Source organism: Thalassospira sp. B30-1 (assembly GCF_015767575.1).
Taxonomy (GTDB): Bacteria; Pseudomonadota; Alphaproteobacteria; order Rhodospirillales; family Thalassospiraceae; genus Thalassospira; species Thalassospira xiamenensis.
Genome location: NZ_CP065232.1, coordinates 4,476,304 through 4,591,646 on the forward strand (window position 1 = coordinate 4,476,304; position 115,343 = coordinate 4,591,646).

Here is a 115,343-nt window from a genome sequence, read left to right on the forward strand (position 1 = left end):
TGCTTGGCATCAATTTCGATTTCGATGCCACTCAAAAGCGATGCATCCGGTCCTTCATTCTCGACCACACGCATATAACGGTCGATCAGCGAAATCTGCTCAAGCTGACGGGAACGCACATCGGAAAGCGCATCTTTCACCGGCGTGACATAGCGCGACACCGCTTCAAGATCGCCATTGATCCCCAACGACTGAATGACGGAGAACCCGGTAGCCACCACAAGCCAAACGACAAAAAAGGCCGCTACACCCAGGAACTTCGCCCGAACGGTCCTTAGCATGCCGGTCCTGATCCTCCGAAAAACATGGCTGAAAGCACCACCAAATACGCAAAGGCGATAGGTGCCATATCGTGATGGTCGCACCGCGTAACAAGCATGGCAACCATATGCAACTGATTAAAAATGCTACCTGATCGGTGATCCCCGGTCAAAATGCAATCAGTTGACCCGGCACGAAAAATCCCGCGCGGTACCGCCACCCTTTATCCAACGTCCGATATCGCCGATCACCGTTGGCCCATTCAGGTCCCGCAACAGCATGTGATAGCCGTCGCGATAAAGACAAATCGTGCTTTGATCGCTATTTGACGCCCGCATGTTATCTGCAATCGCGGCAACCGCCCCCGGTGGAATAACCTGATCCTGCTGACCTGACATCAAAAGTGTCGGAATATCGATATCGCCAGCCCGCTGCTGCGCCAAATCCATTAAATCTGCCAGTCCTGCAACCATGTCGACCCGCACCGATTTCATCATGTACGGATCACGAGATAGACGACGAAGCATTTCGATATTGTCAGACGGCCATATATCAAGCCCCTGCCCCGACAGGGGCAACCACGGCAAACTATTGGAAATCATCGATAATGGTGCTGTCTGATACCATGGCATCATGTCGCGGTTCCAGACTGCCGGTGCGACCAGAATAACCCCGTCCATCCATTGGGGGCGCGACGCAGCTGTCACAATTGCAACTGCACCCCCCATCGAGTCCCCCATCAAATAGATCGGTCGCCCCGGATATCGCATGCGAAGAATGACGAGCATATCAGATGCATCATTGATCAGGCTTTGCGTTCCCGGCCAGAATGGCCGTGTCGCCGTGCGGCCAAATCCGCGCTGATCATAGGCAAAAAGCGCAATATTTTCAGAAGCTAACTCCGTTCCGGCTTCGTCAAACGCGTTCGCATAATCGCCAAACCCATGCAGACCAAGGATTACCGCATCCGGATCATCAACCGGCCCCCAATACTGCAACGGCAAAGATGCCCCATCAGACGCCATAAACGCATTTTCGGTCATTCTAACGCTGGCGATCGGATCGCCAGCGGGAATTACCGTCGGCGCGCAGCCCGCCAGCCAAAATGCGAACCCAAGCCCGACAAACCACGACAATGCCTTCTCAATGTGATGAATTGCCGCCCCCACAATCATGTTGCTTTGCATTTACAGATCAAATTAAGGCCAAAAAACAAAACCCTGCAAGCAACTTGCAGGGTTTTGAAGGATGGTGAGACGCCCCGAAAATCAGGCCGCCTTGCCCGCACGGGCCTTGTCGTTATCGCGAGTCAGCATCAGGAAGATATCTTCAAGATCGCCCTCCTCGGTCGACAGGTCGGTAATCGCAAGACCGCAGCCCTGAATGGCATTGAGAATTTCAGCCATCTGGGTGTTGCTGGGCCGGTAATTCAGCGCGATCTGGTTTGCGGCCTTAAGCTCAGCACCCCACGGGGTCAGTTCCTCGGGCACGGCATTGAGTGCATTTTTAACTGTCAGAATCAGGGTTTTATGATCGATACGACGCAGAAGACTGCGCTTGTCTTCATGGGCAATCACATTGCCCTTGTTGATGATCGCAATCTCGTCACAAAGCTCTTCGGCTTCTTCAAGGTAATGCGTGGTCAGAACAATCGTAACGCCCACCTTGTTCAGTTCCTTCACATAGGCCCAAAGCTGCTGACGCAGTTCAATATCAACCCCGGCCGTTGGTTCATCCAACACCAGAACCGGCGGCATATGAACCATCGCCTTGCCGACAAGAAGACGCCGACGCATCCCGCCCGAAAGTGAGCGAGAATAGGAATCGGCCTTGTCAGACAGTCCAAGGGCGGCAAGAATCTCGTCCGTACGACGTTCCGCTTTGGGGACACCATACAGGCCTGCCTGCAATTCCATCGCCTGACGCGGCGTGAAAAATGCGTCCAGATTAAGTTCCTGCGGCACGATCCCGATTGAGCAACGCGCAGCACGCATTTCGGTTTCGATATCGTAGCCCCAGATTTTTGCCGTACCGCTTGTCTTGGTGACAAGACCAGCCAGTATATTGATAAAAGTGGACTTTCCGGCACCATTCGGACCAAGAAGGGCAAAGAAAGAACCGCGTGGAATTTTCAACGACACATTGTCCAGTGCCAGTTTTTCGCCGTTCGCACCCTTATAGAGCTTGGTCAGCCCTTCGACTTCGATGGCGTAGTCGGGCATTGCAGTCATGAATGCGTGATCTCCGCTCTTTTCCGCGTGGCTTGTTTGCGCTAAGACCATGCGGAAGTGTTGATTGAATATGCGCAATCGGTATCATCCCCATGAAAGCGGGGTCAATGGCTCTTGGACCTGTTTCAGGCCGATGATCAACCGATGGCAACACCGATGCCTGTGCTAACTGGGAAGCTGGATATATGAAGATCACCGAAGAAATCAAAGTCGGCAGCCTTAATGTTGCCTGTGACGGCGGCAAAGGTCACCTTGGCCATCCCACCGTTTACCTCAATCTTGAGGAAAAGGGCGAGGTGGTCTGCCCATACTGCTCAAAGAAATATATTTTCGACAAATCCCAGGCCGAGCACGCAGCCCATTAATCTATTTTGCCTGACCACAGGTAAAAGGAACCAGCGCCAAAGCTGCCAATATCGTTGATCCCGGCAGCTTTTCGCTGACTTAATGACTGTCGCATGTCTTTGCCGTCGCGGCATTGTTCGCGGCACATCCACGGGGAAATCCTATGACGTCTGCACCAACCGCTCTTAACAGCTATCGTGCCCTTCCGGATCCGGACGGACATTTCGGCAATTTCGGGGGCCGCTTTGTCGCCGAGACCCTGATGCCGCTGATTCTCGAGCTTGAGCAGGCCTACAAGGATGCCAGGAAAGATCCGGCGTTTCAGAAAGAACTCGACTATTACCTGAAGCACTATGTCGGTCGCGCAAATCCGCTTTATTTCGCCGAACGCCTGACCGAACATCTTGGCGGTGCCAAGATTTATTTCAAGCGCGAGGACCTGAACCATACCGGCGCGCACAAGATCAATAACTGCATCGGTCAGATCCTTCTGGCCAAACGCATGGGCAAAACCCGCATCATCGCCGAGACCGGCGCGGGTCAGCACGGCGTTGCAACAGCGACGGTTTGCGCGCGCTTTGGTCTGCCCTGCACGGTTTATATGGGCTCGAAGGATATCGAACGTCAGTCGCCGAACGTTTTCCGCATGCGCCTGCTGGGTGCCGAAGTCAAACCAGTCAAATCCGGTTCCTGCTCGCTCAAGGATGCGATGAACGAGGCCCTTCGTGACTGGGTCACCAATGTCGAAGATACCTTCTACATCATTGGGACGGCAGCGGGTCCGCACCCCTATCCGGAACTGGTTCGCGATTTCCAATGCGTGATCGGTAACGAAGCCAAAGAACAGATTCTTGAGCAGGAAGGTCGCCTGCCCGATCAGGTAATCGCGGCCGTTGGTGGTGGATCAAACGCGATCGGTTTGTTCCACCCGTTCCTTGATGACAAGGATATCGAGGTGGTTGGTGTCGAAGCTGCCGGTCATGGCGTGCACACCGGTAAACACGCCGCCAGCCTGAGCGCTGGAAAACCGGGCGTTTTGCACGGGAACCGCACCTATCTGCTGATGGATGACGACGGACAGATCAAAGAGGCCGACTCGATTTCGGCCGGTCTTGATTATCCCGGTATTGGGCCGGAACATAGCTGGCTTAAAGATATTGGTCGTGCGCGTTACGAGCCGATCACCGACAAAGAAGCGCTGGAAGCTTTTAAACTGTGTTCGGAACTCGAAGGCATTATTCCCGCGCTGGAATGCAGCCACGCCATCGCACAGATCATGAAAGAAGCCCCAAAAATGGGTAAAGACAAGATCATTCTCATGTGTCTGAGCGGCAGGGGCGACAAGGATATCTTTACCGTGGCCGAAGCACTGGGAGTAGAACTGTGAGCGACGCAATCATCGGCGGCCAGGACCGCATCGCCAAACGTTACGCGAAGCTCAAGGAAGAAGGTCGTGCCGGTCTGGTCACGTTCATCACCGCAGGTGACCCCGACCCGGAAGCATCGTTTGAAATCCTTAAAGCTCTGCCTGCGGCAGGTGCGGACGTCATCGAACTCGGTATGCCATTTACCGATCCTATGGCGGATGGTCCCGCCATTCAGGAAGCCTCGATACGTGCCCTGGCAGCGGGGATGCATATGCGCAAGACCCTGTCATTGGTCCGCGGTTTCCGCGATCAGGATCATGAAACGCCAATTATTCTGATGGGGTATTACAACCCGATTTATATTTATGGCGTGGCAGAGTTTCTTGAAGATGCCCGCAATGCCGGTGTTGATGGCCTGATCGTTGTTGATCTGCCGCCCGAAGAAGACGCCGAGCTTTGCGTCCCGACCGTGGAAAAAGGGTTGTCGTTCATTCGTCTGACGACACCGACCTCTGATGACAAGCGCCTGTCGAAACTCGTTCAGAATACGTCGGGCTTTGTTTATTATGTTTCAGTTGCCGGTGTTACCGGTGCCGGTTCAGCAACCAATGACCAGATTGTTGAAGCGATGGCGCGTCTGCGTCGCCACACGGATCTTCCGATTGCAGTTGGCTTTGGCATCAAGAACGCGACCCAGGCCGCAGAGGTTGCCCGGCAGGCCGATGCTGCTGTGGTCGGGTCAGCAATCGTATCAAAAATTGCCGAAAGTCTTGACGAAAACGGCAAGGCCACCGATAAGACCGCCTCTATGGTCACAGGCCTTGTTCGCGAACTTGCAGACGGGGTACGCAACGCGCGTAAATAACGCTGCGCGTTGCCGTGAAATGACCGATATAGGCAAAACCAAGGATCAGTATCCGATATGTCGTGGCTGACAGAATTCGTCCGTCCCAAGATTCAGAAACTTGTTCGCCGCACCGAAGTGCCCGAAAATCTCTGGCATAAGTGCCCGTCTTGCGAACAGATGATCTTCCACCGTGACCTGGCAAAGAACAAACATGTTTGCCAGCATTGCGGCCATCACATGCGCATTTCCGCCAAGGAACGTCTGGAACTCCTGTTCGATGATGGTAAATACCAGACCATCGAACTGCCGAACGTTCCGGTCGATCCGCTGAAATTCCGCGATCAGAAAAAGTACACCGACCGACTGAAAGCAGCACAGGCCAAAGCAACCTATAAGGATGCACTGGCTGTTGCCCACGGGGAAGTCGGTGGCCATGCAACCGTCATTGCGGTATTCGATTTTTCCTTCATGGGCGGATCGATGGGTACTGCCGTTGGCGAAGGCATTGTTGCGGCTGCCGAACTGGCAACCGTTCAGGATGCGGCCCTCATCATCGTTCCGGCATCGGGCGGTGCACGCATGCAGGAAGGCATTCTCAGCCTGATGCAGATGGCGCGCACCACGGCGGCGATCGAAAAGGTCAAGGAAAAGGGCCTGCCCTATTTCGTCCTTCTGACCGATCCGACCACCGGTGGTGTTTCTGCATCCTTCGCCATGCTGGGTGACATCCAGATTGCCGAGCCAGGCGCACAGATCGGTTTTGCCGGTCGTCGCGTGATCGAAAACACCATTCGTGAAAAGCTTCCCGATGATTTCCAGACAGCAGAATATCTTCTGGATCACGGGATGGTCGATATGGTCGTGCCGCGCGGTGAGTTGAATGAAACCATCGGTCGCCTGATCGATATGATCCGCCGCACCAAGCCGGGTGCCGCGATCGTTCCGATCAAGGATGCAAAAAAGAAACCCGCGAAAAAGGCCGAGACCGAAGGTGACAACGCCAAGAAGTGACGCCATTCTTGCGCGTCTGGGCCAGCTTCATCCAAAAGTGATCGACCTTTCATTGGGTCGGATTACCCGCTTGCTCAACAAGCTGGGTAATCCGCACCTCAATCTGCCGCCAGTCATTCATCTGGCCGGAACCAATGGCAAGGGATCAACGCTGGCTTACCTGCGTGCCATCTATGAGGCCGCAGGCCTTCGTGTTCACACTTCGACCTCCCCGCACCTTGTTCGCTTTCACGAACGCATACGTCTGGCCGGTGAACTGATCAGCGAAGACATGCTGTGTGACCTTCTTGAAGAAGTCGAAGCGGTCAATGGCGGTGAACAGATAACCTTCTTTGAAATCACCCAGACAGCAGCTTTTCTGGCCTATTCCCGAATTCCGGCAGACGTTGTTCTGCTTGAAACCGGTCTTGGCGGTCGGGTTGATGCCTCCAACGTGATTGATAAACCGGCTTTGACCGTCATTACGCCGATCTCGCTTGATCATCAGGGGTTCCTTGGCGATACGATTGACAAAATCGCCTTTGAAAAAGCCGGAATCATGAAGCCAGGCGTCCCATGTGTTCTGGCCCCACAAAGCCTTGAGGCATTTGATACGCTTGCCCGCCATGCCGGTGATATCGGCAGCCCTCTGATCACGAATTTCGGCATCACCGCCGAACGCGAGAACGGCTTCACACTTCGTATCGCCGAAGAAGAATTTGATCTGCCCTTGCCCGCGTTGCCCGGTCGCCATCAATTCATCAATGCCGCAACCGCCATTACCGCCGCACGCTACGCCGATATCCCGAATATCGCAGGCCCGAATATGGCAACGATTTCCCGCGGCATTACCCAAGCCAGTTGGCCCGCCCGCCTTCAGAGGCTGACCAAAGGCCCGCTGTGCGATGCCATGCCTGACAAATGCGACCTGGTTCTGGATGGTGGCCACAACATCGCCGCCGCAGAAGTCATTGCAGACTGGCTGTCACGTCAATCACAAGGTGACACGGTTGTGATTATGGGAATGCTCGACAACAGGGATCCCATCGCATTTCTAAGACCGCTGGCCCCGCATATCGCATCATTTGCCGGGATTCCGATCCCGGGTGATCATGAAGTCCACCGTGCGGAAACATTGCGTGATGCTGCCGTTAAGGCCGGAATTGCCAATGCTTATGCCTGTGACACGTTGAATGATGCGCTGGCAGTTCTGAAAAACAGCATCAATCAACCCAAAAGGGTCTTGATTTTAGGTTCGCTCTATCTGGCGGGTGTTGTTTTGGAAAATCACACCTAAACTAACACATCCGGCAATCAGATTTCCGGCAAACGCACTTTGCTGTGTACCGCGGATGAATTTCCGCCGCCCATACCACTACCACTTGATGACCCGTCATCATCTTTACGCAGGCGAAGACTGCCAGCTTTGTGCACCTTGCGCCGGTCGCCGGTTACACCGGGCGGCAACCCATCCAAAGCAGTCTCTTGCGAAACCTGATTTCTGACTTGTCCGATCCGATCATAACGTTCGGCTTCACGCCGAACATTACGACCAGCGACCCATGTATAACCCAGCACATAAAGCAGAAATCCACCAACCCCGATGGTCAGGGTCAGGAACTGCAAAACTGGCAGGAAGCTTCCGAATAGCTGTCCGCCGCCGTAAATCATGAAAATGCAAACCGCCGCTACGGGTGCCAACGCAAGAAAGAATATCCCGCGCACCTTGTGACGGATCGGCCCGTAATGCATCAACATCGCATAAAACAGATACATCAGCGCGATGAACACGACGAGCTTGATCAGCAGCACAAAATGGTCGGCCGCAGGAAGGCGCTGATTGCGATCATAAACGCCAAAAACCACGAACAGACCGTGCAGGAAAAACCCGAAAATCCCAAACGTAATCAGAAAGCGTAGCCACGAGGACACGCTAAAGAATCTGCGCCATCCCGATCCGTTGGATCGCGCAACCCGTTCAGCTTTCCTGATTTTTTTGTGCCGATTTGCCAGCTTCATGTCGTCATGAAGCTGGCGCGTCGGTTCTGCGGTTTCAATGCCGATGCCTTGCGGCTTGAAAACCGGTTTATCTTCCATCGCCGGCAATGACCGGTTCTCCCGTTTCCCAGAGCGAAGTTGCACCGCCATCGACCATATCAATCCCTTTGCATCCTGATAAGCCCAAAGCGACATACTGCCGCAAATGGCAAGAATCAGATCATGATCAAAAATTTCATTTTGATTTCGATATGATATCAAAATGCCTGTCATCAACTGACAAGCTCCTGTCAGGAGTAAAGCCGATAACAGGTGACATATTCCCGCTTTCGACGATGCCCCACTCGACTTAGCCGACCGGATCGGGCATTCTGCGGACCATCAAATCACATGAATGAATGAGCATTAGACGCATGACAGATTCTGCGCCATCCACCGGCAAAGCCCCGCGCCGCGTCGTTCTGGTTGACGGTTCCGGTTTTATCTTCCGGGCCTTTCACGCCTTACCACAAATGACAAGCCCCGACGGTACGCCGGTGAATGCGGTGTATGGTTTCTGCACCATGCTGATGAAATTGCGCGAAGATACCAAGCCCGATCATATGGCGGTGATCTTCGACACCAAGGGGAAGTCGTTCAGAAACGATTTCTATCCCGAATACAAGGCGCACCGTCCGCCGCCGCCGGAAGAACTGGTTCCACAGTTCGGGCTTATCCGTGATGCGACGCGTGCCTTCAACCTGCCTTCGATCGAGCTTGAAGGCTACGAAGCCGACGACCTGATCGCGACCTATGCCCGGCAGGCTGAGGCCGAAGGTTCTGATGTTATTATAGTATCTTCTGACAAGGACTTGATGCAGCTTGTGACGGACCGGGTGCAAATGTTTGATGCGATGAAGAATCGTACTATTGGCGCACCGGAAGTCTTGGAAAAATTCGGCGTTACACCCGACAAGGTTATTGATATCCAGGCGCTTGCTGGCGATTCCGTTGATAACGTTCCCGGCGTACCCGGCATTGGCATTAAAACCGCGGCCCAACTGATTGACGAATATGGCGATTTGGATGGCCTGCTGGAACGTGCAGGCGAAATCAAGCAACCCAAGCGCCGCGAAAAACTGATCGAGAATGCCGAACTGGCGCGCATTTCACGCGATCTTGTGACCCTCAAAACCGATGTTCCGGTTGTCGAAAAGCTGGATGGTTTTGAACTGCGCGAACCTGATCCGGATGCTCTTTTAAGCTTTGTTTCAACACATGGCTTTAAATCTCTGATATCAAAAATAAAGGCAAAGTTCGGCGGCTCTGTTGACGCAGATGGCATTGTCGAACCGGGAACCGGTGTCAATGATATCAGTGTCAAAAAGGCGGAATATGAACTGGTGCAGGATGAAGATCGCCTAAAGCACTGGATTTCAATGGCTGAATATGCCGGTACGGTTGCTGTCGATACAGAAACCACATCACTGAATGCCCATCAGGCCAAACTGGTTGGCATTTCGCTTTCGACCGAACCGGGCAATGGCTGCTATATCCCTGTTGGGCACGGACAGGGTCATGGTGAAAGTGGCGAAGCACAGGGTGGGTTTGATTTTGATGCCCCCGCCGAAGCACCGGCAAAAGTCGAGGTGCCAAAGCAAATCCCGCTGAATCGCGCGATTGCCTTGCTCAAACCCCTTCTGGAAGACCCGGGTGTTCTCAAGGTCGGCCAGAACCTGAAATACGATATGATCGTATTGTCCCGCCACGGTATCAATGTCGCACCGATAGACGACACCATGGTGCTGTCCTATGTTCTGGACGGCACGAGCCACGGCCATGGTATGGATGAACTGGCCGAACTGCATCTGAATTACAAACCGATCAAGTTTTCCGATGTTTGCGGATCGGGCAAAACCCAGATCACCTTTGATCAGGTGCCGCTCGACAAGGCGCTTGATTACGCCGCCGAAGACGCCGATATCACGCTGCGCCTGCACCGACTTCTGAAGCCACGGATTGCGCAGGAACACATGGCCAGCGTCTATGAAACGCTGGATCGGCCGCTTGTCCCGGTTCTGGCCAAAATGGAAAGCCTTGGCATCCGTATTGATGCCGACAAACTCAAAACCCTGTCGAATGATTTTGCCAAGCGGATGGCTGCCCTTGAAGAAACCATCCATGAAATGGCCGGTGAACCGTTCAATCTCGGCAGCCCAAAACAGCTTGGCGAAATTCTGTTTGAAAAGATGAGCCTGCCGGGCGGGAAAAAAACCAAAACCGGTGCATGGCAGACTGGCGCGGATGTTCTTGAAGCATTGGCGGCTCAGGGACATGACCTGCCGACCAAAATCCTTGAATGGCGGCAGCTTTCAAAGCTCAAAAGCACCTATACCGATGCTCTTGCCAATCACATTAATCCTGAAACCGGCCGCGTTCACACAAGCTATGGCCAGACCAATGTGAATACCGGTCGCCTTTCGTCAAACGATCCCAACCTGCAAAACATCCCGATCCGAAGCGAGGAAGGCCGTAAAATCCGTACGGCCTTTATCTCGGAACCCGGTTGCAAACTGATTTCTGCCGACTATTCGCAGATCGAGTTGCGCCTTCTGGCGCATGTCGCCGAAATCGACGCCCTGCGGGATGCCTTTAAAAATGGCGAAGATATCCACGCCGCAACAGCATCCAAGGTGTTTGGCGTTCCGATTGAAGGCATGGATCCGATGGTCCGCCGCAAAGCCAAGGCCATTAATTTCGGCATCATTTACGGGATTTCGGCCTTTGGCCTCGCCAACCAGCTTGGTATCCCGCAAAAAGAAGCCAAAGCCTTTATCGAAGCCTATTTCGAAATTTATCCCGGCATTCGCGATTATATGGAACAGGCAAAAGACTTCGCCAAAAAGCATGGCTTTGTCAGAACTCTGTTTGGCCGTCATATTCATATCAACGGCATTAATGATAAAAACGGGATGCGGCGAAGCTTCGGCGAACGTGCGGCCATCAACGCCCCTATTCAGGGCGGTGCCGCTGACATCATCAAACGCGCCATGATTGCCGTTCCCGGTGCCCTTCTTGATGCGGGGCTTAAAACCCGCATGCTGCTTCAGGTTCATGATGAATTGATTTTCGAGGCCCCCGAAGATGAAACCGAAAAGGCCGTTAAGGTGATCCGCGAGGTTATGGAAAATGCCGCACACCTGTCCGTACCGCTTATCGCAGATGCCGGTATCGGGGATAGCTGGGCGGATGCACACTGATCAGATCAATATCCAAATCCTTCATCATGACCAAAGCCCCGGCAGTACTGCCGGGGTCTTTGCGTAAAATGCCTCGATTGGCGATGGTTTATAGGCCCAGAACGTCACGCATTGAATAAAGACCGGGCTTCTTGCCCTCGGCCCATTTCGCGGCACGTACCGCCCCCTTGGCGAAAACTTCGCGTGATGATGCTTTATGAGTAATTTCGATCCGCTCACCCTCGCAGGCAAAAACAACGGTATGGTCGCCCACAACATCGCCACCACGCAACGTTGCAAAGCCGATGGTGCCGTTTTCGCGTGCGCCGGTATGCCCGTCGCGTGAGCGTACCGAAACCGCATCCAGATCGACCCCACGGCCCTTTGCCGCCGCTTCGCCAAGGCCAAGTGCCGTGCCGGAAGGTGCATCAACCTTGTGCTTGTGGTGCATTTCAACGATTTCAATATCAGCCGTATCCTTGTCAAGGATCGCCGCAACCTTCTCGACCAGCGCAAAGGCAAGGTTCACGCCGACACTCATGTTCGGTGCGAAAATGATGGTTGCTGTTTTGGCCGCGACCTTAAGCTCTGCTTTCTGATCATTCGAAAGCCCGGTCGTGCCAATCACAAGGATTTTACCGGTTTCGGCTGCCAGCTTGGCATGGTTCATGGTTGCCGCCGGTGCGGTGAAGTCAATTACCGCATCAACAGCTTCAAACAAGGCCTTGGGATCGTCACCTACCAGAACACCGCTTTCTTCCAGACCGGCAATCAGGGTAACGTCCTTGCCGACAAACGGGCTGTCTGGCAGATCGGTACCACCACCAACCTCGCAGCCTTTGGTTTTGGCCGTTTCATTGACCAGCATGCGCCCCATTCGGCCGGCACATCCGACAATTCCGATCTTCATTTCCGCCTCTCCTAGCAACAAAGCGTGCAAATCATGCCTTTGCTTTAGCACAGGCCTCTGACCGCACAAAACAAAACCCCCGACACGTCCGCCGGGGGTTTGAATTTCAGACTGAAATGCTGTGTTTGAACCTAGTCGGTCAGGTCTTTCCAGATTTCCTTCATCTTGGAAAAGAAACCTTCGCTTTCCGGGTTACTGCCCTCTTCGCGTGAAATCTCGTCAAACTCTTTTAAAAGTTCTTTCTGCCGCTCGGTCAGTCTGACCGGGGTTTCGACGCTGATTTCAACGAACATGTCACCACGCGCCTGCGACCGCAGGATGGTCATGCCCTTGCCGCGCAGACGAAGCTGCTGTCCCGATTGCGTACCTTCCGGGATATTGATCCGGGTGCGCGTCCCCTCGATTGTTGGCACCTCGATGGTGCCGCCAAGGGCTGCCTTGCTCATCGGGATCGGAATCCGGCAGTACAGGTTCGCCCCATCGCGCTGGAAGAAGCGATGGTTCTGGATATCCAGGAAGATATACAGATCACCTGCCGGTGCACCATTGGCACCAGCTTCACCTTCGCCCGCCAGACGAATACGCGTACCATCCTCAACCCCGGCCGGAATCGTCACCGACAGGGTCTTTTCCTGTTCAACGCGACCAACACCATGACAGGATTTGCAAGGATTCTTGATGATCTTGCCTTTGCCATGACAGCTCGGGCAGGTACGCTCGATCGTAAAGAAACCCTGCTGCGCGCGGACCTTGCCGTGACCATTACAGGTCGGACAGGTTACCGGCTGCGAACCGGCCTCCGCACCGCTGCCATGGCATTCTTCACAGGCAACCGACCCCGGAATGGTGATCTCGGCCTTTTTGCCTTCAAACGCTTCTTCAAGCGAAATCGCCATATTGTAGCGAAGGTCGGCCCCGCGCGACGATCCACCACCACGACGACCACCGCCCATGGCACCGAAAATCTCGTCGAAAACGTCGGCAAACCCGCCGCCGCCGAAACCACCGCCAAAGCCGCCACCGAAACCACCGGCACCGCCCGGCCCACCTTGCTCAAACGCAGCGTGACCAAAACGGTCATAGGCAGCACGCTTTTCCTGATCTTTCAGGACTTCGTAGGCTTCGTTAACTTGCTTGAATTTTACTTCGGCTTCGGTATCGCCCGGATTTTTATCCGGATGATACTTCATCGCCTGTTTACGATAGGCGCTTTTGAGCGCGGCAGCATCGGCGTCTTTGCCAACACCCAACAGCTCGTAATAATCTTCTTTCGCCATCTGTAACTCCGAAACACGGTCGGGCCGTTCCCGCAATTCTCTGCGTCCGGAACGGCCCGATTTTTATTTACAGGGCGTCGTTCAAGACGACCTCTGCGGTCGCCTTACTTGTCTTTTTTGCTGTCATCGACTTCTTCGAAGTCGGCATCAACAACACCGTCATCGGCCTGTGCGGATGCGCCAGCAGATTCACCTTCGCCACCTTCTTCGGCCTGCTGTGCCTGATACATGGCTTCGCCAAGTTTCATTGCAGCCTGCTGAAGTTCGTTGACCTTCGTGGTGATTGCTTCCGGATCTTCGCCATCCTTGGCTTCTTTAAGCGCAGAAAGAGCGTCTTCGATCATCGATTTCGCACCGGCATCAACCTTGTCACCGTGTTCGGCAAGGTTTTTCTCAGTCGAATGAATGACGGCTTCCGCCTGGTTACGGGCTTCGACAAGCGCTTTGCGCTTTTTGTCGGATTCCGCATTGGCTTCGGCATCCTTGACCATTTTTTCGATCTCGTCATCGCCAAGACCACCAGATGCCTGAATACGGATCTGCTGTTCCTTGTTGGTCGCCTTGTCTTTGGCAGACACGTTGACGATACCGTTGGCATCAATGTCAAAGGTCACTTCGATCTGCGGAACCCCACGCGGTGCCGGCGGGATACCGACCAGATCAAACTGGCCAAGCATCTTGTTGTCGGCAGCCATTTCACGTTCGCCCTGGAAGACGCGGATGGTCACGGCCGTCTGGTTGTCTTCAGCGGTCGAGAAGGTCTGCGACTTACGGGTCGGGATCGTGGTGTTACGGTCGATCAGACGGGTGAACACGCCGCCAAGGGTTTCAATACCCAGCGACAGCGGGGTCACGTCAAGCAGAAGAACGTCTTTGACGTCGCCCTGCAGAACGCCACCCTGAATTGCCGCACCAAGTGCAACAACTTCGTCCGGGTTTACACCTTTGTGCGGCTCACGACCGAAGAACTCTTTAACGCGTTCCTGAACCTTCGGCATACGGGTCATGCCGCCAACCAGAATAACATCGTCGATTTCGCCTGCAGTAATGCCAGCATCTTTAAGCGCGGCCTTACAAGGGGTCATGGTGCGTTCGATCAGATCACCCACCAGCCCTTCAAGCTTCGCACGCGACAGCTTGATGTTGAGGTGTTTCGGACCAGATGCATCAGCCGTGATGAACGGCAGGTTGACGTCGGTCTGCATCGACGAGGAAAGCTCGATCTTGGCTTTCTCTGCGGCTTCTTTCAGACGCTGCAGGGCCAGACGATCTTTGCGCAGGTCGATCTGCTGTTCTTTTTTGAACTCATCAGCAAGATAGTCAATAATCTGTTTGTCAAAGTCTTCACCACCAAGGAAAGTATCGCCGTTGGTTGACTTAACTTCAAAGACACCGTCGCCGATTTCCAGAACCGAGACGTCAAAGGTACCGCCACCAAGGTCATAAACGACCACGGTGCCACCATCTTTCTTGTCCAGACCATAAGCCAGTGCTGCTGCAGTCGGCTCGTTGATGATACGCTTTACTTCGAGACCGGCAATTTTACCGGCGTCCTTGGTTGCCTGACGCTGGCTGTCGTTGAAATATGCCGGAACGGTAATTACGGCTTCGGTTACCGGTTCACCCAGATGGGCTTCTGCGGTTTCCTTCATTTTCTGAAGCACCATGGCTGCGATCTGGCTCGGTGCCATTTTCTCGCCATTGACTTCAACCCATGCATCACCATTGTCACCCGCGACAATTTTGTACGGGACAAGGTCTTTGTCTTTTTCGACTTCCGGGTCACCATAACGACGACCGATCAGACGTTTAATCGCAAACAGGGTGTTTTCCGGGTTGGTCACTGCCTGGCGTTTAGCAGGCTGACCGACAAGGCGCTCACCGTCATTGGTGAATGCGACCATCGACGGAGTGGTACGGGCACCTTCGCTGTTCTCGATCACGCGGCCTTCTTTGCCGTCCATGACTGCGACGCAGGAGTTGGTGGTGCCAAGGTCGATACCGATAATCTTGCCCATAGTAAGTTCCTCTTTTAGCGGCCGGTCCGTCCCGCAGCCTTCACGATCTAAGCGCTGCGCAGGACCTCCTGGGACCAATGGTTGTAATAGTCTCAAAATTCGTGGGGTAATTACCCCGCGCACCTATATATGAAAGTCATCAAAAACTCGCAAGCGGTGAAAACGGGGAATCTCGGGTGAATTTTACTCTGAAACGTGTATTTCGGTGTCCTGAACCGGTTCCAACACCGTTTCCCCGAACGGAATTACATCTTTTCCAGCTGTTTGCGCGGACAAGGTTAATGAAATTCGCTGGAAGCATATCGGGGTTGCCGACACAGCAAAACCTCTCAAAGAATCTCGAGAACCCGCTTCAAACCTCGACTTTAACTAATCACACTGCCCGGGGATCGGAACTGCATCGAGCCTGACGCAGCAGGCGATCAAGCTTCCCGGCAAGATCGGTTTTTTCTTCCGCACCCAAAAATCCCCCAATCTCGAAACGCTTTCCATGTGATCGCAAATAAAGTTCGCATCGGTCATCATCACCCCGTTCAAGCACCACCTGAAGCCAATAGGGTTGAAAATCAAATTCCTGTCGCGTCCCGCGCGCCGAAATTCTGGTGACCCGCAAATTGCCGTGACGCAATTCAATCCGCTCCTCCGCCCGTGCTGCACGGAAACTGAAATAAAAGGCAAGCGACAATAGTATCACGTCAACACCAAGAAAACCGATCACCGGCCACGCCCCGACCAACCAGAAAATAAGACCGATAGTCGATGTGACACACGCCATCGCAATAACGATATTGCGCGCCGCCCGCCTGCCAAGCGAACGCGGCGGATGCAGATTAACCCGAAATATCGGCATTTCTGTTCTTGGTACGGCTGGCATGGCTATCAACCGGTTTGCGGCATTTCCAATGTTTCAATTCTGGAACGCTTCCAGATTCGTCGCAATCAAAATTCGACCTTTGCAAAGCAGCCGTTTATATATGCTGATAGCAGGAGATCAGATCAGGAATGCGGAAAGTCAACCATCCCTTGTCCCGGAAATGACCGCAAAAATACGGCATCAACACAGAGACGAAAATCCATGTCCCGCCCGATGAGCAAAACCGCCATAGAAGAATTTTTTCAGCGTCTTTCGGATGCCGATCCGGAACCAAAGGGGGAGCTGGATTACACCAATCCCTATACGCTTCTGGTCGCTGTTGCACTATCAGCGCAGGCAACCGATGTTGGTGTCAACAAGGCCACCAAAAAGCTGTTCCAGATCGTCGAAACCCCGCAGGACATGCTTGACCTTGGCGAAGAAGCCCTGATCGAACACATCAAAACCATTGGGCTCTATCGCGGCAAAGCCAAGAATGTCATGGCTGCTGCACGCATTCTTGTTGAAAAACATGGCGGGATCGTCCCCAACGATCAGGATGCGCTTGAAGAATTGCCCGGCGTTGGTCGCAAAACAGCCAATGTTGTCCGCAACATTGCGTGGGGCGAACACACGATGGCTGTTGATACCCATATTTTCCGGCTCGGTAACCGGACGGGGATGGCAAACGGCAAAAACGTGCTCGCTGTTGAAAAGGGTCTTTTGAAAAAGGTCCCGTCACGCTTCATGAACCATGCCCATCACTGGCTGATCCTGCATGGTCGTTATATTTGCAAGGCACGCAAACCACGCTGTGGTGACTGCATCGTCAATGACCTGTGCAATTACAAAGACAAAACACCCGCCGAAGCATAATCGGCGGGTGTTTGAGAGCGTTACAGCAGTCTCCAAATCCGAACAGATCAGAAAACCTGATCGAATGCAGCAGGTGCCGGTGCGACAACCTTTACGCCATCAGGCTGGATTTGCATAACTGCATAGCCACGTTCAGAACGTCCCTGAGCCGTCAGACGGAAAATACCGTCCACCCCGACAAACCCGTTCGGGTTCGTAACAGCTTCGTTGGTCATCTGACCGGAATCGCGCGACAGCACAGCGGCAAGGGCCGCACTGTCATAGGCAAGGCTTGAAATACGCGGGGGTTGTTCACCAAAGGTCCGCTGGAAGCGATCCGAGAACAGTTTCCAGTTTTCGGGATCCGGTGCAGCAAAAATGCCGCCCTTAAGTGCCGGCTCGGAAAACAGGCCCGGATCATTCCAGCCGAATGTCCCGATAAACTGAACCTGCGCACCATCGACATCAAAATAGGCCAACAGTGCAGAAACCTGACGAAGCTCGCCACCGGTTGCCGGCAGGATCAACGCGTCAAAATCAAGTTCACCAAGTGTATCGACACCTTCCAAACGCTTCAAAGCACGTTGGGATGCTGCCGAACCATCGGCCTGCAATTCGCGTTTACGTGCCCGCAAGTTTGCCCGTCTGGCATCATAATTGGCAAAATCACGAATTGTCTGTTCCAGATTTTCCGACCCCGGTGCATAGAACGCGACCCGGCCAAGGCTGCCACCGACACGTGAAACAACACCCTGCAATGCGCCTGCGATCTGGCGCCCATAGTCGTTTTGCGGCAGCAGGGCTGCAAATCGGTATTTACCCTGTGTTGTTGCATAGCCAGCAGCACGCGCAATCTGGTCTTCGGGGACAAAGCCGTTAACCCAGACACCGCTTTCGGCAACCCGCTGATTGTTCGAAAATGCGATTACCGGAACACCGGCGGCCTTGGCGATTTCACTGGCACCGCTAACCGATTCGGCAAAAAGCGGGCCAAGAATCATCTTTGCCCCGGCATTGATCGCCTGATGGGCTGCGGCCTGCCCACCCTGATAAGTTCCTGCCGTGTCAATCGGCATCAGGACGAAATCGTCACCGGCAACATCAAACATTGCAAGTTCGGCCGCATGGCGCATCGCCCGGCCAAGCTCCTCGTTTGGCCCGGAAAGCGGCAGCAGAAGTGCAACGCGCTTTTCATTTAATGCCGCTTCATCGTTATAAAGCGTCAGAATCTCCTGACCCTCTCCCTCCGGCAGGGCGGCATCGCCCGGCCAAGGGTTGGCATCCGTAATAAGCCCCTGATCGGGGGCTCTGGTCGGATCGTTTGCAGGGTTATTTGCCGTTTCCACAGGCGCCCCATCCCGTTGCATGCCCAACAGGTCCGTGATACTCGTGGTCGCGTTACATGCCGCAAGCCCCAGCGAAAGGACCACCACAGATGCCGTCCGGCGCGCGACCCGGCACCATGCCGAATTCCCGTCCTGATTCTGCAACGGATGACGTTTCGGAAAACCCACTCTCACCTCCCGATAGCTCGTTTCGCACGCAGGGTAATGCGCGCGACGGATCAAGTAAACCAGATGAACGACACTTGCCACTTTCATCAGGTCTTTATCTTGTCGCTACTCCAATCGGTAATTTGGGCGATATTACGTTTCGTGCGCTCGATATCCTCAAACGTGCCGATATTATCCTGTGTGAGGACACCAGAACATCGGGCAAGTTGTTGTCGCGATATGGCGTAAAAACCAAACGGATCGCCTATCACGAACATAACGCCGCCAAAATGCGCCCCGAAATCATGGAACGCCTTGGCAAGGGACAGGGGCTTGCGCTAATTTCGGATGCCGGAACGCCCCTGATCAACGATCCCGGCTACAAGCTAGTCCGTGATTGCAAGGCAGAAGGCTTCAATGTCACTGCTGCCCCCGGCGCCTCGTCACCGATTGTGGCTCTTATTTTATCGGGACTTCCCAGTGACCACTTCTTTTATGCTGGCTTCCTACCCCCCAAGACATCGGCACGCAAAAAGGAACTGGCACGATTTTCAAGCATTCCCGGAAGCCTGATCTTTCTTGAGAGTCCCAAACGACTGGCAAGCAGTCTTGCCGATATGGCTGAAATGCTGGGCGAAGCGCGCGAAGCAGCCGTCACCCGCGAACTGACAAAAATGTTTGAGGAAGTTCGAACCGGAACACTTGGCAATCTGGCGGCTCATTACGCCACCGAAGGCACGCCCAAGGGCGAAATCATTGTTGTTGTCGGGCCGCAGAATGAACAGGACGCCGAACCCGACGCCGATGACATTGATGCGCGCCTGACCGGACTTCTGAAAACCCTGCGTACCAAAGAAGCAGCCGATCAGTTGGCCAAGGAAACCGGCCTTAAAAAGCGTGATCTTTATAATCGGGCGCTTGAACTTTCCAAACCATCCGGGGGATAGCCATGAAATCCGCCCGGACAACACGCGACACAGGCCGATCTGATCGTCGCAAGGCCGAGCAGGCCGGTAGACGTGCTGAATGGTTATGCGCAATGTGGCTTCGGCTATGCGGTTATCGTATTCTCCAAACCCGGTATCGCTGCCCGGTCGGCGAAATCGATATCATCGTCAAAAAAGGCAATCTGATCGCCGCAATCGAAGTCAAAAATCGCGCTAACCTCGACGATGCACTGCATGCTTTGCGCCCCAAACAGCAACAACGCATTGCCCGCGCTCTTTCAAACTTCGCCTCAAACATAGGGCATCATGGCGATTTGCGGTTTGACATCATAGCCGTACGGAACGGCTGGCGTATCAGGCATTTGAAAAACGCCTGGATGCTGTGATCAGATTAATCACGGATGCATCTTTGCGCCCTTGATGATTTTGTCAGTCACCCGTTTTTCCGCGCGCAAAGCAATTCCGACCGCTTTGGCATCCTCTGGCGAGAACTGCCCGAAAGCATCGCGATTGGCTTCGTCATGACCGGTTGAAAACATTTCCTCGACATAAAGCGATGTGGTTACCCCACGCTCAAGGGCACGGCGGTGAATCTTTGCCATTGTCGCGGCATCAGCCGACAGAACGATCACCGGTTGGCGGGACAAGGGGTTATAGATATTATTGTCACGGTCTTTATAGGGTTCCCCGATGATTTCGGGAAACTGGGCGACAATACCGCTCATTAAAAATGCCGTCACATTCAGCGATTGCCAATTTTCGAGATCATTGCGAAGAACAATGGCGACTTTGGTATCAAACATTTGCACATCCGTTGATTTTCAGGTTCGGGAGGTTGTCGGAAAAACCGTAATGCTGGATTCTGTAAACCAAACCCCATCAGACGGTCTTGAACGTTTGTGCAAACCGCGCGAGCACTTCATTTCTGCGGCCCCGCTGCCGGGGATCGAGCGAATGGAAGCCCTTTTCTTTGGTAATATGTTTGCCCCCCATCGCCACGATACCTATGCGCTGGGCATCACCATGCAGGGCGTTCAGACCTTCAACTATCGCGGCTCTTCCTGTGCCAGTCAGCCCGGTAATGTGATCATCCTTCACCCCGACGAGGTCCATGACGGAGGTGCAGGAACCGAGGACGGTTTGCGCTATCGCATGCTTTATCTCGAACCATCACTGCTACGGCAGGGCCTTGGCACGGATACGGCTTCCCTGCCCTTTGTTTCTGATCCCGTCATTGCCGACTCGCAGCTGGCAGCAACCCTTGCCTCAATGCTCGCCCATCTTGATGAAGATGTTGATCCCCTTCTGATAGATCAATTTATCTCTGACATCGCCACCGGCCTTGCGCAGCACGCCAAAAACTCAATGAAACCGATTGGCTTTCTGGCGTTGGAACACATGGAACGGGCCAAACAATATCTTGAAGACAACTTTGATCGCCCGGTACAGTCCGCCGAGCTTGAAGAGGTCACGGGGCTTGATAGATATCGTCTTATCCGTCAATTCCGTGCCTGTTTTGGGACAACACCATATCGTTATCTGATGATGCGTCGCCTGCAAAAAGCCCGCATCCTTATCAGCCTTCGCCAGCCGCTGGTCGATATTGCGGGTGATACCGGATTTGCTGATCAAAGCCATCTTAATCGGCATTTCAAACGTGCATTTGGTATCACACCCGGCCGTTGGGCCGAACTCACATGCGAAAAAAGTCATTAATCGGTCAAACCGCGCTTCGAGTTTAAAACTCCTTAACCGGCTGCGCTCATATTGGCAGTTGAGACGACGGGGGAACGCGGGGCGAGAAACCGATAGATGACATTGCTGTCACGCACATTGCGACGGTCAAAGGGCCGTATTGTTAAAGTCAGGAATTATATTGCGCAGGCAGGACCCGTTCTGGTGATCCTTGCTTTTATGCCACTTGCGGGGTGCACGTCTCTTGCAGTGGGTGCAGGTGCAACTGCCGGTGTGGCCGCCCTACAGGAACGCGGATTTGGCGGCGCGGTCAGCGATACCGCAATCACGGCCGAGATCTGGCAGAAGTTCCTGACCGAAGACGAAAACCTGTTTCGCCGGATCGAAATCGAAGTAGTTGAGGGGGAAGTTCTGCTTGCCGGAACGGTTGAAAATACCGACAGCGAACTTAAAGCGGTCGAACTGGCCTGGCAGGTCAATGGCGTAAACCGTGTCATCAACGAAATCAATGTCGGTCAAGGCAGCAGTTTAATGGACAGCGCCAGTGATCTTTTGATCACGACCCGCATCAAAACCGCACTGATGTTTGACACAGACGTCTATGCGATTAACTACAGTGTCGAAACCATCAATGGTACCGTCCATATCATGGGCATCGCGCAAAGCGAACATGAGCGCAACCTTGTCATCTCTCATGCACGCGCTACCAGTTATGTCAGACGCGTCGTCAGTCATGTAAGACTTAAGGACGACCCACAACGCCAGAGGACCTGAGCATTATTATTGATCGGGAAAAGGACATCACAGCAAAAGATCGCCAATGGCTTACCGATTACGGTAACGGCCAATATCCCGATGCAACTGCGGCCGAGGCCGCTTTGCATTTTGCACGGTTAAACGACCCCAACCGGGATATTGCACCTTATATCGATTTGCTTGAAGCCATTTCTGGTGATGTCCGCAACCGGATTGGCTCCCTATCTGCGCAATCAAGAGATGAAGATGGCCGTGCCGTCGTCGACCTAATCGTGCAGGCCATGCAGGATGTTATCCCCGGTCACTATCAGTTTCAGGGCGATGCGGAAAATTATGACGATATCGCCAATGCAGATTTGATGTCGGTCATTGATCGAAAGCGCGGTCTTCCTGTGGCGCTCGCATTGCTTTACGTACATGTCGCAAAACGTTGCCAGATAGAGATCACGGGCATCGATTTTCCTGGTCACTTTCTGCTGCGTCTGCAATCCGGGGGGGCGCGAAGAATGATCGATCCCTTCCATGGCGGCATCACATTGGGTTCTGCCGAGTTACGCGAGTTGTTGAAGGCGTTTCAGGGGCTAGATGCAGAACTGCAACCCGCTCACTATCGTGAAGCATCTGATATTGCGATATTGTTACGACTTCAAAACAATATAAAGGTTAGGGCCATTCGGCGGGGCGAGCTGGCCCTCGCCGCGCGTGTGATTGACAACAGTTTGCTGATTGCACCTGACCATGACGGGCTTTGGCATCAGCTCGGCGCGCTTTACGCCCGCCTGCACGAAGATGCAAAAGCACTCCATGCCTTCACCCGGTTCGTTGAACTGTGTAAGAACCCGATGCATCGGGCCCGCATAAGTGCTGTTGTCGAAGAACTGCGTGATCGCCTCGGTCATCAATCTTCTGACCGCAAGAATGACACGCGCGACGTGCCAAATTCAGATACGCCAGTGCAGCTATATCCGATCCGGTCGCAAAACACGGATCACAAAAATCCCTCGGACAATCCTGATTCCGGTCAACCCTGAACTCCTCAGTAGTGTCAAGGCACGGGGAAGCCACTTCAGACTTAACCGCTATTTTCCCAGTACAAGATTGATTGTATATTCCTATATTATATTTTTTAGGAATTTTATGTATATCTAGATGAAGACATACCAGTCTGTTTGAATTTTAACACGCCTCTTATCTTCGCTAATTTCATAATTAAGATAAATAAAACGATCTTATAGTGAGATTTATGAGTAGCAACAGAGCGCTAAAGACATCACATCGGCAAACAATAGGTAAAGAGCCCTCATCATGCCTTGGAGGAGTCAAAAAGCGCGGTTTTCTGCGCATCGTGGAATCGGCGACCAGGGTGTGACGAATCAATTTCCGACAATGGCAAAAAATTTCGGTCAACAAAGATTGAATTGATTTCGGAAAGCCGCGTGAAAAACTACGGATGCAGTTTTTCACGTCCTTAACGCAGGGTTAAAAGACCGGACGCGAAACGGTCGCGATGCTTGCACCGCGATTTTCATTCTCTATACTCCCGCTCCAGATCATCCGACCCATAAAGGCGATGGCAGCCAAGCACTATGACTTGCCGAACCTTGACTGTCGGGAAATACCGAAAAAAGCTTAGGAAATTCAAGTCAATGAGTGACACCAAATTCGACGTCGTCGGAATCGGCAATGCCATTGTCGACGTTCTTTCTCACTGCAAGGAAGAAGACCTTGGCCGTTTGAACCTTGTAAAGAACGCCATGACTCTGATCGACGCCGAAACCGCCGACAGTCTTTACGCCCAAATGGGCCCTGGCCTTGAAATGTCCGGTGGATCCGCTGGCAATACCATGGCGGGGATTGCGGCCCTTGGTGCCAAAGGTGCTTATATTGGCAAGGTGCGTAACGATCAACTGGGTGAGGTTTTCCGCCACGATATCCGTGCCATCGGCGTTTCCTTTAATTCGACCCCGGCAACAAGCGGCTCCCCAACGGCGCGCTGCCTGATTTTCGTGACACCGGATGGTCATCGTACCATGAATACCTTCCTTGGTGCCTGCACGGAGCTTGGCCCGGATGATATCGATGCCGAACTGATCGCATCGGCCAAGGTCACCTACATGGAAGGATATCTTTGGGATCGGCCCGAAGCGAAGGAAGCTTTCATCAAGGCCGCACAGGTCGCGCACGATGCCGGACGACAGGTTTCGATCAGCCTGTCTGATTCCTTCTGTGTCGACCGTCATCGTGAATCGTTCCGCGATCTGGTCCATAATCATATCGACGTACTGTTTGCCAACGAAGACGAGATCAAATCGCTTTACGAGGTCGACACCTTCGAAGAAGCCCTGGCGGAAGTCCGTAAACACTGCAAAGTCGCAGCCCTGACCCGCAGTGAAAAAGGTTCGGTCATTGTATCGGATGACGAAGTCATACAGGTTGATGCCGAACCGGTTGCCCGCGTGATTGACACCACCGGCGCAGGTGATCTTTTCGCATCGGGCTTCCTTTATGGCTACACACGTGGCGATAGTCTTGCGACATGTGGTCGCCTTGGCTCGATTTGTGCTGCCGAAGTGATTTCGCATATGGGCGCACGCCCCGATGCAGACCTTAAGGAACTGGTTGCGAAGACTCTTTGACCCTTCGCCATGGTTTCACGATAAAATTCACGGGACGGCAACATTTGGTTGCCGTCCCGTTTCTTTTGTAGCAATTGCCGGTATTCTGCCGTTTTGCAATGCACACAAAGATTGACTTTCTCCAGTTAATAGCGCAAGAACCCGGCATTGCATAAAAATCAACCCCGCATGGCATGCACAAGGCTGGTCATTCGCCTCGACATTGGCTATGACAGGGCGGCTTCCGAGCCAAACTGCAATTTGTCTTTTGGGCCAGTAAACATTCAGCATGTGCAGTGCTGCGCTAATGCGCGGGTTTGAACTTGCCGACCGGGCAACACCGGTCCTGCGGCAGCTGAATATCTACTGGCCTTGAAACTTTTACTGACCGATGCGCAAGGGATGTATCCCGGCGCGCGGCATTTTTATTCTGGAGTCCGCGCCAATGAACTTGCGCAATATCGCCATTATCGCACACGTCGACCATGGCAAAACCACTCTCGTCGACGCGATGTTCCGTCAATCCGGTGTTTATCGTGACAACCAGCGTGTTGATGAACGCGCCATGGACAGTAACGATCTGGAACGCGAACGCGGCATCACCATCATGGCAAAGCCGACCGCAATTCAGTGGGGCGATACGCGTATCAATATCGTCGATACCCCGGGCCACGCCGATTTCGGTGGTGAAGTCGAACGTATCCTGTCGATGGTTGACGGTGTTGTTCTGCTGGTTGACTCGGCCGAAGGCCCGATGCCACAGACCAAATTCGTTCTGGGTAAAGCCCTGAAACTCGGCCTGAAGCCGATCGTGATCATCAACAAGATCGACCGCCCGGACCAACGCGCAGAAGAAGTTCTCGACGAGATATTTGATCTGTTCGTGTCGCTCGAAGCCAATGACGAACAGCTTGATTTCCCGGTTCTGTATGCCTCCGGTCGTGATGGCTGGGCTGCCGAGGCACCGGAAGGCCCGAAAGAAAACCTGACACCGCTGATGAACCTGGTTCTGAACTATGTACCGGCACCGAAGGCAGAAGTTGACGCGCCGTTCGCAATGATTGCGACCATGCTGCATGCTGACAACTTCCTTGGCCGTATCCTGACTGGCCGTGTCGCACAGGGCCGCGCAAAACTTAACATGCCGGTCAAGGTTCTGCGTGGTGATGGCACTGTCGAAACCGGTCGTCTTTCAAAATTGATGGGTTTCCGTGGTCTTGATCGTGTCCCGCAGGAAGAAGCTGTTGCTGGCGACATCATCGCGATTGCCGGTCTGACCGACGCAACCGTTGCCGACACCATCTGCGCACCGGAAGTCACCAGTGCAATTTCAAGCCAGCCGATTGATCCGCCGACCCTTGCCATGACTTTCTCGGTCAACAACTCTCCGCTTGCTGGGCAGGAAGGCGACAAGGTTACATCGCGCATGATCCGTGCCCGTCTGGAACGCGAAGTCGAAGGCAACATTGCCATTCAGCTGTCGGAAACCGCGGATAAGGACGCCTTTGAAGTCGCAGGTCGTGGTGAACTTCAGCTTGGCGTTCTGATCGAAACCATGCGTCGCGAAGGTTACGAACTGTCGATCTCGCGTCCGCGCGTTCTGATCAAGGAAATCGACGGCGTCCTGTCCGAGCCGTTTGAAGAAGTCCAGGTCGACGTGGACGAAGAATTTGCCGGTGCCGTCGTTGAAAAGATGAGCCTGCGCAAGGCCGAAATGACCGACATGCGCTCAAGCGGTGGCGGCAAGACCCGTATCATGTTCCTGGCACCGTCGCGTGGCCTGATCGGTTATCATGGCGAATTCCTGACCGATACCCGCGGTACCGGCGTGATGAACCGTGTGTTCCATTCCTATGGTCCGGTCAAAGGTTCGATTGCAGGTCGTCGTAATGGTGTTCTGATTTCGAACGATCAGGGCGATGCGGTTGCCTATGCCCTTTGGGGGCTGGAAGATCGCGGTTCGATGTTCATCAATCCGGGCGAACGTGTCTATGAAGGCATGATCATCGGCGAACACAACCGCAACAACGACCTTGAAGTTAACATTCTCAAGGGTAAAAAACTGACCAACGTCCGCGCATCGGGCAAGGATGATGCCATCACCCTGACCCCGCCGCGTCGTATGTCGCTTGAAGAAGCGCTGGCTTATATCCAGAACGACGAACTGGTCGAAGTTACCCCGCAAAGCATCCGTATTCGCAAGCTGCACCTCGACCCGAACGTGCGCAAACGCGAAAGCCGCAAATCGGAATCCGAAACCGTTTAAACCGGTTTGGATCGTGATTTAGAAGGGTCGCCTGCTTGGGCGGCCCTTATACATTGAGAGGCACGAACATTTGCTATGATGTTCGTGCCTTTTTCATCAGGGGTCTCGTCCCGAAGTCGACATTGTCTGCGCCTATAGCTGACAATGTCGACTTCGGGACGAGACATACAATCGCCTACACCGTTTCGGCATTCCTTAACGTGTTTCCCCTAATTTCGCACAAGGCCGCATTCAGACGGGGAATATCCATGCACGACACAGCCTTGCGCAGTTGGGGTGATTCATTTCGGGCGTTCATTCATCCACGCGTGATTACCATGCTGTTCATGGGACTGTCGGCCGGGATTCCCATCCTGCTGATTTTCTCAACCCTGTCGATCTGGCTACGCGAAGCCGGCGTGGAACGTTCTACCGTCACCTATTTCAGCTGGGCCGCCCTTGGTTATTCTTTCAAATTTGTCTGGGCCCCCCTTATTGACCGGCTGCCGTTCCCGATTTTGCATGGTGCTCTTGGACGTCGGCGAAGCTGGCTGATTATTGCCCAATGTGCCATTATCGGCGCCATCCTTTGGATGGGCTTTACCGATCCGACCGAAAACCTGACTACTATGGCCTTTGCTGCTGTTGCGCTTGGCTTTGCATCGGCAACACAGGACATCGTGATTGACGCCTATCGCATCGAGGCAGCAGATACCGACCTGCAAGCCATGATGAGCTCGGCCTATATCGGTGGGTATCGTATCGGAATGATTGTCGCCGGTGCCGGAGCATTGACCATTGCCGGACTATTTGAGGCCGAAGGCAGTTATGAGCCGATTGCTTGGACAATTGCCTATGGCTGCATGGCTCTGGCCATGGGGATCGGCGTTATCACCACGCTGATCATTCGCGAACCCACCGTAAATCGGACTGACAGCAAGTATTTTCATAAAACATCCGATTACGGTCGTTTCCTTCTGATGTTTGCGCTGACTGTGATCGCCTTCATCATTGCCAACATCTATGCCAGCGACCTGACCGAGCCATTAAAAACGGCTTTAGTCGAAAACGGAATGATCGACGGACTGGCTGGTTTCATCGCCGGGTTTCTCAAACTAGCCATCTCTGTCGCAGCCGCAATCCTTTTCGCATGGCTGACCACACGTATCGGCGTAACCCCAACCGGCATGGTTCAGGAAACCTATGTCGCACCGGTTAAGGATTTCATCGACCGCTATGGCAAGGCTGCGATAGTTGTGCTGGCACTCATTGGCGTCTATCGGATTGCCGATATCGTCATGGGGGTCATGGCCAATGTTTTCTATACCGATCTGGGCTTTTCCAAGGAAGAAATAGCAGCTGTTTCCAAAACATTTGGCCTGTTCATGACCATCGCAGGCAGCTTCCTTGGCGGTCTTCTTTCGGTTCGCTACGGGGTCGTGCGTATCCTGTTTCTTGGCGCACTTCTCTCGGCAATTACCAACATCCTGTTTGCAATTATGGCTCATCTGGGCCCGAACACGATCATGTTTGCCGGTGTGATTATGGCCGACAACCTGTCAGGTGGTCTTGCAACAACCGCCTTCATCGCCTACCTGTCGGGCCTGACCAATATTTCCTTTACTGCCATGCAATATGCGATCTTTAGCTCAATCATGACCCTGTTCCCCAAAATCCTTGCCGGATTTTCGGGCAGTGTCGTCGATGCGCTCGGTTACAGCTGGTTCTTTATCGGCACAGCCCTGATTGGCATACCCGTGCTGTATCTCGTTGTCCTGGCCGGTAGGCTGATGACACAGAATACCGCAGAAAAAGCCGCGCACGCAGCAGCGATAACCGAAGACGGCTAACCAACAGTTATTCATCAAGGCAAAATAAAACCGGGCACCACATAATGGCACCCGGTTTCAGATCTTCTGATGTCACGACGCTCAGGCGGCCTGTTCAGCCTCATCCTGTGTCAGCAGTGCATAGATTGCATCCGCAGAACCCGCACCGCGCAACTTGTCGCACATGCCCTGATTACGCAGAAGGCGGGAAATACGCGCCAGTGCTTTCAGGTGATCTGCACCAGCTTCTTCCGGGGCAATCAGCATGCAAAACAAATCGACAGGATGTTCGTCAACGGCATCGAACTCAATCGGGTTCTGAGCACGCGCAAAGATCATGTGCAACCGGTCAAGATCCGCCAGCTTGCCGTGCGGAATCGCGACACCACCACCTACGCCGGTGCTGCCAAGTTTTTCACGGTCAAGCAAAACGGAAAAAATCTCGCCCGCTTCACGCCCGGTGACGTCAGCTGCCTTTTCGGCAAGTTCCTCAAGGACAGCCTTTTTCGCACCGGACCGCAGGGCCGGTATTACCCCCGAAGGGGAAAGAATCGATGATATGTCCATTTTTCGCGTTGCGTTGTTTGGCTCGGAAGAATCTGTATCCGTCACGCTGCACCAGCCTCCTTATCGGATGGGTCAAGCCACCCGATATTGCCGTCAGCACGACGATATACAACATTCAATCCGCCATGTTTGCCATTCCGGAACATAAGTGCCGGAATGTCCCCCAAGTCGAGCCGCATAACAGCTTCTCCAACAGAGAGCGTATCAATGCGATCCGGTGTTTCAGCGACGATCACAGGCTCGAAGCCGTTGACATGTTCGTCATCAGAATGATCGTCGTCTTCCTGTGCGATCACATAATGTGTCGCATCAATTCTTGCCTGCTCACACTGATCACGGTTGGTATGATGGTCACGCAGACGCCGCTTGTAGCGTCGCAACTGTTTAGCGACACGATCACAGGCGGAATCGAAGGCAGGATACACTTCATTCGCTGATGCCTTCGCCTGAACCAACATGCCCTTGCCGACATGGACCGATATCTGCGTGATGTAGAGATGCGCCTCTTTGGTGATGGTCACCGTTGCTTCGATCGCGTGATCGAAATATTTCTCTACCGCAGGGTCCAACGTCTCGACGACGTGTTGACGGAGTGCGTTACCAACGTCGAGTTGTTTACCAATAACCGTAATTTGCATGGATCGCCTATCCCCAGTTGAGTGACTTCCCAGTACATATGGACATTCAGTGCCCCTCAATCAGGAGGCCGCACCATATTCCCTCGTTAATGCCAAGTCAACATTTGGGTATTATTGCTGAATATACAATACCTTAAGGTATATTTTGCAGTGTTTGACTGGCTAGGAAACCTGCGACTTTTTTTCGCGCCGTCGCTGGACCGACGAGGGAATTCTCATCGCTTCGCGGTATTTTGCCACTGTTCGGCGGGCGATGTCGATCCCTTCCTTTTTGAAGCAGCTCGACAAGTTTGTCATCAGACAAAATCTTTTTCGGATCTTCCCCGTCTATCAATGACTTGATGCGATGACGAACAGATTCAGAAGAATGCGCATCTCCGCCATCCGCAGATGAAATTGCCGTGGTGAAAAAGTACTTCAACTCGTAAACGCCACGCGGGGTCGCCATAAACTTGCCATTGGTCACCCGTGAAACCGTGCTTTCATGCATGCCGATTGCTTCGGCGATATCGCGCAGGATCAACGGGCGCAAAAGTGCGACACGCCGTAATTGAAGAATCCATCCTGCTGACGCACGATCTCGCTTGCGACTTTCATGATCGTGGTAGCACGTTGATGCAGTGCCTTTACCAGCCAATTGGCGTTCTGAAGCTTCTCGCTAAGAAAACTTCGTTCCTCGCGATTACGCAGCCCCTGTCCTATCTTTACGGCGTAATCCTCGTTCACCAATACGCGCGGCAATGCATCGCTGTTCAGTTCAAGATGCCAGTTGCCGCTTCCGGCTGCGCGCATCAGAACATCGGGAATGACCGGCGTTGCCGGTTCCCCATCGGCGGTTCGCCCCGGACGCGGATCAAGGGTGCGAATTTCGGAAATCATGTCCGAAAGATCATCGGTATCCACGCCGCATATCCGGCGCAAGCGATCAAATTCACGACGCGCAAGCAAATCCAGATTAGCCAGCAACGCTGCCATCGCTGGATCAAACCGATTAAGCTCACGCAATTGCAGTTCGAGGCATTGGGCAAGGTCGCGGGCGAAGATGCCCACTGGCTCAAATCCCTGCATAACGGCAAGAACGCGCAATACATCGCTCATTTCGCATTCAAGTGCCTCGGCAACCTCTTCAAGCGGCCCGGCGACATAGCCATTTTCATCAAGCATATCGATCAGGTAGCTGCCAATCATGCGTGAAATGGCATCCGCAAACGCGATGTTAAGCTGATCATCAAGTGACTGACGAAGTGTCGCCTTGTCGGCAAGCGTCTGTTCCAGGCCAGGCAGATCTTCGCCGCTGCCTCCACCACCCGTTCCACCGCTATAGGGCGACGAATAATCATGGTTTCCGGCAACCGGGGCACCATCGGGAGTGATTTCACCTTCGCCGTTGTAAAGGGCATCTGGCGCACAATCGAGCGGACCGGAATCGCCGGTGCTCATGGTTTCACTTGACGTCAGGCGGTCGGTGCCAAAACGATCTTCTCGATCAGAAAAATCATCGCTGGTACGGGAATCGATACCCTGATCGCCATTCCCGACTGCCCCGTCACCTGTTTCGGCAAAGGTTTGCCCCGGATCTGCGCGTTCCAGCAGCGGATTTTCCAGCAATTCACTATCGATGAAATTGGAAAGTTCGATGTTGTTAAATTGCAGCAGTTTGATCGCCTGCTGCAACTGAGGCGTCATGACGAGAGACTGAGACTGACGAAGATCAAGCCGCGCCTTCAGGGCCATTATGAACTACCCCTCGTCAATCCGAACCCCCTAGAAACAAGGTGTGTGATCAAAGGCTGAAACGATCACCCAGATAAACCCTTCTGACATCGTCATTTCTGACGATTTCGTCAGGACCACCTTCCATCAAAACCCGACCGTCATGCAAGATATATGCCCGGTCAATGATGTCCAGAGTCTCGCGCACATTGTGGTCGGTAATCAAGACCCCAATGCCGCGATCTTTCAGATGACGTACAAGATCGCGAATATCACCGACCGCAATCGGGTCAATCCCAGCCAGCGGCTCGTCCAGCAGAACGAAGTTCGGATGGGCCGCAAGGGCACGTGCAATCTCGCAACGGCGGCGTTCCCCACCCGACAGGGCAAGGGCAGGAGTGCGGCGCAAATGCTCGATGGCAAATTCCGCCAGAAGATCTTCCAGGTTCTGTTCACGCTTGATCCGGTCATCTTCCACGACCTCCAGAACCGCCATGATGTTCTGTTCGACCGTCATCCCGCGGAAAATCGATGCTTCCTGCGGCAAATAACCGATTCCCATGCGTGCACGCTGATACATCGGCATCATGGTGATATCGCGCCCATCAAGCGAAATATTCCCCCGATCCGGAGAAATCAGACCCGTGATGATATAAAAACTGGTTGTCTTTCCGGCGCCATTTGGTCCCAGAAGGCCGACGGCTTCGCCGCGTTGTACCGACATCGACACGTCTTTAAGCACCGGTCGCTTCTTGAAGCTCTTGCCAAGATTGTGCGCAACCAGCCCCTTGTTGGCTGTCACCAGCCGAGGGCCCGTACCGGAGGATGCATTGCTGCCACTACCGGTCTTTGGTGCATGTGTGTTGTCGGATTTTCCGCTTTTGCGCGACCAGAACAAATTCCCGACCCTTCGTCAGTTGCCATTCCCGGATTGGCCCGGGCTGTTTTCGTCGTCTTTTTCCGGCACAAGCAAACCGCGAACGCGGCTTTTGCCATCGCCATTTCCGTTGGCGGTCAATCGGCTGACACCTGTATTCAGGTCGACAACAGCGCGATCCCCATTCAGCTGGTTCTCGCCGCGCGTGATCTTAACCGATCCGACAAGGGTTGCGATACCCGTTTTCGCATCATAAACGCCTTGATTGCCAACCACAAAATCGGTTGACGTTCGGATGGTAACATTTCCATCACCGTCAATGCGGCTCAGTTCGTTTTCGCCATTCTTGCCTGCTTCGAACCGTGCCGTCAGAACATCACCGCGAAGGGTACGATCATCGGCAACGGCAACCGCATTACCACGTGCAACCGCCATACGTTCGGTTTCCCAGTATTCAAGGCTTTCTTCAGCGGTCAGGGTTTCATTGGGTGTTTTGTATCGCAGATCTTTACCCGTCAAAACGACAACGGCATCGTCAATGTCATAGATCGCCTGATCACCGGTTGCGACATCGGTTTCTGAAGACAGTTTTACGTTGCCCGTGGCAATGATACGGTAAATCTCGCTTTGACCGTCACGATCCCGATAAAGGGCACGCAGTTCATCTGCGTCCACACGGGAATTGCCGCGTTTAGCCACAGCATTCCCTCGCGCAATCAGGACCTGCTCGTTACGACGCCATTCAATGCCGTTATCGGATTCGACCTCAAGCCCCCCGCTTCCACTTTGGGCAAGACCAAGTGGATCGGCATATGCCGCCACTGAGGGAACCATCAGCGCGCCCCCAAAAACTGTCGCCATCAAAAAACGGCGCACCGCAAAACGCGCAACTGCGATCATGATTTACCTTTCAAAGCACTATCGAAAATCACCAGACGAGCATTCCCCAAAAAGCGGATCACGGCACCCTTGTCCTCAAGCTCAAACCCGGTGTCAGATTTGATCGTCCCGAACGGTCCCTGTCCATCGACAGGTTCATTGCCTTTGGCACTGCCGCTATTCAATGCGATCTCGGCCTGCTCGGTATGAATTTCAAACCCCTGATCGTGATACATATTCACGGTCCCGACCAGATCAAGCAATTCATCGGACTCGGTATAAAAACCTTCATCCGCCGTAAGTGCAATCCACGAACCATCTTCAAGCGTTATATCAGCCTGTGGTGCATCAAGATGCACATGTGCCAGCCGCTCGCCGTTTTCCGGCTGCTCAACCGCGTCGTTGGCTGTGACAGTGAAGGGTTGCTTATTCCCATCCACGCCAAAAAAGCGCGGATTGCTCATGGTAACATTTTCCATCAAATCATCGGGTGTGGTCGAAAAGCCAAGTCGAAAACCGCTTTCCTGAACCTTCTCGATTTGTGGCCACAGCACAACAAGAGCAACAAGCGATGCCGCAATCAACGGCAGCACAATTTTCAGCATGTTAACGATCGAACGGCGAAACGGATTGATCCGCACGTCCCGCCGCCCGGACGGAAGACGATCGTTCATGCGCGCATTACGCGCGGCCCTCTCGATCTCGGCCTTCCGTTCTTCGCTCATGGATTACGCAACCCCCAAACGCAGAAGGTCATGAATATGCACAAGGCCAACCGGCTTGCCTTCATCATCAACGACAAACAAGGCCGTGATGCTGCGATCATTCATAATCGCAAGTGCCTCGACAGCCAGAACATCGGATTTGGTCGCCTTGGGATTGCGTGTCATCACATCACCGACCCGCATTGCCACCAGATTGTCTGCCATATGCCTGCGTAGATCACCATCCGTTACGATGCCGCTCATCAAGCCTGTATCGTCGAGCACACCGACACAGCCAAATGACTTGCCGGTCATGATGACCAATGCCTCGGACATCAGCGCATTTTCCCCAATCAGTGGAATATCCGCAACGTCATGCATAACGTCACTAACACGCAGCAATCGCTGCCCCAGTTTACCACCAGGGTGGAATGTGCGGAAATCATCGGCGCTGAAGCCACGACGCTCCATCAATGTCACAGCAAGCGCATCGGCAAAAGCCAGCATCGCTGTGGTCGACGTCGTCGGTGCCTGCTTGTTCGGGCAGGCTTCCGGGCTATTGGGCAGAATCAGCGGGTAATCACATTGAGCTGCCAGCGAACTTTCCGGACGCCGGGTCATACCGATCAACGGCACGTTAAAGCGGCGCGTATACGCGATGATATCTGACAGTTCTGGTGTTTCGCCTGAATTCGACAGGGCCAAGACGGCATCATTTTTGCCAATCATCCCCAAATCGCCATGGCTGGCTTCAGCCGGATGCACAAAGAAGGATGGCGTTCCTGTCGACGCAAAAGTTGCTGCGATCTTTTTGGCAATATGACCACTTTTACCCATGCCGGTTACGACAAGGCGGCCCGCAAGGCTCTCGATCAGATCGATTGCCTTGCAAAAATCGCCGTTTAAGGATTTTGCAAGATCACTGAGTGCATCGGCTTCAATTGCCAGAACTCGGCGGGCGACTTCAAGGTCTTTCTCCGATGCCGGTTCAGGCGTGTTTTGCGGTTTCGGGGTCACTGTCATCAGTTTCTTTATGCGTTTCCCGGCGGAACTAACTACGGGGAAAGATGGGCGGGATCATCTGCACTGGCAAGCGACAAAAGCAACGATCAGGTAATGATGTCGCAGGGATCATTCCTTTACGCCAAAGGCCGTTGACGCAGAATTAACAATGCAGGCTCACCAGAAAAAATTTCAACACACCAAAAAGGCAAATCAGTGGGCAAAAATGTCTGTCTCTTCCCAACCAGCAAGATCAAGTGTCGCCCGTGTCGGCAGGAAGTCAAAACAGGCCTGCGCCAGTTCCGTTCTTCCTTCGCGCGCCAAACGACGATCAAGCTCTTCCTTGGCCTTGTGCAGATACAGCACATCGGATGCGGCATATGCGATCTGTTCATCTGACAGATCAGAAGAACCCCAGTCAGAGCTCTGCTGTTGCTTGTCGAGGTTGATTCCAACCAGTTCCCTTACAAGGTCTTTTAAACCATGGCGGTCGGTGTAGGTGCGCACGAGTTTGGATGCAATCTTGGTGCAATAGACTGGTGCACACCGCACACCAAGATACTTGTCCATCACAGCAATATCGAACCGCCCAAAGTGAAACAGCTTCAAAACCGACGGATCGGACAAAAGCTTTTTAAGGTTGGGCGCTTCGTAGCTTTCTAAGTCAAACTTCACCAGATGAGCATCGCCATCACCCGCCGAAAGCTGGACCACACAAAGACGATCACGATGCGGATTAAGGCCCATGGTTTCACTGTCAATGGCAACGGTTTTGCCAAGATCAAGCCCGTCGGGCAAGTCTCCATGATGAAGGAAATTGGTCATCGCAATTCTCCAGAATGCTGGTTTGACGCTGTCTTAACACAGCATTACCAACGTCGCGATGCAAAAAGCCCTATATCCGAACGGAAAATAGGGCTTTTCAATCAAACAACTTTGGATGCCGGAAACCGGAGCGCAGCAACCGCACTTGCAATGGAGGTCCAAGCCAGTATAGCAGGCCAGTTAGAGAAAAGGCTTTGTGTAACTGAAAAAGGAAACAGGGACATAACCAGAACGCCAAGATACAAGCCACCCAACAAGCGGCTTTCGCGCGGGCCAAATAGGGTTTTAAGCCCCATAAAATACAGAAGGCCGATAAAAACAGTAAACGGAATTGTCCCGATCATCCCCGTATCAGACAACCATTCAACATAGAAATTATGAGGATGGGGATGGCAAGGAACGTTAGTCAACCCCGCTGCAGTGTAATCTTTACAAACGAGCGGATAATTTCCCATACCGCTACCCGTCAACGGATTCTCGGCAAAGAACCGAATCCCCAGAAAAACAAGCTGACCATATATTGAGTCGCTGTAATCCGAGACGACGCTCGCCAATGCTTCAACTCGCCCCCAAATCCGATCACTTGTGATAAGTAAAAGGATCAAGGCAATTGCTCCAACAAACGCCAACCCCAAAGAAACTTTGCGTGCTGCGCCACCAATAAGAAACAAGCTAAAAAGCGTTGTCATAATTGCCAACAAAGTCAGTACGCTTGCGGCACGCTCGCCGCTAAGAAACACAACGACCAGAAGCAATGGTGACAAGACGCATCCAATAATGAAGAGTTTCCTGGAAACCCCGTGAGCATAGAGCATCACAGCCATAGTCAACGCAGCAAATCCAAGCTTAGAAAGATACATGCCAATATTCGGCCGATCTAACGGGCCGGTAAGACGGCCACTCATAGCCTGACCGGTCAGAAGCGAGAAACCCGTGAAAAACTGATAAAGCGCATCACAAGCGGCAGTTCCAAGCGCAAATAAAAGGCCCGTGACAAACCATTTGATCGTACGCGCATCGGTTAGAATCCAACGGGTCACCGCAGCATAAAAGACAACAAATCTCAGCCAACTTAGCGAGCGCTCAAAACTCTTACCTATATGTTCGGCAAAAGGTGAGATAACCAAATTCATCAGGACAAATATGATCAAAAGGATAAGAATATCCTTCTCACGGGTCCAAGACCATTTTTTTTCCAACAATGATCGCGCTAAGAAAATCAGAGCGATCAAGACAACCGAGATATCTGCAGCTGCCCTTGTAAATAATAGAAAGATAGGAATACAAAACAGCAAAAAACTAGCGACAACATGCATTTTTTTATCAAGCGAATTCATTTGTTTAATAACTCACTTCTCTTCAACACGACGAATATTCGGCAATTCGTAGAAAATATTCCTATAATACATCAGAGATTCTGGAGCTGGATCAACGAAGCCGATTTTCCCCATCACATAGCGTGTCAAAACCGGAATAGCAGCGAAAGGAGCATCATCCTTGCGCGCTTTTTTGACTGCAGAAATGCATTTCTGATAAATCCTTATACGTAAATCCGAAGACAACTCAGAATGTGCCTGCAAAAAGTTCAGATAAACTAGAAAACGATCATGATTCAGTTGCAAAGTATTTTGTGAAATATGGCTTCCCATATCGGGAACCATTGTCACAGTCATATCGGCATCAACAATACGTCGAGCTTTCGACGCCAGTCGCAGTGCCAGTGACTCATCCTGAACAAAAACAGTTTCATCACATCCTTCAGCCCTTTGAAACAATTCCTGCGTCACCAGCCAAGTCATACGCACCATGCCGCGCCCTAATATCCGATCAAGTGGATCATTGTGGATTGTAAAGCTGAAATTCTCACCAATCGGCTCGGCAATAACATCTTCAATCGGTGCGTTAGTCTTCCGCCCCCGTCCGTGCACCATATCGGCACCCTGCTGTTTCGCGAGTGACAGCATAGTTTTAAGCGCGTCCGGTGCAAGAATCTCGTCGCAATCAAATAGCGCGAGATATTTGCCCTTTGCTTCCGCCGCCCCCTGATTAAGTCGAATGGATGGTCCTGCATTGACTTCGTTGTTAATCACACGAACAAAGTCATGCGATCCGGCATATTCGTTCAGTATTTCCAACGAATTGTCAGTCGATACGTCGTCAATAAAAATAACTTCAAAGGAAACATCACCGGTTTGAGCCAACAGGGACTCGAAAAAATAAGGAAGCACAGAAGCCTTGTTATAAACCGGTAGAACGAAACTAACGTCAGGTCGCATCATATCCAAGGCTCTTTTTTGAAGTGGTTTTCGCTTGTAACCAGTAATCCCCGTTACAGAAAGACAAAAGCTGCGAAATTCATCCTACAACGACAATACCCCAGCACATCGTCCATGTGCTGGGGTATGGTGCCCAGGAGAAGACTCGAACTTCCACGACCTTGCGGCCACTGGCACCTGAAGCCAGCGCGTCTACCAATTCCGCCACCTGGGCATAGGGGCTTGTGGTATTTGCCCGACGGAACCCGCCGGAACGGGGCGCAATATACGCTGCCAAACTTCAGTGTCAACAACCTTTTTGAGGGTTTTGCAAAACGCGTCTTTGAAAATCGCCCACCGTCGCAAGACATAAGGAAAATCTTGATTTTCCCGCTCATCCGCGATCACGCCGAATGGTCGAACAAGTATCTGAGAACCCCGTTCAAACGGTTCCGCCCCTGATCGGTCGTGCGCAATCCGGCCTGATCGCAAATCAGATCGCCCGACGCAATCAGGGTTTCAAGACGTTCTGAATCCAATGCCTCGCGCGGGGTTTTGCCAATAATCCGCTCGAAGCGTCCCACCGGAATGGGTTCATTCAGGCGCAGCCCCATCATCACCATTTCAATAAGGCGTTCATCCGCAACCAAAGCGGTTTCTTCCTGCGTGCCGTGTCCCTGCTTTTCCACACGATCAAGCCAGATTTCCGGCGCACGATGACGGCGCACCGCCATTGGTTTAGTGCTACCATCTGGCTGAATGACGGCTTCGCGGCCATGTGCACCCGGACCAATGCCGAGATAATCGCCATAGCGCCAGTATACGAGGTTATGGCGGCTTTCCTGCCCGGGTCGGGCATGGTTGGAAACCTCGTAACAACCATAACCGGCGGCTTTGGTTTCTTCCTGGGTGATTTCATAAAGATCGGTCGCAAGGTCTTCATCGGGTACAACGAGATCACCGCGCTGATGCAAGGTATGGAACTGCGTTCCCGGTTCGATCGTCAACTGATAAAGCGAAATATGACCGCGCGCGATCTCAAGTGCTTCGCGCAGCTCATGACGCCAGGCTCTCGGATCATGTTCGGGCCGGGCATAAATCAGATCGAACGAAAACCGGTCAAACACATTCGCCGCAACATCAAGAGCACGCATGGCTTCAGCCGCATTGTGCACACGCCCCAGAAATTTAAGATCGCGGTCATTGAGCGCCTGAATGCCAATTGAGACCCGGTTGATGCCATTGGAAGCAAAAGACGAGAACCGATTGATTTCAACCGTACCCGGATTGGCTTCAAGCGTGATTTCGATGTCATCGGTTACCGGCCAGAAGGTTTTGATATCGGCGATCAGGGCCCCTGCGGTTTCCGGATCCATCAGCGACGGTGTCCCACCACCAAAGAATACCGATCCGACCGTGCGGCCGGGATGACGCGCAGCACCTGCGGCAAGTTCCGCACGCAATGCCGCCCTCCAGCGCGCATGATCAACCTTGTCAGCAACATGACTATTGAAATCGCAATAGGGACATTTCGACAGGCAAAACGGCCAATGGATATAGATGCCAAACGGGACAGCTTCTGCGGTTGCTAGGGACACGCGGTTCTCGATCTTCGACTGCGGGAAAGACGGATAAAGTAACACGCACCACCGATAGTTACATCAGCGATGCGTGCATAGGTTCGATGCAGGCAGTTGGCCGCCTAAAATCCTTAATCGAAGCAAGCCTTGACCAGCTGGCGAAACGCATCCGCGCGATGGCTCATTGCATGTTTCTGTGCCGGGTCCATTTCCCCAAAGGTCTGCTCATAACCTTTTGGCTGGAAAATCGGATCATAGCCAAAACCGTGACGGCCACGTTTGGGCCAAACGATTTCACCTTCAACACGACCTTCAAAATTCTCCACATGACCGTCTGGCCAAGCCAGAGACAAGGCGCAGATAAAGGCCGCCCGGCGGTCAGGATGGTTCCCGATCCCGTTCTGGACCTTTTCCATCGCCATATCAAAATCCTTGTCCGGCCCGGCCCAGCGCGCTGAATAAATGCCCGGCGCCCCATCAAGGGCGGAAACCGCCATGCCGCTATCATCAGACAGGGCTGGCAGATTGGCGGCCTTTGTTGCCGCCAACGACTTCAACTGTGCATTGCCAATAAAACTGTTTTCGGTTTCTTCGGGTTCGGGAAGATTCAAATCGCCTGCTGAAACCACTTCGATCCCGAACGGATCAAGCAGTTCGGCAATCTCCTTGATCTTGCCTTTGTTGTGGCTGGCAATAACGAGTTTTTTTTCCGTAAAGCGACGGGCCATGATGCTGCCTAGAGATATTCGGGTCGTTAAGACGAAGACGGTTGAAAACCACAAAAACAATATCGGGCGAACCATATCCAGGCTCGCCCGAATAAATTCTTAGATGCCAATCGCTGCTCGCTGTTTGGCAAACAGTTCCTTGCAGCCTTTTTCCGCCAGTTCAAACATCTTGTCATAAGCAGAACGATCAAACGGCACATCTTCCGCGGTCGCCTGAACCTCAACAATGCCGCCACTGCCCGCCAGAACAAAGTTCGCATCCGCACCCGCATTGCTGTCTTCGGCATAATCAAGATCAAGAACCGCTTCACCCTGATAAATACCGCACGAAATTGCGGCAACCGGCTGAGTCAACGGGATTTCCTTGATCAGGCCAAGACGGCGTACGCCCTGAAACGCCAGATGGGCGGCAACATAGGCACCCGTGATTGATGCGGTGCGTGTTCCGCCATCAGCCTGGATAACGTCGCAATCAAGGCGCATCTGCATTTCACCCATGCCCTTAAGGTCAGCGACCGCACGGATCGAACGCCCGATCAGGCGCTGGATTTCCTGGGTCCGACCCGACTGGCCACCGCGTGCGGCCTCGCGCTGCATGCGGCTGTCGGTTGCACGCGGCAGCATGCCATATTCTGCAGTGATCCAACCCTTGCCGGAATTACGCATCCAGCCTGGCACCTTGTCCTCGACCGTCGCGGTACAAATCACATGGGTATCGCCAAATTTAATCAGGCAGGAGCCCTCTGCATATTTGGAAACACCTGTCTCAATGGAAACGTCGCGAAGCTGATCGAAATTACGGCCGGATGGACGCATGGGGTCTGAACCTCTTTGTTCTGGGTCGGATCAACCTGCATGGCTGATCAACGATGGCTGAAATTGCGGCCAAAGCTACTGAGCATCGTATCAAAGGTCCAGCAGTTTCCCCGAAAATAACGGCAAAATCCCAGCAACACTATGCCTCAGATCCACGCGCAAAAACCATAAATGGCACTCGATTCGCGACGAATTCAAAGATTTGGCAGGACTAACTTCCTGATTGATACCATCGTTTGCCCGTCCTCCGGCTATCACCAATCTGCCAGCTTCATTGACGCCTGCCCGCCACCTCACTAAATTCCACGCAACACATTTGGTTTTGACAGGTTTAACATGGCGCTGTTTGACGACACATTGCTGGGCGACATGAACGCGCGATCCCGCGAAGTCTTTCGCCAGATCGTAGATGCCTATGTCGAAACCGGCGAACCGATCGGATCACGATCCATCGCGCGCCGCATGTCAGAAAACCTCTCGGCGGCGACCATCCGCAATGTCATGTCCGATCTTGAGGAAATGGGGCTTCTGGTTGCCCCCCATATTTCGGCCGGTCGATTGCCAAGCGAGAAAGGCCTGCGTCTTTTCGTCAATGCGCTGATGGAAGTCGGTGATCTACCAAATGCCGAGCGCGATCAATTGACTAAAAATTGCGAGCAGGCCGGATATTCCCTTGATCAGATGCTGGGCGAGGCCACAAGTATGCTTTCGGGGCTGTCACGCTGTGCAGGGCTTGTGGTTGCACCGAAAACCGATGGCATCCGTTTAAAACAGATTGAATTTGTTGCGCTTTCGCCGGGCAAGGTCCTTGCGGTTCTGGTTTCGCAGACCGGTAATGTTGAAAATCGTATCCTTGATGTTCCGCCCGATTTGCCGACCTCGGCATTGACAGAAGCATCGAACTATCTAAATACCCGGTTGGCCGGAAAGACACTTGATGACGCCCGGCAATTGATGAGTTTGGAACGCGACCGCATCAAACAGGAACTCGACGAATTGTCGGCTGGACTGATTGATGCCGGACTTGCGACATGGGCCGGCGGGGTCAAGGGTTCGTCCCTGATCGTAAAGGGCCAGTCGCAATTGCTTGAAAATATCGACACGATCGAACAGCTCGAAACCGTAAGAAGGCTGTTCAACGTGCTCGAAGCACGCGATCAGATGATTGAATTGCTTGATGTCACCACGATTGCCCAAGGTGTGCAGATTTTCATCGGGTCCGAGAACAAATTGTTCGGCGGATCGGGGCTTTCGATGGTGATTTCGCCCTATCAGAATGCCGAAGGCAGCATTGTGGGCGCAATCGGGGTTGTCGGGCCGACCCGGATCAATTATGCCCGGATCATTCCGCTGGTCGATTACACCGCCAAGCTGGTCGGGCGACTGATTGGATAAACGTTGGCGCTGCGTGTCAGGCCACACAAATTGAAGGTACAGGTTAGCCATGTCGGAAACCGCAAAGAACAACCAGGACGATCTGCATGATGCCGCGTCGGCAGAAGAAACTGCCGCAGAGGATGTCGTCTCAGAAGCAACCGAAGCCGAAGGTGGCGAAGCCACCACAGATCCGGTTGCAGCACTTGAAGCAGAAGTTGCTGAGTTGAAAGACCGCCTATTGCGCGCCGCCGCCGAGGTGGAAAACACGCGCCGTCGCGCGAAGAAAGACGTCGAGGACGCCGGGAACTATGCGATTACCAAATTTGCCCGCGAACTGCTTGATGTAGGTGACAACCTCCGCCGCGCCCTTGAGGCTGCTGGCGACACGTCCAATGCCGACCCGACGATGAAAAAGCTGGTTGAAGGCGTTGAAATGACCGAACAGACGCTTCTTAAGGCACTGGAAAAGAACGGCGTTGAAAAGCTTGAACCGCTTGGGGAAAAACTTGACCCCAATCATCATCAAGCCGTGTTTGAAATGCCAAATCCTGCTTATCCAGACGGCCATGTCGCCCAGGTAATGCAGGCCGGTTACGTGCTCAAAGGTCGCCTTTTGCGCCCGGCAATGGTCGGGGTCACCAAAAACCCCGCCGGTCAGGAAGCCGCAAAAAACGACGAACCTGGCAGCAATGTTGACACCTCTGCCTGATAGCGCTGGCTGATTGCCGGTCGGGAATCCGCAAACCGGTTTTGAAAGATCAAATATTTAAACGGCCCTGCCATTTTCACGGCGGGCCGTTTTATTTTGTCCATTTCGGGTCTAATCTGGCCTGCTTGCAACAATGACATCGGAACACGCCATGCCGCTTCGTCCTGACATTATCAATATTCTGCGCGATGAAGCCGCAACGATTGTTATCTTGACCGGGGCCGGTATTTCGAAGGAAAGCGGCCTGCATACCTTCCGCGACCCCGATGGGATCTGGGCAAAATATGACATTTCCGAAGTCGCAACGCCTGAGGCATTCATCAACAATCCCGATCTTGTACATCACTTTTACAATGACAGACGCGCAGGGCTGCTTGACCCTGCAATACAGCCAAACAAGGCGCATATTGCCCTTGCCCGGCTCGAAACCAAGTGGCCAAGCGACGTTCTGCTGGTAACCCAGAATATCGACGATCTCCATGACCGCGCCGGATCAAAAAACCTTATCCATATGCATGGCGAATTGCTGAAAATCCGCTGCAATCATTGCGGGCTTCTGACGGTCTGGTCTGCCCCACTGGGACGAGACACTCCCTGTACCTCCTGCACCAAAACCGGCGGCCTACGCCCACACGTTGTCTGGTTCGGGGAAATGCCGCTTGAAATGGAACGCATTTATGCTGCTCTTGCCAAATGTGGCCTATTCATTTCAATCGGCACATCAGGGAACGTTTATCCGGCTGCCGGGTTCGTCCAAATCGCCAGTAAAGAATCTGGTGCAGAAACGGTCGAGATCAACCTGGAACCAGGTTCCGGGGCGTCCTTGTTTGATCACAGTTCATATGGCCGGGCGACTGAATTGGTTCCGGCACTGGTCGACAGCCTATTGATGGATCAAGTCTGACAACTATTAACTATCGCACAGCGCCTTGAAGTTGCGTTCGCCTTCGGGGCTGAAAATCACCACACGCGACTCCTTACTTCGCTGTGCCCAGCCCAGATCATAAAACCGGTCCAGTAACGCAGCACCAAACGACCCTGCCAAATGAGATTGTCGGGCGCTCCAATCCAGGCATTCCCGGCAAAGCGGCCTGCGGCTGGTACGCAGTTCATTCAGATTAATCCCGAACGCCTCGGCGAAATCTGCACCGGCATCTGTCAAAGCCACGCCATTATGATCTGTCGAAATCAGTTTGCGGGCCTCAAGCCCCGAAAACAGGGCAACCCCCATTTCTCCGGCCAAATGATCATAGCAAACACGTGCCTTGCGCAATGCCGGGTCCTTCGGCCCGGTTCGGACCCGATTATGTCCGACCCGACTGGCAATCCCCATCAGGACTTCCAATGCCTCGACAATATCGGGGCCCGAAAGCGTAAAATAACGATGCCGCCCCTGCTTTCGCGGGATGACGATCTGACCAGCCTCCAGCTTTGCCAGATGTGAACTCGCCGTTTGCGGCGTCACACCAGCCTCCTGTGCCAGCTCTGCAGCGGTCAGCGCGCGGCCACTCATCAGAGCGGTCAGCATGTTTGCGCGAGCCGGATCGCCAAGCAATGTAGCCACGCGGGCAATATCGGGTCCTTCTTTCATAGTTCGATGTTAATCGAAGCATTGGTCGCCAGCAATCGGTTATTTGTTCAGAATTGCCCCTGCCCCGGAGATCCGAATGACATCGTCCAAAATATCGCTACCCCTTGAAATCGGTTTGCTGGCTGTGCTCGCCCTGCTTTGGGGGTCGTCGTATCTGTTCATCAAAATCGCGCTGACCGATATCCCACCAATTACCCTGATCGCAATCAGGGTTGGCATCGCATCGCTGTTTCTTCTCGTCGTCATGTGCTGCCGTAGCGAACGTTTTCCGCGCGATGGCAAGGTTATCGGCACATTGCTGATCCAGTCGGTTTTCAACAGCCTCGGCGCATGGACAATACTTGCTTGGGGACAGCAACATGTCGAAAGCGGCCTTGCCAGTGTGCTTAATTCAACATCACCGGTTTTTGTTTTCCTGATCACGACCCTTCTGACACGGCATGAACGGGTTGACCGGTTTCGTCTTGCCGGAGCGTGCCTTGGCGTTGCTGGTGTGGTTCTGATTGTCGGCCCTGGTGTGATTATCGGACTAGGGCAGCATGTTGGCGGGCAGCTTGCCGTTCTGGCCGGAGCGATCCTCTATGCCGGAGCAGCAATCTATGGCAAGCGCTTCAACGCCCTGCCCGCAACCGTTAGCGCCGCCGCAACCATGATCTGGGCCAGCATCTTTCTGATCCCGGCCAGTCTGGTGCTGGATCGACCCTGGAACTTGACACCGTCAACGTCCGCCATTCTTGCAACGCTTGCCCTGTCGGTTTTTTGCACGGCAATCGCTTTGCTGATCTATTTCAGGCTGTTACGCACGCTTGGCTCAATGGGTGTTGCCAGTCAAAGCTACCTGCGTGCCGGGATCGGCGTCGTGCTTGGCAGCCTGTTACTTGGCGAAACCATAAGTTCCCCGGTTCTTGCTGGAATCCTCTGCACGCTTGTCGGCGTCGCAATCATCAATCTGCCGCGCGCATTCTGGCGACAGTCACCCTTTCCTAAATCATAAAATGGTCTCCCAATAAGGATATAAAGCCAATGATCACGTGTTTCATCCGCTATGAAATCGACCCTTATAAGAAGAATGCTTTTGTGGAATATGCGCGTAACTGGGGCGAGGCAATTCCACGATGCGGTGCTGATCTGGTCGGCTATTTCGCGCCTCATGAAGGAACAATATCGACCGCTTACGCAGTTTATCATTTGCCGGATCTGGCAGCATATGAAGCCTATCGCGCCCGCCTGTCACAAGACCCACTGGGGCGTGAAAACTATCAGTTCGCCCAACGTGAAAAATTCATCCTGCGCGAAGAACGCCAGTTTTTCAAAATCGCCTCTACCCCGCATGCGGAACTGGTCAAGCCATGATTGCCGTCATTTTCGAAGTCCTGCCTCACCCGCAACATCGTAACGAATATTTCTCGATCGCAAAGGACCTCCGGCCGGTACTTGAAACAATCGACGGCTTCATTTCCATCGAACGGTTCGAAAGCCTTAACGAGCCGGGCAAAGTTCTGTCTCTTTCTTTCTGGCGCGATGAAAAAGCCGTCATGGCATGGCGCAATGTCGGTGAACACCGCATTGCACAGAACAAAGGTCGTAACCGGATTTTCGACGATTATCGTCTGCGGGTCGCCCATGTCATGCGTGATTATGGAATGCATGAACGGGCCGAAACACCCGATGATTCCCGCAAGCAACACGACGACAGTTCATAACGGATAAACAGGTTTTCCGAAGAAAGGCTAAACTTTCGCCGTTGCAGCCTTGCGATTTCCATCGCTTTCATCATCTTCGGCGGGCACAACCGAAACCGGTTTTGCCCCGCCTCTGTAATCCAGCAAGGCAACCGCCAGCACGACAATCGCCGCCCCGACAAAAATCACCGGCACCGGAAGCATGTCAAAGAAGATCAGATCCATTGCTACAGAAAACGGCAAGGCCGTATAGGCTGCTGGCGAAATGACACTGGCATCCGCAACCCGAACAGCCCGCAGAACCATGTAGTTGGTCAGCATGGCAAAGAAACCTGCACCCGCAGAATAAAGCCAGTCAGAGAAGGCCGCCGGTTGCCACATGATGACGGCAACCGGCACCCAGATCACAATGGCGACAATCTGGGGCCAGAACAGCATGGAGAAATTCGTCTCGGTCCGGGTCAGAACCTTGGCATAAAGCGTTTGTGCGGAAAAACAGAACGCCCCGATCAGGGCTGCGGCAACCCCCAATGGAACGCCAAATCCGTCCATTTTGGGAACGCACATTACCCAAACGCCAACAAGTCCAAGAAGGGTTGCGATCACTTTACGTGCCGTCAACTGCTCGCCAAGAATCACAACGGCAAGCATCACGGTCAGCAAGGCCTCGATGAACAGATAGGCATTTACCTCGGCAATACTCATCTGGCGAAGGGCAAAGAACACAAAAAACAGCGATCCGTACCAAAGAACGCCGCGCGCCAGATGCGCATAAGGTCGCTTGGTCCGGATCGACCTGGTGCCAATAAACATCAGGATGATCACGAACACAGCCACCGTCGTCACTGCACGCATCGCGAGAATTTGTGCCGTCGACACATCATGGGATACCAGCTTGGCACAGACATCGACAAAAACGCCCGATGCCATCGCCGCCGTCATCCACAAAACGCCGCGAAAATTGCCGCTGAGGCGCAAAAGCGTCCCGGTCATCACCTGATCATGATCTCTGGAATTAAAGTGGGTTTCCGACAGCGGGGAGACTGCTGCGGGGTGGCGCAAGGAGACTATCTATCGATCAGCCGGAAACCCTTTTCATTCAGCAGTGTGCCCGCAAAAATTGAAAAATGCGAATGAGGAGTTTTCAGCCATTGATGAGAATTTTTTGCCCCAAACCACATTCAGGCCTGTTACACAGGAATAAACTCTAAAACCCTGTCCCACGGAAATGTTCGATGCGCCGCAAACTGCCCCCCTTACGCGCGCTTGTCGCTTTTGAAGCCACCGCCCGCCATCAAAGTGTGAAGGCGGCGGCTGAAGAATTGCATGTCACCCAAAGTGCGATCAGCCATCAATTGCGTCAGCTTGAAGAATGTCTTGGCGTTGTCCTGTTTGTTCGCAAGGGACGCGGGCTCAGCCTGACCAAATCGGCAACCCGTCTGCTCCCGCGCCTGACAGAAGCCCTTGATGGCATTGCCGATATCACCGGCGAAGTCGGGCCCGACAAGGGCAAGGCGATCCGTATAGGCGCATTGGCAACCCCTGCCTTGACCGTTCTGTTAAACGAGCTTGGTGACCTGCAGGCCCGTATGCCTGCCGATATTCCCGTTCAGTTTCGCAAGATCGAATTTGATGATGATCTTGATCCACTTGAAATCGACATCGCCCTTCAGATCGCACCAAAAGATTTGCCGGGGCTTGATGGCTGGATCACCGAACTTCTGACTCCCGAAATTTACAATGCTTTTGCTGCGCCTGAATGGCTCGAAAAGCGCGGACTTGATCCCTGCAATATCGATGTCGGTTCACTTGGATCGCGCGATATCCTGCTGATCGACAGCGACAGCGAACAATTTTCGCAGATTGCCAACTGGTTTGATCGCGCCACCTTTTCACTCGATGATTGCTGGACCTTCAGCCATCATATCTGGGCACTCGAAGCAGCCCGTGCTGGACAAGGCATTGTTGCCAGCACCGATGTGATCGCCCGCAACTTTGTGGAACGCGGGGAACTGGTCTTGCTTAATTTCCCCGATTTCGTATCGCACTGGTGGTATCGCCTGCTGATCCGCCCTGCCCGTGAAAAAGACCCGGCCGTCATCGCCGCCGCCAACTGGATCCGCGAACTGATCAATCCACATACGGCGTCGCTGAAAGGCAAAATGCTTAAAAAATGATCTGCCAGACAGAATTCACCTAATCTGTATTTCTAATACGACCAAATCATTGGCTGGATATTGAACAGAACGGAAGCTATGGAAAAAATACTGGTAACAGGCGGCGCCGGATATATCGGATCTCATATATGCCTGAAATTGCAAGAAAGTGGCTATCTGCCGGTGGTTCTTGACAATTTGTCGAACGGTCACCGTGATGCTATTTCTGGTGATATCCCATTTGTTCATGCAGATATTCGTAATCGCACCGCTCTTGACGATACCTTTAAAAAATTCCAACCAACTGCCGTCATTCATATGGCTGCCCTGATTGAGGCAGGTCTTTCGATGCAGGAACCAGCCAGCTTTTACGAGGTGAATACGACCGGCTCATTTAATCTGCTTGAAGCGATGCGTCATCATGAGTGTCGGCAGATCGTTTTCTCATCAACTGCCGCCATATACGGTAACACCAATCTCGACATGCTTGACGAGACTTTACCGGCTCAGCCTGAAAATCCCTACGGCCGCTCAAAGGCGATGGTTGAAACAATGATCGCTGACTATTGCGCGTTATATGGTTTTCGTTCCATTGCTCTGCGTTATTTTAATGCCGCGGGTGCGGACCCTTCAAGGCGAACCGGTGAAAGACATGATCCGGAAACTCACCTCATTCCGCTTGCGCTATTGGCGGCGGCCGGGCGAAGAGACGGTTTAAAAATATTCGGCAATGACTATGACACGCCGGATGGAACCTGCATTCGCGACTACGTTCACGTTGATGACTTGGCAACGGCCCACGTCAAGGCACTTGAGCATATAACAGGCAAAACAAAACCATTTTTTGATTGCGTCAATATTGGGACGGGCAAAGGCTGTTCTGTACGTGAAATATTGATGCTTTGCAGAGAAGTTACGGGTATCGAGTTCCCGATATCTGACGCGGCACGCCGCCCGGGCGACCCCGTAAAACTGATTGCCAATCCGGCGAAAGCGAATTCACTATTAAACTGGAAGCCGAAATATACAGACCCACGTGAAACGATTGCTCATGCTTGGGCCTATTATTGTTCTAACCCTCGAAAGTCTGAATGAACACAAATTGGTAACCTGTTCATGTGATATACGATTTTAATATCTAGAACTTTTTTGTAATTGACGAGACGGAGCGGAAATCGGCTCCATGCATTATGGACCAGAGGGGATACTGGTTGAATGCGTTCTGTAATTGGGGGGAAATTACGTGCATAAGGTTTCTGTGATCGTTTCGACCTATAATTGGCCCGAAGCGCTTGAGATGGTCTTGCAGTCGTTAATCGACCAGAAAGACAGGAACTTCGAGGTGATCGTCGCAGATGACGGGTCCGGCCCGGAGACGGCAAATACCATTATCCGCATGCAGAAAAAATCACCCGTGCCGATCAAACATTTCTGGCAAGAAGATATGGGCTATCGCCTGTCACGTGTCCGCAATGGTGCAATCAAAATCGCAGAGGGCGATATTGTTGTTTTCACCGATGGTGACTGTTGTCTTCTTCCTGATTTTGTCTCAAACCACCGAAAAGTTGCCGAACCAGGCTGCTTCGTGACCGGCAAGCGCGTTTTTCTTAAACGTCGCTTCACTGAATTCGTTATGAAAAAGCGCTTTTCATTTCACAAATGGCCTCGCATCCTTTTGTTCATGCTGGGTCTGATGGGACAATGCAATCGCCCCTTCCAGTTTGCCCCTCTCCCGCAAAACAAGAAAAGCCTTTGGGCGCATCAGAAATGCTGGAAAAAGGCACAAGGGTGCAATATTGCCGCCTTTCGAAATGACATTCTGGCAATCGGCGGTTTTGACGAAGCCTATGAGGGACATGGTCTCGAAGATTCCGATTTCGTGCTGCGCATGATCCGATCTGGCGTGAAACGCAAAAGCGTCGAATACTGCTCACCCGTTCTGCATCTGTATCACGGACGCTCCATAGGGCAACGTCACGCCAACAAATCAAACAACGGTATGTATTTTAAAGAGCTAGAAGCAGACCCGAGCCGCTTCCAACCGAGACAGAGTGAACTTATTCCAATCGCCGCTTCAGCATAAAATAGTCCAGTTATCTGCGGGGCTTGGAACAACGCCAATTTCAAGATAAAAGGACCACCTGATTTTTGCATCCTCGATAGATTTCGAGTGTTTGTGCGTTGTGATAGCCCCGGCAACGGGGCACAGCCTTATCAAAAAGCGAAAGGGATTTTCCCCAAATGGATCTCAGCAAGATTGCCGTTGGCAAAGATGTTCCCTGGGACGTTAACGTCGTCATCGAAATCCCGCAGGGCGGACCGATCAAGTACGAAGTCGACAAAGACTCTGGTGCTGTCTTCGTTGACCGCTTCCTCCATACCTCGATGTATTATCCGGTAAATTACGGTTTCATCCCCAACACCCTTGGCCTGGATGGTGATCCGGTCGATGCCATGGTCATGTTCCGTGAACCGGTTGTTGCTGGCTCGGTCATTCGCGCCCGTCCGGTCGGTGTTCTGATGATGGAAGACGAGGCCGGGCAGGATGAGAAACTGATCTGCGTGCCGCACGACAAGATCGATCCGTACTATACCGATATCAAATCCCACGAAGATCTTCCGCAGATTCTGCGCGATCAGATCCAGCATTTCTTCGAGCGTTACAAAGACCTCGAAAAAGGCAAATGGGTAAAAGTCACCGGTTGGGGAGGCGCTGAGAAAGCCGCTAAACTGATCGAAGAAGGTGTAGCCCGTCTCGGCAAATAAGCCGATTTATGTGCGATGGCTTTCTAACGCCCCGCCCGGATTCCGGCGCGGGGCGTTGTCATTTTAACATGACGCCAAAAAACATACATAATCTCAATTCGCTCGGGACTATTGGACAAAGGATTTGTTCCGTGCAGGCGAAGCACGCCTGACGTAGGCATTAAGCCTTCCGCACCTTTCCAAAGATATTTTTGGTTACCTGCGAAACCTGACAGTCTGCATTCCCGTATCAACTTTGCGTGCAATCATTGTAGCTGATACGGCATTGCCACAAATTCACCTTTGTTGTTTCTCAACATCTTCAAGAAATTTTCTGCAAAACGCTTTGGCGACAGCACTTTAGACAACCGGAATTCAGAGTTTCAGACCAATGCATAGCAACCTGCAAACCAGTACGCCGTCCGATCCGGTCGAAATGATTGTCTCGACAGATGGATTGCTGCGCTTTGAGGACCGGGAATTTCGCTGTGCAATTGGCAAAAACGGCGTGGTCTCTGCCGATGCAAAGACCGAAGGTGACGGTAAAACGCCGGCTGGAACCTGGCGACTGCGTTATGTTATGTATCGGTCTGATCGCCGCGCAAGCCCCCATACAGACCTTCCAGTCACCACTATTTCCTTTTCTGATGGCTGGTGCGACGATCCTACCCATCCGGACTATAATCGCCCCGTGCGGCTTCCGTTTGATGCCAGCCATGAGAAACTGTTTCGCGACGATGGGCTTTACAACCTCATTGTCGTACTTGGTCACAACGATGATCCTACCGTCCCGGGAAAAGGGTCGGCGATTTTCATGCATATTGCCCGCCCGGATTATACCGGTACCGAAGGCTGCGTTGCACTTGGCGAAAAAGATCTCGAAACCGTTTTGTCCATGTGCACGACTGAAAACTATATTCGGATCGATATGTAAAATCATGGACTTGCCGTTGTGGCAATGACACCCTAGTTTCATGCTGCACGCCATTGACCGGGACGGATCATGATTGAAGACGATTATCTATACAAAAAGAACGGTATTTCCGGTTTCGGAGCACGCATCAGGCGTGTTTTCAGCTCCCGCAAGTTTTGGGTGGGCAGCCTTACCGTTATTGTGTTGGTCGCTGTCATCTATTATCCGGTCGGCATGGCACTGGTGCACAAGATCGACGACAATCCCGATTTCACTGGTAATTATCAGGGCGGCAGCCATTCGGTAAGCACCGCATCCGCACTGATAGATCGCGAAATCAATCAGAACCGCTGGACGGCGAACGATCCCTTCTTCCTGCCGAGTGCCGCACTGGACAATATGCCGAACTTCCAGACGGGTATTGTCTATGCCCTGTCACGCTTTGCAATCGAGTTGTCCGATCAGATTGGTCGTACGCGTGGCTCAAGCCAGGTTGACCCGGATCTGGATGATGCAGCAGGCCTTCTGAAATTCAGGGGTGACAAATGGGTCTTTGATCCCAGCGTGTCGCTTTTGCCCGGTGTAACCTCCGAACAGCAATACCGGCAGGCTATTGCAGCGCTTAACCGTTACAATCAGCGCCTGGCAGACGGTCAGGCCGTTTTTGAACGCCGTGCTGACAATCTGCAGGAAACGCTGAACCGTTTCGCCAATGATCTTGGATCAGCATCCGCACTGATTGATGACAAGGTCGAAGACCCATCCTTGTTTGATCGCACTGCTGATGATGTCTTTTATGCCACCAAGGGCCGTCTTTATGCCTATAGCCTGATCCTGCGTGACCTCGGCACCGATTTCGAACAGGTCATCAATGAACGTCAGGTAGCACCAGCCTGGGCGGAAATGATCGGCTCGTTGCAGGCAGCAGCGGCTCTTGATCCTCTGGTTGTGGTCAACGGTTCGGCCGATGGCATTATTTTCCCAAACCACTTGGCCGGGCTTGGTTTTTATCTGCTGCGCGCCCGTACCCAGATGCGCGAAATCAGCTCTATTCTGCAGCGATAAGACAGGTTCCCGGTACCGGGTGTCAGATCACGAATACCTGAGTTGCGCGCTCAGACTTGATCTTTTCCTGTTTTTGCCCCATTTAGGGCCTAACCAGATGAAATCGGGAACGCCGCGCGGGCAAGATTTGCCCCGGCCCCCAGAGTGAGAGGACAAGCCGACATGTTCATTCAAACCGAACCGACTCCGAACCCGGCAACACTGAAATTCCTGCCCGGCGAAGATGTTATGGGCCGTCAGGGCACCGCCAACTTCACGGCAACCGATACAGATGTAAAATCACCGCTTGCCCGCAAGCTGTTTGAAGTTGAAGGCATCACCGGGGTGTTTCTGGGCGGTGACTTCATCACCATCACCAAGGACGATGCCAAAGACTGGCAGACACTCAAACCGCAAATCCTTGGCGGTATCATGGAGCATTACACCTCCGGACAGCCGGTTCTTGATCAGAATTCCGGTGCTGCCACCGGTGCCAGCACCGCATCAGATGGAGATGATGAACTGGTCAGCCAGATCAAGGAACTGCTTGATACCCGTGTCCGGCCGGCCGTCGCACAGGATGGCGGCGATATCGTCTTCCACAAATTCGAAGACGGCGTTGTATTCCTTGAAATGCACGGCGCATGCTCCGGCTGCCCGAGCAGCACGGCGACCCTTAAAATGGGCATCGAAAACATGCTGCGTTATTACGTGCCGGAAGTTCAGGCCGTAGAACCGGTCATGGCTGACTGATTTCCCGATTCGCGAAATTTTTTCCGCCCGGCACGCACAAATTTCTGTGCCGGGCGTTGTCATTACGCGCGGAACGCAAACGTCGCAAAGGAAAAATTAACCTTTTCGATATTGCAGGTTGCGATCCGCACAACAGGCAGGCATAGATAACGGCTCGCATGAACCGGCAGTTTTACTGATCCTGGAGAAACAACATGAATAGCGCAAAAGAAGGCAGTTACCGTAAAATTGCGCTTGCTTCAGTGTTTGGAGCGGTAGGTTTACTGTATTTTGGCATTTTCGGTGGATGGGATGTTACCCCCCCCCCTAAAGGTATGAGCTTTGACGAGGTCGCAGCAGTTACCGTTGCGCCGGAAAAAAAGAACGTCAAACCGCTCTACCGTCGCGATCCAGAAGTGATCGCGCTTAACCAGTATTATCAAAGCATCGGCTACAGCCTGTCGGGTGTGCAGGAAATTCCACGCGTCTATATCAAACGCGTTCCCAAAGGCATGCGCGATCTGGCATCCGCAGACGAGCGCAAACAGATTTTCATTCGAATCATGCTGCCGCTGGCATTGCGTGTGAACGAGGAAATCACAGCGCGACGTGATCGCCTGATGGCTATTCAGAGCAAGAAATATTCCGGCGACCCGATCAGTGCGGCTGAAAAAGAATGGGTCGATCAGATGATGAAGCGCTATCGCGTGAAGGATGGCGGTGTCACCGCACTGCTTGAACGCATCGATATCATTCCGCCATCTCTGATGCTTGCTCAGTCCGCTGAGGAAAGCGGCTGGGGCACGTCGCGCTTCGTGCGCAAGGGTAATGCCCTGTTTGGCCAGTGGGCCTGGGATGAAGACGGCATCGTCCCAGAAGACCGTGCCGAAGGCAAAACCCACGTCATCAAATCGTTTAACAGCCTGATCGACAGTGTTCGTGCCTATGCACGCAACATCAACTCGCACCCGGCATATGCCGAACTGCGCGCTGAACGTGCCAAGTTGCGTGAAGGTGGCGAAGTCGTGCTTGGTTGGGATCTGGCCGATACACTAACCAAATATTCCGAACGTGGTGAAGAATATGTCGACTCGCTTCACGCCATCATGCGCGTGAACGGTCTTGAAACATTCGACGGGATCGGCTTCGCGTCTGGCGATATACCGCCGCCGCCAAGTGTTCTGGCACTTCTTGAAGATTGATCGCACCAATCGCTTATAAAAAAGGGACCGGTTTCATGCGGTTCCTTTTCTTATTTCCGTAAATGGATACCACCAGATTCTATGGGCGGTAAATCCAGCCTTTCTCGGATTTGACCAGCCGGATCTCGCTTTCGACAATGCGCCTGTCACCCGCCTTGAACTCGCCCTCCTTCAAGGCCAGCATCTTGGTCTTCACCAGATCAATTGCTTCACTGACAGTGTCACCGACCGTATCAAGGTCCCCGGCGGCCTTGCCCTTTTCCGTCACGTCATCGGCAAAATCCGCGACCGAGCGATCAAACACCAATTCGTAACGCACCATAACTGTCGTTTCATCTTCGGCTTCTTTGATGCTGTTGGTCTTGGCAATATTTTCAACATGACCAACTTTGGCATAAGGATCATCACGGAAACGTTCGATCACGGCCGTGGTGATCTCATTAGCTGTTGGGCCTTCGGTCTTTGTATCGTCGCACGCAGCCAAGGCCACAAGCGCCGGAACGAACAGAATAAATGCAAAAAAATGACTGATGCGATGCATCGACAAGTTCCTTATGCCTGAAATACGGTTATGGCGCGAACCTGTTACAGTCCGATGTGGCAGAAATCGGGTCGATCCACGCTATTGCCCAAGCGATAAACGCCATCAGGGCTGCGCGATCCATTTGCCTTTAATCTTAACGAAATCGACGACCCGGGCGACGTCAAAGCGCTGATCTTTTTCAAATTCACCATAAAGGCTGGTCAGGCCCGTCAATTCAACAGTTCCAAGAATACCAAGATAATCACGAAACCGCATACGTTCGGCTTCCGAAGCTGACCCCGGATCGGCAACAATGCCAATGGCATTGGCAAAATCAATATCAAACACCAGTTCGTATTGCACAGATACACGACTGCGATTGTCGCCTGTTCGCTCCGTATCGGATATCTCGATATTTTCCAGATGCGATAGCATGCCTATCAGGGCTTCATCGTGCAGTTCGTTCAAGCTGGACGTAATCAGTTCTGACGAAGGCTCGGAAGCATTGCACCCGAACAGAATCAAAAAAACTGTGCATAGCCCAAAACGCCATTTGCATGAAAAATTCAACGTCACGTTCCCACGATTACCGGTTGTTTTTTGTTATATTCCGGCCTCTTAAAGTAAAATGGCGGAAATTGCATCAGCAATTCCGCCATTTTAACAATATTGTTTAGCGCAACTTAGCCGTGTTCTGCCTCGTGAGCGGCCAGTGCTGCCAGGTTGACAAGGTCGTTAACCGTACTGCCCATCTGGGTGATCTGTGCCGGCTTTTCGAGCCCGATCATCACCGGACCAACAACCGTACCACCGCCCAGCTTGTCGAGAAGCTTTGACGCCGTTGTCGCCGCATGAAGGGCCGGCATTACAAGCACATTGGCCGGGCCGGAAAGACGGCAGAACGGATAAAGCTTCAACAGTTCAGTATCAAGCGCCACATCAACCGCAATATCACCATCGAATTCAAAATCGACATTACTGCGCTCAAGGATACCGACCGCCTCGCGGATACGGTCGGTATCTGCACTCCACGGGTTGCCAAACGTCGAATGCGATACCATTGCCACACGCGGCTCGTGACCAAGCTGACGGGCTTTTTCGGCCGCCTGGATCGCAATCTCGGCAAGCTGCTCGGCATCGGGCATGTTATGCACGCGCGTATCGGCAATAAACACCGTCCGGCCTTTGGCAATTGCAATCGAAAGACCCATAGGGATTTCGCCCGGCTTGGCATCGATCACTGAACTGATATCGGTAAAGCTGCGATGGAAGTTTCGCGTCAGGCCGGTAATCAGGCCGTCCGCATCGCCTTTTGCCACCATAACAGCTGCAAAGACGTTACGCTTCTGGTTGACCATGCGCTGGCAATCGCGCCACAGGAAGCCTTTACGCTGCAGGCGGCCATACAGGAACTCGGCATATTCCTTGTTCTTGTGAGAAAGGGCCGCGTTGCTGATTTCAACACCCTCAAGGCTTTCGATACCGAGCGATTTGGCCGATTCCGCGATCCGGTCCTCGCGCCCGATCAGGATCGGAGTACCATAACCGGAATTGCGATAGGCCACAGCCGCACGAATAACGGTTTCCTCTTCGCCCTCGGCAAAGGCAATCCGTTTCGGATGGGCCCGCACATAATCGGAAATCAGTTGTAGATGGGCCGCCGTCGGATCAAGGCGACCGCGCAGCTGATTTTCATATTCCGCCATGTCAATGATCGGTCGGCGTGCAACACCACTGTCCATCGCGGCCTGTGCCACGGCCTTGGGCACCGCAATGATAAGGCGCGGGTCAAACGGTGCCGGAATGATATATTCCGGACCATATTGCAGGCGACGGCCGGAATAAGCCGCAGCAACCTCGTCAGGCACATCTTCACGCGCCAGTGACGCCACCGCATGCGCCGCGGCAATCTTCATTTCCTCGTTGATCGTGGATGCCTGAACGTCAAGCGCCCCGCGGAAGATATAAGGGAAACCAAGCACGTTATTGATCTGGTTGGCATAGTCCGAACGCCCGGTGGCACAGATCGCGTCATTTCGGATCGCGGCGACGTCTTCCGGGCTGATTTCCGGATCCGGGTTTGCCATGGCAAAGATGATAGGCTGTTTGGCCATGCTTTTGACCATGGCCGCCGTCACCGCGCCCTTGACCGACAGGCCGAAGAACGCATCCGCCCCGTCCATCGCTTCTTCCAGCGTGCGGGCATCTGTTTCGGCCGCGTGCGCCGATTTCCACTGGTTCATGCCGTCTTCACGGCCCTTGTAAATCACCCCGCGCGAATCGCACATGATGACATTATCGGGTGTGACTCCCATGCTTTTGACCAGTTCGCAACATGCAATCGCCGCCGCACCCGCACCGTTGATCACAAGCTTGATGTCTTTAAGCTCGCGCCCCGTCAGGTCGCAGGCATTGATCAGGCCGGATGCGGCAATAATCGCCGTACCGTGCTGGTCGTCATGGAATACCGGAATATCCATCAGTTCGCGCAAGCGTTGCTCGATGATGAAGCATTCCGGGGCCTTGATGTCTTCAAGGTTGATCCCGCCGAACGACGCGCCAAGGAAGCGCACGCAATTGACGAACTCGTCAACATCCTCGGTCGACACTTCAAGGTCCAGCCCGTCAACATCGGCAAAACGCTTGAACAGGACCGCTTTGCCTTCCATTACCGGCTTGGATGCCAGCGCACCCAGATTGCCAAGCCCCAGAACGGCCGTACCATTCGAGATCACGGCGACGATATTGCCCTTGGACGTATAGTCATAGGCCGTTGCCGGATTCTTGGCGATTTCGAGGCATGGCACCGCCACACCTGGTGAATATGCAAGTGAAAGATCGCGCTGTGTGGTCAGCGGCTTCGACGGAGTGATTTCGATTTTTCCGGGGCGGCCACTTGAATGAAACAGCAGCGCTTCACGGTCACGAACCTTGATTTCTGAATCTGACATATATTTTCACTGACGCTTGCGTGGTGGATTGGAAAGCGGCGAGAACCTGTAAACTTTAACCCGGCAATCAGGTGTGGAGCCGTCATGCCGGACCGCTCAATAAATCAGGCTTCTGGCCCCGGGTCAAAGGCGACGTTAACGGCAACCGCAAAATTACGTAGCGTTTTCCGTATGTTGCAGCGCATCATATGCCAACCGGAAATAAGAAAGGCGATCATTTCTGATCGCCTTTTACGTTTTAGCAAACCATGTCCGTCATGCCGAAAAATGCAAATACGCACTCAAAATCAAGGGATTATCCCTGATGCAGATGAATGTTTTCCGCGCCGTGCTTTTTCAGAATCGCGGTCGCCTTGGCTTCTGCATCCTCCTTGTCGGGATCAATCCGCACCCACAGGATCACCGACCCGGCATTGATCGCGCGGGCGAAATCTTCGGTATGCGGGGTTGATGTAACTTCCTCGATAAATTCGCGAAGCGCCACGGCGCCAACGCCCGCACCAACCGCAAGCGCCACCGGCGCGGTTGCCGCCCCGCCAAACAGTGCAATCGCCCCCGATGCCACCAAGGGCACCTCGTATTTTGCTTCACCGACCAGCGCGGTCAGCACATCGGACCAGGACCGGCCATCCGACCCGGCAACATCAATTGATTCATGGGAACTTAAAACTGACAGGTCCGTGCGCGAAAATCCGCTATCGCGCAATTCCCGAACCGCGGCATCAAAGCCGTCTTTTGTATCGAATAATCCAACCAGTTCCGGCGCCTGACGGGTCGCTTGGTCTGCTGCCATCTTCTTATCTCCTTGGTCACTGGTCAAAGGGCGGCAAATCGGCGATGATCGCGCTACTTTGCTGCCTGCGTATCTTAACATATTTTACAGAAAATCAGGCATTGCAATGGCATAGGTCAAAAACTGCTCCCGGGCCGTTTCATTCCCTCGTCAATGCCTTCAGGGTTTGCTATCACACTCGCCATGAACAATATTGCCGATCCTTCCGATACTCAGACCGTCCCCCTTTCGTTCGACACCGAAGGTGCGACCCCGATGATGATGCAGTTCCTTGAAATCAAGGAACAGTATCAGGACTGCCTGCTGTTTTACCGCATGGGCGACTTTTACGAGCTATTCTTCGACGATGCCGTCAAGGCGGCCGAGGCACTCGATATCGCGCTGACAAAACGTGGCAAACATCAGGGTAACGAAATTCCCATGGCCGGTGTTCCCGTCCATAGCCACGAAACATATCTTCAGCGTCTGATCCGCAAGGGTTTCCGTGTCGCTGTATGCGAACAGATGGAAGACCCGGCCGAGGCCAAGAAACGCGGCGCCAAATCCGTCGTCAAACGCGGCGTTGTCCGACTGATCACGCCCGGCACCCTGACCGAAGACAGCCTTCTGGATGCCCGGCGCCATAACTATCTGGCCGCCGTATCCGAAGTTCGCGGCAAGGTCGGCCTAGCCTGGCTTGATATGTCGACCGGCGATTTTTATGTTCAGCCCTGTGATATGGGCGGGCTTCCTGCCGCCCTTGCCCGTCTTGACGCTGGTGAGCTTCTGATATCTGACAAACTTCTGAATCGTTCGGAAATGTTCGATATCTACGCCGAATACAAAAACGTCATCACCCCGCAACCCGCATCACGCTTTGATGCCGAAAATGCCCAGCTGCGCCTTAAAAAACTATATGAAGTTGCGGCCCTGGACGCTTTTGGCGGATTCGAAATTGCCGAACTTTCGGCGGCCGGGGCGCTGATCGATTATGTCGATCTGACCCAGAAGAGTCAGATGCCGCGCCTTGCCCCGCCGCAACGCATGGCTGCGGGTGCTGCAATGGAAATTGATGCCGCCACCCGCCGGTCACTGGAATTGACCCAGACCCAATCAGGTGAACGCAAGGGATCGCTTTTATCGGTCATCGACCGTACCCGCACTGGTGCCGGTGCCCGCTTGCTGGCCGCCCGCCTGTCCGCACCGCTGACCGATGCGGGCACGATCAATAAACGCCTTGATCTGGTCTCCTATTTCCATGATCGCGATGCCCTACGGTCCGATCTGCGAGCTGCCCTTGGCGAATGTCCGGATATCGAACGTGCATTGTCACGTCTGTCCGTCGGTCGTGGCGGCCCACGCGATCTGGCTGCCATGCGCGATGGTCTGGCCTGTGCCTTTGAGATTGGCAACCTTTTGCACAAACCCGATGGCGGCAATGATGGCCTGACCACGCAACCCGCCGCCCTTGTCGATCATTTGACCGATATGGGTCATCACGGCGATCTGGTTGATCTTCTGCGCCGGTCGCTTAGCGAAAATCTACCGTTGCTGGCGCGTGATGGCGGTTTTATCGCAAGTGGTTATCACCCGCCGCTTGATGAATTGCGGATGCTTTCAAGCGAAAGCAAAAAGCTAATCGCCAATCTGCAAGCCCGATATACCGAACAAACGGCCATCACCAGCCTTAAGGTCAAACACAACAATGTTCTTGGCTACTTCATCGAAGTACCGGCCAAACAGGCTGACCGGATGATCGAAATCGATGAATTTATCCATCGCCAGACCATGGCCAATGCGGTTCGTTTCACCACGGTCGAGCTGTCCGAGCTCGAAAGCAAGGTTTCAAAGGCCGGTGATCAGGCATTGGCTCTGGAACTCGAACTGTTTGACACACTGGTCACGGGCGTCCTTGAACATGCCGACGCCATCGCGCGCTGTGCACAGGCACTTGCCGGGCTTGATGTGTCAGCCGCGTTGGCCGAACTGGCGCGTGATCAGGGATGTATCCGCCCGACCATTGATGACAGCCTTGCCTTTGATATTCGTGGCGGTCGCCATCCGGTGGTCGAAGCCGCCCTGCGCGAAAATGGCGATAGCCCCTTTGTTGCCAATGACTGCCGCCTTGAAGGCGAACAAAGTCTTTGGCTGATTACTGGTCCGAACATGGCCGGTAAATCGACCTTCCTGCGCCAGAATGCCCTGATTGCGGTTCTGGCCCAGATCGGTGCCTTTGTCCCGGCTGAAACGGCGCATATCGGTGTGATTGACCGGCTGTTTTCGCGTGTCGGGGCAGCGGATGATCTGGCGCGTGGCCGGTCGACCTTCATGGTCGAAATGGTCGAAACCGCCGCCATCCTTAATCAGGCATCCGATCGTTCGCTGGTTATCCTTGATGAAATCGGGCGCGGCACGGCAACATTTGATGGTCTTTCAATTGCTTGGGCGGTTGTTGAAAACCTGCACGAAGTCAATAAATGCCGTGGCCTCTTCGCAACCCACTATCATGAACTTACAGCCCTTGCCGCCAAGCTTGCCCATCTGTCCTGCCACACCATGCTGATCAAGGAATGGCAGGGCGAAGTCGTCTTCCTGCACGAAGTCGGTGCAGGAAGTGCGGATCGGTCTTATGGCATTCATGTTGCCCAGCTCGCAGGCCTGCCCAAACCAGTGATCAAACGCGCCGAACAGGTATTGAAAACCCTGGAGAAGGGCGAGCAGGGCGGTGCGGTTTCCAAACTGGCCGATGACCTGCCGCTTTTTGCTGCCGCAATCGAGCAAGTCAAACAGGAAGAAAAAGCCAAAACCACTGCATTGTCGCCTGAACAAAAGGCCCTTCTGGATGCTGTGGCTGAAATCGATCCCGATAACATGACCCCGCGCGAAGCACTTGATGCGCTATATCGCTTGCGCGCCATGCGCGGTTGATTTCGCATCTGTCGCGAAAAATATCGGCCAACGCATTAAAAACAGGCACTTTGCCCTTATATCAGGCAGGTGCCTGTTTGCTTTTTGATGTTAAACTCCGGCGATCAGCCTAACACTGGCATCGAAAACACGGCATGCCATATGCATTGGGTGTGGACCCAAAAGGGCAACCAGCCCGTTCATGCCAGACCCGACCGAGGAAACCACTTCAAGTGACGTATAGAATCAAGAAACAGCGCGAAATCATCGACCGCCGCAAAATCTTTGCCGAGCTTGAAACCATCGCTGCCAATGCGGATCTGACATCCTTCAAACAGCGTGCGGAAATCCTTAAACACCTCAAAGCCGTTCTGGAGAATGGCCGCAAGGTCATCCGTGCCCGTTTCGAAGAAACCAATTCCGGGCAGGACGCGGTCTTTTCCAACAGTTTCCTGATCGATCAGATTGTCCGTCTGATCCATGATTTCGCCCTGAAATTCGTCTATCCACTGCATAATCCCACCAATGAGCAACGCATGGCGGTTGTCGCGGTTGGCGGTTACGGTCGCGGCGATATGGCGCCGCAATCTGATGTCGATATCCTGTTTCTGTTTCCCTACAAACAAACCGCGCATGGCGAACAGGTTGTCGAATACATCCTTTATATGCTCTGGGATCTAGGGCTGAAGGTCGGTCATGCCACCCGTTCGATTGATGACTGCCTGCGCATGGGCAAACAGGACATCACAATTCGTACCAACCTGCTTGAAAGCCGGTTCGTATGGGCGGATGAAGAAGTCTATAAAGCCTTCCGCACCCGTTTCATGGAAGAGCTGGTCAAGGGCACGGGGCTTGAATTCATCGAAGGCAAGCTGAACGAACGCGATGAACGCCACATTCGCATGGGTGATTCCCGCTATGTGGTTGAACCCAACGTCAAGGACGGCAAAGGCGGCCTTCGCGATCTTCATACCCTGTTCTGGATCGGCAAATATCTTTACCGTGTCAGCAACCCGCTTGAACTGGTCGACCTCAAAGTCCTGACCCGCAAGGAAGCACAAGGCTTTCTGAAGGCACAAAACTTCCTGTGGTCGGTGCGCTGCTGGCTGCATTACCTGACCGGACGCGAAGAAGACCGCCTGACATTTGATATGCAGCGCGATATTGCCGATAAGCTTGGCTATACCGACCATGCAGGCGCATCAGGTGTCGAACGCTTCATGAAACACTATTATCTGATGGTGAAACATGTCGGCAACCTGACCCGCATCTTCTGTGCCGCCCTTGAAGAACGCCATCAACGCAAACCGCTAATCCGCTTCCCGGCACGTTTTTTCGGTAGCAAGGAAATCGACGGTTTCCAGTTGCGCAATGATCGCCTGACCGTCGACAGCCTCGAAACCCTGCAAAGTGACCCGATACAGATATTACGCCTATTCCTTGTCGCCCATCAGAACGGGGTCGGCATTCATCCCGAAACGCTGCGCTGGGTAACACAAAGTCTGAAACTGGTCGATCACAAGTTGCAAAAGGATCCGGCCGCGAACGAGGTCTTTCTTGAGATCCTGACACACCGCGATACCCCCGATATCCCGCTTCGCAAAATGAACGAAGCCGGGCTGCTTGGCCGTTTCATCCCGGATTTCGGTCGTGTCGTTGCCCAGATGCAATATGACATGTACCACACCTATACCGTGGACGAGCACACCATCCGCGCGATCGGCATATTGAACCAGATCGAACGCGGCGAACTGGCAGAAGAAGCCCCGGTTGCCACCCGTATCATGGAAAAGGTGATTTCGCGCCGCGTGCTTTATGTCGCGGTATTGCTTCATGATATCGCCAAGGGCCGAGGCGGTGATCATTCGGAACTCGGCGCCGAAGTCGCCGAAAAGCTTTGTCCGCGTCTCGGCCTGTCGCCTGCCGATACCGAAACCGTCGCTTGGCTGGTCAAAGCCCATCTGTGGATGAGCCTGACCGCATTCAAACGTGACCTGAATGACCCGACGACGATTCGCGCCTTTGCCGATCTGGTCCAGTCACAGGAACGGTTGCGTTTGTTGCTGTGCCTCACGGTTGCCGATATCCGGGCCGTAGGTCCGAATGTCTGGAACGGCTGGAAAGCGACCCTTCTGCGCGAACTGTTCTATGCCACCGATGACTTGCTTTCGGGCGGCCTGAATGCCGACAGTCGCGATTCGCGTGTCGCCCGTGCCCAGCAGAAATTGCGCGACGCCCTTGCCGCATCCGGTTCCAACTGGCCAGAACAGGATGTCGAGGACTTCATTGATCGCGGTTATCCGTCCTATTGGCTCAGTTTTGACACCGAAACCCATGTCCGTCATGCCCATCTGACCCGTGATGCCAAGGCAAGCGGTGCGGACATCACGATCGATATGCGAATCGAAACCGATATCGATGCCACCGAAATCATTGTCCACACCACCGATCATCCCGGGCTGTTTTCCCAGATTGCCGGATCGATGGCGCTGTGTGGCGCCAATGTCGTCGATGCCAAAATCCTGACCCTTGCCGACGGCATGGCACTTGATACCTTCTTTATCCAGGATACCAATGGCGAGGCCTTCAACGACAAATCCAAGCTCGATAAATTACGCAAAACGCTTGAACAGGTGATTTCAGGCCGTCTGCGACCGAGTCAGGAAATCGAACGTCGCCAGATCAAGGATAACAAGCATCGCACTGCAGTCTTCAAAGTCGAGCCAAACGTCATCATCGACAACAAGGCCAGCCGCACCCACACGGTCATTGAAATTACCGCGCGCGACCGGCAGGGTCTGCTTTACGACGTCACACGCACATTACGCGACCTTTCGCTGCAAATCGCATCGGCGCGTATTTCGACCTTTGGTGAACGCGCAGTCGACGTTTTCTACGTCAAGGACGTGTTTGGTCTGAAAATTGATAGCCGCACCAAATTCCTGCAGGTCAAGGAAACCCTGACCCAAACCTTGGAAAACGGCTGAACAACCGACCCGAAAACACAAAATCCCCGCCCCTGCGATTGGCCAAAAGCCAAATCACCCCGGCAGGGATCCGTGTTCAATGGTGTAAGCACCATGATCGAATTTTGATTTGTATCGGAAGTTTGAACGGACGAGGGCTGGTCGGTCCTGAAACCTGATGTTATGGCCTGTTGTCCCGTAACATCATATTCCTCGGAGTGCAGCAGGTTGAGGTGGAGCGCCTTTATCCCTCGTCCGGTCAGAATAGCGAGGCTCGCGTCCCAACGAATCCTCAGCGAGTTGCAATGTATGAGTATTGCAGCATATTTTCTGTGACGGTTGTCACAACCCCAAGCATTTTTTACAAAACCACAGCCCATTTCACAAAAGTTCAATGTTTGTGCGCCCATTTAGGCAAAAATTATCGCCTCTCACTCACCGCTAATCCGCCGTCATTACGAGTTATTCACCTTCGACTGGCAGATTTCATGACTATCGAACCCGGTGGGACTCTTTGCCACGGTTAAAAACATATTCTGGTTCATAACTTTTTTGGATTTGATCGCGAATGTCGCTCGTACGTTCCATTGCCACGGTCAGTGGCTTTACCCTGATCTCGCGTCTTCTGGGTTTTGCCCGCGACATCATGATTGCCGGGATGCTAGGTGCCGGTGGCATGGCCGATGCCTTTTTCGTGGCCTTCAAATTCCCCAACCTGTTCCGCCGCCTGTTTGGCGAAGGCGCGTTTAACGCCGCCTTTGTACCTTTGCTAGCCGGTGATATTGAAAAACGCGGCCTTGATGTCGCGCGTGAATTTGCCGCACGCGCCATGTCGATGCTAATCCTGATTACCGGTTTTCTGGTCGCGATCATCGAAATCACCATGCCTTGGGCAATGCATGTCTTTGCACCGGGCTTTGCCGAAGACCCGGAAAAATTCGCCCTTGCCGTCGAATTGTCGCGTATTACCTTCCCCTATCTCGCCTTCATTTCGGCTGTTGCCCTGATGTCGGGTGTACTTAACACCCTGCACCGCTATGCCGCGGCAGCGGGTGCGCCCATCATCCTCAATATCTGTCTGATCGCTGCCCTTCTGGGACTTACACCGATGACCGAAACCCCGGCCCATGCCCTGGCATGGGGGGTTGCGATTGCCGGTATCGCGCAGTTCGTTTGTCTGGTGATTGCCTGCAAACGCGCCGGTTTTGTCATAAAATGGCAATTGCCCAAAATTGATGACCGGATAAAGTTGCTGGGCAAACGCATGATCCCGGGCATGATCGGTGCGGGCGTCTATCAGTTGAACCTCCTGATCGATACCATGCTGGCATCCCTTGTTTCGGACGGGGCGGTATCTTGGCTTTACTATGCCGACCGCGTACATCAACTACCGCTTGGCGTTATCGGAATCGCGATTGGCACGGCCCTTCTGCCGACCCTGTCGCGTCAACTTCAGGGTGCAGACCCGAAAGTCGCGATGTATAGCCAGAATCGCGGCATCGAGATCGCCCTGCTGCTGACCCTGCCTTCCGCGGTAGCGCTTGGCGTAATGGGTATTCCGATCATCAATGTTCTGTTTGAACGCGGTGCCTTTGGCGCCAGCGAAACGCTGATGACTGGCATGGCACTGACCATTTTTGCCTTTGGCCTGCCCGCGTCGGTTCTGGTCAAAGTTCTCGCGCCGGGATTCTTTGCGCGCGAAGATACCAAAACGCCCATCCGCATCGGCATTTCCGCCATGGTGATCAATATCGTTCTGATCATCGCCCTGATGCCGACCTTCGGCCATCTTGGCATTGCAGCAGCAACCTCGACCTCGGTCTGGATCAATGCAGGCGCGCTTGGCTGGATTCTGCACAAACGCGGTGATCTGGTCTTTGACGACCGGCTTAAACGCCGGGTACCACGCATCTTGCTGTCATCGGTTCTGATGGGGCTTGCCCTATGGTTTGCCATCGAATGGCTGTGGCAAAATGACGCCCTTTCAATCACGCGCGTCATCACCATGGCCGGGCTGGTCAGTGGCGGGTTGCTGATTTACGCCGTCACCGCACAGCTTTCGGGCGCGACCAGTTTCTCGGAACTGAAAGCAACACTTAAACGCGGCAACACCGCCTGAAGACGACTATTGCACCTTATTTCCGTCATTTCGGGACAAGCCGCTTGACCAAATCCGGTCCGGCGGCTTAACTCCCGCCCGAAGATTTGCAGGCTCGTCCGCCGGCGGGTGTCCAAAACCTGGCGGAGCATGCAGGTCACTCAACACATTTTTGGAAATGGACGACATCGTTATGGAACGTGTTTTTTCGGGTGCTCAGCCCACCGGTAACCTTCATCTTGGCAACTATCTTGGTGCGATCCGCAACTGGGTCGCGCTGCAGAAAGACTTCGAATGCATCTTCTGCGTCGTTGATCTGCATGCCATAACCGTCTGGCAAGAGCCCAATGAACTGCGTTCCAACATCCGCGAACTTGCTGCCAGCATGATTGCATCTGGCATCGATCCGGAAAAACATGTCCTGTTCAACCAAAGTCAGGTTTCGGCACATGCCGAACTGGCCTGGATTTTCAACTGTGTCGCGCGCATCGGCTGGCTGAACCGGATGACCCAGTTCAAGGAAAAAGCTGGCAAGAATCGTGAAAACGCATCACTTGGTCTATATGCCTATCCCAGCCTGATGGCCGCCGACATTCTGGCCTACAAGGCGACCCATGTGCCGGTCGGCGAAGACCAGAAGCAGCATCTTGAACTGACCCGCGACATTGCGATCAAATTCAACAACGATTTTGGCGTCGAGTTTTTCCCACAGCCAGATCCGCTGATTCTTGGTCCGGCAACGCGCGTGATGTCACTACGTGACGGTTCGAAAAAGATGTCGAAATCCGATGCATCGGATATGTCGCGCATCAACATGACCGACGATGCCGACACGCTGGCAAAGAAAATCCGCAAGGCCAAAACCGATCCGGAACCGCTGCCAAGCGAGGCTGCGGGTCTCGAAGGCCGCCCCGAGGCCAAAAACCTGATCACCATCTATGCCGCACTGACCGATGCAAATGTTGCTGACGTTCTGGCAGAACATGGTGGAACCCAGTTCTCGGGCTTCAAACAGGCGCTGACCGATGTTGTTGTCGAAAAACTGGCACCAATCACCGAAGAAATGGCACGTCTTAAAGCCGACAATACCTATATCGACGCAGTTCTGGCAAAGGGTGCAGAACGTGCGGATGCCATTGCCCAGCCGATCCTCAAAGAGGTCAAGGAAATCGTCGGTTTCCTTAATCGCTAAAATCGCCAAGGATTCGTTACCAAATCAAAACAAAACCCGACATCAAACGATTGTCGGGTTTTTTTGATACTTTATGATCGGGTAATCAGATTGAATTATCCGCGGGCTGCTGGCGACCTTCCTGCATTGCCTGGTATTTCTTAAGCCCGTCCATCATGGTCTGACTGAACCAGACTCCGACCGGGGCGTCACTATTGCTGTGGCTTTGTGCTTTTTCCATCAATGGATGGACCATTTCGGCACTGTCTGCGCTTTCATTGCGCGCTATGTCGCGCTCCAAATTTGCCCTATCATCGCGCTGAATCTGCTGACCTGATGCCGGCTTGTCCTGTGCCACCGCATTGGTCGATGCAACGGCATTATTTGCCATGGTTTGCGCCCGATCACGGCCAAGGGCTGCGTTAAACCGTGCGGCCATTTCCGCAGCACTCAAGGGGCCCTGCTGCCCCGAACCTGCTTCTTGTGAATTTGCCGGTTTGGTTACGTCACCCTGCTTGATCTTGGCATATTTTGCCTCCCGGGCAGCAATTTCGGGCGCAACGCCAAATTGCGATGTTCCACGGCTTAACCGCCCGGAACTTTGCGCTCGTGCCCAGACCGTATCACCATTTTCGCTACTAAAGGATGCGCGCTGTATCATGCCCTGATGCCCATTGCGGCTGTCCTCTGCGGTGCGCATGGTCATGTTTGATGCAATATCACTCTGCCCGGCACGTGCAATTGCTACGGCCAGTTCGGCCGGATCGGCATCCTGCGCGTCGATATTGGTTCCGGCCACATCATCCCCTGCCTTGGCCAAAAGACGCTGGGCGGTCTGTATTGCGGGATCATCGCCTGCTGACATTGAAGCTGCCGACGGTGCGACCTGCTGTCGGGCAATTGATTGCGTCAGGGTTTGAGCATTAGAGACAGCCGGACTTGCGACTGGTTTAACAGCTCCATAGGCAGCTGCGGCATTGGCATTGCTAACCGCCCCGCCCCAAGGCGTCACCAGATCAGCCGCATTGTATGCCGTGGTACCTGTTTGGGTCTCAGTACCCTGTTGTTCGTTCATCGCCAGTGTCTCAACACCGGCCACCGGGGCAGCATCGGTAATCGTTGCTTGTTCGGCGGGATCGACCGGTAAACCGTCCTCGCCGGCCATTGACCTGTCACCAACCATCCACGGCAGGACAAGATCGCTTGCCCCGCCAGTTGGGCCACCTTCGAGCGATGCATCGGCCATCATCGGCTGATCTGCCGGGGCCTCGTCACCTTCAAACATCGCCATGATATGCGCACCGGTATCTTCACCGGTCGCCAGATCGACAACCGCATCAACCGCCGCACCGGCCAGACCAAAGATACCGCCAAACAGACCGCCACCAACAACGCGCGCACCATTGCCAAGCTCGTCGCCTGTGATGCTGCGGTAAACCATGCCCACGCCGGGGATATGCTGCAAAGGATTGATCACATCGAGGAAATCGGTGAATTCAAAGCCGTCCTTTCCGAACATATATTCGGAAAAGCTGCGGCCTTCTTCGACACCATCAACAAGCTGCTCGGCCGCACTCGATCCAGCAGACCCGCTGCCTGCCGCTCCGTTTGCGATGCTTGCCCCGTTACCGGGCGATATTTGCCGCCAATCTGCACCAATCGACATATCAGTCCTCCTCTTGCCAACTATTTTGCAAAAGGAGTGCCAGTTTTGTTTCTGGTTAAGGTATTGATTTTAAGGGAATTTATTGAAAGAGAATTTGACGCAGAACTGCCTGTCGGAATCTTCTGCCGGGTAGCATCAGGCAGTCATAATCAGGCGGATTCCGTTATGCGCGACTCAAAACAGGTGGCCGGCGCGGTCCTTTTTGGTCTGAAGATAAAATTCGTTATGACCATTGGACGGAAACTTGTGCGGCACACGTTCGGCAACCGTCACGCCCCAGCTTTCAAGCCCGGTAAGCTTTTCGGGATTATTGGTCAGGAGCCGGACAGTTTCAAACCCCATCTGACGCAGCATTTCGGCAGCTGGCCGATAAACCCGTTCATCAGCATCAAAACCAAGTTCCTCGTTGGCATCCAGCGTATCAAAACCGCGGTCCTGCAATGCATAGGCGCGCAATTTGTTCACAAGCCCGATACCGCGCCCTTCCTGTCGCAGGTAAAGAATAATTCCGCCCTGCCCGCTTTTCGCAATTTCGGCAATCGCTCCACGCAATTGCGGTCCGCAATCACATCTCAGCGACCCGATCAAATCGCCGGTAAAGCATTCTGAATGCAGCCGGATCAAAACCGGCTGATCTTTTGCCGGCTCATCAATCACAATCGCCAGATGTTCCTGACCACCATCTTCCGGACGAAACGCGATAACCGTTGCGTTCTCGGCATTTTCCAACGGAACGCGCGCTTCGCTGACCTGCCGCAGGGTTGCGGCCGATGCGTCTTCGTATCCATTGATGCTCTCGGACTGAAGCACCAGAAGGTTCTGCGCCTTTGACAGCATTTCAAGCTGTTCGGGGTCAACCGGTGCTGTCACCACCGCCGGTAGCAACCGAGCCAGCTTCGCAAGGCGAATGGCCGCACTTTCGGCCATATTGACCGGACGCCACGCGCCAGCTGGCATGCTTTCAAGATCCAGCAACGGATTGGCTATCTCGGCCAACGCTTTCGCATCAACAGCGGATTTTTTGGCGCTGACAAAAGCAATGAAATGATCGTTTTTACAGGTCTTGCCGAGCGATCTGGCCCGCACGCGCGGCAAAACAATCGCGGTATTTCCGCTTTTGCCAGCAATGTCATGAAGGCGCGCCAATCCGTGGTCGGAAAGCGGTTCGGCAGCAATCACCGCCACACAATGGGCAATGCCATTTGCCTGTCCCTGGACCAGAACGATTTCACCGCGCCGCAAATCGGCAACAGCACGCGATACGGTCACCAGATCGGTCGCGGAAACATTGGCTTTTGATGGCACGGCAGCAGATTGGGTCATTGCAGTCTTTGTTTCTTCTGGGTCATACACGGATGATCACAACATCGCGATCCGGTCGGTATGGGGCTGGATAAGGTGCACGTCAATGGGCTAAAGCGAAAACAGTTTGTTCTTCAAAACGCAGTATGAGACTCTAATCCTAAGTATATGGTGGGCCTACGAGAACAATGCCACAAAAAGAACCGTCGGCAGGCCCAGAATATAGGCGGGATTTAGCAAGCAGCAAGGGATGGCGAATGTCGACAGGTAAACAGGTTCTGGTGGTCGAAGATGACGCGGCACTTAGCCAGTCTCTCACCGAGCAGCTCCGGCTTCATGAGGAATTCGAATGTGTCGTCGCCAATAGTGGCCAAAACGCCCTCGAAGTCGCCAAAGAAAATTACTACGACATTATCCTTCTTGATGTCGGCCTGCCCGATATGGATGGTCGTGATGTCTGCAAACTGATGCGGCGCGCCGGGGTCAAATCCCCGATCATCATGCTGACCGGTGCCGACAGCGATTCTGATACGATCCTTGGCTTGGAATCGGGTGCCAACGACTATGTCACCAAGCCGTTCCGCCTGAACGTGCTGCTGGCGCGTATTCGTGCCCATATTCGCCAGCATGAACAAAGCGAGGATGCGGTTTTCGTCATCGGCCCCTACAGCTTCCAACCCAGTGCCAAGCTTCTGATCGAAACCACGACCGAGAAAAAAGTCCGTCTGACGGAGAAGGAAACCTCGATCCTTAAATTCCTGTTCCGGGCGGGCGACAAACCAGTCACACGCGAAACCCTGCTTGACGAGGTCTGGGGCTATAACGCCGGGGTCACCACCCACACGCTGGAAACACACGTTTATCGCCTGCGCCAGAAAATCGAAAAGGACCCGTCAAACGCGACGATCCTGGTCACCGAGCCTGGCGGCTACAAGCTCGTTCCATAACCAGACCCAGACAAACCGCAGAAATACAAATAATTTGCAGAAATCCCGCCGGGCTAAATTCACTTGGCGGGATTTTTGATTTTTTCGTCACAAAACGGCTTTGAGCGCGTCTTATACGTCTGGGCCAGTTATCCACATTTTCTGCCAAATTCGGGCAGTTGACCGAAATCACACCTTAGAGATAGAAAAATCGGCGTTTACAGCATCAGATTTGCGTCGAAAACAATAAAAACAGGGTTGCAGCCGTCTTTAAAAGGCTTCATCTGGCGATTTAATAGCCCCGTGAGCCGAAAATTGCTGTCCCGACACGGATATGGGTCGCGCCAAGCCGGATTGCTGCCTCGTAATCGCCACTCATGCCCATGCTTCGAATGGCCAAACCATGACGGTCGGCAATTTTGCCTAACAGGGCAAAATGCGATGCCGGTTCCTCATCCACCGGCGGGATGCACATCAATCCCTTGATCGGCAATTTCAGGCGTTCGATGCAATCGATAATAAAATCATCGGCATCGGCCGGGGCTATTCCGGCTTTCTGCGGTTCTTCTCCGATATTGATCTGGATATAAAGATCGGGGCATTCGCCGGTCGTATCGCGATGCTTTGCCAGCGCATTGGCAAGTTTTGGACGATCAACGGTTTCGATCACATCAAATAACGCAACCGCATCTTTTAGCTTATTGGTCTGAAGCGGCCCGATCAGATGCAGTTCGATATCAGGGAATTCATCCCTCAGGCCCGGCCATTTCCCTGCTGCTTCCTGTACCCGGTTTTCACCAAACACCCGCCGCCCGTCGACAAGAGCGGGTCGCACATGATCGGCATCGTGGTTCTTGCTGACACAGATCAGGGTGACATCGCTGGGTGCGCGACCAACCGCTGTACAGGCTTTATCGATATTTTGCTGGATCTCGGCAAGATTGGCCGCGATGTCGGGATTGCCGGATGACAGATGCTGATCGCTCATGGATGATGGCCCAAATCGGTACAGGAATCGGTGAAACAGAATCGGGATACTATCAATGGATGCCACACTGGCAAAGCAGGCACGCCAACTCAATTTGCGCAATGGCGGTTCTGATTGCCCAATCCCGCCGATCATATTGATGACCGACGACAAACGCATGCCCGATCCGATCCCGGCAATCATCGGTCTGCCGCGCAGAAGCATGGTAATTTTCCGACACTACGGGCTCAAACCCAAGGACCGCGCACACCTTGCCTACATCGTTCGGCGAACCTGTCGCCAATATGGTCACCTTTGCCTGATTGCCGATGATCTTGCACTGGCCTTGCGCCTAGATGCCGATGGTATTCATTTGCCGGAATACCGCATCGAGAAAAGACCACATATCTATCGGCAAATACCACACGACATGTTTGTGACATCCGCCTGCCACAGCTTGCAAACGCTGCGCAAGCTGGCACTTCTCGCACCCGATCAACGTCCCGATGGTGTTCTGATCTCGCCGGTTTTTGCCACCCAAAGCCATCCCGGTGAACCGGGCATGACGTTTTCGATATTCCTTCAAAGAACTGCTTTTTGCCTCAGTCTTGGCCTTATCCCCGTTGCCCTTGGCGGCATAAAACCCGACAATGTCGCCCTGTTAAGGGGATCGGGCGTTGCATCTTTGGCCGGGATCGGGTTCTCTGCCACATAACACCGAGCAAAAGGTGACCGGAGATCGCCCGAAAATGCCTGCACATCACCATCCCGCCCGTAAGAAATTTACCCGGTTTGCATCAAAACAGCCGTTTCAGTTCGGCCTGCCCAATGTCAGCCCGGACCTCGTGCAGGCATCGGATAATAGCCCGGCCTATCTGACACGCACCTCATCGCTTTTGCGCCAGCAAATTCTTGCCAATGCGCCATCAGTAAAAATCATATCAGATAGCGTTCAACCTGATGTGCTTGCCCGCGATGCATGGGCCGATACCGATTTTGACCGGAAACGGGTCCTGTTTTTGATCCCGGACGATGCGATTGGCGATTGTGTCGGCATGGTTCTGTTTCTGCGTGCCTTTGCAACAAAATATCCCGGCGCGAAAATCGCTGTGCTCAATAGCGGTACGGCGTCTGACATATTCGCCACCATCCCCGATATCACGATCTTTCAGCTTTTCATCTCCGCCAAACGCCTCAAAACATTCGACTATCTGATCGATTTCAGCGAGATGGAAGGCTGGAAAGATATCGCGACCATGCCGGTTAACCCGGAAGAGGCACTTTGCGAGGCATTCGGAGTTCCGCCGATCCCGCTTGCATCCGAACGCGCACCGAAACTGGCATCGGGTATGAAAATTGGCATCCTGCCAATGGCCTCATCCCCCCTTCGCACCCTTCCCCCGGAACTAGTGCACGAAACCACAGAACTCCTTGCACAAGCCGGATTTGAAACCACTCTGATCCTCAACGCCTATCAGGGGGTAATGAAGAAATATAAGGACACGATCGGGTCGTTCAACACACCGAATATCCGCGTCGTTGACGGTTTCAAAACCATTGGAAATCTCGTGTCCTTCATCCGGGAACAGAATTATGTCGTGCTGGCCGATAGCGGACCTGCCCATATCACCAAGCTGTTTCAAACGCCCGGCATTGGTATCTATAGCTCGGCCTCTGCCACCGTTTTACAGGGCCGCCATCACAACCTTTACCCTTGGCAAAGCAGTTATAAAGGCGAGTTCTGCGAAGCGCCCTGCGGGCTTGCAAAATTGCGCGCAACCACATCGGGTGAAATCGGCTGCATGGGTAGCCTCCGACTTCCAATGTCGGAACTCGGAAACCTGCCGGTCAATTCTGACAGGGCACTGGCCGAACGGCTTGTGACCGAAAATCCGGTTCCCTGCGTCGCCGACCTTGTCGCACAGAAAGACCGCTTTTTAGCTTTTCTGCGTCAGGATATCGGGATCTGAGCCAGAACAACGGATGTTGGACAAAAAAGAAAAGGGCGGAAAACCGCCCTTTTCAAATCACGCTAATTCCCAGGAATTAGAAGGTCAGTGCCAGACCGGTGACAACGCCGTAACCGTCATTGTCCTCTGCGCCATCGACTTCGTCATCGAACCAGAAGATCGAGGATTTCCAGGCAACGCCGGCACCAAGGGTGTAGGCAAGGCCCAGATCGGCGGTGCTGATTTCACCGGTACCGTTACCACGGCTGCCATTACCATATTCAGCATAGCCATAGGTCAATGATACAGCTGCGGCATCCATTTCATAGGAAACACCAACGTCGAACTGATCGGTATCGTCCGGATTGCGGCTACCTTCGCTGAAGCCATAGTCATCGTCGGTATGGGAATAGGAGCCGCCAACGGTGAAGTTGCCGAAACCAACATTCAGACCGCCACCAACAAGATTGCCTTCCCCCCAGTTTTCGCCAATCGCGGAAACACCAAGCGAAATACCGTTGAAATCACCCATGTATTCAAGCGCACCGGAAACGATGTTGTCGCCAGAACCCGAGGTATCGGAATGCAATCCACCGATTGCGCCGTTCGAGACGTTTTTATCGAAGGAACCATTTTTACCACTATCATCCGCAAAGGATACACCAGCGCGGAAGCCGCTGAAACTCGGCGTGAAGTACGTGACGCGATTCTGATCACCATTCGGGACAGTGGTGTCGATCAGATAGGAGTTAACCCAGATGTCGAGGTCGCCATCGTTAACGCCAACCGGACCTACTGCTGGTGCAACGATCTGCATCGAATCGGCTGCACTATCGTTTTTGCCCATCTCAATACGACCGAAATTGCCGCTGACATACAGGTACTGTTCATCGATCTGGTCACTGGACGTTTCGCCTTCTAGCTCGACCACCGCACCAACTTCAATACCGTTATCGAGGGTGGTCGAGCCCTTGAAATGAATTTCGGTATCGGATTGGAAGGCGTTGTTGCGATCACCGACTTCCTGATCGGCAAAACCGGCCCACTGGTTCATGTAACCACCAACCGACAATTTAATCGGCTCGGAGGCCTGAGCTTGGCCGACAAACGCAACAGCAACAAGTGCGCTTGAAGCGATCAATATCTTTTTCATTTTACCCTCTTGGTTTTACGTGTGGACCGAGCATTTGTCTCAATAGACATGCTCGAACTCTCCCGACTGATAAAACGATTTAAATGACCAATAGTCAATTATAATGGAATAGATAATGTTTTTTGTCGCAAGTTTGTGGCAGAATAAGCACACTCAGATATTAAGGCCTATTACTCTGGGAACAATGATATTATCCCAGCAGACTTTGCAATTTCACATCCGCCCGATTATATGACCTATAGTCATTTAAATTACATGCTCAAAGCAACAAGCATTGGAAACATGGCTATCCACACACATGGCCAAAGATGACATTATCGCGCAGGCATTCCCTCTGCCTGCGCGAATTTTTATTGTCGCAGCACAAAACAAGTTAAGATCGTTTAATATTGGCAAAAATATCTTTCGCAGATAACCAACCGCAGCCAACAGAACATCGGTAATTTCTAAATAAAAAATCCCGCTCAGCGTTTTACAACAGAGCGGGATTGGCAATAAGAAGGGGGCTGAAAACCGCCCCCTTCAAATCGTACTAATTCTGGATGAATTAGAAGTCGAGACGCAGACCGGTTACAACACCGTAGCCATCGTTATCAGCAGTGGTATCGTTCTCCTGATCGAACCAGAAGACCGACGAACGCCACGAAACGCCAGCACCAAGAGCATAGCGCAGACCAAGATCAACCGCGCTGACGTCACCGGTACCGAAATCTTCATAACCATAGGTCAGGGAAACGGCAGCAGCATCCATGGCGTAAGACACACCAATATCAAATGCGTCCAGATCCTGGCCGGCAGTGTCACGCGAGCTCAGACCATAATCGTCGTCGGTATGGCCATAAGAACCACCAACGGTGAAGTTGCCAAAGCCAACATTAGTACCCAAGCCGTACCAATTGCCTTCACCCTGGTTTTCACCAACAGCCGACAGACCAAGCGATACACCACCGAAGTCACGGTTGAATTCCAGACCAGCGGAGATGATGTTGTCGCCAGCGCCCGAAGTATCGGAGCTCAGACCGCCAACAGTGGTTGAAGTACCTGAGGTGGTTACGGTTTTGTTGAAGGTACCGTTTTTGCCGCTATCATCAGCAAACGACACACCTGCACGGAAACCACCGAAGACCGGGGTGTAATAGGTCGCACGATTCTGGTCGCCGCTGGAGCGAACGGTGTCGATCAGATAAACGTTCGACCACTGGTCCATGTCACCGTCGTTGACGCCAACCGGGCCAACTGCCGGTGCGGTGATGCCCATGTCATCGGCGGCACTATCGTCTTTACCCAGTTTGAACTGACCGAAACCACCATTAATGTAAAGGTACTGTTCGTCGATCTGGTCAGAGGAGGTTTCACCTTCAAGTTCGATTACAGCTCCGATTTCAATGCCGTTATCAAGCGTGGTCGAACCTTTGAAGTGAACTTCGGTGTCAGACTGGAACGCGTTTTTACGACCACCGGAAGCAGTGGTATCTTCGTCAGAGAAGCCAGCCCACTGTTCCATGTAACCGCCAACCGACAATTTGATCGGTTCGGAAGCGGAAGCCTGGCCTGCAAAAGCAATAGCAACGAGCGCGCTGGAAGCAACAAGAATCTTTTTCATCTTACCCTCTTTATAATCTGTAGCCGATCAGCAACACCGTATTCCACACAACATGTCAGCTGACCACTGAGCGAGAGTAAAGCGGATATAATGACTTATGGTCAATTGATTTAAATGACCGATGACCAATTATGTCATTACGTGTGATATTTTAATCACAAATATTGCGGTTTTTTTCGTCATTTTTTCTGACCGTAAGCTACAAGAATAAAACCCGATGGCCTCCGGTAAAATATGCTTCCAGATAAATGACCGCCTATCCATTTATGTATGCTCGCTACAAAAAGGCTGAATTTCAGTTCTAAGTCGTAAAACGAAGATCAGCCATGATGTCATAAAGATGATCTGACGTACCTAATCGCTCACAGCTTCCTAAAACAAAAAAAGAAGGGAGCGATTTCTCGCTCCCTTCTCGCGTTTCTAGTTCTCTAAAGAGAATTAGAAGGAAAGTTTCAGGCCGGTAACTGCACCGTAGCCGTCGTTGTCGCTGGTGGTACCAGCTTTGTCTTCGTCAAACCAGAAGACAGAAGACTGCCAAGCAACGCCTGCGCCAAGCGTGTAGCTCATGCCCAGAGCAGCGCCCTGAGTTTCGGTGCTGCCAGTTTCCTGATATGCATAGGTTGCCGAAACAGAAGCAGCGTCCATGGCGTAGGAAACACCAAGGTCAAATGCATCGGTATCGTCAAGGCCAGCGGTGCTGTTACGCGAAGTCAGACCGTAGTCTTCTTCTTTGGTGCCGTAAGAGCCGCCAACAGTGAAGTTGCCGAAGCCAACGTTTACGCCAGCGCCATACCAGTTACCTTCACCCTGGTTTTCACCTTCAAGCGACAGACCAAGCGAGAAACCATCGAAGTCATTCGAGTAAGCAACAGCAGCAGAGACGATGTTGTCACCAGCACCCGAAGTATCGGAGGTCAGGCCACCAACGGTGGTAGAAGTGCCCGAAGTGGTAACGGTTTTGTCAAAAGTACCGTTGGTACGGCTGTCATCAGCGAACGACACACCAGCCTGGAAACCGCCAAAGTTCGGGGTGTAGTAGGTAACGCGGTTCTGGTCACCAGAAGACGGAACGGTATCGATTACGGTCATGTTGACCCAATCTTCCATACCGCCATCGTTCGGGCCAACCGGGCCAACAGACGGAGCGGTTACACCCATAGCGTCAGCCGCACTGTCGTTTTTACCCATTTCGATACGACCGAAGCCGCCGTTGACGAACAGGAACTGCTCATCCACCTGGTCGGTCGAGGTTTCGCCTTCGAGCTCGATACGTGCACCGATTTCGATGCCGTTATCAAGCGTGGTCGAGCCGGTGAAGTAAACTTCGGTGTCAGACTGGAACGCGTTTACACGACCACCAGCTGCATCGAGGTCCTGGTCAGCGAAACCAGCCCACTGTTCCATGTAACCGCCAACCGACAGTTTAATCGGCTCAGAAGCCGAAGCCTGGCCTGCGAAAGCAACAGCGACGATCGCGCTGGAAGCAAACAGAATCTTTTTCATCTTTTCCCTCAACGTCTTTGCAAGTGCGGAAAACCGCCTACAAAAATTAGATGAACGACTTTTCGCCGTTCGGTTCGGGGTAATGGAGCCAGTAAAACTATGGCGCGTCAACAACACTGTGATCGAAAAGATACATTCCCGCATCTTAGTTGCATATTTGACACACATGTTTTTGTTTGCTCCAAGCCGTGTCGGCCCTATAGTGCGGGCAGAAATTCTGATGCCTTGGACAAGGAATGGACCGTGCGATTGTCTCTTGTTAAAGTTTTTGCCCAGGTTGCAATATGTTTGCTGCTTGCAGCATGTGGTGCGGGCACCCAATCCGAATATGATAGTTATCCGGGCTCCGCGCCGGGTGACAAACGTGTTGGAACAACCGGCCGCTCGCAAACAATCGCGGACCAGAAAAAAGAAGGGACCCTGTTTGGTCCCGACGGCTTTAATTTTCTGGGTGGTGATGAAAGCAAGAATCAGGGCAACGGCACAGGTATAGGTGTGAACAGTTTTCTGTGGCGCGCATCCCTTGATACCCTCTCCTTCATGCCGCTGAATTCAGCCGACCCGTTTGGCGGTGTGATCATTACCGATTGGTACAGCCCGCCGGAAACACCAAACGAGCGTTTCAAGATTACGGGCTATATCCTCGGTACCGCCCTTCGCTCCGACGCGATCAAGGTCTCTGTCTTCCGACAGGTCCGAGTTGGAACGGACCAATGGGCAGATGCTGTGGTTGAACCAAGTACGATAACCGCAATGGAAGACTCGATTCTGACCCGTGCGCGTCAACTGCGCATTGACAGCGCAACCGCACAATAAGCATTCTGTTTGGATATGCCAGACACACCTATATATGTGTCAGGTCAATACAACCCCCATTCGCTGACACGTGAATGGGGGTTTATCTTGGCCCTTCATCGACCTGCATTATCACAATACGGGGATGATCTGCGCGCTGGGCGACTTGCAATCGCGTGCGAAATTCTTGGCCTGCTTCCTGCTTGGGAAGAACAAAAGGATTTTCCCCGCCAGCCAAAAAATGCAGGACCGGTTTCAACAGACATCATCGAAAACAATCTGGCAAAGCTTCATTCCCAGATAGGCAGTGATATCTTGTGCCTCACGCTTCTGGCAGATGTGCCACTTGATCGTCCTTTGCATATTACCCAAAGCAGCCTGATCGGCCATTGGCGCTGGCTGCGTCAGGTTTGGACCAAACTGGCGATAGACGAGCAGGCCTTTACCTTTATGCCTGAAGCCCAGGCTCACAGTTTACGAGATACGCCGAAAAGCAAAATTGTAGACGAGCTTGCAAAGGGTCGTTTCAATACGGCCGTTGCGAACCTGCGTAGCGACTTCAAGTCTCTTTCAAATAACAGCGACTCAGCTAAAGATCTTGAACTCAGACTTTCTTTCATCACGAACCTAACTCTGTTTTGCCCTTTGATCGGATCGGAACTATTGTATCGTCTTGGTCATGCGCCTTTCGGCAAAAACCATCACGCAAAAAATAGCGAGGAATGACGTTGCGCACCCTGTTATCGATTATCGCCGTGCTTGCCCTGACCGGCCTCACCGCTTGCGGCTTCCGCCCTCTTTATGCCGAGGATAAAGGCGGTGACAGTACCGCGGTCGATATGGCGAGGGTCAAAATATCGATGATGGAAGACCGAATCGGACAAATAACACGTAACGTTCTGGTCGAAACGCTGACCCCGCGCGGCCAAACTGTTCGGCCGGAATATACTCTCGATATTACTCTTGATGAATCAACTTCCGAACTCGGTTATACCAAGGACAATGAAGCAACTATTGCCGACTACATTTTGAGCGCCCAGTACCAACTTTCTCGAATTTCCGACTCAAGAATACTCCGTTCAGGCACGCTTCGCGCCCGAACAACTTACAACCTTGTCGACTCCGACTTTGCCTCACTAGAAGCAGAGTCCGCCGCCCGCTCAGACGCTGCCCGGAATCTTGCCCGACAGCTTGCCAATCAGGTCGCCGTTGGCCTGCGCAGCGGACGTTAGGTAATATCACGCAATGAAGCTCAAGGCGGCACAGGTTGAAAATTTCCTTCGCGCTCCCGATGCCAAGGCGCAACTCGTCCTGATCTATGGCGAGGATGAGGGGCTTGTACGAGAACGTGCGGTCAGACTTGCCAAAACCGTGGTCGAGGATCTCAAGGATCCATTCCGTGTAATCGAACTTGGCACCGCCCAGCTTAAGGAAGACGCCAGCCGTCTGCGCGATGAAGCCGCCGCCATCAGTTTTGGTGGCGGGCGCCGTGTGATCCGAATCCGCGACATTAGCGAGGCACAGGCCCCCGTCATTGCCGATTTCCTTGCCGATCCCGCCGGTGATGCCCTGATCGTCATCGAAGCCGGCAGCCTTGCGTCCAAATCGAAACTGCGTCAGACGGTCGAGAAAGCCGGTAATGGCATGGCACTGCCCTGCTATGCCGACAGCGGACGAGATATCGAAGCCCTGATCAATTCCGTCATGGAAGATCACAAACTGCGCATTGATCGCGATGCCATACGCTATCTGGTCGGTAACCTGGGCTCTGACAGGATGATTTCACGAAGCGAACTTGAAAAACTGGCTCTTTACGCTCTGAAAGAAGGTCAGGTCACATTGGCCGACGCGATGTCCTGTGTCGGGGATAGTTCCGCCCGCCATTATGACGATGTCGTGCAGGCCGTATCCCAGGGCAATGTCGCAAGCCTCGATAGCGCCCTGACCCGCCTGGTCGAAGAAGGCCTCAATCCGGTTGGCGCACTTCGCATGATGATCGGCTATTTTCAAAAACTACATCTGGTCAAAGGCCAGATTGCACAAGGCACGAATGCCGAACAGGCGATGAAATCGTTGCGTCCCCCCCTGTTTTTCAAGGCCGCAGATCAGTTTCGCGCCAATCTGCAGAATTGGGCATTGGGAAATCTGCAACGCGCCCTGCAAATCCTGCTAGAAGCCGAAAAGGATTGTAAAAGTGGGCTCGCCATCCCCGAAACCATCGCACACCGCGCGATGATCAAGGTCGCCGTTGCCCGCCAGAAGCAGGGCAGACGCTAACGACTATCCAATCCGCAACCGATAAGCAGCCCCACTGAACGAGTCGCACGGGGCTGCTTATCGGTTGCGGATTGGATATAAAAATCTATTCGTCGCTATTACTTAGGGCTCCATGAGCTTTACTCTTCAGGACTTTCGCGTCCGACAATGTCTCAAGCGCCTCTTCACCGACTTCATCCTGCTCAATCGGCATATCGCCTTCTGGCTCGTCTAGAAACGAGTCATCGACATCCAGCGCGATCTCGGTCGCGTCGGCAATCGATTCGAGCTCGTCAGTCAGAAGATCATCATCGATAAACATCGAATCGAATTCGTTGTTCCCCTCACCTTCGGGAACAAGCGGATCATCATCGTCATTAACCGGTGCCGACTCGCCCAACCGTCCCTGACTCAAACGTTTGAGAATATCGTCAAGTTGCTCAAGGGTTTCATACCGAACAGAGATTTTACCACCCGCCCCGTCAAAATCGATATTTACTGCCAGCCCCAACATATTGCTAAGATCATGCTCTAGCGCCACTGTATCTGGATCTTTATCGCTTGTGCGTCCCGACGAAGGCTTCTTCTGGCGCGCGGTTTTACCGCCGTCACTTTTCACCAGTTTCTCGGTCTGGCGAACGTTTAGCCCCTTCTTGACGATCTGGTTTGCCAGCTCGACCGCGTTATTCGCCCCCAACAGGGCCCGCGCATGACCGGGGCTCAGCACACGATCCGACAACATCTGCTTGATCGGTGCAGGAAGCGTCAACAAACGCAGGCTGTTCGCAATATGACTGCGGCTTTTGCCAAGCGCCTGAGCCAATGCCTCCTGAGTATGCGAAAAATCGCTCATCAGGCGGCTATAACCTTCGGATTCCTCGAGTGGCGACAAATCCTGCCTTTGCAGGTTTTCGATCAGGGCAATCTCGGCGGTTTCCCTGTCGTCAAAATCACGTACCAGAACCGGCACTTCGTGCAATTGCGCCCGCTGTGCAGCCCGCCAGCGACGTTCACCGGCAATGATTTCATAGGTGGTTTCACCTGTAGAGGACGCCCGCACAAGAATCGGCTGAATAATACCCTTCTGACGAATCGATGCCGCCAGATCGTCAATCGCCTCGTCATCAAAATTGCTGCGCGGCTGGAATGGTGATGGCTTCAGATCGGTGATGGCAATCAGCTGTGTGGTCCCGCCAGGGCCTGGATGAGCAACAGCCTCATTGCTACCAGCAACCGCTGCACCGACATCATCGTCTTCCTCGCCCAGCAGGGCCGATAGCCCCCGTCCCAAACCGCGTTTTTTTGCCTCACTCATGCCTTCACCCCTTCGCGTTTCAGAACTTCGCTTGCAAGATTAAGATATGCCCGCGACCCCGGACATTTCATATCATAGACAAGCACCGGCGTACCGTGGCTTGGCGCCTCTGATACACGGACATTGCGCGGGATCACCGTGCGATAAACGACATCACCAAAATAGTCGCGTACGTCATTGGCTACCTGTGCTGACAGGTTGTTACGCTTGTCATACATCGTCAAAACAATGCCCTGAATTTCAAGAGCAGGGTTAAAAGCCTTTTTCACCCGCTTAATGGTGCGTACCAGATGGCTTATCCCCTCCAGCGCGAAAAACTCGCACTGGAGCGGCACCAGAACCGCATCACTGGCAACCAACGCATTAAGCGTCAGCAAGCCAAGTGACGGCGGGCAATCGATCAGCACATAATCGACATCATGCGGCAACCGACCGAGCGATTCTTTAAGCTGCATCTCGCGGCGTTCAAAATCGACAAGCTCGATCTCCGCCCCAGAAAGATCCATACCTGATGGCACAATCGTCAGGCGTGGAATAGCAGTTGCCTTGCGTGCTTCTTCCAGCGTATTGCCGTTGATCAGCACGTCATAAGAACTTATCTGGCGCTCAGACGGACGCAGGCCCAAACCGGTGCTTGCGTTGCCCTGCGGATCAAGATCAACGATCAAAACCCGCTGGTTCACAGCCGCCAACGCAGTTGCCAGATTAATCGTGGTCGTGGTTTTACCAACCCCGCCCTTCTGGTTGGCCACGGCAATGATCCGCGGCCTGTGACCGGCCTCGGAAGAGATTGAAAGCGGCAAATCAATAACGTCGGTCACCGGTCAACTCCTTGCAAAATCAACACCACGCCTTCTGGATCAACCAGGCTGGCATGGGTGGTTACAGTGAATACCCAACCGGCTGCACGTGCATCGGCCAGCTCTTCCTCAAAGGCACGTCCTTTTAGCAACACATAATGCCCGCCCGGTTTAAGATGCCGCTGCCCAAGCTCCAGAAGCTTTGGCAATGGCGCAAATGCACGGGCTGTAATCACGTCGGCTTCACGCGCGTTGGCGACTTCAATACGCTCGCGGGCAATTTCGATCTGGCCCAACACCCCACAAACCCGCGCTGCTTCCAGCAGAAACACGGTTTTCTTGGTGTTTGATTCCATCAAAATTACGTCATTAGCTCCCAAAATCGCCAAAACGATCCCTGGGAACCCTGCCCCGGAACCGAAATCGACAATTTTCCCGCCACGGACAACGTCTTCCACATACGGCCAAAGTTGCGCAGAATCCTGTAAATGGCGTGTCCAGACGTCATCAGCCGTGCTGGCACCAACGATATTGATCCTCGGCTGCCATTTGACAACAAGGTCAGCATAAAGGCCAAGACGGTCCAATGTTTCACGTGAAACATTCAAATCGGTCTCAAACCATGTTTTTACGGGTTCTGAAATGGATTGCATGTTCGAGTTATAATCCGCGTTAATGATTCGCACCAGACTTGATTTTTTAAGCAAACACGTTTTATCGCGTCGAAATCAATAATTTTTGGGAAAAACACGAAAATGTTTCACGTGAAACATTCTACCGATAAGTAAAAGCATCACGCGTGCAAAAAGCCCGCGGTGAATGAAGCCCCATCGTCAATGACAAACAGCGGCACATCAAAAAAGGGCAGCACACTTATACAAAATGTACTGCCTTTCCGAAATTATGAACAACCCAACGTAAGTTCCAATCAGGCGCTGCGTATCGCCTTATGCTTGTGGCTTTTGATATGCCCAAGCAAGGCGGTCACTGCCGCGGGGGTGACACCCGGAATGCGTGATGCCGCACCAATAGTTTCGGGCTGGATTTCTTTCAGTTTCAGACGGATTTCTGCCGAGAGGCTGCCGACGCTATCGAAGTCAAGATCGCGCGGCAGACGCAATTCTTCATCCCGACGGAAGGCCGCAACATCGGCGGACTGGCGATCCAGATAGCCTTTATATTGCGCATCGATTGAAACCTGTTCTCGGATCGCCGGGGTAATTTCAGAAAGCTGCGGCCAGACGCGGGTCAAGGTATCGAAATCAATATCCGGATATGCCAGCAAGTCATACGCCGAGCGCCGCACACCATCCTGATTGATTTTGATGTCATGCTTCGCCAGACCATTCGGGGTTTCGGTCAAATCGGAAACGGTGCGTTTGGCTGTTTCAAGCGAAAGTTTTTTATCACCCCAAACCTGCTGGCGATGCGATGCCACGCAGCCGATGTCAAGACCACGATCCGTCAGACGCTGGTCAGCATTGTCCGCACGAAGCATCAAACGATACTCAGCGCGTGAGGTAAACATGCGATAAGGTTCGCGCGTGCCCAGCGTCACCAGATCATCAATCATCACACCGATATAGGCGTCAGCACGATCAAGAACAAATTCGCGCTCAACCGCCCCTGCTGTGCTTCCGGCGACAAGGGCAGCATTAACACCCGCGACAAGTCCCTGCCCGGCAGCCTCTTCGTAACCGGTCGTGCCATTGATCTGCCCGGCAAAGAACAGTGCACTGACTTTCTTGGTTTCCAGCGTATGGCGCAGCTCGCGCGGATCAACAAAATCATATTCCACTGCGTAGCCAGGACGGAAAATCGCGACCTTCTCGAGACCCGGAATGGTGGCCAGCATCGCAAGCTGAACTTCTTCGGGAAGTGAGGTTGAAATGCCGTTCGGATAAACCGTCGGATCGTCGAGCCCTTCTGGCTCCAGAAAAATCTGGTGCTGGTTCTTTTCGGCGAAACGCACAACTTTGTCTTCGATGGACGGACAATAACGCGGGCCACTGCTTTTGATCTGGCCACTATACATCGGAGCCCGATGCAGGTTTGCACGGATGATTTCGTGCGTCGCCTCAGTTGTCCAAGTCATGTGACACGGGATTTGCAGTACGGTGATTTCTTGGGTCAGGAAGGAAAACGGATCGGGCGGATTGTCACCCGGCTGTTCTTGAAGACTGGCCCAATCGATCGTTCGGCCATCAAGCCGTGCCGGGGTGCCGGTTTTCAAACGCCCCAAACGGAAGCCGAATTTTTCCAAAGTTTCCGAAAGACCAAGTGCTGGCGCATCACCGATACGCCCGGCCGGAGTGGTTTTTTCGCCAATGTGAATAAGACCACGCAGGAATGTTCCCGTTGTCAGAACCACCGCACCGGCATCATATTCGCGCCCGTCTTCGGTGATCACACCGGTCACGCGGCTGTCATCGCCCTCGGTAATTTTAAGGTCGTGAACCGCGCCTTCGATGATCGTCAGGTTTTCCTGATTGGCCAGAATATCCTGCACCGCTTCGCGATACAGCTTCCGATCAGCCTGCGCGCGTGGGCCGCGCACAGCCGGTCCCTTGGAACGGTTCAGCATTCGGAATTGGATCCCAGCGCGGTCAATCGCACGACCCATCACACCGTCAAGCGCGTCGACCTCGCGAACCATATGCCCCTTGCCAAGCCCGCCAATAGCCGGGTTGCAAGACATTTCTCCGATACGATCAGCACGGTGTGTGACCAGTGCGGTTTTCGCTCCCATGCGCGCAGCCGCAGCCGCAGCCTCGCACCCGGCATGGCCCCCGCCAACAACAATCACATCAAATCGGTTATCCGACATCGAATTCCTCGTTGAATTCCTTGACTACGCCAAGCCATGACATCTGCTCAATGCAACACAGCTTGCGAGTCTTATTCAGGTCTTAATTCAAAACCACGTGTCATCGAAATGGCCGATGTTTCACGTGAAACAATTTCTGATAATCTTATTTGCCGATACAGAAGTCGCCGAAGATAATATCAAGCAGGTCTTCCACATCGACGCGTCCGGTGATTTTACCGATTTCACGCACGGCAAGGCGAACATCCTCGGCCGCCAATTCGGCAATATCGGTCTGCAATCCGCGATCCAGATGATCACTGGCACGCTCAAGTGCCTGGCGGTGCCGCAGCCGTGTCAGGGGAACTGGTCCCGCAAAATCGAGCCCTTCTTTTACGCGAGTCTCCAGCAGTTGCAAGAGGCTTTCCATCCCCTGCCCGGTCATGGCCGATATGGGCAAAACGGGCAGCTCAAGCCGATCCCCTATTGCCGATTTTCCAGACCAGACTGTCGGGATATCGCCAACATCCACACCATCCACCTTATTGACCAGAAGGATCGTATTGGCATCAATCAGGCGCGCAGCCTCTGCGTCGATGTGGGGCCAGTCGGAACGATCCACCACAACAAGCCGCAAATCCGCATCCTCCGCGCGGGCGGTTGCACGGCGAACACCCTCGGTTTCGATCACATCGCCACTTTCGCGAAGGCCCGCAGTATCCACCATGGTGACGGGAAAACCACCAAGATCAAGATGGACTTCGATCATATCGCGCGTGGTTCCAGCGATCTCGGACACAATCGCCGCCTCACGCCTTGCCAGCCGGTTCAGAAGGCTTGATTTACCGGCATTAGGCGCACCGAGAATCACGATCTGGAAACCTTCGCGCAACCGTTCGCCGCGCCGGTTGTCGGCGAGATGTTTATCCATCTCGCCGTGAACGGATGACAAATCACCACGCACCACCGGCACAATACCACCAGGCAAATCTTCGTCCGGAAAATCGATATCCGCCTCGATGTAGGCCAATGCCTTCATTAAACGCGCGCGCCAGTTTTCGTAAAGGGCGCCCAATTCGCCTGCCATCTGGCGCACGGCCTGCCTGCGTTGGGCCGCAGTTTCGGCATCAATCAGATCGGCAATGCCCTCGGCCGCGGTCAGGTCCATTTTGCCATTTTCGAAGGCACGTCTGGTATATTCCCCCGGTTCGGCGATACGCAGGCCCGGTCGAGCGGCCAAGCAATCAAGAACACCGTCGATTACCGCACGCCCGCCATGAGTATGAAGCTCGACGACATCCTCGCCTGTAAAGCTGGCCGGACCTGCAAAATAGATCGCTACCGCATCATCAAGTCGCTCGTTCGTTTTCGGATCATGGATCGGCGCATAGATCGCATGACGTGGTTTTGGCAGGCTGTCGCGGCCCAGAAGCGCGCACAATGTCGCCCCAGCCATTGACCCGGATAGCCGGATAACCGCCACCCCGGCCCGCCCAGCGCCGCTGGAAAGGGCAAATATGGTGTCTGTCTGGCCCACTCGGATCGGGGTTCCACTGTCGGTCACGTTAATCGTCATCCGTTCTGCTATCCGTCACGCCATCTGAAGAAAAATGTTGCTGGCTGTCCATATCGGTCAGCATTCCGCGAAGGTCAACATATAGCTGCAATTACAAACAGGGCTTTAAGGCTGCACAAGATAGCTGAAAGCGGCATATCATCAGCTTTCTGACCACCACATGATCCTCGCGGAAATCGGTTTCCAGTTTGATTTACAGATCTTTGGAAACGGCACCAACTTGTCACCGTTCTCGTTGCCGGAAAACACAAAACGGCCCCTGTCGGAGCCGTTTGAAGTGATTGTCCTAATGATGATGCCGCGCATCGCTCCTTACCGGTTTATTGATCCGGGCTTAGGCGCAGCCGTTCAACCACCTTTCCCCCGACCAGATGGTCATTAAGGATGGTATCAATATCTTCGATCGTCTCGTAACGATACCAAGTGCCTTCGGGATAGATCACCATCACCGGCCCCAGTTCGCAGCGATCAAGACATCCGGCGGTATTGATACGAGTCATTGGCAGACCCAGTTCCTTGGCGCGAACCTTCATGTAATTGCGAAGCTTCGTAGCACCCTTGGAATTGCAGCATCCGCGTTCGTGCGTCGCGGGGCGCTCGTTCTGGCACACGAAAACATGCGCCTGATAAAAATGTGCCTCGGTCGTCAAGCTAGTCAGTCCTTGGTGTTCTTGCCAGTGGTGTTTCCGGCAGCGTTAAACTGGCTCCAGAAGGCTTTCTGAAGCTGTTCCCAGTTCTGCATGCCCTGCGGCAGCCAGGTATTGAGCATGGTTTCGGGATCCATCGCCGCAAGATTGGCTTTCATCCGGTCCTCTATATCTTTCATCAAGGCCTGCTGCATGGGCTGCACATCGGGCAGACCAAAAAAGGTGCGCAGTTCTTCCGGCGTGCAATCGATATCCACGGAAACTTTCATCGCCCTGATCTCCTCTGTTTGATCTTCTGCTTTTTATTGGGTCCATTATGGACGTCCGTGCGAAGTTCTCAATCACTATCGACCTCAGAGCACTTCCAATCAGTTAAAAGCCGATAAAATCGCAATATATTGCTAATCCAATCCCTTTACCCCCCTTGTCTTTCGCTTCAGGGGCTTTACCCTTACATCCATAGAATGAATGTCAGCAATGGGATGGAACACTGCCCTTCCCGCAAACCATAAAAAGCCCGCCACCTTTACAGGAAATCCGGACGGGCACAGGACACGATGCCATGAAACTTGCGCAGAACAACCTTGGTTCGGAAACCAGCCCCTATCTTTTGCAGCACCGTGATAATCCGGTGCATTGGCAACCCTGGAGTACCGAGGTTCTTGCCGCGGCCAAGGGGGCAAACAAGCCTGTTCTGCTATCGGTTGGCTATGCGGCGTGTCACTGGTGCCATGTTATGGCACATGAAAGTTTCGAGGATGATGGTATCGCGGCACTGATGAACGAGCTGTTTGTGAATATTAAGCTCGACCGCGAGGAACGCCCCGATCTTGATAGTGTCTATCAGAATGCGCTGGCATTGCTGGGTCAGCAGGGCGGATGGCCGTTGACCATGTTCCTGACGCCGGATGGCGAACCGTTCTGGGGTGGGACCTATTTCCCCAAGGAGGCACGGTATGGCCGCCCGGGATTTGGCGATGTTTTGAAGTCGGTTTCAGAAATCTATACCCAACAGCCCGATAACATCCGCCATAACGTTGCACAGATCGGTCAGGCGCTGATTAAAATGAATAGCGGTGCAACTGGTTCGATGCCGTCGCTCGCAATGATTGATCAGTGCGGGCATGGCTGCTTACAGATCATGGACGGCGAAAATGGCGGCACAAATGGTGCGCCAAAATTCCCGCAACCAAGCCTTCTGGCCCTTATATGGCGTGTCGGAGTTCGCACCAACGATACCGATCTTAAACACATCGTCCGCCACAGCCTTGATCGCATGTGCCAGGGCGGGATTTATGACCATGTCGGTGGCGGTTTTGCCCGTTATGCCGTCGATGACCAATGGCTGGTGCCGCATTTTGAAAAGATGCTGTATGATAATGCGCAGCTGATTGATCTTCTGTGTGATGTCTGGCGTGAAACCGGCAACCCGCTTTATGAAACCCGCATTTCCGAAACCATCGACTGGATCCTGCGCGATATGCGAGTCCCCGGCGGAGCCTTTGCCGCCAGCCTTGATGCCGACAGCGAGGGTGTAGAAGGCAAGTTCTATGTCTGGGACGAAGCCGAAATTAACGCCATTCTTGGCAATGATGCCGCCCTGTTCAAGGATATCTATGACGTCGGTCCCTCGGGCAACTGGGAACATAAAAATATCCTGAACCGCACGCAATCGGGCCTTGGCCTTGCGGACCGGACGACGGAAAAGAAACTTTCGGAAATACGGACAAAGCTTTTGGCAGTGCGTAACAAGCGCATATGGCCGGGATGGGATGACAAGGCTCTGACCGACTGGAACGCAATGACCATTGCAGCTTTGGCTGAAGCCGCAATGGTGTTCAAGCGCGCAGACTGGCTTGATTATGCGAAGCTTGCCTATAATTTTGTGATCAACAGCCTGATGACTGGCGAAAGCAATGACCGGCGCTTCCTGCATAGTTATCGCAATGGCAAGGCACAGCATGCCGGGATGCTCGAAGATTACGCGCACATGATCCGCACGGCTTTGCGGCTTTATGAATGCTTTGGCGAGGATGCATACCTTCGCGAAGCCACCGAATGGTGCGAAGCAGTCGAAAACCTGTTTGCCGACACCAAAGGTGGTTATTTCCAATCGGCATCTGATGCCGATGATCTGGTTGTGCGCCAGAAACCGCATATGGATAATGCGGTTCCGGCCGGAAATTCGGTCATGGCACAAAATCTGGCGCGGCTTTATGCACTGACCGGCGATACCAAATATCGCGACCGGGCGGAAATCACCATTGCCGCCTTTGCCGGGCGATTAAACGAACAATTTCCCAACATGCCTGGCCTTCTTCTGGCAGCCGAAATGCTGCAAAATCCGCTTCAGATCGTGCTGATCGCCAAGGAACCCAGCCAGATGTACATGGAAATGCGGCGCGCCATCTTTGCCGCCTATCTGCCAAACCGTGCGATCACCATTCTGGCCGACACCGATGCCCTGCCCGACCTGCACCCAGCCAAGGGAAAAACCGCGATTGACGGACATGAGACAGCCTATGTCTGTCAGGGGTCGGTCTGTTCCGCCCCGGTTACTAATGTCGCCGACCTTGCCAAGCTGCTTGCCAATTTACCAAATAAGTCGACATAAGAAGAGCCGCTGATACGATGCCTGCTCAACTCGGATGTTTCACGTGAAACATCCGATGGTTGGCCTCCTCCTCCGGCATCCAAAAATTAATTATGCCTTTTACCCCTTCCCACAAGCCGCAGGATTTCGACCATGCCGCAGATTTCGATGAACAGCCCGGTCGGGGCGATTACAATTTTCGAATTCGACGATCAGATCGTCGCCGTCGATTGGGGCTTTGTCGAGGATATGGAACCGAGTCCGGTCCTGAGCGATGCCAAAGCGCAGCTCAATGCCTATTTCGATGGCAAGCTTGATGCCTTCAACCTGCCGCTGGCGCCCGATGGCACCGATTTCCACAAGGCTGTATGGGAGGCGATGTGCAAAATCCCGCTGGGCAAAACCGCGACCTATAAGGATCTGGCGATTGCAGCCGGGGCACCAATGGCCTATCAGGCTGTTGGTACGGCCTGCGGGCTTAATCCAATCCCCATAATCATTCCATGCCACCGTGTTCTGGCGAGCGGCGGCAAACCGGGCGGTTATTCCGGCGATGGCGGACTTGAAACCAAACGCGCGCTTTTGAAAATCGAAGGCGTCGATCTGGTTATCCCAAGCGATCAGGGCAACCTGTTCTGAACAAAGCAGCTATCAGCCAATTTTGTCTGGCATTCCATCAGATGAAATACCGTCTTTTAACCTCCGTCCGAACGGACAAAACCAAACCTGCCGGATAGCAAAATGCCGTTTTCTGACATAGACTTGGTCCATTGATCAGACAAGCGCCAAAATGGCGCATTAACGGGAGGTCTCCATGACCAAAGCTTTCCGATTTTATGAAACCGGCGGCAGCGATGTCCTGCGTTTTGAAGATGTCGAGGTTGGTGCACCAGGTACCGGTGAAGTTCGCCTGCGACAGGAAGCCATCGGACTGAACTATATCGATATCTATTTCCGTTCCGGGGTTTATCCGGCCCCGTCCCTGCCATCGGGCCTTGGGCTTGAAGGTTCGGGCGTGATCGAGGCGGTTGGTGACGGCGTAACCGACCTTGCAGTTGGTGATCGGGTTGCCTATGCCGCACAACCGCTGGGTGCCTATGCCGAGGCACGTGTAATGCCGGCCAAGGGTTTGGTTAAAATCCCGGACGGAATCAGCTTTGATCTTGCAGCAGCCGCAATGTTGCAGGGCATGACCGCTCAGTATCTTTTGCGCCGAACCTATCACGTCAAAAAAGGCGATACGATCCTTATCCATGCGGCTGCAGGCGGGGTTGGCCAGATTGTTTGCCAGTGGGCCAAACATCTGGGTGCCACCGTAATCGGTACCGTCGGATCGAAGGAAAAAGCCGAGATCGCCAAATCCAAGGGCTGCGATTATCCGATCCTTTATCGCGAGGAAAAGGTATCCGAGCGTGTCAAAGAGATCACCAACGGCCAAGGCGTTGAAGTTGTTTATGATTCCGTCGGTAAGGATACCTTTGACGACTCGCTGGATTGCCTGAAACGTCTTGGCATGATGGTCAGTTTCGGCCAGTCATCAGGCGCTGTCCCACCCGTCCCGCTTAAAGCTCTCGCACCCGGAGCCTATTTCCTGACCCGTCCGAGCGTCTTTCAATATACCGCCACTCGCGAAGAGCTTCTGGCAACCGCGAACGAGCTATTTGACGTGCTGAAATCTGGTGTGGTGAAGATTGATATCGGCGCGACATATGACCTTGCGGATGCCAAACACGCACATGACGACCTTGAAGGCCGCAAAACAACGGGCTCGGTCATACTGAAACCCTAAGACTTTATCGCATTGAAAAACATCGATTCACGCCTTTGCGGAAATGAAAGGAATGGGAAGAGGCAGGGTTAAACCCCCGCCTCTTCCTTTTCCGTGTGCCAGGCACGAACATCGCGCGCGATAGCATCGAAACGATCCGACAGGCCGGAACTAACCGCACGGCACGGAGCAATGACAGCTTCGGCCCAATCGACATAGCGCAGAATCTGTTCTCGGTCCCAGCCAACCGGGGTATCGGTCAACATCGCGCCAACATTGGCGACCTTATCGGCCAGACGGACCAGTTTAGCCCCGTTACTAAGATGCGGGGCGGTTTCGATCTGGCGGGCTTTGCGCTCATCGCGCGGCAGCGCCTTGTCATCGCTGACTTCAAGGACGATATCGGCGATCATTTCATTGAAACAAGCGGCAATTTCATCGCGAGTCGCCCCGCAATCCTCGATCACATCATGCAGGACCGCAGCACAGAGCACGTATTCATCCGTATGCGGTTCGCACTCGATGATCAGGCGCGATACCTCGATCGGGTGATTGATGTAGGGTTCATGGGCCGGGCCTTTGCGGCGCTGGTCACGATGCGCGCGGGCGGCAAAATCGACGGATTTCAGTAAAAGCTGCATCAGCCTTGAAAAAAGTAGTGGAAGAACGAGACCAGAGTCACATTTGATTGCGGCTACTGCAAGCATTGATGGCTATCGACATCAAAAATCTATGCCCCACATACAGGAAAGAGCCAAAATCAAGGAGATAAGCGAGACATGCCCGAGGAAATGAATCTTAAACTAACCTTGCAAAATACCAGCACCGAACCTCTGCATTTAACCAGTCTGGCACCGCAAACCGGCTGGAAATCGGCCCCGCCCCATCATCTGGCCGCCAATAACCAAATGGATTGCGCAATCGTCGCTGCTGATGAGCTGACAATCACCCTTCGATACGGGGTACATCATATCGGGCTTCATTTTGGTAATGGAAAGCTGCATGTCGAACCGGGTGATAGCAAACTGATCCGGCAGAAACTTGACGGTCACAATGCCGAACTAACATTGGCAATGACCTGAATAGCGAAGTGTTTCACATGAAACATCCCGCAAGGTTGCAGATCAGGCCCGGTTCCGGCGAGTGCCTGCCATTCGGCGGCCCGCACAGCACAGATATATTCATCGCGCAAAGGCAACCTGTCACTGTTCAAGCGAAGTAGATCACAGTGATCTACCGCACTCATAAACCTGTCGGATACCTCCTGCCGGCAAACAAAAACCCCCGACAGATTGCCGGGGGTTTTCCATGACGGGTCGATTACAGGATCGAACGGCGATCAGCCATTCATTGAATCGAAGAAATCGTCGTTGTTTTTGGTCGATTTGAGCTTACCGAGCAGGAATTCCATCGCATCCTGCGGCCCCATCGGGTTGAGGATACGGCGCAGAACCCACATTTTGGAGAGCGCGCTTTTTTCGACCAGCAGTTCTTCCTTACGGGTACCCGATTTAAGAATATCGATCGCCGGGAAGATACGTTTGTCGGACAGTTTGCGATCCAGAATAAGCTCGGAGTTACCAGTACCTTTGAATTCTTCAAAGATGACCTCGTCCATGCGCGAACCGGTATCAATCAGGGCAGTTGCGATGATGGTCAGCGAACCGCCTTCTTCTATGTTACGTGCCGCACCGAAAAAGCGTTTCGGACGCTGCAGGGCGTTGGCATCGACACCACCGGTCAGAACCTTGCCGGAGCTTGGAACGACAGTGTTGTAAGCACGTGCAAGACGAGTGATGGAGTCCAGCAGGATGACGACATCGTGCTTGTGCTCAACCAAGCGTTTTGCCTTTTCCAGAACCATTTCAGTGACCTGGACGTGACGCTGTGCGGGTTCGTCGAAGGTCGAACTGATGACCTCGCCCTTCACGGAACGGTCCATGTCGGTCACTTCTTCCGGGCGTTCATCAATCAGAAGAACGATCAGATAGGCTTCCGGGTGGTTTTCCTCAATCGCGTGCGCAATGTTTTGCAGCATCACGGTTTTACCTGTGCGCGGCGGTGCGACGATCAGGGCACGCTGACCTTTACCAAGAGGGGAAACAAGTTCAATCACACGGTTCGTGATGTCCTTGTTGCCTTCCTGATCAAGGTGGCGCTCCATCTTGAGCGGTTCGTCCGGGTAAAGCGGGGTCAGGTTATCGAAATTGATGCGATGGCGGACTTTTTCGGGCGCATCAAAGTTGACCTTGTCGACCTTGAGCAGCGCGAAATAACGCTCGCCCTCCTTGGGCGAACGAATCTGGCCTTCAACCGTATCGCCCGTGCGCAGACCAAAGCGCCTAACCTGGCTCGGCGAGACATAGATATCGTCCGGACCGGCAAGATAGTTTGCCTCGGGACTGCGCAGGAAGCCAAAGCCGTCTGGCAGAACCTCCAACACGCCTTCGCCGAAAATGGCATGATCGTTTTCGGCCAGCTGTTTGAGAATGGCAAACATCAGCTCCTGTTTACGGAGCGTGCTGGCGTTTTCGATTTCGAGTTCCTCGGACAGGGCAAGAAGCTCCGTCGGGGATTTCTTTTTGAGTTCCTGAAGATGCATATGTGCGTTTAATGATCTTGTGATTGCCGGGAAAGGCGATGATTGAAAGGAGAGGAGATATAGAGAGGAATACGGTTGACGATCAGGCAGATCATAGTTTCTGCGGACCGGTCAGAACCTTGTAGTTGTGAAGCAGACAGGACTGTTTCATGTTTCGGGTGTAAAACACCACAGATTGATAACGCCGATTGAACCAATAGTCAAACCGTGTTTCAAGCCATTAAGGCAATATCACGTGCACCTGTTGCAGAACTGCCATGCCATCGCCTGCCCAAGCTAAACCGGCGAAAGATATTCTTCAACCAACTGGCGAACCTTCGTGCATCTGTCTGGTCAACCAACCCGTTCGCGGACTATCGCCAGCATACGGGCAAGCTGATCATCGCTTAAACCGGCAATCCGTTCCGACAGAAGATTGGCAAGTTCGGTTGCCTCTGGCTCAAGCCCGGCGGTATCTACCGTTACCTTGGGATGAGAAAGCTGTGCCAGGCGTTTGATTTCGTCAACTTCATCCCAGACCAGATTGAAATAGCCGCAGATTTGCTGCACCAGACCCGGGCTTGGCCGGCCACGATGGCCATGTTCAAGCGCGGAAAGGTATGCTGGCGAGAGCTGCAAGGCGTTTGCCATATCGGTCAGGGTGACATTATGCCGCGCCCGTAATTCGCGAATACGATTGCCAAAGGGTGTCACGGGCGTCTCCGTTTCAGCAGAACATAAAAAGCGCCCGATCCGCCGTGCTGGATACGGGCTTCGCTGATGGCAAGAATACGGGTGCGGAGCCTTGGCGCGCTTAGCCATTGCGGGGTGCGTTGGCGCAAAAGACCGGTGCGGCCATATTCATCAGCACGCGATCCTTTGCCCGTAATCACCAGAACACAACGTTTTCCGGCCCGCCAGCTGTCTTCGATAAAAGCATTCAGTGCATGGTGGGCGACATCCTGGGTCATGCCGTGCAGATCGATACGTCCGTCGATTGACATCTGGCCTTTCTGGAATTTTTTGGCCGTCGACTTATCAATGTTATCGGTGACACCGGGTTCAAGTTCGGCCAAGGCGCGATTCTTTATCTGCGGGCCTCGATCAGCATTGCGTGCAGATGGCAGATTGCGCGCAGCCCGGACTTCTTCGGCCTTCTTGATTTCGCCTTGCAGGTCATCAGGAAGCGGCATCGCCGTATCGCTTTTGGGATGATCTTCGTCCAGTTCGAACACGGCGTCGCTGCCCTTGCGCTGTTTGGAATGCAGGGGTTTGACATCACGCGTGAAAATTTCCCAAAGGGCCTTTTCTTCGTCGCTGACGGAGCGCCGTCTTTTATGGGTTTTCTTTTGTGTCATCCACCAGAACGATATGCAAACGGCGCGGTCCGTGCGCGCCTAGCTGTATCGTCTGTTCGATATCGCCTGTTCGCGACGGGCCTGTCACCCAAAGGAATGTTCGCGGCATATTGCCGTTTCCTTCCCATTCGCGCAACCGTGCCCATACTTCTTCGTAAGTTCCGACGATGTCGCTGACTTTTAAAACGACAATACGGGTGTCGGGAAGCATATTGAGCGTAAAGGCATATCGGCCCAGAGTAAACCAAGCCATAGGCATGACCGCCAACCGCGCCATAAACCGAACAATGGTGGGTCCAAAGCCTGATGATCACTACATGTGCGAATGTTCATAAACCGTATCAATCATCCCGCCCGAAAAGATCAAGACAGGCAACACCGTTATTGTCGAGGTTCAACATTGCTCGCAGAAACGCACTGTCGGTATTCGAAGACAAGCCATGTCTCTCACGTAAATTAATGAATTGGCCACTTTGCTTAATCTTATCGAGAGAGTTCTGAAGTTTTTTGATCTCGTCAATCGGGGCCGCATTGCTGATGGCAATATAAAGAAAACAACTGCGATATGGTAAAATCCCGTCAATATCGCGTTGCTGAGCACTGGGATCGACAATGTCGCGATATTGGCGCAGAACCGAACCACCAATTGCAATCAGATCCACACGATCAGCATGTAACATAGGCAGTAAAAGCTCTTCGCGTGGAACCAGAACAAGCTGTTGTGCGCCGCGTTTACGTAAATAGGGTTCACGCGCCGATCCCAACAAAACGCCGATCCGTGCCGAGGACAGGATGTTATCAAAGCTCATATCCTGCCATTTGGCACCGGCGTAACCATAAAGGTTCCAGATGGTGCGACTGATCGGCCCAACCCATTTGAAGCTGTCTTCGCGATCCGCGGTTCGAGTTGTCGGATAGATTACATGCCGGGTGCCCTGCACCGCCTGTTCCATAACCCGCTTCCAGGGTGCTTGCGCCGCAATGACATAGGGCAGACCAGCATCGTTAAACAGAGTCGTGACAAGATCATCAAAATAGCCCGGTTCGGGACGGACTTTATCACGACCGCCCTCAGACGCATGAATGGTATAGGCAAGTTCGCCATCGATGAGGGTGTCTGTTTGCTGCAACTGGATCGGGGATTGGTCACCCAATTGATATTGGGCGCTCGCATCGCGGGTTGGGATCCCCGACAGAAGCATTGCAGTGATCAAACATCCGATTACACCCGGCTTGTTGAAAAGCGGCCAGTTCAAGAACGGGAGTTCAAAAAGCAAAAAGACGATCTGACAAAAAAAAGAAGTTCTAAAAAAAACGGCATATCGGGAAAACATGCCGGTCACATCATACCTCTTCGTGCTTTAGCCAAAAGGCACCGGAAAGCTTTGTTTCAATATAGGCGCGATGTGCAGCCAATTCTTCGTCGCTGACGATATGGAGCCGTGGTTCAAGACGATTTTCCTTTGGCCCCACCACCATGCGCGGGGTATTCGCGGTCTCCTTTGCTTTGTCCTTGGCATTGGAATCAAGCAAAAGCCCATGTTGCCGCCCCCCCAGCAGTTCAAGATAAACCAGCGCCAACAGATCGGAATCGAGCAATGCGCCGTGCAGGGTACGGTTCGAGTTATCGATCTTGAAACGACGGCACAGCGCATCGAGGCTGACCGGAGAACCAGGGAATTTTTTGCGCGCCATCTGCACGGTATCAATCGCGCGATTCATGGCAATTTTCGGCTTGCTCAGCCATTCAAGTTCTGCGTTCAGGAATTTCATATCGAACGCAGCGTTATGGATCACAAGAAGCGAATCATCGCCGATAAATTTGAGAAAATCATCGACAATTTCGGCAAAAACAGGCTGGTCTTTAAGGAAATCGTCACCCAAACCGTGAACGTCGAATGCCTCTCTTGGCATCGGACGCTGCGGATTGATATATTGGTGATATTGCTGTCCCGTCGGCATGTGATTGATCAACTCGATGCAACCGATTTCCACCAGGCGATGGTCTGCATATGGATCAAGGCCGGTGGTTTCCGTATCAAGGACAATTTCACGCATGTCGGGTCCGATTTTCCAGTTGGTCAACGATGGTCCGTATCTTAGCGAAAGTTACCGCCCGCCCCAAGCCTGTCGGGATGATGAAATCGGCTTTGCGACGTTTTTCGCGATCGGGCATCTGTTTGGCAAGAATGGCGGAAAATTTGGCCTCCGTCATCCCCGATCGCGCCATAACACGTTGGCGTTGAATGAACTCCGGCGCTGATACTACTGCAACTTGATCGCAGCGTTTTTCGCCCGCCGTTTCAAACAGAAGTGGGATATCAAGTACAACCAATGGTCTTTGCGCCAGACGGTTCTGCTTTAGAAATCGGTTTTCTTCACCGCGAACCAGCTGGTGCAGGATTGCTTCAAGACATTTCAGCGCATCGGAATCGGCAAAAACGATTGGTCCGAGTATCTGGCGATCAATACGGCCGTCTTGCAGGACATCAGGGAATGCCGAAATGATCGGTTCAAATGCCGCCCCATCCGGTGCCATCAAATGATGTACGCTGGCATCGGCATCGTGAACCGGCACACCGAGATAGCGGAACATCCCCGCCGCTGTCGATTTACCCATGCCGATGGACCCGGTCAGTCCCAAAATCACCATAATAAATAGTGTCCTGTGATCTTAATTCGGATTAATCTGGCAAAAGCACGAATTCGCGAAGCTCTGGCGTAACCTCTGGATCAATCCCGAACCAGCGATGGAAACCCGGTCGTGCCTGATGCAGCAACATGCCTAACCCGTCAACCACTTGATTGCCGCGTTTTTTGGCCTGTGCCAGCAGATCGGTTATCAGCGGTGCATAAACGATATCGGTAACAAGGGCTGTTTGCGGCAAACCTTCAAGATCGATTTCAAGTTTCGGCTGTCCAACCATGCCAAGGCTTGTGGTATTGACCACAAGTGCCGCATCGGCAAGGCTTGCGGGATCAAGCGGCCAGTTCACAACATTTATCCGGGGATCATTAATCTCGGTCGCCAGATCTTCAGCGCGTTTGCGTGTACGATTGGCAATACGGATTTCGGGACTGCCTTCGTCAAGCAGGGCAATCAAAACCGCGCGCGATGCCCCACCCGCACCCAGCACCACCGCCGGACCAGACGCAAAATCGATATTCGGGGCTTCTTGGCAAAGGTTTTCGATAAAACCGAACCCATCGGTATTATCGCCCAGCATGCGGCCATCCTTGGCAAAGGTCACAGTATTGACCGCTCCGATGCGACGCGCACGATTAGAGAGTTCATCACATTCGGGCATCGCCATTTCTTTTTGCGGAATGGTGACATTGACCCCAGAAAAACCCAGATTTCGCAAGGATTTCAGGGCATCCTGAAAATTATCCGGCTCTACCGGGAGCGGCATATAGCAACCGTCGATCCCGTATTTTGCCAGCCAGTAACCGTGCAGACGCGGCGATTTCGAGTGCGATACCGGCCAGCCCATCACACCGGCAAGGCGCGAGGTACCCGACAGGGTTCGATAAGGGGTTCGCGAAATCATAATGAAGAATTTCCTGCCTGAATGTCTTTTATTATGCCTTGAGAATACCGTGATCACGCAAGAAGCCAATCAGCGGCAAAAGAGGCAGGCCCAGAACGGTAAAATAGTCACCGCGTACTTCGGTGAAAAGCTGCGCGCCAATACCTTCAAGCTGATAACCTCCAACACAGTCGTAAATGTCATCGCCGGCGGCATCAAGATAGTCTTCGAGCCATTCATCCGTAAAGTTGCGCATGGTCAGATGGGCGGTATCGATGGTGCCCCAGATACGTGATCCTTCCTTATAGATCACGGCCGCCGAAACCAGTTGATGGGTTTTACCGCGAAGCGCCAGAAGCTGGGCACGGGTATTGTCGCGGTCACGCGGCTTGTCAAACCAGATCCCGTTGCATTCCAGCATCTGATCGGCCGCTATAACGATACCATCGGGTTGCTGTCGATACATGCGCAATGCCTTCATTTCGGCGAGCGTTTCGGCGGCTTCGGCAGCACTGGCACCTTCGGCCTTCATTGATTGCTTGTAACCGTCTTCGTCGATCATGGAGGCAATTGCCTCGCAATCCACACCTGAATTTGTCAGCATGGAGTGGCGAGCTTTGCTGCTGGACGCCAGAATCAGTCTGGTCATGTATCGGTATCCTGTGATTTGCTTATGTCTTTGAATTAATCGAATTAATGACCGCGCCGGTCATACATGGTCGATAGAATGATCGCCGCGGTTTCTTCGATGGATCGTCTGGTGACGTTGATAATCTTCCAGCTGCGATCAGTAAAATAACGGCGTGCCTGATGGACTTCGTTTCGCACGGCAACCGGGTCAACGTAATCTCCACCCTCGCCGCGCTCGATCTGGCGCAGTCGATTTTTGCGGATCGATACCAGTTGATCAACATCCTTGATCAGGCCAACAACCAGCGGATTTTTAAGCTTGTCGAGTTCCGGGGGCAACGGGCACCCCGGCACAAACGGCACATTGGCGGTTTTGATGCCACGATTTGCCAGATAGACGGAGGTCGGTGTCTTTGACGTGCGCGAAACTCCGACAATCACGACATCGGCTTCTTCAAGATCCCAGGTCGATTGCCCGTCATCATGAGACAGCGTGTAATCAATGGCTTCGATCCGGTTGAAATAATCTTCGTCCATTTTATGAAGGGCGCCGGTGCGGCCGCGTGATTGCTGTCCCAGATACCCGGCCATCATGGTAATGGTATTATCAAGCACATGGCTGTGCGGTACCTGCAAACGGCGACAGCCTTCTTCGAGCTTACGGCGGATATCCATATCGAAAACCGTATAAAGCACGATACCGGGATTGCGTTCGATATCGGCAAGCACACGGGCAAGCTGCGCATCGGTTCGGATCAGCGACCAGACATGTTCATGGGCCCGGACATCGGGAAATTGTGCAATGCAGGCACGTGCCACCCCGTCAACGGTTTCACCGGTCGAGTCCGATACCAGATGGAGGTGAAAGATATTGTCGTCATCAATCATTGCAGACCCGCAATTTTCCAGCATTTCATATTACTTAACCGAAACCCGGTGTTCGATATTTCGATCATCTGCCATATGTCAGGGCACTGCAATCCCAACCATAAATTAAACTGACGGAGTCGAGCCTGTGGATAATTGTGGATAACGGGGGCGACTCCGGCCAAATGTTTTCCACAGATTTTATCCTGCACGTCATACAAAATTTCTCAATGCATTCGTCCCACGGGGGATAAGCGGAAAATTTTTTCCCTAATAGCAGGGATAACAGAGCGAAAACCAGATTAATCCCCGCTATCCCCATTATTCAAAAACGGCTTTTCCCAAGCTCATCCTTGGGAGTCGTTTCGAGTCGTCCCCAGTTTTCCCCAAGACCGTTTGAGATGAATCATTTTTCCCGAGTCGCAATGTGGATAAACTGTGCACCAAATTTGATCCCCGTTATCCACAGGGAACCACTAACAAACAACATCCTTTTTTATTAAAGAAGGTTTTGTTAGAGACACGGTGGAAAAACGGCTTGGAAAGGCTTCAGGACACAATTAACGGGTCAGGAACCGGGAACCAGACATAAGCGCCAGATCATCGTCTCTGACAAAAGGATCGGGACTATCATACCCGGAAACAGCCCGTTGAAAGGCAGTTACCGGCAGTCAAACAGGAAACGTCATGCCAAAACCAAACAAGACCTTTTTGCGCGCCCTTGCCGGTGAAACATTGCCGGTACCTCCCATCTGGCTCATGCGCCAGGCGGGTCGCTATCTTCCGGAATATCGCGCAACACGGTCCGAAGCAGGTTCGTTCCTCGATCTTTGCTATAATCCTGATCTTGCGTGTGAAGTTACCTTGCAGCCGTTGCGGCGCTATGACTTCGATGCGGCTATTCTGTTCTCCGATATCCTCGTCATACCACAGGCACTTGGACAGCATTTGGCTTTCAAGCAAGGGGAAGGCCCGCAGCTTGAAGCCATTAGAGATGCTTCGGGACTTGGCATCCTAAATGTTGATCATATCCATGACACACTGGGGCCGGTTTACGAGACGGTTGCAAAGCTCTCTGCATCCATTCCGTCTCATACCTCTCTCATTGGTTTTGCAGGGGCACCTTGGACGGTTGCGACCTATATGGTTGAAGGAAAGGGCAGCAAGGATTTTGCCAATATTCGCCGCTTTGCTTATGGCGATCCAGACGGGTTTTCACGTCTGATAGACATCCTGGTCGAAGCCACCACGCAATATCTGCTAAAACAGGTTGAAGCAGGTGCGGAATGCATTCAGCTTTTTGAAACCTGGGGCGGAGTACTGTCGGAAAACGGGTTTGAACGCTGGGTGATCGAACCGACCAAAAAGATTGTCGCAAATCTTAAGGCGGTACATCCGGATTTGCCTGTGATTGGCTTCCCAAGGGGTGCTGGCTTGCATCTGATCGACTTCAAACAGCAGACTGGTGTCGATGCCGTTGGTCTTGATAGTGGTGTTCCTTTGAAATGGGTTGCGGAAAAACTTCAGCCATTGGGCCCGGTGCAGGGTAATCTTGATCCGATGTATCTGATTACCGGTGGGGACGAAATGATTGATGAAACCCGCCGTATCCTAGATGTGCTGCGTGATGGTCCGTTCATTTTCAATCTTGGACACGGGATTACCCCGGAAACATCGCCGGAAAATGTCGGCAAGCTGGTCGATTTTATTCGAAATTATCGCTGATAATTGAAATCGATCAAATCGATTGAAAAATTCAATGCGTAAAATGGTTTAAACCCGTTGCACTTCGATACTGATTGGCCATTATAATCGGCAGGATCAAAAGAAGTGGGACGGGTTTATCCAGACAAAACTTCCGGGATGAACCGGACAGTTTCAAAACGCCATGAAGGATATGCCGATGTCCGAACTAAAGCGTAAAAAACGCGCGATCATTCTTTTCAATCTGGGCGGCCCGGATGGGCCGGATGCGGTTAAGCCGTTTCTTTTCAATCTCTTTAATGATCCGGCGATTATTAGCCTGCCCAATCCGTTCCGGTATTTTCTGGCAAAGCTTATTTCATCGCGCCGCGCACCGATTGCGCGCGAGATCTATAACCATATCGGCGGAAAATCGCCGCTGCTGGAATTGACTAAGGATCAGGCGGATGCGCTTGAAACAGCGCTTAACGGGCTTGATGACGGCTATGAAAATCGCTGTTTCATTGCCATGCGTTACTGGAAACCGTTTGCCGATGAAAGTGCGGCCGCGGTTAAGGCATGGGGTGCGGATGAACAGATTTTGTTGCCGCTTTATCCGCAATTTTCAACAACCACCAGCGGATCCTCGGTCAAGGACTGGAAACGGGCCTGTCACAAGGTTGGCCTTGCGGCGCCGATCAAAACCGCGTGTTGTTATCCAACCAATCCTGGCTTTATTGATGCATCGGCTGAAATGGTTAAGGCCGGGTATGAAAATGCCCTGAAAAAGGCTGCCGATCTTGGTGTTGGCAAGCCACGCCTGCTGTTTTCTGCCCATGGTGTGCCCAAGGCAGTGATTACCAAACGTGCTGATCCATATCAGTCGCAGATTGAAAAATCAGCACAAGCCGTGGTCGACAAGATGGCAATTGCCGATCTGGACTGGCTTGTGTGCTATCAAAGCCGTGTAGGGCCGATGGAATGGATTGGCCCGTCGACCGAGCATGAAATTGAACGTGCCGGCAAGGATGGCGTACCATTGGTGATTGTTCCGATTGCCTTTGTTACCGAGCATTCCGAAACGCTGGTCGAGCTGGACATTGAATATCGCGAAATTGCCGATGAGCTGAAAATCCCGGTTTACGAACGTGTTCGAACGGTTTGTTCGCATCCGCTGTTTATCAGTGGCTTGGTTGATGTGGTCAACGAAACCCAGCAGGAACTTGATCAGAACGGACCAGATGATTACGCGGTGGAAACACGTGGCTGGTGGTGCCCGGATGAACATAGCTGTGCGGTGGCCAAACAGCCGATGGGTGCGGGCCCTGCCTGATTATATTGCTGATCGGGCAATTTGACGTTTATCCTGTTTGAAACAAACAATATCGATTGCCCTGTGCCCCGAATCGACCAGAAGAGAGAGACATGGATACCTACAGCGTTATCAAATCCCTGCATGTCATCAGCATTATTGCCTGGATGGCAGGGCTTTTGTATCTGCCGCGGCTTTTTGTCTATCACTGCGAAGTGGCACCGGGTTCCGAAGCCAGCGAGAAGTTCAAGATCATGGAACGCCGGTTGCTGCGCGCGATCATGAATCCGGCGATGATTGCATCATGGATTTTCGGCGGTTATCTGATCCATGCAGCCGGTGTGATGACCGAGGGATGGTTCCACGTCAAATTGCTGTGCGTGGTGCTGATGACCGGGATGCATATGATGATGGCGCGCTATCGCCGTATGTTTGACGCCGATGCAAACACCAAGTCCCAGAAGTTCTTCAGAATTTTGAACGAGGGACCAACCATCCTGATGGTGATTATCGTCTTTATGGTCATTGCCCGCCCGTTCTGATCCGGATGATTTCAGGGTGATTTATCGATCATTTGAAAATCATTTCGGTATTAAAATAAAAAGGCCGCCAAGCGGGCGGCCTTTGTTTTGGTATCGTATCAAATTGACTCAAAGCAGGAAATCAGGCGTTGCCCGCAGGCTGACCTTCCATCTGTTTGGCGAATTTCTTGCGGAAAAGATCAGCAAAATCAATCTGCTGCATCATCAACGGTGGGAAGCCACCATCGGCAGTCAGGTCAGAGATGATTTTGCGTACATAGGGGAACAACATACGCGGAACTTCGATCAGAAGAACCGGCAGACGGTGTTCGTCAGCCACATTAAGCGTCACGACGGCACCATACTGAAGTTCGGCGATGAAGGCGACTTTGTCGGCAACGTCGGCTTTGACGTTGATCTTTACGGTGACTTCGTGAAGTTTCTGGTCCTGAGTCGTGCGCGCCTCGACATCGACATCGATGTTGATTTTCGGCTGCTGTTGCAGGGCTACGCTTTCCGGTGCATTCGGATTTTCGAAGGAAAGATCCTTGATGTACTGGGTATGGATCGTGATTGGGTTGCCAGTCGGCTTCTGTTCTTCGGCACCCTGCGCTGCACCGGTGGTGTTCTCGGCCATTAAAGTATAACTCCCTTAAATCTCGGTCTTGATCAGAAACAAGCCGTTCAGAACGTATCTGCCAGGGCATTGGCAGCATGGTCAGATGTTCTGAAACTGGCTGATATGCTTGTTTCTGACGCCGCAACCTTGCGGCATGTCCTTTCATGGCCTAGCATGTCTTCTGGATACGGGCAAGAAAATCGCCGTAACATCCGGTCTAGGTCACAAATGGCGCAAAAAGGCCACTTTCGGTGTGATCGACAGTAAGTAGCCAAGCCTTGCAAAATGTCGCGCAAGACGTCGAACAGCCGTCAAAACGACAACAGGTCCCAGCGCGTGGTCAAAGTCCTGTCGGGAACAACCGATGTGATCGGCTATACCAAACGTGGCGAAGAATTGTCGTTATGAATTCTTGGGCGGCAGATTGCGGGGATCATCGTCATTTCTGCTGTGATCGGTTGTATCCCTGCTTTCGCTATTACCATTGGTGGGACTGACATTTTCGAAATCACCATCAATGATCGGTCCAGTACCCGGACGCCGCCCGCGGCCAGCAGAAGCACCGCCCGACGACGAGCTCTCATTGCCATAAGTCCGGCGCGAGAAATTGGTCCGGATATTGCCCGACTGAACCAGTTTCATGATGACGCCGGCACCAACCGCCTTTCGCAGCGGCGGGACCAGCAACAGAAAGCCCATGGTATCGGTGACAAAGCCGGGGGTCAGCAGCAGCACACCAGCAACCAGAATGCAGATGCCGTCAAACAGCTCGCCAATCGGCATTTCGCCTTGATCTATCTGGGCCTGCGCACGGGCTAAGGTTTGCAAACCCTGGGCACGCATCAGTGAGGTTCCGACCACGGCGGTCAGGATGACGATGCCAATCGTTGGCCAAAGGCCAATCAGTTCGCCTGCCTGAATGAAGACGGCAATTTCGATGATCGGCATGGCCACGAAGATGGCCAGAAAATAAAAGCCCATTTTTGCTCCGCTCGGCTTTGCATTTGGTCGATGTGATCAGGTTTGATCACAGTCTGTCAGGTAAACATACTTTGACAGGACCTGTCCGCAAAGCGCAGTATTACATAAACATGTTGGTTTTCAGGTATTTCGCTTTAATCTGACCTGAAAGACTTTCTGAATTTGTCGGCAAATTAACGGTATAACTGGACGAAAATGCGGCAGTTTACCAACGTGTTCGCGACGATATGATGATTGTGCGAATGAACATGGTGAAACCGATCACATTTTAAATGCGATAGGGAGTTGCCCTTGCATTCGCTTCGGTTCATACCATTTCTCGACCACAGCAGTTTTGCTGTTTTTGGCGTTTTTCGAAACCTTACAGATCAAGAGTCCGGGCTTGCAGTATTTCGACATCATTCTTTTCGCATTGATCGCTGTTTTTCTGGTTTTGCGCCTGCGCAATAGCCTTGGGCGCCGCAATGGCGAGGAAAAACAGGGTCCAACGGATGTTTTTGGCCGTCGTTCGCACGAGGATGACAGCAAAGGTGCCACCAATGGCGCGCCACAGCCGACGGACAATGTCTATCGCCTGCCTGATGCCGACAAGGTAGTCGGAAAGGATGATGCAACTGTTGCGGTTGACAGCAGTGCCTTTAGCGTGTTGCAGCAAATCCAGAAAGCTGATCCCGACTTTACCCAGCAGGATTTCCTGAATGGGGCGCGGATGGCATTCGAAATGATCGTCGAATATTTTGCCAAGGGCGACAAAGACGGACTGAACCCGCTTCTTTCGGCCGAAGTCTATAAAAACTTTGCCGCCGCCATTGATGCTCGTGCCGAAAAGGGAGAGCGCGAGGAAACCACGCTGGTCGGAATCAAAAGTGCCACCATTCACGATGCCAGCCTTGAGGGCCGCACCGCCTATATCACGATCAAATTTGTGTCCGAGGAAGTATCAGTTATTCTCAATAATGAAGGTGATGTGATTTCCGGCGATCCGAATCAGGTGGTCGAGGCCGAAGACCTCTGGACGTTCGCACGCAATATTGAAAGCCGCGATCCAAACTGGCAGCTGGTTGCGACCGAAACGCCGGAAGAAGAGACCGCGCAGTAATTTGGCGGTCTCCACTGGCACTGAATTGATAAAGGCGATCCAGACAGATCGCCTTTTTTATTGCCTGATTTTATGGCTTTGATCGCAGTTGTGGGTTTCGATTATCGGCTTGTTAAGCATGTTTTTGGACAATCGCGGCAGATAGTTGAAATGGGCAAGCATGGGTCAAATCATCTTGCCGGTTCTGATCCGGATTTTGCAGATAGCGGGTTTTGCCTTGAAAAGACGTCTGGTTTTGTCGCGACTTCTTTCATTCATTGCGGTTTTTATCGGGGCGACAGGTGCTCTTGTCTGGCTGTTTTGGACCGATATTGCCGGTTTTTTCGGATGGGGAGATGTACCAGAAAAACCGGCAGATGCACTGACACTGAGTGCCACGGACTTCAATCATCTTGATGGTTGGCAGTCTGACGACATGCGCGGCAGCCTGAAAGCGTTTCAGCGGTCCTGTGCAGCAATGATCAAACGTTCTGATGACCGCAATATCGGCCCGGACCGGCGGATGGGAACGGTTGGTGACTGGCGCGGATTGTGCGAAACCGCGCTGGCACTTGAGCCCGATACGATACGCAAGGAAGACGCACGCACCTTTTTTCAAAGCGGATTCAAACCGTGGCTGGTGGGCAATAACGACGATCCCGAAGGATTGTTTACCGGTTATTTCGAACCGGAACTGCATGGTAACCTGACTCGTGAAGGACCTTTCCAGACGGCGATTTACCTGAAACCTGACGACATGGTGTCAATTGATCTTGGCGCGTTTCGCGAGGACCTTAAGGGCACAACACTGGTCGGTCGGATTGAGGGTAAAAATGTAAAGCCCTATTACGACCGTGCGGCGATTGAAAATGGTGCACTTGCCGGGCGGGATCTTGAACTTGTCTGGGTTGATGACGCGATTGATGCATTTTTCCTGCAAATTCAGGGGTCGGGCCGGGTTGTTTTGCCAGATGGCAGTGTTTTGCGCATCGGATATGCTGCGACCAACGGCCATCCCTATTTCGCAATTGGTCGGGAACTGATCGAACGGGGCGAGTTGACGCGTGAAACCGTATCTTTGCAAACCATCCGGCAATGGTTATCCGATCATCCCGATCAGGCAGCTGATGTTATGAATACCAACGCATCCTTTGTGTTTTTCAATCCGCTGAAAACCGACCCTGATGACCCTGATGCCGGGCCGCTTGGATCGCAGGGCGTACCGCTGGAATCAGGGCGGTCATTGGCTGTTGATCGGCGTTTCCATGCCATGGGGGTTCCGATCTGGCTTGAAACCGATGATGCGATGAATGCCGATGCCAGATTTCATCGTCTGATGGTTGCGCAAGATACGGGCGGCGCCATTCGTGGCCCGGTACGCGGGGATATTTTCTTTGGCCCTGGCGAGGATGCCGCCCTGCATGCCGGTCATATGAACCGCAAGGGACGCAAGTTTGTTCTGCTGCCGGCATCAATTGATCCGGTCAAACTGACAGAGGTTAAACCCTGATGCTGGGCCATATAGTCCTGCTTCAGATCAGTGATGCAGTTCCGGCATCGGAAATTGACGGATTACTCCGCGAATTATCCGAAGTGGCGCTTGAAACGCCAGGAATACGTGCCTTTGTTGGTGGTCCCAAAACACCGGGAAGCGGCATGAGCCAGGGTTTTACCCATGCCTTGACCATTGATTTCACCGATGCGCTGGCGCGCGACTCCTATTTATCGGGTCTGGATAAAGACGGGGTGGGTCGGCGTATTTCGGAAATGACAGTTGGGGGGCTTGGCGGAGTGTTGGCAATAAATATCGATATTTCAGATATGAAAGCACCTGACGACATGGCACCTAAAAAGCTTCAGGCGAAATGGGCCTGATGATAAATCAGAATCAATGGAATGATCCTGATGCGATTAAACCAGCTAAGAAGTGCTGATAGTTTTCTACTGAAAACGTTAATCAGAAAATCAAAATAAAACGGGCAGGATAACCTGCCCGTTTGTAATTCCAGATGTTTGCCAGGTTGTACGGGTTAATTATTGCGCAGCAACGACATTGGCATTTTCAGCATCGGATGCGTTGCCACAATCACCGACGCGTGATTTGCGTTGGCGCTGGCTTTCGGATTTCAACTGGCCGCAAGCTGCCAGGATATCGCGGCCGCGCGGCCAGCGGATCGGCGCTTCGTAGCCGAGTTCAAGCAGCGTATGTGCGAATTTCTTGATGTCGTTGGTCGGCGTGCATTCATAGTCCGAACCCGGCCATTTATTGAACGGGATCAGGTTGAATTTGCAATGAACGCCCTTGACCAGTTTTGCCAGTGCGCGTGCATGTTCAGGTTTGTCATTCACGCCTTTAAGCATCACATATTCCATGGTGATCGGGCGCGAATTGGACATGCCGGGATAATGGCGGCAGGCATCCATCAGTTCCTTGAGCGGGTATTTCTTGTTGATCGGCATGATCTCATTACGCAGATCATCATCAGGCGCATGCAGTGAAATCGCCAGACCAACACCGAGTTCCTCGCCACAACGCACGATTTCCGGCACAACGCCAGAAGTCGAGAGGGTAACGCGACGGCGCGAAATTGAAATTCCTTCACCATCCATGGCGATTTTCAGCGCTTCGCGGACATTTTCATAGTTAAACAGCGGCTCGCCCATGCCCATCATGACAATATTTGAAAGACGGCGGATACCGTTTGCAGGTGTTGGCCATTCACCATAACTGTCACGGGCAACCATAAACTGGCTGATGATTTCGCCAGGGGTAAGGTTGCGCACCAGAAGCTGGGTACCGGTATGGCAGAATTTGCAGGTCAGTGTGCAGCCGACCTGCGATGAAATGCAGACAGCACCACGATCTTCGTTACGATCAGGGATATAGACGGTTTCGGCTTCGTTACCGTCATGGAACTTCATCAGCCATTTATGGGTATCGTCCGAGCTTTTCTGATCGGCTGTTAGAACCGGGCGGCCAATATAGAAGTCCTGCGACAGTCGATCGCGAAGCTTTTTGGAAATGTTGGTCATATCCTCGATGTCTTTGACACCGCGGTTATAAATCCAGTTCCACATTTGCTTGACGCGAAACTTGCTTTCACCCATTTCGCCAAGCAGTTCGGTCAACTGATCGCGCGACAGACCCACAAGATCACGACGTCCGTCAGCAGCCTGCCCGTTAGCGGCGCGCGTTACGAAGTCGGTCAACGTCGGGCCGGACGGTGTGGCACCGTTTTCGGCGTTCTGGGTCACGTTTTCGGACAGGACGTCGGTCATCCCGGGCACTCTCTTTGGTGTTTGGCGTTTATCGGCGTTTGTTCTTCGTTACTGGCAGCATCGTAGTGTTTCCGGCCGTTTCCGGTTTTGTGCATCCTATGCGCGCCGATTTGCAACGGGGCAGGACTATAACAGATTTTCCCGCGAAATGCTTTTGGCGCATAAACCATGGCCCCGCATATAGCGGGGCCGGGGCAATTTACAAACGATAAAATTCACATTGCAGCTATTTGCCGAACGCGATGCAGCTTTACTAGCGCCTAAAACCACTGGGATTTATCGGTTTTCTGTTCGGTTAGTTAACCGGTTTGGCATCGCAAGCCTTTGAAATTGCATTATAGGCAGCGGTAAAACCGGAAAGAGAATAAGTATCGGTAGTTTTCGTGCCGCGTGATGAGTTCCCGACAACAACCATCGTGCTGCCCGACTTCATGGCACTGACCAGTTTTCGGTCTTCTTCACCGTTCACGGCCCAAGCTGAATCTTCGTAGGTGAACAGCTTGAAGCTTTTGGAATCGATTCGAAGGTCAACATCGCTATCCTTTTCATAGGTATAGCCGGTGATGAAACTGACTTCGTTGAACAGTTTGAGCGCCGGGCGGTGCGTGACCATGACATAGATCTTGCCGCGCTGGGTGTAGTCGCCTTTGGCCGAGGTCGGCTGACTTCCGATATAGCAAACTTTCTTGCCTTTCTCGGAATAGCTATAGGCCTCCCATTTTCCATATACATCAATTAGTTGCGGCGCATTTTGCGCAATCGCAGCCTGAGAGATCAAAGCGATAAGGGCGGCAGCTGCACCTGACAGCGAATTTCTGACAAGACGATGGGCGTGTTTTTTCATGGGCTCGCGTATCGTGTCTGAAGTTTCGGGACGAAGACCTTAAATCCACCCGATGTGGCGGATTTATGAGAAATTTTCCCAAGGGTGACGGGAAAAGGTAAATATTCGACCAAGGAAATAACGGCATATCGCGAAATTTGAAAAAATCGACTGCGATATGGCAAAATGGTGCAAATACCTGTTCCTTTTGGGCTTTTAACCCTTGTTTTTTAGGGTAGCCCGGGCTTTTACGACCTGATCGAGGCAATCTTGGACCGAGATTTTATCGGCACTTTTGCGTTTGCGGGCGAGCATATGGGTCATTTTGCGTTTTTGTCCTTCGGCAGCCGGGAAAAAGAACGCGTCAAAGGAGCAGTCATCGGACCGGTATTGCCAAACCCGTGCGGGGCCTTCGCCGCGGGTCATTTCTGGTTCGCCGATTTTTTGTTCTACCGCGTCCTCCGAAAGACCCATCAGGGTTTCAGCCTTGATTGATTTAAAGGGAACAGGCGGAATGGCAACCGTGATACGCGGCGACTTCGATTTGGCCGTGCCAGTCGAGCTTGCCGCGGGTTCTGTTGCCATTGACGTCGCGCTACCAGTGGCAGATACTTCGGGTTTTTTCGGGATGTCCTGGGTCACGCGCGGTGAACTGGCCGATGTAGCCTTGCCATAGTTCTGATTGGTGCTGCCCGGCGGGAGGGCATTGCCGCCACATGCCACAAGTGATGTCGCGATCAGGATCATCGCACAAAGAAGCCCGGCGGGGTGTGCTTCACCACGCCGGAGCTGTATCGGGGTCGTATGGACTGGTGAGCGGTTTATGCCGATCACGGATCAGATATCGTCGCTTTTGCGCGGAATGGTGATCGCAGCCGAATGACCTGTACGGCTGGTGCCGTCGTCGCTGCCTTCAACATATTCCAGCGAGCCCTTGATACGTGCACCGTTTTCGATTTGAAGTGCACCATAGGTGATCTTGCCGTTGATGTCGGCTGTGCCGATCACGATGACGCGGCGTGCTGTCAGATCGCCTTCGAAGGTGCCGCTGATTTCGGCTTCGTCGACCTGTGCGGTACCGACAAATGTCCCACCCTGGGAAACTTCAAGGCGGGTGCATTCCTTGATCTGGGCTTCAACATGGCCCTCGACGACAAGTATGTCGCAGGAACCGATTTCGCCAGCCAGACGGATATCGCGGCCAACCGTCAGCTTCTTGCCTTCGGTGTTGCTTGGTGTTGCGCTCGGACGGCCAGCACTGCCGCGGGTCGGAATTTCAAGCGGGCGCTTCGGGATTTCCGGGCGGAAGCTGGTGGAATGCGGTTTGCTGGACATTTGCGGTTCTTCCTTTGTGCGCGGCTGGGTAAATAGCTGCGGCTCACTACGTTTTTCTGTTTTTGTGGCGGTATCGTTGCTGGCACTCGCACTTTCGTCCGAAGTCGACGTGTTCGGCGAGGAAGCTGTGCTGTCGGAAAGACCGCCTGAATTCAATCTGGAAGAAGATGTATCTGACGAAGCCGGGCTGCTGTCGACTGTTTTGTTGGCTTTTTTCTTTCCGAACATGGGGATGACCAAATCCTTGT

The 115,343-nt window shown here is 53.0% G+C and carries 110 protein-coding genes, 1 tRNA gene and 1 pseudogene (2 of these 112 only partly in view); 52 read left to right on the forward strand and 60 right to left on the reverse strand.

Annotated elements, in window-relative coordinates:
* From IT971_RS20810 to IT971_RS20820, 3 genes are all read right to left on the reverse strand, one after another.
* Positions 1 to 281: the 5' end (the start) of an adenylate/guanylate cyclase domain-containing protein gene (locus tag IT971_RS20810; protein ID WP_063092325.1), read on the reverse strand. The gene continues 1,456 nt to the left of window position 1, outside the view; the window shows 281 of its 1,737 coding nt (coding positions 1-281); the start codon lies at positions 279 to 281; its stop codon lies beyond the left edge, outside the window.
* 159 nt (positions 282 to 440) lie between these two features.
* Positions 441 to 1,448: an alpha/beta hydrolase gene (locus IT971_RS20815; RefSeq protein ID WP_223304914.1), complete on the reverse strand. Its 1,008-nt coding sequence runs from the start codon at positions 1,446 to 1,448 to the stop codon at positions 441 to 443.
* Positions 1,449 to 1,529: 81 nt separating this feature from the next.
* Positions 1,530 to 2,492, reverse strand: coding sequence for an ABC transporter ATP-binding protein (locus IT971_RS20820; protein ID WP_110252384.1), 963 nt, complete (start codon positions 2,490 to 2,492; stop codon positions 1,530 to 1,532).
* 185 nt (positions 2,493 to 2,677) lie between these two features.
* Between IT971_RS20820 and IT971_RS20825 the strand changes: the two genes are divergently transcribed.
* The 5 genes from IT971_RS20825 (at position 2,678) to IT971_RS20845 (ending at position 7,338) form a co-directional block, all read left to right on the forward strand.
* Positions 2,678 to 2,857, forward strand: coding sequence for a zinc-finger domain-containing protein (locus tag IT971_RS20825; RefSeq protein WP_007088596.1), 180 nt, complete (start codon positions 2,678 to 2,680; stop codon positions 2,855 to 2,857).
* A 143-nt stretch (positions 2,858 to 3,000) separates the two neighbouring features.
* Positions 3,001 to 4,224, forward strand: coding sequence for a tryptophan synthase subunit beta (gene trpB, locus IT971_RS20830; RefSeq protein ID WP_007088595.1), 1,224 nt, complete (start codon positions 3,001 to 3,003; stop codon positions 4,222 to 4,224).
* Entirely contained in the window at positions 4,221 to 5,069 is an 849-nt protein-coding gene (gene trpA / locus IT971_RS20835; protein ID WP_063092324.1) for a tryptophan synthase subunit alpha, read from the forward strand. Before trpB ends, trpA begins: the two co-directional genes overlap by 4 nt.
* 57 nt (positions 5,070 to 5,126) lie before the next feature.
* Positions 5,127 to 6,062: an acetyl-CoA carboxylase, carboxyltransferase subunit beta gene (gene accD / locus IT971_RS20840; protein ID WP_007088593.1), complete on the forward strand. Its 936-nt coding sequence runs from the start codon at positions 5,127 to 5,129 to the stop codon at positions 6,060 to 6,062.
* A complete protein-coding gene (locus tag IT971_RS20845; RefSeq protein ID WP_063092323.1) occupies positions 6,043 to 7,338 on the forward strand; it encodes a folylpolyglutamate synthase/dihydrofolate synthase family protein in 1,296 nt (431 codons plus the stop codon). Before accD ends, IT971_RS20845 begins: the two co-directional genes overlap by 20 nt.
* Positions 7,339 to 7,355: 17 nt before the next feature.
* Here IT971_RS20845 and IT971_RS20850 read toward each other — a convergent pair whose 3' ends face one another.
* Positions 7,356 to 8,138, reverse strand: a complete 783-nt coding sequence (locus IT971_RS20850) for a hypothetical protein (protein ID WP_223304916.1) — start codon at positions 8,136 to 8,138, stop codon at positions 7,356 to 7,358.
* Between the two features lie 314 nt (positions 8,139 to 8,452).
* On the opposite strand from IT971_RS20850, the gene polA reads away from it, so the two are divergent.
* On the forward strand, positions 8,453 to 11,278 hold the full coding sequence (polA, locus tag IT971_RS20855) for a DNA polymerase I (RefSeq protein ID WP_063092321.1): 2,826 nt from the start codon (positions 8,453 to 8,455) through the stop codon (positions 11,276 to 11,278).
* 88 nt (positions 11,279 to 11,366) lie between these two features.
* Here polA and dapB read toward each other — a convergent pair whose 3' ends face one another.
* The 4 genes from dapB to IT971_RS20875 form a co-directional block, all read right to left on the reverse strand.
* Complete coding sequence (dapB, locus tag IT971_RS20860) at positions 11,367 to 12,167, reverse strand: 4-hydroxy-tetrahydrodipicolinate reductase (RefSeq protein WP_063092320.1); 801 nt, start codon at positions 12,165 to 12,167, stop codon at positions 11,367 to 11,369.
* Positions 12,168 to 12,298: 131 nt separating this feature from the next.
* Positions 12,299 to 13,444: a molecular chaperone DnaJ gene (gene dnaJ / locus IT971_RS20865; RefSeq protein WP_007088588.1), complete on the reverse strand. Its 1,146-nt coding sequence runs from the start codon at positions 13,442 to 13,444 to the stop codon at positions 12,299 to 12,301.
* A gap of 104 nt (positions 13,445 to 13,548) precedes the next feature.
* Positions 13,549 to 15,462, reverse strand: coding sequence for a molecular chaperone DnaK (dnaK, locus tag IT971_RS20870; RefSeq protein ID WP_037988934.1), 1,914 nt, complete (start codon positions 15,460 to 15,462; stop codon positions 13,549 to 13,551).
* A gap of 373 nt (positions 15,463 to 15,835) precedes the next feature.
* Entirely contained in the window at positions 15,836 to 16,312 is a 477-nt protein-coding gene (locus tag IT971_RS20875) for a DUF2244 domain-containing protein (RefSeq protein ID WP_223304918.1), read from the reverse strand.
* A 237-nt stretch (positions 16,313 to 16,549) separates the two neighbouring features.
* Between IT971_RS20875 and nth the strand changes: the two genes are divergently transcribed.
* Positions 16,550 to 17,191, forward strand: a complete 642-nt coding sequence (gene nth / locus IT971_RS20880) for an endonuclease III (RefSeq protein ID WP_007088585.1) — start codon at positions 16,550 to 16,552, stop codon at positions 17,189 to 17,191.
* 47 nt (positions 17,192 to 17,238) lie between these two features.
* On the opposite strand, the gene IT971_RS20885 is transcribed toward nth, so the two are convergent.
* The gene (locus IT971_RS20885) at positions 17,239 to 18,684 is read right to left on the reverse strand and encodes a penicillin-binding protein activator (RefSeq protein WP_063092319.1); all 1,446 of its coding nucleotides are present in this window, start codon (positions 18,682 to 18,684) and stop codon (positions 17,239 to 17,241) included.
* Here IT971_RS20885 and rsmI point away from each other — a divergent pair.
* On the forward strand, positions 18,606 to 19,610 hold the full coding sequence (gene rsmI / locus IT971_RS20890) for a 16S rRNA (cytidine(1402)-2'-O)-methyltransferase (protein ID WP_369813948.1): 1,005 nt from the start codon (positions 18,606 to 18,608) through the stop codon (positions 19,608 to 19,610). The two genes, IT971_RS20885 and rsmI, sit on opposite strands and share 79 nt — an antisense overlap.
* Before the next feature lie 2 nt (positions 19,611 to 19,612).
* Complete coding sequence (locus tag IT971_RS20895; protein WP_007088582.1) at positions 19,613 to 19,996, forward strand: YraN family protein; 384 nt, start codon at positions 19,613 to 19,615, stop codon at positions 19,994 to 19,996.
* A gap of 9 nt (positions 19,997 to 20,005) precedes the next feature.
* Here the strand turns inward: IT971_RS20895 and IT971_RS20900 are convergent, their stop codons facing one another.
* On the reverse strand, positions 20,006 to 20,413 hold the full coding sequence (locus tag IT971_RS20900; protein WP_007088581.1) for a DUF2000 family protein: 408 nt from the start codon (positions 20,411 to 20,413) through the stop codon (positions 20,006 to 20,008).
* Positions 20,414 to 20,462: 49 nt separating this feature from the next.
* Between IT971_RS20900 and IT971_RS20905 the strand changes: the two genes are divergently transcribed.
* The 6 genes from IT971_RS20905 to IT971_RS20930 all read left to right on the forward strand — a co-directional run bounded on the left by IT971_RS20905 (position 20,463) and on the right by IT971_RS20930 (position 28,771).
* Positions 20,463 to 21,326 (forward strand): AraC family transcriptional regulator, encoded by an 864-nt coding sequence (locus IT971_RS20905; RefSeq protein WP_007088580.1) that lies wholly within the window; start codon positions 20,463 to 20,465, stop codon positions 21,324 to 21,326.
* 96 nt (positions 21,327 to 21,422) lie between these two features.
* Positions 21,423 to 22,079 carry a BON domain-containing protein gene (locus tag IT971_RS20910; RefSeq protein WP_007088579.1) on the forward strand — a complete coding sequence of 219 codons (657 nt, stop codon included), beginning with the start codon at positions 21,423 to 21,425 and terminating at the stop codon, positions 22,077 to 22,079.
* A 104-nt stretch (positions 22,080 to 22,183) separates the two neighbouring features.
* A complete protein-coding gene (locus IT971_RS20915; protein ID WP_063092317.1) occupies positions 22,184 to 23,092 on the forward strand; it encodes a SirB1 family protein in 909 nt (302 codons plus the stop codon).
* Between the two features lie 615 nt (positions 23,093 to 23,707).
* Positions 23,708 to 24,697 carry an adenosine kinase gene (locus IT971_RS20920; protein ID WP_007088577.1) on the forward strand — a complete coding sequence of 330 codons (990 nt, stop codon included), beginning with the start codon at positions 23,708 to 23,710 and terminating at the stop codon, positions 24,695 to 24,697.
* A 424-nt stretch (positions 24,698 to 25,121) separates the two neighbouring features.
* Entirely contained in the window at positions 25,122 to 26,942 is a 1,821-nt protein-coding gene (typA, locus tag IT971_RS20925) for a translational GTPase TypA (RefSeq protein WP_007088576.1), read from the forward strand.
* Between the two features lie 248 nt (positions 26,943 to 27,190).
* A complete protein-coding gene (locus IT971_RS20930) occupies positions 27,191 to 28,771 on the forward strand; it encodes an MFS transporter (RefSeq protein WP_063092316.1) in 1,581 nt (526 codons plus the stop codon).
* A gap of 81 nt (positions 28,772 to 28,852) precedes the next feature.
* On the opposite strand, the gene ptsN is transcribed toward IT971_RS20930, so the two are convergent.
* The 14 genes and pseudogenes from ptsN to rph form a co-directional block, all read right to left on the reverse strand.
* Complete coding sequence (gene ptsN, locus IT971_RS20935; RefSeq protein ID WP_007088574.1) at positions 28,853 to 29,317, reverse strand: PTS IIA-like nitrogen regulatory protein PtsN; 465 nt, start codon at positions 29,315 to 29,317, stop codon at positions 28,853 to 28,855.
* Between the two features lie 41 nt (positions 29,318 to 29,358).
* Positions 29,359 to 29,955 (reverse strand): ribosome hibernation-promoting factor, HPF/YfiA family, encoded by a 597-nt coding sequence (gene hpf, locus IT971_RS20940; RefSeq protein ID WP_063092315.1) that lies wholly within the window; start codon positions 29,953 to 29,955, stop codon positions 29,359 to 29,361.
* A 162-nt stretch (positions 29,956 to 30,117) separates the two neighbouring features.
* Positions 30,118 to 31,689, reverse strand: a pseudogene (gene rpoN / locus IT971_RS20945) (RNA polymerase factor sigma-54).
* Positions 31,690 to 31,738: 49 nt separating this feature from the next.
* Positions 31,739 to 32,470 carry an LPS export ABC transporter ATP-binding protein gene (gene lptB, locus IT971_RS20950; RefSeq protein WP_246832234.1) on the reverse strand — a complete coding sequence of 244 codons (732 nt, stop codon included), beginning with the start codon at positions 32,468 to 32,470 and terminating at the stop codon, positions 31,739 to 31,741.
* Between the two features lie 111 nt (positions 32,471 to 32,581).
* Positions 32,582 to 33,379, reverse strand: coding sequence for an LptA/OstA family protein (locus IT971_RS20955; RefSeq protein ID WP_223304920.1), 798 nt, complete (start codon positions 33,377 to 33,379; stop codon positions 32,582 to 32,584).
* A gap of 62 nt (positions 33,380 to 33,441) precedes the next feature.
* Positions 33,442 to 34,149, reverse strand: coding sequence for an LPS export ABC transporter periplasmic protein LptC (lptC, locus tag IT971_RS20960; RefSeq protein ID WP_063092312.1), 708 nt, complete (start codon positions 34,147 to 34,149; stop codon positions 33,442 to 33,444).
* Positions 34,150 to 34,152: 3 nt separating this feature from the next.
* Complete coding sequence (locus IT971_RS20965) at positions 34,153 to 35,151, reverse strand: SIS domain-containing protein (RefSeq protein WP_063092311.1); 999 nt, start codon at positions 35,149 to 35,151, stop codon at positions 34,153 to 34,155.
* Between the two features lie 192 nt (positions 35,152 to 35,343).
* Entirely contained in the window at positions 35,344 to 35,955 is a 612-nt protein-coding gene (locus IT971_RS20970) for a ribonuclease D (RefSeq protein WP_063092310.1), read from the reverse strand.
* Positions 35,956 to 36,056: 101 nt separating this feature from the next.
* Positions 36,057 to 37,292 carry an O-antigen ligase gene (locus tag IT971_RS20975; RefSeq protein ID WP_063092309.1) on the reverse strand — a complete coding sequence of 412 codons (1,236 nt, stop codon included), beginning with the start codon at positions 37,290 to 37,292 and terminating at the stop codon, positions 36,057 to 36,059.
* Between the two features lie 12 nt (positions 37,293 to 37,304).
* A complete protein-coding gene (locus IT971_RS20980) occupies positions 37,305 to 38,234 on the reverse strand; it encodes a glycosyltransferase family 2 protein (protein WP_223304921.1) in 930 nt (309 codons plus the stop codon).
* A gap of 124 nt (positions 38,235 to 38,358) precedes the next feature.
* Positions 38,359 to 38,445: transfer RNA gene (locus IT971_RS20985), tRNA-Leu, on the reverse strand.
* Between the two features lie 169 nt (positions 38,446 to 38,614).
* Positions 38,615 to 39,808, reverse strand: a complete 1,194-nt coding sequence (hemW, locus tag IT971_RS20990; RefSeq protein ID WP_063092308.1) for a radical SAM family heme chaperone HemW — start codon at positions 39,806 to 39,808, stop codon at positions 38,615 to 38,617.
* 113 nt (positions 39,809 to 39,921) lie between these two features.
* Positions 39,922 to 40,518 carry an RdgB/HAM1 family non-canonical purine NTP pyrophosphatase gene (gene rdgB / locus IT971_RS20995; protein WP_063092307.1) on the reverse strand — a complete coding sequence of 199 codons (597 nt, stop codon included), beginning with the start codon at positions 40,516 to 40,518 and terminating at the stop codon, positions 39,922 to 39,924.
* Positions 40,519 to 40,617: 99 nt separating this feature from the next.
* A complete protein-coding gene (rph, locus tag IT971_RS21000; RefSeq protein WP_063092306.1) occupies positions 40,618 to 41,334 on the reverse strand; it encodes a ribonuclease PH in 717 nt (238 codons plus the stop codon).
* A gap of 336 nt (positions 41,335 to 41,670) precedes the next feature.
* Here rph and hrcA point away from each other — a divergent pair, with 336 nt between their 5' ends.
* The 3 genes from hrcA to IT971_RS21015 all read left to right on the forward strand — a co-directional run bounded on the left by hrcA (position 41,671) and on the right by IT971_RS21015 (position 44,324).
* Positions 41,671 to 42,729: a heat-inducible transcriptional repressor HrcA gene (gene hrcA, locus IT971_RS21005; protein WP_062950135.1), complete on the forward strand. Its 1,059-nt coding sequence runs from the start codon at positions 41,671 to 41,673 to the stop codon at positions 42,727 to 42,729.
* A gap of 49 nt (positions 42,730 to 42,778) precedes the next feature.
* Positions 42,779 to 43,420 (forward strand): nucleotide exchange factor GrpE, encoded by a 642-nt coding sequence (gene grpE, locus IT971_RS21010; protein ID WP_007088560.1) that lies wholly within the window; start codon positions 42,779 to 42,781, stop codon positions 43,418 to 43,420.
* 151 nt (positions 43,421 to 43,571) lie between these two features.
* Positions 43,572 to 44,324: an NAD-dependent deacylase gene (locus IT971_RS21015; protein WP_063092305.1), complete on the forward strand. Its 753-nt coding sequence runs from the start codon at positions 43,572 to 43,574 to the stop codon at positions 44,322 to 44,324.
* Between the two features lie 6 nt (positions 44,325 to 44,330).
* On the opposite strand, the gene IT971_RS21020 is transcribed toward IT971_RS21015, so the two are convergent.
* Positions 44,331 to 45,011 (reverse strand): helix-turn-helix transcriptional regulator, encoded by a 681-nt coding sequence (locus IT971_RS21020; RefSeq protein WP_063092304.1) that lies wholly within the window; start codon positions 45,009 to 45,011, stop codon positions 44,331 to 44,333.
* A 76-nt stretch (positions 45,012 to 45,087) separates the two neighbouring features.
* Between IT971_RS21020 and IT971_RS21025 the strand changes: the two genes are divergently transcribed.
* Genes IT971_RS21025 through IT971_RS21035 form a run of 3 tightly spaced genes read left to right on the forward strand, consistent with a single transcriptional unit; the run spans position 45,088 to position 46,714 of the window.
* The gene (locus IT971_RS21025) at positions 45,088 to 46,005 is read left to right on the forward strand and encodes a DMT family transporter (protein WP_063092303.1); all 918 of its coding nucleotides are present in this window, start codon (positions 45,088 to 45,090) and stop codon (positions 46,003 to 46,005) included.
* A gap of 29 nt (positions 46,006 to 46,034) precedes the next feature.
* Positions 46,035 to 46,364, forward strand: a complete 330-nt coding sequence (locus IT971_RS21030) for an NIPSNAP family protein (protein WP_007088556.1) — start codon at positions 46,035 to 46,037, stop codon at positions 46,362 to 46,364.
* Positions 46,361 to 46,714 carry an antibiotic biosynthesis monooxygenase gene (locus IT971_RS21035; RefSeq protein WP_063092302.1) on the forward strand — a complete coding sequence of 118 codons (354 nt, stop codon included), beginning with the start codon at positions 46,361 to 46,363 and terminating at the stop codon, positions 46,712 to 46,714. Before IT971_RS21030 ends, IT971_RS21035 begins: the two co-directional genes overlap by 4 nt.
* A gap of 27 nt (positions 46,715 to 46,741) precedes the next feature.
* Here IT971_RS21035 and IT971_RS21040 read toward each other — a convergent pair whose 3' ends face one another.
* A complete protein-coding gene (locus IT971_RS21040; RefSeq protein ID WP_063092301.1) occupies positions 46,742 to 47,686 on the reverse strand; it encodes a DMT family transporter in 945 nt (314 codons plus the stop codon).
* 242 nt (positions 47,687 to 47,928) lie between these two features.
* Here IT971_RS21040 and IT971_RS21045 point away from each other — a divergent pair, with 242 nt between their 5' ends.
* The 8 genes from IT971_RS21045 to IT971_RS21080 all read left to right on the forward strand — a co-directional run bounded on the left by IT971_RS21045 (position 47,929) and on the right by IT971_RS21080 (position 55,485).
* Entirely contained in the window at positions 47,929 to 48,870 is a 942-nt protein-coding gene (locus IT971_RS21045) for a LysR family transcriptional regulator (protein ID WP_063092300.1), read from the forward strand.
* A gap of 78 nt (positions 48,871 to 48,948) precedes the next feature.
* Complete coding sequence (galE, locus tag IT971_RS21050; protein ID WP_063092299.1) at positions 48,949 to 49,944, forward strand: UDP-glucose 4-epimerase GalE; 996 nt, start codon at positions 48,949 to 48,951, stop codon at positions 49,942 to 49,944.
* A 148-nt stretch (positions 49,945 to 50,092) separates the two neighbouring features.
* The gene (locus IT971_RS21055) at positions 50,093 to 50,932 is read left to right on the forward strand and encodes a glycosyltransferase family 2 protein (protein ID WP_063092298.1); all 840 of its coding nucleotides are present in this window, start codon (positions 50,093 to 50,095) and stop codon (positions 50,930 to 50,932) included.
* Between the two features lie 158 nt (positions 50,933 to 51,090).
* Positions 51,091 to 51,615 carry an inorganic diphosphatase gene (gene ppa, locus IT971_RS21060; protein ID WP_063092297.1) on the forward strand — a complete coding sequence of 175 codons (525 nt, stop codon included), beginning with the start codon at positions 51,091 to 51,093 and terminating at the stop codon, positions 51,613 to 51,615.
* Between the two features lie 370 nt (positions 51,616 to 51,985).
* Complete coding sequence (locus IT971_RS21065; protein WP_082822654.1) at positions 51,986 to 52,528, forward strand: L,D-transpeptidase; 543 nt, start codon at positions 51,986 to 51,988, stop codon at positions 52,526 to 52,528.
* Between the two features lie 69 nt (positions 52,529 to 52,597).
* Complete coding sequence (locus tag IT971_RS21070; protein WP_037988967.1) at positions 52,598 to 53,572, forward strand: DUF2333 family protein; 975 nt, start codon at positions 52,598 to 52,600, stop codon at positions 53,570 to 53,572.
* A gap of 162 nt (positions 53,573 to 53,734) precedes the next feature.
* Positions 53,735 to 54,304: a NifU N-terminal domain-containing protein gene (locus IT971_RS21075; RefSeq protein ID WP_007088547.1), complete on the forward strand. Its 570-nt coding sequence runs from the start codon at positions 53,735 to 53,737 to the stop codon at positions 54,302 to 54,304.
* Positions 54,305 to 54,498: 194 nt separating this feature from the next.
* A complete protein-coding gene (locus tag IT971_RS21080) occupies positions 54,499 to 55,485 on the forward strand; it encodes a glucosaminidase domain-containing protein (protein ID WP_063092296.1) in 987 nt (328 codons plus the stop codon).
* 79 nt (positions 55,486 to 55,564) lie between these two features.
* Here the strand turns inward: IT971_RS21080 and IT971_RS21085 are convergent, their stop codons facing one another.
* From IT971_RS21085 to IT971_RS21100, 4 genes are all read right to left on the reverse strand, one after another.
* Positions 55,565 to 56,026 carry a hypothetical protein gene (locus IT971_RS21085; RefSeq protein ID WP_063092295.1) on the reverse strand — a complete coding sequence of 154 codons (462 nt, stop codon included), beginning with the start codon at positions 56,024 to 56,026 and terminating at the stop codon, positions 55,565 to 55,567.
* A 105-nt stretch (positions 56,027 to 56,131) separates the two neighbouring features.
* Positions 56,132 to 56,578: a hypothetical protein gene (locus IT971_RS21090; RefSeq protein ID WP_139189988.1), complete on the reverse strand. Its 447-nt coding sequence runs from the start codon at positions 56,576 to 56,578 to the stop codon at positions 56,132 to 56,134.
* 113 nt (positions 56,579 to 56,691) lie between these two features.
* Complete coding sequence (locus tag IT971_RS21095; protein WP_007088543.1) at positions 56,692 to 58,959, reverse strand: NADP-dependent malic enzyme; 2,268 nt, start codon at positions 58,957 to 58,959, stop codon at positions 56,692 to 56,694.
* A 295-nt stretch (positions 58,960 to 59,254) separates the two neighbouring features.
* Positions 59,255 to 59,752, reverse strand: a complete 498-nt coding sequence (locus IT971_RS21100; protein WP_063092293.1) for a hypothetical protein — start codon at positions 59,750 to 59,752, stop codon at positions 59,255 to 59,257.
* A 183-nt stretch (positions 59,753 to 59,935) separates the two neighbouring features.
* Here IT971_RS21100 and mutS point away from each other — a divergent pair, with 183 nt between their 5' ends.
* The 4 genes from mutS to trpS all read left to right on the forward strand — a co-directional run bounded on the left by mutS (position 59,936) and on the right by trpS (position 68,894).
* On the forward strand, positions 59,936 to 62,659 hold the full coding sequence (gene mutS / locus IT971_RS21105; protein WP_063092292.1) for a DNA mismatch repair protein MutS: 2,724 nt from the start codon (positions 59,936 to 59,938) through the stop codon (positions 62,657 to 62,659).
* Positions 62,660 to 62,871: 212 nt separating this feature from the next.
* Positions 62,872 to 65,625 (forward strand): [protein-PII] uridylyltransferase, encoded by a 2,754-nt coding sequence (locus tag IT971_RS21110; protein WP_063092291.1) that lies wholly within the window; start codon positions 62,872 to 62,874, stop codon positions 65,623 to 65,625.
* 547 nt (positions 65,626 to 66,172) lie between these two features.
* Positions 66,173 to 67,723, forward strand: coding sequence for a murein biosynthesis integral membrane protein MurJ (gene murJ / locus IT971_RS21115; protein WP_063092290.1), 1,551 nt, complete (start codon positions 66,173 to 66,175; stop codon positions 67,721 to 67,723).
* A gap of 172 nt (positions 67,724 to 67,895) precedes the next feature.
* Positions 67,896 to 68,894: a tryptophan--tRNA ligase gene (trpS, locus tag IT971_RS21120; protein WP_007088538.1), complete on the forward strand. Its 999-nt coding sequence runs from the start codon at positions 67,896 to 67,898 to the stop codon at positions 68,892 to 68,894.
* Between the two features lie 85 nt (positions 68,895 to 68,979).
* Here the strand turns inward: trpS and IT971_RS21125 are convergent, their stop codons facing one another.
* Both IT971_RS21125 and ribA read right to left on the reverse strand, forming a co-directional pair.
* Positions 68,980 to 70,539 carry a hypothetical protein gene (locus IT971_RS21125; RefSeq protein ID WP_063092289.1) on the reverse strand — a complete coding sequence of 520 codons (1,560 nt, stop codon included), beginning with the start codon at positions 70,537 to 70,539 and terminating at the stop codon, positions 68,980 to 68,982.
* A gap of 174 nt (positions 70,540 to 70,713) precedes the next feature.
* The gene (gene ribA, locus IT971_RS21130) at positions 70,714 to 71,862 is read right to left on the reverse strand and encodes a GTP cyclohydrolase II (RefSeq protein ID WP_037988982.1); all 1,149 of its coding nucleotides are present in this window, start codon (positions 71,860 to 71,862) and stop codon (positions 70,714 to 70,716) included.
* A gap of 236 nt (positions 71,863 to 72,098) precedes the next feature.
* Between ribA and IT971_RS21135 the strand changes: the two genes are divergently transcribed.
* Positions 72,099 to 72,788 (forward strand): response regulator transcription factor, encoded by a 690-nt coding sequence (locus tag IT971_RS21135; RefSeq protein ID WP_007088535.1) that lies wholly within the window; start codon positions 72,099 to 72,101, stop codon positions 72,786 to 72,788.
* 271 nt (positions 72,789 to 73,059) lie between these two features.
* Here IT971_RS21135 and IT971_RS21140 read toward each other — a convergent pair whose 3' ends face one another.
* The gene (locus IT971_RS21140; protein ID WP_063092360.1) at positions 73,060 to 73,755 is read right to left on the reverse strand and encodes a YggS family pyridoxal phosphate-dependent enzyme; all 696 of its coding nucleotides are present in this window, start codon (positions 73,753 to 73,755) and stop codon (positions 73,060 to 73,062) included.
* A 55-nt stretch (positions 73,756 to 73,810) separates the two neighbouring features.
* On the opposite strand from IT971_RS21140, the gene IT971_RS21145 reads away from it, so the two are divergent.
* The gene (locus tag IT971_RS21145) at positions 73,811 to 74,449 is read left to right on the forward strand and encodes a thiamine phosphate synthase (protein ID WP_063114486.1); all 639 of its coding nucleotides are present in this window, start codon (positions 73,811 to 73,813) and stop codon (positions 74,447 to 74,449) included.
* 34 nt (positions 74,450 to 74,483) lie between these two features.
* Complete coding sequence (locus IT971_RS21150) at positions 74,484 to 75,704, forward strand: glycosyltransferase family 9 protein (RefSeq protein WP_063092287.1); 1,221 nt, start codon at positions 74,484 to 74,486, stop codon at positions 75,702 to 75,704.
* Positions 75,705 to 75,780: 76 nt separating this feature from the next.
* Here IT971_RS21150 and IT971_RS21155 read toward each other — a convergent pair whose 3' ends face one another.
* The 3 genes from IT971_RS21155 to IT971_RS21165 form a co-directional block, all read right to left on the reverse strand.
* Positions 75,781 to 76,836: a porin gene (locus tag IT971_RS21155; RefSeq protein WP_063092286.1), complete on the reverse strand. Its 1,056-nt coding sequence runs from the start codon at positions 76,834 to 76,836 to the stop codon at positions 75,781 to 75,783.
* Between the two features lie 547 nt (positions 76,837 to 77,383).
* Positions 77,384 to 78,439, reverse strand: coding sequence for a porin (locus tag IT971_RS21160; RefSeq protein WP_063092285.1), 1,056 nt, complete (start codon positions 78,437 to 78,439; stop codon positions 77,384 to 77,386).
* Positions 78,440 to 78,877: 438 nt separating this feature from the next.
* The gene (locus IT971_RS21165) at positions 78,878 to 79,942 is read right to left on the reverse strand and encodes a porin (protein WP_063092284.1); all 1,065 of its coding nucleotides are present in this window, start codon (positions 79,940 to 79,942) and stop codon (positions 78,878 to 78,880) included.
* A 291-nt stretch (positions 79,943 to 80,233) separates the two neighbouring features.
* Here IT971_RS21165 and IT971_RS21170 point away from each other — a divergent pair, with 291 nt between their 5' ends.
* The 4 genes from IT971_RS21170 to holA all read left to right on the forward strand — a co-directional run bounded on the left by IT971_RS21170 (position 80,234) and on the right by holA (position 83,014).
* A complete protein-coding gene (locus IT971_RS21170) occupies positions 80,234 to 80,758 on the forward strand; it encodes a DUF3576 domain-containing protein (protein ID WP_223305229.1) in 525 nt (174 codons plus the stop codon).
* 87 nt (positions 80,759 to 80,845) lie between these two features.
* Positions 80,846 to 81,463, forward strand: a complete 618-nt coding sequence (locus tag IT971_RS21175) for a hypothetical protein (RefSeq protein ID WP_063092283.1) — start codon at positions 80,846 to 80,848, stop codon at positions 81,461 to 81,463.
* Entirely contained in the window at positions 81,460 to 81,969 is a 510-nt protein-coding gene (locus IT971_RS21180) for an LPS assembly lipoprotein LptE (protein ID WP_063092282.1), read from the forward strand. The genes IT971_RS21175 and IT971_RS21180 overlap by 4 nt, the downstream gene beginning before the upstream one ends.
* Positions 81,970 to 81,982: 13 nt before the next feature.
* Positions 81,983 to 83,014, forward strand: coding sequence for a DNA polymerase III subunit delta (gene holA, locus IT971_RS21185; protein WP_063092281.1), 1,032 nt, complete (start codon positions 81,983 to 81,985; stop codon positions 83,012 to 83,014).
* A gap of 85 nt (positions 83,015 to 83,099) precedes the next feature.
* Here holA and IT971_RS21190 read toward each other — a convergent pair whose 3' ends face one another.
* From IT971_RS21190 to IT971_RS21220, 7 genes are all read right to left on the reverse strand, one after another.
* Complete coding sequence (locus tag IT971_RS21190) at positions 83,100 to 84,308, reverse strand: ParB/RepB/Spo0J family partition protein (protein ID WP_063092280.1); 1,209 nt, start codon at positions 84,306 to 84,308, stop codon at positions 83,100 to 83,102.
* On the reverse strand, positions 84,305 to 85,129 hold the full coding sequence (locus tag IT971_RS21195) for a ParA family protein (RefSeq protein ID WP_007088522.1): 825 nt from the start codon (positions 85,127 to 85,129) through the stop codon (positions 84,305 to 84,307). The genes IT971_RS21190 and IT971_RS21195 overlap by 4 nt, the downstream gene beginning before the upstream one ends.
* The gene (gene rsmG / locus IT971_RS21200) at positions 85,126 to 85,761 is read right to left on the reverse strand and encodes a 16S rRNA (guanine(527)-N(7))-methyltransferase RsmG (protein ID WP_063092279.1); all 636 of its coding nucleotides are present in this window, start codon (positions 85,759 to 85,761) and stop codon (positions 85,126 to 85,128) included. The genes IT971_RS21195 and rsmG overlap by 4 nt, the downstream gene beginning before the upstream one ends.
* 275 nt (positions 85,762 to 86,036) lie before the next feature.
* Positions 86,037 to 87,935 (reverse strand): tRNA uridine-5-carboxymethylaminomethyl(34) synthesis enzyme MnmG, encoded by a 1,899-nt coding sequence (gene mnmG, locus IT971_RS21205; protein WP_063092278.1) that lies wholly within the window; start codon positions 87,933 to 87,935, stop codon positions 86,037 to 86,039.
* A 145-nt stretch (positions 87,936 to 88,080) separates the two neighbouring features.
* On the reverse strand, positions 88,081 to 89,490 hold the full coding sequence (mnmE, locus tag IT971_RS21210) for a tRNA uridine-5-carboxymethylaminomethyl(34) synthesis GTPase MnmE (RefSeq protein ID WP_051682177.1): 1,410 nt from the start codon (positions 89,488 to 89,490) through the stop codon (positions 88,081 to 88,083).
* A 320-nt stretch (positions 89,491 to 89,810) separates the two neighbouring features.
* Positions 89,811 to 90,140 carry a ferredoxin gene (locus IT971_RS21215; RefSeq protein WP_063092277.1) on the reverse strand — a complete coding sequence of 110 codons (330 nt, stop codon included), beginning with the start codon at positions 90,138 to 90,140 and terminating at the stop codon, positions 89,811 to 89,813.
* A 5-nt stretch (positions 90,141 to 90,145) separates the two neighbouring features.
* On the reverse strand, positions 90,146 to 90,406 hold the full coding sequence (locus IT971_RS21220; RefSeq protein ID WP_007088517.1) for a DUF6489 family protein: 261 nt from the start codon (positions 90,404 to 90,406) through the stop codon (positions 90,146 to 90,148).
* A gap of 293 nt (positions 90,407 to 90,699) precedes the next feature.
* Here IT971_RS21220 and IT971_RS21225 point away from each other — a divergent pair, with 293 nt between their 5' ends.
* From IT971_RS21225 to IT971_RS21235, 3 genes are all read left to right on the forward strand, one after another.
* On the forward strand, positions 90,700 to 92,751 hold the full coding sequence (locus IT971_RS21225; RefSeq protein WP_063092276.1) for a thioredoxin domain-containing protein: 2,052 nt from the start codon (positions 90,700 to 90,702) through the stop codon (positions 92,749 to 92,751).
* Between the two features lie 132 nt (positions 92,752 to 92,883).
* Positions 92,884 to 93,369: a methylated-DNA--[protein]-cysteine S-methyltransferase gene (locus IT971_RS21230; protein WP_063092275.1), complete on the forward strand. Its 486-nt coding sequence runs from the start codon at positions 92,884 to 92,886 to the stop codon at positions 93,367 to 93,369.
* A gap of 175 nt (positions 93,370 to 93,544) precedes the next feature.
* Positions 93,545 to 94,519 carry a quinone oxidoreductase gene (locus IT971_RS21235; RefSeq protein WP_063092274.1) on the forward strand — a complete coding sequence of 325 codons (975 nt, stop codon included), beginning with the start codon at positions 93,545 to 93,547 and terminating at the stop codon, positions 94,517 to 94,519.
* 68 nt (positions 94,520 to 94,587) lie between these two features.
* On the opposite strand, the gene IT971_RS21240 is transcribed toward IT971_RS21235, so the two are convergent.
* A complete protein-coding gene (locus tag IT971_RS21240) occupies positions 94,588 to 95,139 on the reverse strand; it encodes an HD domain-containing protein (protein ID WP_007088513.1) in 552 nt (183 codons plus the stop codon).
* 138 nt (positions 95,140 to 95,277) lie between these two features.
* Between IT971_RS21240 and IT971_RS21245 the strand changes: the two genes are divergently transcribed.
* The gene (locus tag IT971_RS21245) at positions 95,278 to 95,580 is read left to right on the forward strand and encodes a hypothetical protein (protein ID WP_063092273.1); all 303 of its coding nucleotides are present in this window, start codon (positions 95,278 to 95,280) and stop codon (positions 95,578 to 95,580) included.
* A gap of 257 nt (positions 95,581 to 95,837) precedes the next feature.
* On the opposite strand, the gene rho is transcribed toward IT971_RS21245, so the two are convergent.
* The 10 genes from rho to IT971_RS21295 form a co-directional block, all read right to left on the reverse strand.
* A complete protein-coding gene (gene rho, locus IT971_RS21250) occupies positions 95,838 to 97,100 on the reverse strand; it encodes a transcription termination factor Rho (RefSeq protein ID WP_007088512.1) in 1,263 nt (420 codons plus the stop codon).
* 333 nt (positions 97,101 to 97,433) lie between these two features.
* Positions 97,434 to 97,793 (reverse strand): helix-turn-helix domain-containing protein, encoded by a 360-nt coding sequence (locus IT971_RS21255; protein ID WP_037989003.1) that lies wholly within the window; start codon positions 97,791 to 97,793, stop codon positions 97,434 to 97,436.
* A complete protein-coding gene (locus IT971_RS21260; protein ID WP_063092272.1) occupies positions 97,790 to 98,437 on the reverse strand; it encodes a Smr/MutS family protein in 648 nt (215 codons plus the stop codon). Before IT971_RS21260 ends, IT971_RS21255 begins: the two co-directional genes overlap by 4 nt.
* Complete coding sequence (locus tag IT971_RS21265; protein WP_223304925.1) at positions 98,415 to 98,690, reverse strand: LUD domain-containing protein; 276 nt, start codon at positions 98,688 to 98,690, stop codon at positions 98,415 to 98,417. Before IT971_RS21265 ends, IT971_RS21260 begins: the two co-directional genes overlap by 23 nt.
* An 88-nt stretch (positions 98,691 to 98,778) precedes the next feature.
* A complete protein-coding gene (locus IT971_RS21270; protein ID WP_223304927.1) occupies positions 98,779 to 99,591 on the reverse strand; it encodes an ABC transporter substrate-binding protein in 813 nt (270 codons plus the stop codon).
* Between the two features lie 190 nt (positions 99,592 to 99,781).
* Entirely contained in the window at positions 99,782 to 100,495 is a 714-nt protein-coding gene (dnaQ, locus tag IT971_RS21275) for a DNA polymerase III subunit epsilon (RefSeq protein WP_063092269.1), read from the reverse strand.
* Positions 100,488 to 101,090 carry a dephospho-CoA kinase gene (gene coaE, locus IT971_RS21280; protein WP_063092268.1) on the reverse strand — a complete coding sequence of 201 codons (603 nt, stop codon included), beginning with the start codon at positions 101,088 to 101,090 and terminating at the stop codon, positions 100,488 to 100,490. The genes dnaQ and coaE overlap by 8 nt, the downstream gene beginning before the upstream one ends.
* 31 nt (positions 101,091 to 101,121) lie before the next feature.
* On the reverse strand, positions 101,122 to 101,988 hold the full coding sequence (locus tag IT971_RS21285) for a shikimate dehydrogenase (RefSeq protein ID WP_063092267.1): 867 nt from the start codon (positions 101,986 to 101,988) through the stop codon (positions 101,122 to 101,124).
* 31 nt (positions 101,989 to 102,019) lie between these two features.
* Positions 102,020 to 102,616 carry a nucleoside triphosphate pyrophosphatase gene (locus IT971_RS21290; protein WP_063092266.1) on the reverse strand — a complete coding sequence of 199 codons (597 nt, stop codon included), beginning with the start codon at positions 102,614 to 102,616 and terminating at the stop codon, positions 102,020 to 102,022.
* A gap of 44 nt (positions 102,617 to 102,660) precedes the next feature.
* A complete protein-coding gene (locus IT971_RS21295) occupies positions 102,661 to 103,485 on the reverse strand; it encodes a pyruvate, water dikinase regulatory protein (protein WP_037989244.1) in 825 nt (274 codons plus the stop codon).
* A gap of 666 nt (positions 103,486 to 104,151) precedes the next feature.
* On the opposite strand from IT971_RS21295, the gene hemE reads away from it, so the two are divergent.
* The 3 genes from hemE to hemJ all read left to right on the forward strand — a co-directional run bounded on the left by hemE (position 104,152) and on the right by hemJ (position 107,001).
* Positions 104,152 to 105,189 (forward strand): uroporphyrinogen decarboxylase, encoded by a 1,038-nt coding sequence (gene hemE, locus IT971_RS21300; protein ID WP_063092265.1) that lies wholly within the window; start codon positions 104,152 to 104,154, stop codon positions 105,187 to 105,189.
* A 178-nt stretch (positions 105,190 to 105,367) separates the two neighbouring features.
* Positions 105,368 to 106,480, forward strand: coding sequence for a ferrochelatase (gene hemH / locus IT971_RS21305; protein WP_040061342.1), 1,113 nt, complete (start codon positions 105,368 to 105,370; stop codon positions 106,478 to 106,480).
* Positions 106,481 to 106,572: 92 nt separating this feature from the next.
* On the forward strand, positions 106,573 to 107,001 hold the full coding sequence (hemJ, locus tag IT971_RS21310) for a protoporphyrinogen oxidase HemJ (RefSeq protein WP_037989028.1): 429 nt from the start codon (positions 106,573 to 106,575) through the stop codon (positions 106,999 to 107,001).
* Positions 107,002 to 107,122: 121 nt separating this feature from the next.
* Here the strand turns inward: hemJ and secB are convergent, their stop codons facing one another.
* Complete coding sequence (gene secB / locus IT971_RS21315; protein WP_063092264.1) at positions 107,123 to 107,617, reverse strand: protein-export chaperone SecB; 495 nt, start codon at positions 107,615 to 107,617, stop codon at positions 107,123 to 107,125.
* A gap of 267 nt (positions 107,618 to 107,884) precedes the next feature.
* Between secB and IT971_RS22555 the strand changes: the two genes are divergently transcribed.
* A complete protein-coding gene (locus IT971_RS22555) occupies positions 107,885 to 108,007 on the forward strand; it encodes a hypothetical protein (protein WP_255356825.1) in 123 nt (40 codons plus the stop codon).
* On the opposite strand, the gene IT971_RS21320 is transcribed toward IT971_RS22555, so the two are convergent.
* Positions 108,002 to 108,580, reverse strand: coding sequence for an FxsA family protein (locus IT971_RS21320; RefSeq protein ID WP_063092263.1), 579 nt, complete (start codon positions 108,578 to 108,580; stop codon positions 108,002 to 108,004). The genes IT971_RS22555 and IT971_RS21320 overlap by 6 nt on opposite strands.
* 382 nt (positions 108,581 to 108,962) lie before the next feature.
* On the opposite strand from IT971_RS21320, the gene IT971_RS21325 reads away from it, so the two are divergent.
* The 3 genes from IT971_RS21325 (at position 108,963) to IT971_RS21335 (ending at position 111,533) form a co-directional block, all read left to right on the forward strand.
* Positions 108,963 to 109,679, forward strand: coding sequence for a Tim44/TimA family putative adaptor protein (locus IT971_RS21325; RefSeq protein ID WP_139189989.1), 717 nt, complete (start codon positions 108,963 to 108,965; stop codon positions 109,677 to 109,679).
* Positions 109,680 to 109,896: 217 nt separating this feature from the next.
* A complete protein-coding gene (locus IT971_RS21330; protein WP_063092358.1) occupies positions 109,897 to 111,168 on the forward strand; it encodes a murein transglycosylase A in 1,272 nt (423 codons plus the stop codon).
* Positions 111,168 to 111,533, forward strand: coding sequence for a Dabb family protein (locus tag IT971_RS21335; protein WP_063092261.1), 366 nt, complete (start codon positions 111,168 to 111,170; stop codon positions 111,531 to 111,533). Before IT971_RS21330 ends, IT971_RS21335 begins: the two co-directional genes overlap by 1 nt.
* Positions 111,534 to 111,692: 159 nt before the next feature.
* Here IT971_RS21335 and rlmN read toward each other — a convergent pair whose 3' ends face one another.
* The 4 genes from rlmN to IT971_RS21355 all read right to left on the reverse strand — a co-directional run bounded on the left by rlmN (position 111,693) and on the right by IT971_RS21355 (position 115,095).
* On the reverse strand, positions 111,693 to 112,937 hold the full coding sequence (gene rlmN, locus IT971_RS21340) for a 23S rRNA (adenine(2503)-C(2))-methyltransferase RlmN (RefSeq protein ID WP_063092260.1): 1,245 nt from the start codon (positions 112,935 to 112,937) through the stop codon (positions 111,693 to 111,695).
* A 295-nt stretch (positions 112,938 to 113,232) separates the two neighbouring features.
* Positions 113,233 to 113,781 (reverse strand): invasion associated locus B family protein, encoded by a 549-nt coding sequence (locus IT971_RS21345; RefSeq protein ID WP_007088493.1) that lies wholly within the window; start codon positions 113,779 to 113,781, stop codon positions 113,233 to 113,235.
* Between the two features lie 195 nt (positions 113,782 to 113,976).
* Positions 113,977 to 114,594: a hypothetical protein gene (locus tag IT971_RS21350; protein ID WP_139189990.1), complete on the reverse strand. Its 618-nt coding sequence runs from the start codon at positions 114,592 to 114,594 to the stop codon at positions 113,977 to 113,979.
* Positions 114,595 to 114,597: 3 nt separating this feature from the next.
* Positions 114,598 to 115,095 carry a polymer-forming cytoskeletal protein gene (locus IT971_RS21355; protein WP_223304929.1) on the reverse strand — a complete coding sequence of 166 codons (498 nt, stop codon included), beginning with the start codon at positions 115,093 to 115,095 and terminating at the stop codon, positions 114,598 to 114,600.
* Between IT971_RS21355 and IT971_RS22485 the strand changes: the two genes are divergently transcribed.
* Positions 115,085 to 115,343: the 5' portion of a hypothetical protein gene (locus tag IT971_RS22485; RefSeq protein ID WP_223304931.1), read on the forward strand. The gene runs 101 nt beyond the window's last position; the window shows 259 of its 360 coding nt (coding positions 1-259); the start codon lies at positions 115,085 to 115,087; its stop codon lies beyond the right edge, outside the window. The two genes, IT971_RS21355 and IT971_RS22485, sit on opposite strands and share 11 nt — an antisense overlap.

Bases quoted from the DNA above. Each gene is read 5' to 3' on its own strand.
- IT971_RS20815 (WP_223304914.1), bottom strand. From the start codon at position 1,448: ATGCAAAGCAACATGATTGTGGGGGCGGCAATTCATCACATTGAGAAG.
- IT971_RS20820 (WP_110252384.1), bottom strand. From the start codon at position 2,492: ATGACTGCAATGCCCGACTACGCCATCGAAGTCGAAGGGCTGACCAAG.
- IT971_RS20825 (WP_007088596.1), top strand. From the start codon at position 2,678: ATGAAGATCACCGAAGAAATCAAAGTCGGCAGCCTTAATGTTGCCTGT.
- trpB (WP_007088595.1), top strand. From the start codon at position 3,001: ATGACGTCTGCACCAACCGCTCTTAACAGCTATCGTGCCCTTCCGGAT.
- accD (WP_007088593.1), top strand. From the start codon at position 5,127: ATGTCGTGGCTGACAGAATTCGTCCGTCCCAAGATTCAGAAACTTGTT.
- IT971_RS20850 (WP_223304916.1), bottom strand. From the start codon at position 8,138: ATGGAAGATAAACCGGTTTTCAAGCCGCAAGGCATCGGCATTGAAACC.
- polA (WP_063092321.1), top strand. From the start codon at position 8,453: ATGACAGATTCTGCGCCATCCACCGGCAAAGCCCCGCGCCGCGTCGTT.
- dapB (WP_063092320.1), bottom strand. From the start codon at position 12,167: ATGAAGATCGGAATTGTCGGATGTGCCGGCCGAATGGGGCGCATGCTG.
- dnaJ (WP_007088588.1), bottom strand. From the start codon at position 13,444: ATGGCGAAAGAAGATTATTACGAGCTGTTGGGTGTTGGCAAAGACGCC.
- dnaK (WP_037988934.1), bottom strand. From the start codon at position 15,462: ATGGGCAAGATTATCGGTATCGACCTTGGCACCACCAACTCCTGCGTC.
- IT971_RS20875 (WP_223304918.1), bottom strand. From the start codon at position 16,312: ATGCCGATATTTCGGGTTAATCTGCATCCGCCGCGTTCGCTTGGCAGG.
- nth (WP_007088585.1), top strand. From the start codon at position 16,550: ATGAGCAAAACCGCCATAGAAGAATTTTTTCAGCGTCTTTCGGATGCC.
- rsmI (WP_369813948.1), top strand. From the start codon at position 18,606: ATGCCGTCCGGCGCGCGACCCGGCACCATGCCGAATTCCCGTCCTGAT.
- IT971_RS20895 (WP_007088582.1), top strand. From the start codon at position 19,613: ATGAAATCCGCCCGGACAACACGCGACACAGGCCGATCTGATCGTCGC.
- IT971_RS20900 (WP_007088581.1), bottom strand. From the start codon at position 20,413: ATGTTTGATACCAAAGTCGCCATTGTTCTTCGCAATGATCTCGAAAAT.
- IT971_RS20905 (WP_007088580.1), top strand. From the start codon at position 20,463: ATGCTGGATTCTGTAAACCAAACCCCATCAGACGGTCTTGAACGTTTG.
- IT971_RS20910 (WP_007088579.1), top strand. From the start codon at position 21,423: ATGACATTGCTGTCACGCACATTGCGACGGTCAAAGGGCCGTATTGTT.
- IT971_RS20920 (WP_007088577.1), top strand. From the start codon at position 23,708: ATGAGTGACACCAAATTCGACGTCGTCGGAATCGGCAATGCCATTGTC.
- typA (WP_007088576.1), top strand. From the start codon at position 25,122: ATGAACTTGCGCAATATCGCCATTATCGCACACGTCGACCATGGCAAA.
- IT971_RS20930 (WP_063092316.1), top strand. From the start codon at position 27,191: ATGCACGACACAGCCTTGCGCAGTTGGGGTGATTCATTTCGGGCGTTC.
- ptsN (WP_007088574.1), bottom strand. From the start codon at position 29,317: ATGGACATATCATCGATTCTTTCCCCTTCGGGGGTAATACCGGCCCTG.
- hpf (WP_063092315.1), bottom strand. From the start codon at position 29,955: ATGCAAATTACGGTTATTGGTAAACAACTCGACGTTGGTAACGCACTC.
- IT971_RS20955 (WP_223304920.1), bottom strand. From the start codon at position 33,379: ATGGTTCCCTCAGTGGCGGCATATGCCGATCCACTTGGTCTTGCCCAA.
- lptC (WP_063092312.1), bottom strand. From the start codon at position 34,149: ATGAGCGAAGAACGGAAGGCCGAGATCGAGAGGGCCGCGCGTAATGCG.
- IT971_RS20965 (WP_063092311.1), bottom strand. From the start codon at position 35,151: ATGACAGTGACCCCGAAACCGCAAAACACGCCTGAACCGGCATCGGAG.
- IT971_RS20970 (WP_063092310.1), bottom strand. From the start codon at position 35,955: ATGACCAATTTCCTTCATCATGGAGACTTGCCCGACGGGCTTGATCTT.
- IT971_RS20975 (WP_063092309.1), bottom strand. From the start codon at position 37,292: ATGAATTCGCTTGATAAAAAAATGCATGTTGTCGCTAGTTTTTTGCTG.
- IT971_RS20980 (WP_223304921.1), bottom strand. From the start codon at position 38,234: ATGATGCGACCTGACGTTAGTTTCGTTCTACCGGTTTATAACAAGGCT.
- rdgB (WP_063092307.1), bottom strand. From the start codon at position 40,518: ATGGCCCGTCGCTTTACGGAAAAAAAACTCGTTATTGCCAGCCACAAC.
- rph (WP_063092306.1), bottom strand. From the start codon at position 41,334: ATGCGTCCATCCGGCCGTAATTTCGATCAGCTTCGCGACGTTTCCATT.
- hrcA (WP_062950135.1), top strand. From the start codon at position 41,671: ATGGCGCTGTTTGACGACACATTGCTGGGCGACATGAACGCGCGATCC.
- grpE (WP_007088560.1), top strand. From the start codon at position 42,779: ATGTCGGAAACCGCAAAGAACAACCAGGACGATCTGCATGATGCCGCG.
- IT971_RS21015 (WP_063092305.1), top strand. From the start codon at position 43,572: ATGCCGCTTCGTCCTGACATTATCAATATTCTGCGCGATGAAGCCGCA.
- IT971_RS21020 (WP_063092304.1), bottom strand. From the start codon at position 45,011: ATGAAAGAAGGACCCGATATTGCCCGCGTGGCTACATTGCTTGGCGAT.
- IT971_RS21025 (WP_063092303.1), top strand. From the start codon at position 45,088: ATGACATCGTCCAAAATATCGCTACCCCTTGAAATCGGTTTGCTGGCT.
- IT971_RS21030 (WP_007088556.1), top strand. From the start codon at position 46,035: ATGATCACGTGTTTCATCCGCTATGAAATCGACCCTTATAAGAAGAAT.
- IT971_RS21035 (WP_063092302.1), top strand. From the start codon at position 46,361: ATGATTGCCGTCATTTTCGAAGTCCTGCCTCACCCGCAACATCGTAAC.
- IT971_RS21040 (WP_063092301.1), bottom strand. From the start codon at position 47,686: ATGACCGGGACGCTTTTGCGCCTCAGCGGCAATTTTCGCGGCGTTTTG.
- IT971_RS21045 (WP_063092300.1), top strand. From the start codon at position 47,929: ATGCGCCGCAAACTGCCCCCCTTACGCGCGCTTGTCGCTTTTGAAGCC.
- galE (WP_063092299.1), top strand. From the start codon at position 48,949: ATGGAAAAAATACTGGTAACAGGCGGCGCCGGATATATCGGATCTCAT.
- ppa (WP_063092297.1), top strand. From the start codon at position 51,091: ATGGATCTCAGCAAGATTGCCGTTGGCAAAGATGTTCCCTGGGACGTT.
- IT971_RS21065 (WP_082822654.1), top strand. From the start codon at position 51,986: ATGCATAGCAACCTGCAAACCAGTACGCCGTCCGATCCGGTCGAAATG.
- IT971_RS21070 (WP_037988967.1), top strand. From the start codon at position 52,598: ATGATTGAAGACGATTATCTATACAAAAAGAACGGTATTTCCGGTTTC.
- IT971_RS21075 (WP_007088547.1), top strand. From the start codon at position 53,735: ATGTTCATTCAAACCGAACCGACTCCGAACCCGGCAACACTGAAATTC.
- IT971_RS21080 (WP_063092296.1), top strand. From the start codon at position 54,499: ATGAATAGCGCAAAAGAAGGCAGTTACCGTAAAATTGCGCTTGCTTCA.
- IT971_RS21085 (WP_063092295.1), bottom strand. From the start codon at position 56,026: ATGCATCGCATCAGTCATTTTTTTGCATTTATTCTGTTCGTTCCGGCG.
- IT971_RS21095 (WP_007088543.1), bottom strand. From the start codon at position 58,959: ATGTCAGATTCAGAAATCAAGGTTCGTGACCGTGAAGCGCTGCTGTTT.
- IT971_RS21100 (WP_063092293.1), bottom strand. From the start codon at position 59,752: ATGGCAGCAGACCAAGCGACCCGTCAGGCGCCGGAACTGGTTGGATTA.
- mutS (WP_063092292.1), top strand. From the start codon at position 59,936: ATGAACAATATTGCCGATCCTTCCGATACTCAGACCGTCCCCCTTTCG.
- murJ (WP_063092290.1), top strand. From the start codon at position 66,173: ATGTCGCTCGTACGTTCCATTGCCACGGTCAGTGGCTTTACCCTGATC.
- trpS (WP_007088538.1), top strand. From the start codon at position 67,896: ATGGAACGTGTTTTTTCGGGTGCTCAGCCCACCGGTAACCTTCATCTT.
- IT971_RS21125 (WP_063092289.1), bottom strand. From the start codon at position 70,539: ATGTCGATTGGTGCAGATTGGCGGCAAATATCGCCCGGTAACGGGGCA.
- ribA (WP_037988982.1), bottom strand. From the start codon at position 71,862: ATGACCCAATCTGCTGCCGTGCCATCAAAAGCCAATGTTTCCGCGACC.
- IT971_RS21135 (WP_007088535.1), top strand. From the start codon at position 72,099: ATGTCGACAGGTAAACAGGTTCTGGTGGTCGAAGATGACGCGGCACTT.
- IT971_RS21140 (WP_063092360.1), bottom strand. From the start codon at position 73,755: ATGAGCGATCAGCATCTGTCATCCGGCAATCCCGACATCGCGGCCAAT.
- IT971_RS21145 (WP_063114486.1), top strand. From the start codon at position 73,811: ATGGATGCCACACTGGCAAAGCAGGCACGCCAACTCAATTTGCGCAAT.
- IT971_RS21150 (WP_063092287.1), top strand. From the start codon at position 74,484: ATGCCTGCACATCACCATCCCGCCCGTAAGAAATTTACCCGGTTTGCA.
- IT971_RS21155 (WP_063092286.1), bottom strand. From the start codon at position 76,836: ATGAAAAAGATATTGATCGCTTCAAGCGCACTTGTTGCTGTTGCGTTT.
- IT971_RS21160 (WP_063092285.1), bottom strand. From the start codon at position 78,439: ATGAAAAAGATTCTTGTTGCTTCCAGCGCGCTCGTTGCTATTGCTTTT.
- IT971_RS21165 (WP_063092284.1), bottom strand. From the start codon at position 79,942: ATGAAAAAGATTCTGTTTGCTTCCAGCGCGATCGTCGCTGTTGCTTTC.
- IT971_RS21180 (WP_063092282.1), top strand. From the start codon at position 81,460: ATGACGTTGCGCACCCTGTTATCGATTATCGCCGTGCTTGCCCTGACC.
- holA (WP_063092281.1), top strand. From the start codon at position 81,983: ATGAAGCTCAAGGCGGCACAGGTTGAAAATTTCCTTCGCGCTCCCGAT.
- IT971_RS21190 (WP_063092280.1), bottom strand. From the start codon at position 84,308: ATGAGTGAGGCAAAAAAACGCGGTTTGGGACGGGGGCTATCGGCCCTG.
- rsmG (WP_063092279.1), bottom strand. From the start codon at position 85,761: ATGCAATCCATTTCAGAACCCGTAAAAACATGGTTTGAGACCGATTTG.
- mnmG (WP_063092278.1), bottom strand. From the start codon at position 87,935: ATGTCGGATAACCGATTTGATGTGATTGTTGTTGGCGGGGGCCATGCC.
- mnmE (WP_051682177.1), bottom strand. From the start codon at position 89,490: ATGACGATTAACGTGACCGACAGTGGAACCCCGATCCGAGTGGGCCAG.
- IT971_RS21220 (WP_007088517.1), bottom strand. From the start codon at position 90,406: ATGAAAGTTTCCGTGGATATCGATTGCACGCCGGAAGAACTGCGCACC.
- IT971_RS21225 (WP_063092276.1), top strand. From the start codon at position 90,700: ATGAAACTTGCGCAGAACAACCTTGGTTCGGAAACCAGCCCCTATCTT.
- IT971_RS21230 (WP_063092275.1), top strand. From the start codon at position 92,884: ATGCCGCAGATTTCGATGAACAGCCCGGTCGGGGCGATTACAATTTTC.
- IT971_RS21235 (WP_063092274.1), top strand. From the start codon at position 93,545: ATGACCAAAGCTTTCCGATTTTATGAAACCGGCGGCAGCGATGTCCTG.
- IT971_RS21240 (WP_007088513.1), bottom strand. From the start codon at position 95,139: ATGCAGCTTTTACTGAAATCCGTCGATTTTGCCGCCCGCGCGCATCGT.
- IT971_RS21245 (WP_063092273.1), top strand. From the start codon at position 95,278: ATGCCCGAGGAAATGAATCTTAAACTAACCTTGCAAAATACCAGCACC.
- rho (WP_007088512.1), bottom strand. From the start codon at position 97,100: ATGCATCTTCAGGAACTCAAAAAGAAATCCCCGACGGAGCTTCTTGCC.
- IT971_RS21260 (WP_063092272.1), bottom strand. From the start codon at position 98,437: ATGACACAAAAGAAAACCCATAAAAGACGGCGCTCCGTCAGCGACGAA.
- IT971_RS21265 (WP_223304925.1), bottom strand. From the start codon at position 98,690: ATGGCTTGGTTTACTCTGGGCCGATATGCCTTTACGCTCAATATGCTT.
- dnaQ (WP_063092269.1), bottom strand. From the start codon at position 100,495: ATGCGTGAAATTGTCCTTGATACGGAAACCACCGGCCTTGATCCATAT.
- coaE (WP_063092268.1), bottom strand. From the start codon at position 101,090: ATGGTGATTTTGGGACTGACCGGGTCCATCGGCATGGGTAAATCGACA.
- IT971_RS21285 (WP_063092267.1), bottom strand. From the start codon at position 101,988: ATGATTTCGCGAACCCCTTATCGAACCCTGTCGGGTACCTCGCGCCTT.
- IT971_RS21290 (WP_063092266.1), bottom strand. From the start codon at position 102,616: ATGACCAGACTGATTCTGGCGTCCAGCAGCAAAGCTCGCCACTCCATG.
- IT971_RS21295 (WP_037989244.1), bottom strand. From the start codon at position 103,485: ATGATTGATGACGACAATATCTTTCACCTCCATCTGGTATCGGACTCG.
- hemE (WP_063092265.1), top strand. From the start codon at position 104,152: ATGCCAAAACCAAACAAGACCTTTTTGCGCGCCCTTGCCGGTGAAACA.
- hemH (WP_040061342.1), top strand. From the start codon at position 105,368: ATGTCCGAACTAAAGCGTAAAAAACGCGCGATCATTCTTTTCAATCTG.
- hemJ (WP_037989028.1), top strand. From the start codon at position 106,573: ATGGATACCTACAGCGTTATCAAATCCCTGCATGTCATCAGCATTATT.
- secB (WP_063092264.1), bottom strand. From the start codon at position 107,617: ATGGCCGAGAACACCACCGGTGCAGCGCAGGGTGCCGAAGAACAGAAG.
- IT971_RS22555 (WP_255356825.1), top strand. From the start codon at position 107,885: ATGTCGCGCAAGACGTCGAACAGCCGTCAAAACGACAACAGGTCCCAG.
- IT971_RS21320 (WP_063092263.1), bottom strand. From the start codon at position 108,580: ATGGGCTTTTATTTTCTGGCCATCTTCGTGGCCATGCCGATCATCGAA.
- IT971_RS21335 (WP_063092261.1), top strand. From the start codon at position 111,168: ATGCTGGGCCATATAGTCCTGCTTCAGATCAGTGATGCAGTTCCGGCA.
- rlmN (WP_063092260.1), bottom strand. From the start codon at position 112,937: ATGACCGACGTCCTGTCCGAAAACGTGACCCAGAACGCCGAAAACGGT.
- IT971_RS21345 (WP_007088493.1), bottom strand. From the start codon at position 113,781: ATGAAAAAACACGCCCATCGTCTTGTCAGAAATTCGCTGTCAGGTGCA.
- IT971_RS21355 (WP_223304929.1), bottom strand. From the start codon at position 115,095: ATGTCCAGCAAACCGCATTCCACCAGCTTCCGCCCGGAAATCCCGAAG.